Below are 113,276 nucleotides of genomic sequence, written 5' to 3'. Positions count from 1 at the left end.
CCAGATACGGCGAGGCATAGCTGTAGCCCACTGCGGTCACGATGAGCGCCACCGCAACCACGATAGCGACAGGCTTGATCCAGCGTTTGTTCGATAGGGATTCGGTCATATTTGAGTTCGGATCGTCGAAGGCACACGTTGTGTGGACCGCGTGCGCGCGGAAACGATCCCGAACTCTCCCGTTGCCTTTACCGTTTTGCCGTTACTTCGCGAGCGCCGAGGGCAGATCTGCGTGCTGTTCCGCGATGCAGCGGTCGATCATCCGGCAGACCGCATCGACCGTACCGACCATGATGAGCCGCGAAGGCCCGTGGTACACGCGTACAGGCGCACGACGGCCGGGTTCGGTGTGGTTCAGCGCGCTGTTGAGCGAAACGCGCGCGAATGCGGGCTGCGCGGACGGCAGCGGCGGCAGTTCGACGAGGCCCGCGGCCAACCCGACTGCGGGTCCAGCCGTCGACCCGACTTCGGACCCCGGTTCGGTGTCGCTCAGACTGTCGAAGAGCGAGCCGGATTGCGCGGCTCCCGACATGCGCGTGTTCTTCGCCGCGCAGCCGGCAAGGCCGCGCAGATGCCGCAGACGGCCAAATTGACGAAAGGGCAGCAAACGGGCAAGGCGTTCCATAACTCCCTCCAGACAGCGTTTAGACGACAGCGTTCAGACGATCAGAATTCGGTGGGGCGAATCAGGCCGACGGCGATGCCTTCGAGCGCGAACTCCACACTGCCGGCCTCGACGAAGATGTTGTCGTAGTCGGGGTTCTCGGCGATCAGTTCGAGCCCGTTGGGCCGGCGCTTCAGGCGTTTCACCGTGACATCGTCGCCAAGGCGGGCGACGACGATCTGGCCGTCCTTCGCTTCGCTCTTCTTCTGCACGGCGAGCAGATCGCCGTCCAGGATGCCCGCGTCGCGCATCGACAGGCCGCGCACCTTGAGCAGGTAGTCGGGCCTGCTGGAGAAGAGCGCCGGGTCGCACGCGTAGTGCTGCGCGATGTGCTCCTGCGCGAGAATCGGACTGCCCGCCGCGACGCGGCCGACGAGCGGTAGCGAGAGCTGCATGATGCTCGGGTGCGGCAGCGTGAACTGGTGCGGGAGGTCGTCCGGGCCGGGCAGGAGACGGATGCCGCGCGACGCGCCTGCGGCCAGTTCGATCACGCCCTTGCGTGCCAATGCGCGCAAATGCTCCTCGGCGGAATTGGCGGAGCTGAAACCGAGTTCGGCCGCGATCTCGGCGCGCGTGGGCGGAAAGCCGGTGCGCTCGATCGCGCGCCGGATCAGATCGAAAACCTGCTGCTGTCGTGCGGTGAGTTTGGTCATGGCGACACTGTATGAATAGACAGGTGACTGTATTTTTATACAGTATCGGATCCTTTTCAAGTGTTACTTGAAGTTCTCCGTTCGGAGGGTGTTTTCGCGGCGTTTGCCCGCTGCCGGGCGGATGCGGTGGCGGCGCAGCCATGTCCGTGTGGCCGGGGTGAGGGAGGGCTTACCACTTTTCGGCATTAAAAAATGAAGAAACATTATTTTTAATGATTTAAGCCGCTCGTTAGACTGCCCTTCATCGTGAGCATGCAGGCACGCAAGGCCCGTGCAAGACCCACGCAAAGACAACACGGAGAAAAATGGATGGGCATTCTGGACAACGGAAAAGCGGGCTGGATCAATCGACTGGCGGCGCGGTTGATCGTTGGCGTGGCGCCGGTCCTCGGCATGGCGGCGCTCGTCGGCATGGCGGCGCACGCGCCCGCAGCGCATGCGGATACGCCGTTGCTGAACGTCTCCTACGATCCGACGCGCGAGTTGTACCAGCAGGTCAACGAGGCTTTTGCGAAGCAGTGGAAGGCGAAGACCGGCGAGTCGCTCACGATCAGACAGTCGCACGGCGGTTCGGGCGCGCAGGCGCGCTCGGTGCTGGACGGCCTGCAAGCCGATGTCGTGACGCTCGCGCTCGCCTGGGATATCGACGCGCTCGCGAAGAAGGGCCTCGTGAAAGCCGACTGGCAAAAGCGTCTGCCCGACAACGCCGCGCCGTACACCTCGACCATCGTGTTTCTCGTGCGCAAGGGCAATCCGAAGCACATCAAGGACTGGGACGATCTCGTCAAGCCGGGCGTCTCGATCGTCACGCCGAATCCGAAGACCTCAGGCGGCGCGCGCTGGAATTATCTCGCGGCGTGGGCGTACGCCGCGCATCAGCCGGGCGGTAACGACCAGAAGGCGAAGGCGTTCGTCACACAGCTCTACAGGAACGCCGGCGTGCTCGACTCGGGCTCGCGCGGAGCGACGACGAGCTTCGTGCAGCGCGGCATCGGCGACGTGCTGATCGCGTGGGAAAACGAAGCGTTCCTGTCGCTCAGGGAGTTCGGTTCCGGGAAGTTCGAGATCGTGGTGCCGTCGGTGAGCATTCTCGCGGAGCCGCCGGTGGCCGTCGTCGACAAGGTCGTGGACAAGCGCGGCACGCGCAAGGTCGCCGAGGCTTATCTGCAGTTCCTGTACAGCGAGGAAGGCCAGGAGATCGCGGCGAAGAACTTCTACCGTCCGCGTTCGGACAAGGTGCCGGCTGCGCTGACGTCGAGGTTTTCGAAGCTGAAGCTCTACACGGTCGACGATTCGTTCGGCGGCTGGGCGAACGCGCAGAAGGTTCATTTCGCCGATGGCGGCGTGTTCGATTCGATTTACCAGCCGCAGTGAAAACTCCCCGCAGCATTCTGAAAGAGCAACAAGCATGACGACGTTACGCTTACGCAAGCCCGGCGCGTTGCCGGGCTTCGGCCTGACACTGGGCATCACGGTGGCTTATCTGAGCCTCGTGGTGCTGATTCCGCTTGCGTCCACCTTCCTGAAGACCGCGACGCTCGACTGGGCGCAGTTCGTGCGCGCCGTGGCGTCGCCGCGCGTGATCGCGTCGTACCGGCTCACGTTTTTGGCCGCGCTCGGCGCCGCGCTCATCAATGCCGTGTTCGGCCTTCTGCTCGCCTGGGTGCTCGTGCGCTACACGTTCCCGTTCAAACGCGCCATCGACGCGCTCGTCGATCTGCCTTTTGCGCTGCCGACCTCGGTCGCGGGCATCTCGCTCGCGGCCGTGTACGCGGGCAACGGCTGGATCGGCCAGTTTCTCGAACCGCTGGGGATCAAGGTCGCCTTCACGTCGCTCGGCGTACTCGTTGCGCTCACATTCATCGGTCTGCCGTTCGTCGTGCGCACCGTGCAGCCCGTGCTCGAAGACTTCGAGCGCGAGCAGGAGGAGGCCGCCGCGTGCCTCGGCGCGTCGCGCTGGCTCACGGTGCGCCGCGTCGTGCTGCCCGCCGCATTGCCCGCGCTGCTCACCGGTTTCGCGCTTGCGTTCGCGCGCGCCCTCGGCGAGTACGGCTCGGTGATCTTTATCGCGGGCAACGTGCCGATGAAGTCCGAAATCACCTCGCTTCTCATCATCACCAAGCTCGAACAGTACGATTACGCGGGCGCGACCGCGCTGGCCGTCGTGATGCTGTGCGTCTCGTTCGTCATGCTGCTCATCATCAATTCGCTGCAGTGGTATTTGCAGCGCCGTACGAGCCGAGGCGCTTCATCGCCTTCGTCGTCTGGGCCGTCTTCATCGTCGTCCGCGCCGCATGACCCGGCGCAGCGCGCAGTCGCTACGGGAGGTGCGCAATGAGCACGCCTCAACGGCCGCCGCGCCGCCCCGATCCGGTCACGGAAGCGCCCTGGGTGCGCTGGCTGCTCACCAGCGCCGCGCTCGTCTTTCTCGCGCTCTTTCTGCTGGTGCCGCTCATCGCGGTGTTCTCGCAGGCACTCTCGAAGGGCGTCGGCTTCTACTTCGCGTCGCTCGCCGATCCCGACGCCGTCTCGGCGATCGAGCTCACGCTCATCACCGCGGCTATCGCCGTGCCGCTCAATCTCGCGTTCGGGCTGGTCGCTTCATGGACGATCGCCAAATTCGAGTTTCGCGGCAAGGCGCTGCTGACCACGCTGATCGATCTGCCGTTTTCGGTGTCGCCCGTGATCTCGGGTCTCATCTACGTGCTGCTGTTCGGCGCACAGGGCTGGCTCGGGCCATGGCTCGCCGACCACGACGTGCAGATCATCTTCGCTGTGCCGGGCATCGTGCTCGCCACGATCTTCGTCACGTTTCCGTTCGTTGCGCGCGAACTGATTCCGCTGATGCAGGCCCAGGGCAACGACGAGGAAGAGGCAGCGCACGTGCTGGGCGCGTCGGGCTGGCAGATGTTTCGCCGCGTCACGCTGCCGAATGTCCGCTGGGGTTTGCTCTACGGCGTGATTCTCTGCAATGCGCGGGCGATGGGCGAGTTCGGCGCGGTGTCGGTGGTGTCGGGCCACATTCGCGGGCTGACCGACACGATGCCGCTGCACGTCGAGATTCTCTACAACGAATACAACTTCGCGGCGGCTTTCGCGGTGGCGTCGCTGCTCGCGCTGCTCGCGCTCGTGACGCTCGGGCTCAAGCTGCTTGCCGAGCGTCATCTCGGCGCGGAACGCGAGGACGAAAGCGCCGCGCCGGCGCTCGCCCCGGATCGCGGCGGGCGCGCGCTCACGCAGATCGCTGCTGCCGCCGCCACCGCAACCACCATTCAACCGGACATGCCACGCGCTGCGCGGCCGGGTGTCGCGCGGCAGGCGCTCGAGTAATCAACGCATCAGTCACACCATTGCATCGGGCCAGCGAAGGCGCCTCGCGGAACACGCTGGCCGAAAACGGAGAGCAGTCAATCATGGGCATCATCGTTCGCAATCTGCAAAAGCGCTTCGGCGATTTCACCGCACTCGACAACGTCTCGCTCGACTTCCCGCCCGGCGAACTCGTCGCGCTGCTCGGGCCGTCGGGTTGCGGCAAGACCACGCTGCTGCGCGTGATCGCGGGCCTCGAATACGCGGACGCGGGCGAGGTCGTGCTGCAAGGCCAGGACGTGGGCGCAGTCGGCGCGCGCGAGCGCCAGGTCGGCTTCGTCTTCCAGCATTACGCGCTGTTCCGCCACATGACGGTGTTCGAGAACGTCGCCTTCGGGCTGCGCGTGAAGCCGCGCAACGAGCGGCCGTCCGAGGCCGCGATTCGCGAGAAGGTGCATGAACTCCTGAAGCTCGTTCAGCTCGACTGGCTCGCGCAGCGCTATCCGTCCGAACTCTCCGGCGGGCAGCGCCAGCGCATCGCGCTGGCCCGTGCGCTCGCCGTCGAACCCAAGGTGCTGCTGCTCGACGAGCCGTTCGGCGCGCTCGACGCGAAAGTGCGCAAGGAGCTGCGCAGCTGGCTGCGCCACCTGCACGACGATCTGCACATCTCGACGATCTTCGTCACGCACGATCAGGAGGAAGCGCTCGAAGTGGCCGACCGCATCGTCGTGCTCAATCGCGGACACGTCGAGCAGGTGGGCAGCCCGCAGGCCGTCTACGACCATCCGCAGACGGCTTTCGTCTACGAATTCCTCGGTGCGGCGAACCGCCTGCGGGGGCGCGTGGAGGCGCAGGGCTTCGTTGTCGACGGCGCGGCGCAGCCGATCGCCGTTGAGGCGGAATTCGTCGGCCCGGCGCTTGCCTATGTGCGCCCGCACGATCTCGTGCTGCATCCGCATTCGGCCGGGCAGCGCGACGGCATCGTCGTGGATGTGCGCCGCGTCGTGACGCTCGGCGGCTCGGTGCGCGTGGAGCTGGCAAGCCATGCGGGCGGTGCGCTCGAAGCCGAACTCGATCGCGAGGCGTGGCGCGCGCTGAGCCTGACCGTGGGCGACTACGCGACCGCCGTGCCGCGCGGCCTGCGCGTGTTTCCTGCGCACTGAGCGGCGCACCGAGCGGCCCGTTTTGGGCATTTACAGCGCCTTCAAATCGCGCGCATTCAACCTGATCAGACCGACCAGTCCGGGGACAAGGACATGAATTTCCAGCAGTTGCGTTTCGTACGCGAAGCCGTGCGTCAGAACATGAATCTGACCGAGGTGGCGAACGTGCTGTACACGTCGCAATCGGGCGTCTCGAAGCAGATCAAGGATCTGGAGGACGAGCTCGGCGTCGACATCTTCATCCGGCGCGGCAAGCGGCTCACGGGCCTGACCGAGCCGGGCAAGGCCGTGCATCAGCTGATCGAGCGGATGCTGCTCGATGCCGGCAACCTGCGCCGCGTCGCGCGCCAGTTCGCCGACCAGGACAGCGGCCACCTCGTCGTCGCGACCACCCACACGCAGGCGCGCTACGCGCTGCCGAAAGTCGTGCATCAGTTCCGCGAGGTGTTTCCGAAGGTGCGACTCGCGCTGCGCCAGGGCAATCCGCAGCAGATTGCGCAGTCGATCGTCAGCGGCGAGGCCGATATCGGTCTTTCGACCGAAGCGCTCGACCGCTATCCGGACATCGTGACGTTTCCGTGCTATTCGTGGCATCACGTTGTCGTCGTGCCGAAGTCGCATCCGCTCGTCGGGCGCGAGCAGGTCACGCTCGAAGAGATCGCGGAGTATCCGCTCATCACCTACGACCAGGATTTCACGGGCCGCTCGCACATCGACCAGTCGTTCGCGAAGGCGGGCGTGGTGCCCGACGTCGTGCTGACGGCCATCGACACCGATGTCATCAAAACCTATGTCGAACTCGGTATGGGCGTGGGCGTGGTGGCCGCGATGGCCTACGATCCGAAGCGCGACACCGAACTCGTCGCCCTCGATTCCCAGCACCTGTTCGAGGCGAGCACGACGCGCGTGGGCTTGCGCAAGGGCGCGTTCCTGCGTCAGTACGCGTACCGGATGATCGAGATGTTCGCGCCGCACCTGACCGAGCAGCATATCGCGAGCCAGTTGCGCGAAGGCAACTGAAGCGCCGTGAAGCGATGTGAAGATCGGGCTGTGCGCGCGCAGCGGCGGATCGCTTAAAATCGCCGCCATGAATACGCCCAATCCGACTTCCTCTTCCGCGGCAGCGCAACCGCTGCCGCGCATCGCCGTGCTCGCCACCGGCGGCACCATCGCGGGCTCCGCGCCCGACGCGGCGAACACCGCCGGTTACCAGGCCGGCGTCATCGGCGTCGCGCAGTTGCTGGCGGCCGTCCCCGGGCTCGACGCCATCGCGCAGATCCAGGCCGAGCAGGTCGCGAGCATCGACAGCAAGGACATGGCGCTCGCGCTGTGGACGACGCTTGCGCAGCGCATCAATACGCTGCTGGCGGGCGACGATATCGATGGCGTCGTGATTACGCACGGCACCGATACGCTCGAAGAAACCGCGTGGCTGCTGCATCTCGCGGTCAAGAGCTCGAAGCCCGTCGTGATGACGGCGGCGATGCGGCCCGCTTCGGCTCTTTCGGCCGACGGCCCGCTGAATCTGCTGAACGCGGTGACGCTCGCGGCGAGCGGTGCGGCAGCGGGACAGGGCGTGCTCGTCGCGTTCAACAACCGGATTCACTGCGCGCGCGACGTGATCAAGATCAGCACGTACGCCGTCGATGCGTTCCAGTCGCCGGAAATCGGCGCGCTGGGGTGGGTGCAGGACGGGCGGGTGGAATTCCAGCGCCGCACGTTGCGTGCGCATACGGTCGATTCGCCGTTTACGGCGAACGGCCCGTGGCCGCATGTGGAGATCGTTGCGAGTTATGCGGGCGTGTCGCGCATCGCCGTCGATGCGCTCGTCGCGGCGGGGGTGCGCGGTATCGTCGTGGCCGGGACCGGCAACGGCTCGATTCATTCGACCTTGCAGCAGGCGCTGGTCGAGGCGGCGGCGAAGGGCGTGGCTGTCGTGCGCGCCTCGCGCGTGGGTTCGGGTCACGTGATGCACAACGGCGCGGCGAAAGACGACGCGCTGGGCTTCATCAGCGCGGGCACGCTCAATCCGTACAAGGCGCGCGTGCTGCTGGCGCTCGCGCTTGCGCGCGGCATCACGGATCGGATTGAGTTGCAGCGCGTGTTCGATACGTACTGATCGAGACGTATCCTTCGTCGACGGAACATCCCGTCTTGCGAGATGGTCTGAGCTTGCCTGTTGCCGCAGTGTGACCACCCACCAGGCCACACTGCGCCACGCACTTCACATTCACAGCCTTACATGGACACCGCCCGGTTTCAGGCCGCCAGATTCAGGCCGCCGAAGGTTGCGTGCTGGCCGGTTCCGCGATATCGAAGTGCGCCATGATTTCCAGCGCGCGAATCATCGCCGAGTGATCCCACGCCTTGCCGCCGTTGGCCGCGCAGACGCTGAAGAGTTGCTGCGCGCTCGCCGTGCACTTCGAGAATGCGCGAGGAGGCGAAGCCGCCCATCAGCGCACGGCCCGGTTACTGGAGTGGCGAGGCGTACTGAGCCGCGTTCGCCGCCTCAGGGGCTTGTTGCTCAGGCTCATCCGACCACGAGCACGCCGTTCATCGTCTCGTGCCCCGAACCGCAGAAGATGTCGCAGAGAAACTGCACCGTGCCCGCGTCGCCCGCTTCTGCCGAGAGATGAACCACGATGCCCGGCGGCACGTCGGCGCGCACGCCGAGCTGCGGGATCGAGAAGCCCATTAACGCATCCTCGGCTGTGAGTTCGAACGTCACGCGTTCGTGCGGCGCGAGGGAAATGCGGTTCGGCGTGAATACGAAACGCCGGGCGTGAACCTTGATCACGCGCGGCGCCGCGCGCGCATCGACGCGCAGCAGCAAGCTCGCGCTCGCCGCAGCAAATAGCAGCCAGCGGCGGCGCGCGGGCAACGCCAGGCGCCTGGCAGCGCTCGAACAGGTGAACATGGCGGTCTCCTCGGCAGGTTTTGTCGTTGGGTGAGTCAGGTGAGATTGCGGATCGGCATTTCGGTCAGCGCATACGCCTGCGGCGGACCATCGACTTCGATGCTGCGCCAGCCGAGCCCCTTATAGGGCGCCGATGCATCCCACGGAACCGGCAGCCGCTGCGCCTGCGAACCGGGCGCGGGCAGCGGGAACATCAGCGAGCGCGCGGCGTGGTGCGCGATTGCGCCCGTCATCGTGTGATGCTCCTGGTGGATATGGCCGTAGAACACGGTGACGTTCTGGTGCTTCTGCAGCACGTTGATTACGGCGGCGCCGTCGCGCGTGGCCCAGTCCCATTGCGGCGCGAGATCGAAAAGCGGCCGGTGCGTGAAGACGACGATGCGGGCGTCCGGGCGCTGACGCGAGAGGTCGTCGGCGAGCCACGCGATCTGCGTGTCGCCCACGCGGGCTGCAGGATCGGACACGTTGTCGAGCACGATGAAATGCACGCCGCGATGGTCGAACGTGTAGTGCGTCTGACCGAACAGCTCGCGGTACGCCTCGCCGTTGTCGAGACTCGCGTCGTGCTCGCCTGGCATCAGATAGAGCGGCTTGACCTTCAGCGCGGCAATGATCGACTGGAATTCATGCATGCGCGTGCGGCGCACGGCGGGATCGTCGGTCGTGTGCGTGAGGTCGCCCGTGAACACGACGAAATCGGGCTTGGCGGGCAGCGCGTTGACGGCGGCGATTGCCTTCGGCAGCGTGCCTTTCGAGTCGGGGTTGACCTTCGGGCCTTCGAAGCCCCAGTGCGCATCGGAAAGCTGGACGAAGAAGAAATCAGCGTCGCGTTCCGCGGCCCAGCCGGGCAGTGCCGATGCGAACGCGACGCCGCCGCCCAGTGCGGCGAGGCGCAGGAAGTCGCGCCGTTTCAGAGTGGTGGGCATGGTCGCCTCCTCACGCGTGGATGTGCCTGTCTTACCGCCCTGGCGCGCTGTGTATTCCCGCTTTATTTTTCGCTGGCGGGCGCAGACGGCGGGAATACACTGGCCGCAGCGACGGTACTGCATGAAGGACGGCCAGTAGTCGAGAAGGCGAGGCGCGATTTGCAGGACGAGGGAAACCGTAAGAGGCACGAGGGGCGAGCGTGGGCGCAAGCGCGAACGAGCATGTCGAGCCAGCGGGAAGCGACGAAGCGGCGCGCAGCAGCCGTTTCCAGGCGCTCGCGCTGCCGCATCTCGATGCGGCCTACAACCTCGCGCGCTGGCTCTCGCGCAATCCGGGCGATGCCGATGACATCGTGCAGGAGGCGTTTCTGCGGGCGTTTCGTTTCTTCGACACGTTTCGCGGCGATCTCGCGCGCCCGTGGCTGCTCGCGATCGTGCGGCGCGTCTGGTACGACGAGTGGCGACGGCGCTCGACATCGGAAGAAGTGACGCCGTTCGACGAGTTGCGCGACGACACGCCGCCCGAAGGCTGGGAGACGGCGAGCGCGGACCCGGAAACGCTCGCAATCCGCGCGGAAGATGCGCGCATCGTGCAGGATGCGCTGCACAGGCTGCCGGTGGAGTATCGAGAGGTGCTCGTGCTACGCGAGATGGAGGATTTGAGTTATCGCGAGATCGCGGTGATCGCCGATCTCCCGGTGGGGACCGTGATGTCGCGGCTGGCGCGCGGACGCCGTCGGCTTGCGGCGCTGCTTGCAGTTTCGCAGGGGCGTGCGCCACGCGACGCGCGGCCCGATGTGCAGCCTGACATGCAAGCGGACATGCAAACTGCGCGGCCAGGCGTGCGCGGCAATGGCGCGGACGATGGCGGCGGGGCGAGCGATCGGGCAAGGCGGCCATCGGTGCGGGGGAGCGTCGGCCGGTTCGCTGGCGAGCCAGCCGTCGACGGCGGACCGCAGCCGCATACAGATGGCCATCCAGATGGCCCTACGACGGAGGCGCCCGATGAACTGTGACGAAGTGCGCCCACTGATCGACGCGAGCGTCGACCGCGAGCTTTCCGCCGCCGACGAACGGCGCGTGCGGGAGCATTTGTCCGGCTGTGCACAGTGCCAGCGCGACGCGCGGGCCGTGCAGGCGATGTCGAAGACGGTGAAGTCCGCGGACTACCACCGCGCACCGGCGGGGCTCGGCGCGCGCATCGTCGCGGCCTTGCCGCCGGGCGTAGCCGGGCATGACACTCGCGCGGGAGAGACCGTCGAACAACCCGGGCGCGGCCGTGTGCATAAGACCGGCTGGAGCGCCTGGCCGTGGCCACGCTTTGGTGGATTCAGTGGATTCGGTGGATTCGGCTCGGGCGCCGGAGGGCGGGCGGCGGGCTTCAGCTGGCTCGCGGGCGCGCTGCTCGTGCTTTGTGCGCTCGGGTTTGCCGCAGCGCTGAACCTGCGCCGCCCGGCAACTGGCGGTGAATTCGTCAACGAGCTTGTGGCGAGCCACGTCCGCGCGCAGATTTCGGGGCGCGACCTCGATGTGATCTCGACGGACAAGCATACGGTCAAGCCGTGGTTCAACGGCAAGATCGACTACGCGCCGCCCGTCGAGGATCTCGCCGCCGAGGGTTTCCCGCTCGTGGGCGGCCGGCTCGACTATGTGGGGCGCGAGCGCGTGGCGGTGCTCGTCTATCACTATCGCAAGCACGTGATCGATCTCTATGTCTTCCCGCCCGGCGAGGCGGGTCCGGCTGCGGCGGCGGGCTCGCCGCCGCGCATCAGCGAGGGCTACGCGCTGGCGCACTGGCAAGCTGGCGGTATGACCTGGTGGGCCGTCACCGATGCCGGGCCGGAGGCGCTCACGGGCCTGCGCGCCGCGCTGGACGCGCGCCTCGGCGGTGCTTGAACGCGCACGCGATGCCTGGGTTGGCGTGCAGTTCGCATGCAGTTGGAGTGCAGTTGGCACGCCGTTCGCACGGAACTGGCGCGCCCCCGACCGGGGGTAAGGCGCGCCAAGTCATTGAAAACACGCCCGAAACACGCCGCGCGCAACCGATTTCAGTTGCGCGCGCCGCCGTCTCGCGTTACACTCTTCGGCTTCTCACTTGCCGCACCGGAGAATTCAACGGGTAATCCGGAGAATTCAATGGCGCCCGGGCGGCTTTAATCCACAAGGAGTGTGTAATGCGTCATTACGAAATCGTCTTCATCGTGCACCCCGATCAAAGCGAGCAGGTGCCCGCCATGATCGAGCGTTACAAAGGCACGATCACGTCGCACGGTGGCCAGATCCACCGCATCGAAGACTGGGGCCGTCGTCAACTGGCCTACATGATCGAGAAACTCGCGAAGGCTCACTACGTCTGCATGAACATCGAATGCGACCAGACCACGCTCGACGAACTGGAACACGCGTTCAAGTTCAACGACGCCGTTCTGCGTCACCTCATCGTCAAGATGAAGAAGGCCGAAACCGGCCCGTCGCCGATGATGAAGGAAGTGCAGCGCGAAGAAGCCAAGAAGGCGGCTGCCCAGCCGACCGACGCGCAGGCTTAAACGATACAAGCCATCAGGATTCGAGCTCAGTTGCTTAACTCAGTTGCCTAAATCAACCGCGTAAGCCCCGTGAACAGGCTGCAACTCAAGGCGAGCGTCGTCGAACGCGAACCGGTGCGATATACCCCCGCCGGCGTTCCGATCGCAAGCTGCACGTTGCACCACCGCACCGAAGTCGTCGAGGCCGGCATTGCCCGCCTCGTGGAACTGACGATGGACGCAGTGGCCGCCGGCGAGGCTTGCGGCAAGCTGGAAGGCTGTGAAATGGGCGTCGAGACGCTCTTCACCGGTTTTCTGGCGAAAAAGCACCGCAACGCGCGAACCCTGGTGTTTCATATCACCGAAATGCAAGGTACAGGAAAGGACTAATCATGGCCCGCCCGACTGGTAAGAAATTCGACAAGCGTCGTCAACAGCAAAACCCGCTCTTCAAGCGTAAGAAGTTCTGCCGCTTCACGGCTGCAAGCGTCGAGCAGATCGACTACAAGGATATCGATACGCTGAAGGACTTCATCGGCGAAAACGGCAAGATCACGCCGGCGCGTCTGACGGGTACCAAGGCCCACTATCAACGTCAGCTGGACACGGCTATCAAGCGCGCGCGTTTCCTCGCGCTGATGCCGTACACCGACCAGCACAAGGCCTAACCCGACGACGCTACAAGGAGCATCCGAATGCAGATCATTCTTCTCGAAAAAGTCGTCAACCTCGGTAATCTGGGCGACATCGTCAAGGTGAAGGACGGTTACGCACGTAACTTCCTGATCCCGAACAAGAAGGCCCGCCGCGCCACGAAGGACGCAATCGCCGAATTCGAAGTTCGCCGCGCCGAACTCGAAAAGGTCGCCGCTGAAAAGCTGGCAGCCGCTCAGGCAGAAGGCGAAAAGCTGAACGGCCTGACCGTTCAGATCGGCCAGAAGGCTGGCGTGGACGGCCGTCTGTTCGGCTCGGTCACGAACGCCGACATCGCCGTCGCGCTGACCAAGCAAGGCTTCGCAGTGGAAAAGGCGCAAGTGCGCCTGCCGGAAGGCCCGCTGAAGATGGTGGGCGACCACCCGGTGCAAGTCGGCCTGCACACCGACGTCATCGTCGACGTCACGGTGTCGGTGCTGGGCGAGCACGTCTAAGCACCCTGGGCGGCCCGGTTGGGCCGCTCGAGCGCTGTCGTTTCAGAAAAGGCAGGAGCCCCGCGGCTTCTGCCTTTTTTATTGCGCGCCGGGTGCGTGTTTAATGCGTGTCCGGCCGCTGCCGTTTTACAGGTTTGCTGCTTGTTCCAGGTGGCTGGCTTGTCCGATAATTGCCCTCCATGAACGCTCCGAACGATCCCCAACTCGAGTCGCTGAAAGTCCCTCCGCATTCGATCGAGGCCGAGCAATCGGTGCTCGGCGGCCTGTTGCTGGATAACGCCGCCTGGGACCGGATTGCCGACTTCCTCGCGCAAAGCGACTTCTACCGCTACGATCACCGCGTTATCTACGAGCATGTCGGCCGCCTGATCGCGTCCTCGCGCCCGGCCGACGTGGTGACGGTCTACGAGGCGCTCACCACCTCGGGCAAGGCCGAGGACGTGGGCGGCCTCGCGTACCTGAACGCACTCGCCCAGAACACGCCGAGCGCCGCGAACATCCGCCGTTATGCGGAAATCGTGCGCGACCGCGCGGTGCTGCGGCGCCTCGTTTCGGTCGCCGACGAAATTTCCTCGGACGCGTTCAATCCGCAGGGCAAGGAAGTGCGCCAGTTGCTCGACGAGGCCGAGGCGAAGGTGTTCTCGATCGCCGAGGACGGCGCGCGCGGCACGCAGGGTTTTCTCGAAATCGGGCCGCTGCTCACGCAGGTCGTGGAGCGCATCGACACGCTGTATCACACCGCCAATCCGAGCGACGTGACGGGCACGCCGACAGGTTTCGTCGACCTCGACCGCATGACCTCGGGCATGCACGGCGGCGAACTGATCATCGTGGCCGGGCGTCCGTCGATGGGTAAGACCGCGTTCTCGATGAACATCGGCGAATACGTGGCCGTCGAGTACGGCCTGCCCGTGGCGGTGTTCTCGATGGAAATGCCGGGCACACAGCTCATCATGCGTATGCTCGGCTCCGTCGGGCGGCTGGACCAGCACCGCATGCGCACGGGCCGCCTGACGGATGAAGACTGGCCGAAGCTCACGCACGCCGTGCAGAAAATGAGCGAAGCACAGATCTTCATCGACGAAACCGGCGCCCTGAACCCGATGGAGCTGCGCTCGCGCGCGCGGCGCCTCGCGCGCCAGTGCGGCAAGCTCGGGCTCATCATCGTCGACTATCTGCAGCTGATGAGCGGATCGTCGACCGGCGAGAACCGGGCGACGGAAATCTCCGAAATCTCGCGCTCGCTCAAGAGCCTCGCCAAGGAACTCGACGTACCAGTGGTCGCGCTCTCGCAGCTGAACCGCGGTCTGGAGCAGCGGCCGAACAAGCGCCCGGTGATGTCGGATTTGCGCGAATCGGGCGCTATCGAACAGGACGCGGACGTGATCCTGTTTATCTACCGCGACGAAGTCTATAACCCGGACAGCCCCGACAAAGGCACCGCCGAGATCATCATCGGCAAGCAGCGTAACGGCCCGATCGGGCCTGTTCGCCTCACGTTCCACGGCCAATACACGAAATTCGATAATTTTGCCGGGGCACAGAACTTCTACGGCGAGTAGCGGCAAATCTTCCAGAACCGATGCGCGCCGCAAGCGCGTTTCGGTCGAGCTTTGCTTATCCCTGCGTTTCTGCAGGCGGCGAGCCGCGCGTGCGTCGGCGGACGTTACAATGTGGCCGCTGTATGACAGACGCATTGCCGCTGGATGACAGTCATCCGAGACCAATTTCCGGGATTCAAATGTTCGGCCGATTCATGCCCACCGAGGGCAAGTTCTTTGAAATTTTCAATGCGCACGCAAAGTGCCTCGTTTCTGCAAGCCGGGAGCTGGAGCTTCTGATCGACAACCTGGCCGATGCGGAAATCCACAAACAGAACGTTCAGGCTGCCGAGAAGGCCGCCGACAAGCTGACCCACGAAGCGATCGACCTGCTTCACAAGACCTTCATCACGCCGCTCGACCGCGACGAAATCCACAAGCTGATTTCGACGATGGACGACGCGCTCGACCTGATGGAAGACGTAGCCACGGCCATTTCGCTCTACGACGTGCAGGCCGTCACCGCCGAGGCGCGCCAGCTTGCCCACGTCTGCACGGCGACCGTCGAGCGGGTCCAGGCCGCGGTCGCGATGCTGTCCGACATGAAGCAGGCTCGCGAGATCCTGCACGCGTGCGAGGAAATCGACCGGCTCGAATCCGAAGCGGACGGGCTGCTGCGTTCGGCCATGTCGAAGCTCTTCCGCGAGGAGGACAACGTCAAGACCGTGATCAAGCTGAAGGCGATCTACGAGCTGCTCGAGTCGATCACGGACAAGTGCGAGGATGTGGCGAACATCATCGAAGGCATCGTGCTGGAAAACGCCTGAGTCTCACGCGATGCAATCGATACAACTCGCCATCTGGATGGTCGCGTCGCTCGTGGCCATCTCGCTCATTTTCGACTTCATGAACGGTTTTCACGACGCGGCGAACTCGATCGCCACGGTCGTGTCGACGGGCGTGCTCAAGCCGCAGCAGGCGGTGGCATTCGCCGCCATGTTCAACGTCATCGCCTATTTCATCTTCCACCTGAACGTCGCGCGCACGGTGGGCAAGGGCACCATCGACCCCGGCATCGTCGATCACTACGTCGTGTTCGGCGCGCTGATCGGGGCCATCGTCTGGAACGTGGTGACCTGGCACTACGGCATTCCGTCCAGTTCGTCGCACGCGCTGATCGGCGGCCTGGTGGGCTCGGCGCTCGCGAAGTCGGGCTGGCATTCGCTGAACTTCGACGGCCTCATGAAGACGGTCGCGTTCATCTTCATCTCGCCGCTGCTCGGTTTCATCCTCGGCTCGTTCTTCATGCTGCTGGTGTCGTGGCTCTATTTCCGCACGCCGCCGAGCAAGGTGGACCGGCGCTTCCGGCGTCTGCAGATCCTTTCCGCGAGCCTCTACAGCCTCGGCCACGGCGGCAACGACGCGCAGAAAACCATCGGCATCATCTGGATGCTGCTGATCGCCACCGGCTACGCCTCGGCGGCTGCCGACGCGCCGCCGATCTGGGTGGTGGGCGTCTGCTATCTGTCGATGGGCCTCGGCACGCTGTTCGGCGGCTGGCGGATCGTCCGCACGATGGGGCAGAAGATCACCAAGCTCAAGCCGGTCGGCGGCTGCTGCGCGGAGACGGGCGGGGCGATTACGCTCTTTACGGCTTCGTGGCTCGGCATCCCGGTTTCGACGACGCACACCATTGCGGGCGCAATCGTCGGCGTGGGCGCGACGCAGAAGCTCTCCGCCGTGCGCTGGGGCGTGGCGGGCAACATCGTCTGGGCGTGGGTTCTGACGATTCCGGCTTCGGCGGCGCTCGCCGCTGCGGGCTGGTGGATCGGCCACCGTATCCTGTAACACGGTGCCCGGCGCTGCGGCATGCGGCGCCGGGTTGCCCTGAGCGCTCGTGCGGGCCGCTCAGATGAGCGGCGTCGAGCAGCCGTCCATCGGGATGAGCGCGCCGGTCACATAGCTGGCGCGGCGGCTTGCCAGAAAGAGCGCCACGTCTGCAATCTCCTCGGGTTTCGCGTAGCGGCCGAGCGGCACCTTGCCTTCGCTGCGCGCGAGCGCCGTCGCTTCATCGATTCCCTCTCTTTCGGCTTCCAGCCGCACCGCTTCTTGCAGGCGTTCCGTGAGCGTCGCGCCCGGATTGATGGCGTTGATGCGGATGCCGTAGCGCGCGTGATAGTGCGCAAGCCCCACCGTGGCGAGCATGAGCGCGGCATTGGCTGCGCCGCCCGCAATGTGGATGTCGCTCGCGAACTTGCCGCCCATGCCGATGATGTTGACGATGGTTCCGGGTTCTTTCGCTTCACCGGCCTTCACGCGTTCCACCATCCGGCGCAGCACTTCCTGCTGCGGATAGATGTACGGGAAGTACTTCGCTTCCATGGTCGCCTTGAAGGCGGCGGCGTCCAGCGCCTCCGGATCGTAGCGGCGGGCCGCGCCCGCGCTGTTGATGAGGACGTCGATCGGACCCACGGCCGTTGAGACATCTTCGACCACGTCTGCCGCGCTGTGCGGTTCGTGCAGATCGGCGCGCGTGAGATGGATGTGCAGTCCTTCGCTCGCGAGTTGCTCGCGCGCGCGGGCGAGATTCGCCGGATCGCGCGACACGATCGCGACCTTCGCCCCTTCCTTCGCGAACGCGCGTGCGCAGGCCAGCCCGATGCCCTTGCTGCCGCCCGTCACCAGTACCACCTTGTTGCCGAGTCCGAGATCCATCGCTGCCTCGCTGCGAAAAGGTATCAGAACGATAGCAGACGCAGCGGGCCGCGAAAACCGCGCCGGCATGTTGCGAGCGGGTGGGCGCGCGTGGTTGTGCGCGAAATCAGAAGGCGCTGTTGGCGAAGCGCGCGATCGGATCGTCGTTCGTTTGCGTGGGTGCACGTCCGACGGGCTGCGCCGTCGAGGCGCGCATGATCTGCACGGGCGGCCTGGAGGTTGCAGCGGGTGTGAGCGTCGTCGAGCCCGCTTGCGCCGCCTGGCGCTCGGCCATAGCGGCGGCGGGCGGCGGCGGCTCGAAGGCGTCTGCTGCTGCGGCGATGGCGTCGGGTTGCGAGTCGGCATCGGGTGCGTTGGCGCTGGCCATTGCGGGCGTTGCCCCGCCAGCCACGCGCGCCTGCATTTGCGCGGCGCCGGGCGCCGCGGGCGGCGGCTCGAACGCGTCCGCCGGCGCGGCGGCTGGCCGTGTGGCCGCGTAGGCAGGTACAACCGGAGCCGGTGCCGCAGCGGGCATCGGCCGGTTCTGATTCACGCTTGTCACGCGAATGGGCACCGCAGCAGCCGCCACGGCAGGCGCGGGCTGGGCAGGCGCGGACGCTTCCCAGGTGGGCGTCTCGAACGGTTGCGGCGTGGCTTTGGGCGGCGCCATGCGGCGTATGCCGTCGAAGCGCTTCGCCCAGTACGGGTTCGTCAGATAGTCGAGCCGTACCGTCCCGCCCGTCGAGGGCGCGTTGACGAAGCGGAGCTTGCCGACGTAGATCCCGACATGCGAATGCGGCCGCCCGGTCGTATTGAAGAACACCAGATCACCGGCGGCGATTTCGTCAGGTTGGATGGACTCGCCGCGTGCGCCCATGTCGGCGGTCGTGCGCGGCAGATCGACAAAGGCCGCGCGGGCGAACACGTATTTGACGAGCCCGCTGCAATCGAAGCCGCTATCGGGCGTATTGCCGCCCCAGCGGTAGGGAATGCCGACGAGCCCCATCGCCTGGATCGAGATTTCTTCGCGGCCGACGCTGTGATCGACGAAATTCGGGAAGCCGGATGGCCGGGTGCGCGAGGCGTCGATGGCCGTGGATGAGCCGCCCCTGCGCGCGTATCTTTCCGGCGTGCTCGAACAAGCTGCGAGAAAAACCATGATCAGTAACGGAAGCCAGAGTCGGCGCATGAAACGCTCGGACGGGCGAGGGTGCCCGCTGCGGGTGGAAGCGGATAATGCGCCGATGGTAGCCCGTCCGGCGCGGCGCTCGCAAGAATTCTTGATAATTTACTTGAAGTTTGGGCGTCAACTGTTGCTTCACTGGAACGCCGCGCAACGAAAAAGGGCTGTATCCGGGGAACCGGATACAGCCCTCGTGAGCGGCTTGCGCTCGATGTTGCGCGACTGTCGCCTAGAGAATGTCCGACGCGTAATCGGCCAGCCGCGAGCGCTCGCCGCGCGCGAGCGTCACGTGGCCGCTGTGCGCCCAGCCCTTGAAGCGGTCGACGACATAGGTGAGGCCCGAGCTGCCTTCAGTCAGATAAGGCGTATCGATCTGCGCGATATTGCCGAGGCAGACAATCTTCGTGCCAGGGCCCGCGCGCGTGACGAGCGTCTTCATCTGCTTCGGCGTGAGGTTCTGCGCTTCGTCGATGATGAGGTATTTGTCGACGAACGTCCGGCCGCGCATGAAGTTCATGCTCTTGACCTTCAGCCGCGAGCGGATCAGTTCCTGCGTGGCCGCGCGGCCCCATTCTCCGGCTGCGTCGTCGGTCTTCTGGAGCACTTCGAGGTTGTCGTCGAAGGCGCCCATCCACGGCTGCATCTTTTCCTCTTCCGTGCCCGGCAGGAAGCCGATGTCTTCGCCGACCGGCACCGTCGCACGCGTCACGATGATCTCGTTGTAGCGCTTGTCGTCGAGCACCTGGGCGAGGCCCGCCGCGAGTGCGACGAGCGTCTTGCCCGTACCCGCCTGCCCGAGCAGCGTGACGAAATCGATCTCCGGGTTCATCAGCAGATTGAGCGCGAAGTTCTGCTCGCGATTGCGCGCCGTAATGCCCCACACGTTGTTCTTGTGATGGCCGTAGTCGCGCAGCGTCTGCAACAGCGCCGTCTTGCCGTTGAGTTCGCGCACGATCGCGTGGAACGTCGGTTCGCCGTTCTGCGGCTCCAGATAGACGAACTCGTTCACGAGCATCGACGCGCACGCGGGACCCGTCACGCGGTAATAGGTCGTGCCGGTCTTGGTGTCCTGCCAGGACTCCATGCCCTTCGCGTGCTTCGTCCAGAAATCCTGCTGCAGCGCGCGCACGCCCGAGTAGAGCAGATCCTTGTCTTCGAGAACCTGATCGTTGAAGTAGTCTTCCGCGGGCAGGCCGAGCGCGTGCGCCTTGATGCGCATGTTGATGTCTTTCGACACCAGCACGACGAGGCGGTCCGGCCGGTCGCGCTGCAGCGCGCGCACGACGCCGAGGATCTGGTTGTCGGCCTTGCCCTGGGGCAGGCCGTCGACCGGATCGATGTGCGTGAGCGTGGTCTGGAAGTACAGCCGGCCGAGCGCTTCGCGGCTGCCGAGGCGCGCGAGCGAAATGCCTTCCGAGATCGGGTCGGCATTCGCCACCAGCTGGTCGAGCGTGCGGCTCACCTGGCGTGCGTTGCGCGCGACTTCGGACATGCCCTTCTTGTGGTTGTCGAGTTCCTCGAGCGTCATCATCGGCAGATAGACGTCGTGTTCCTCGAAGCGGAACAGGCAGGTCGGATCGTGCATCAGCACGTTCGTATCGAGCACGAAGAGCTTGCGCACTTCGATGCTTTCTCCCGGATGCAGGCGTTTTTTCCCGGTGGCACGCTTATCCGTTGCGGCGCCGGCATCGAGCTTCGCGGCGGCCGGTTTGGCACTACGTGCGATCGGCGCGGCCGGCGCTTCGGGCTCGGCGTGCGCCTGTACGGGCTGCAGCAGCGCAGCGGCCTGCTGCTTGCGCTTTTTCGCGGGTGCGGGTGCGGGTGCGACGGGTTCGAGGGCGGCCAGTTCGGCGTTGCCGGAGGAAAGGGGGACCGTGCGCAGCGTCGTTGCGGCGTTCGCAGCCGGGGACATCGGCTCGGCGACGCTCGCGGGACCGAAGTCCGCGACGGCGACAGCGTCCTGTTCGCTTACAGCTTTGCGGTTGCCGCGCGTGGCGCGCGCGCGCGCCTTGTATTCCTCAGGCGGCAGCAGGTTGCCGAGCTTGCTGGGGGGGGTAGGCAAAGGCATGGTGTCCCTCGAAAAATTCGGGTCGAGTGGTCGAGTAGGGTGCGCTTTCGGGCGGTGCGGTCCGGCGCCGGGCAGGCGCCCTGTGCAGCCGCGCTGGGTGCGCGCTCAGGTCTGGAAATGCCGGTTCGCCTGGTTTTCGATCGGCTCCTTGACAAAGACGCGTGACCGCAACGTGTTCCGGCGCGGTGGCGGAACTGCAAACAAAAAAGCCGCCGCCCCGGCTAACGAGGCAAGCGGCTCGACTGCGGCAATGGCGCGGTGCCCCGGATGTGCATCGCCGGTCATTCGACGACCGGCTTCACCTGGGTCACAACCTGGGTCGCAACGCGACGAAAAATGGGGTGGACGGGCACTCATTGCAGCCCAATATAACGCGCCTCAAAGCGCTTGTACAGCCTCCAGGACCTCGTCGACATGGCCCGGAACCTTGATGCCGCGCCACTCGCGACGCAGCACGCCAGCGGCGTCGATAAGGAACGTGGAGCGCTCGATTCCACGCACTTCCTTGCCATACATTTTCTTCAGTTTGATGACGTCGAAGAGCGTGCATAGCGCTTCATCCGCATCGGATACCAAGGTGAACGGCAGTTCGAGCTTGGCCTTGAAGCCTTCGTGCGAGCGCACGCTGTCACGCGAGACACCGATGATCCGCGCACCCGCTTTCTCGAACTTCGGATTGAGGTCGCGAAACTGCAGACCTTCGGTCGTGCAGCCCGGCGTGTTGTCCTTGGGATAGAAGTACAGGACCACCTTGCTGCCCTTGAGGCTCGACAGCGTGAAGTCGCCGCCGGTGGCGGGGGCGGTGAAGTCGGGAACGGGTTGGTCGACTGCGATCGGCACAGGATTCTCCGGTTGTTATTGTCTCGGACGATGATCGGACGATGCGTGCGGCGTAAGCGAAGGGTGCATGCGATGGGTGCATGCGAAGGCTGCATCTGACGGCAGCACGCATCGCATGCAGCCTTCGCGGCGGCCACCTTCGGGATGCGCGTGCGAGCGGCGGATTCAGTCGGGCTGGATGATCAACTGGCCGGAACGGCCTTCGATCTCGCCCCAGGCGACAGGGTACGATGGCAGCGATTCGCGGTCCAGCGCGGCATGGTAGTCGCCCATCGTGGCAAACGTGTGGCCCTGCGCGCGCCAGCCCGCGAGCAGTTGCTCGAACACGGGCGCAAGCTTCTGGCCTTCGAGTTCCGCGTGCAGCGTGAAGACCTGGTCATGCGGATTATGCTCGGTGAGCTTGAGCATCCATGCGGCGACCGTGTTCACGTCGATGCCGTCGACGCCGAGCACTTCGTCGAGCGTGGGCAGCGTGGTCGGCATCTGCACGTGGTTGAGCGTGTGGCCGTCGACGACCGGCAGATAGGGCGAGTGCCCGCGCCCATCGGACGCGTAATGCATGCCCCAGGCGTCGATCTGCCGGAACGCCGCGTCGTTCATCTGCCAGCCCGCCGCGCCGTGCGTAACAGGCGGCGCGCCGAAGATCTGCGTGAAGCGTTCGTAGCTCTTGCGCATCTCGCGTGCGGTCCACTCGCCGTCGCGGTTGCGCACGTTGTCCTGCCAGTACACGTGATCCCACGTGTGAATGCCGCATTCGAAACCGGCTTCGTGGATCGCGCGCATATCGGCGGCGGCCTTCACGCCGATGTCCGGCCCGGGCAGCAGCACGCCGTACATCAGCTGCTTCACGCCGTAGTGCTCGACCACCGACGTGCGCGAGACCTTCTTCAGAAAGCCCGGACGGAACACGCGGCGCAGCGCCCAGCCCGTGTGGTCCGGGCCGAGGGCGAAGAGGAAAGTCGCGCGCGCCTTGTAACGGTCGAAGATGCGCGCGAGATTCGGCACGCCTTCGCGCGTGCCGCGCAGCGTGTCGACGTCGATTTTCAGGACGATACGGGCCAAGTTGCCAGGTCCCCAGTTGCCGCGTGCGCGCGTTACTGCTGTTCGACGAGTGCGCGGGCCTCGCCGACGTGGCCGCGGTACGCTTCGAAGATCTTGCGCAGGGCGTCGTCGAACGTCGCCTTGGGCGCCCAGCCGAGTTCCTGCTTCGTGTTGTCGATCTTCGGCACGCGGTTCTGCACGTCCTGGTAGCCAGCGCCGTAGTACGCGCCCGACGACGTTTCGACCAGCTGCACGCGCTTGGCGGAGTCCGCGTATTCCGGATACTCGGCGGCGAGCGCCAGCATCTTGTGCGCGAGTTCGCGTACCGAAAAGTTGTTGGCCGGGTTGCCGATGTTGTAGATCTTGCCCGTCGCCACGCCGTCCTTGTTCTCGATGATCTTCATCAGCGCGTCGATGCCGTCGCCGATGTCGGTGAACGCGCGCTTTTGCGCGCCGCCGTCCACGAGGCTGATGTTCTCGCCGCGCACGATGTGGCCGAGGAACTGCGTCACGACGCGCGACGAACCTTCCTTCGGCGTGTAGATCGTGTCGAGGCCCGGGCCGATCCAGTTGAACGGCCGGAACAGCGTGAAGTTCAGGCCTTCCATGCCGTAGCCCCAGATCACGCGGTCCATGAGCTGCTTCGAGCACGCGTAGATCCAGCGCGGCTTGTTGATCGGGCCGTAGATGAGCGGCGAGGCGTCCGGATCGAACTGCTCGTCGCTGCTCATGCCGTAGACCTCGGAGGTCGACGGGAACACGAGGTGCTTGCCGTACTTCACGGCTGAACGCACGATCGGCAGGTTCGCCTCGAAGTCGAGTTCGAACACGCGCAGCGGCTGCTTCACGTAGGTTGCCGGCGTAGCGATGGCGACGAGCGGCAGGATCACGTCGCACTTCTTGACGTGGTACTCGACCCACTCCTTGTTGATCGTGATGTCGCCTTCGAAGAAGTGCATCCGTTCATGCTTGACGAGGTCGCCGAGGCGGTCGGTCTGCATGTCCATCCCGAACACTTCCCAGTTCGTGGTTTCGAGGATGCGCTTGGAGAGGTGGTGGCCGATGAAGCCATTCACACCCAGGATCAGGACTTTTTTCATTGACGGGATGCAGATGAGGTGAATTCGGCGAATGCGGCGGGCGTGACGACGGTTTCGTGACCGTCGCCGGATTGCCCTTCGGCTTTTCCGCCTTCGGATGGTCTGGACAGGTGCCGCAGTTCGTGGATCGCGATGGCGCGACCGTCGCCGCAGAGGGCAAAGAGCGCATTATCGCTTACGTGGATGCCCGCGGGCAATCCGGCCAGCGCCGCAGGCGCCGCACCCGGGCGGGCGAGGCGCGCCCGGGCGATCATGAAGCGCTCGCCGCCGATATCGGTGAACGCGCCCGGATACGGCGGCGCGACAGCGCGGATCAGGTTGTAGACCTGCTGCGCGCTCCGGCTGAAATCGATGCGGCCGTCTTCCGGCTTGCGCCCGCCGAAGTAGCTGCCCTGCGCGAGATCGTTCGGCAGATGCGGCGCTTCGCCCGCGATCAGCGCGGGCAGCACGCGCCAGAGCGTCTGCTCGGCGGCGACCGTGACCTTGTCGAAGACCTGCGCGGCGGTGTCGTCGGGCAGGATCGGCACCGGCGTCTGGGCGACGATCACGCCCGCATCGGGCTTCGCGGCCATTTCGTGCAGCGTCGCGCCGGTTTCGTTCTCGCCGCGCAGCACGGCCCAGTTGGTCGGCACGCGGCCGCGGTATTTCGGCAGCAGCGAGCCGTGCATGTTGTACGCGCCGCGCGCGGCGAGCGCGAGCAGGTCGGCGGGCAGCATGTGCCGGTAGTAGAACGAGAAGATGAAATCCGGCCGCGCCGCCGAAACAGCCGCGCGCAGCTCGGCGCTCTTCGGATCGGCGGGCGTGATCACGTCGATGCCGTGCTCCAGCGCCACCGATTTCACGCTGCCGAACCAGATGTTCTCGGTCGGGCTGTCCTCGTGCGTGACGACGAGTTCGACGTCGACGCCGCCCGCGAGCAGCACCTGCAGGCAGCGCACTCCAACGTTGTGATAGGCGAAGACGACGGCGCGCGGCTTCATTTGTGTGCTCCCTGACTGAGCGAGGCCGGTTGGACAGGCGGTGCGAGGTCCTCGCGCGGCGCGTGCGCGATGGCAGGCGCGTTGCGCTGTTCGAGAATCGTCTGCACCAGATAACGGGGACGCGCGCGCACCTGCTGATAGATGCGGCCGATGTACTCGCCGAGCAGCCCGAGCGCGAAGATGATCACGCCGAGCAGGAAGAACGTGATGGCGAACAGCGTGAACACGCCTTGCACTTCCGCGCCGAGGAGGAAGCGGCGGATCAGCAGCAGGACGAACAGGCCCGCCGAGCCGAGCGAAAGAATCACGCCGATGAACGACAGCCATTGCAGCGGCACGACCGAGAAGCCGGTTACGAGGTCGAAATTCAGGCGGATCAGGCTGTAGAGCGAGTACTTCGATTCGCCCGCGAAGCGCTCTTCGTGCGCGACTTCGACTTCGACGGGGTTCTGCGCGAACGTGTACGCGAGCGCCGGAATGAACGTATTGATTTCGCCGCAGCGGTTGATCGTGTCGATGATGCGGCGGCTGTACGCGCGCAGCATGCAGCCCTGGTCGGTCATCTTGATGCGCGTGATGCGCTCGCGCAGGCTGTTCATCGCCTGCGAGGCCTTGCGGCGCCACAGGCTGTCCTGGCGCTGCTTGCGGATCGTGCCGACGTAGTCGAACCCTTCGCGCATCTTTGAGACGAGCTTGCCGATTTCCTCGGGCGGGTTCTGCAGGTCGGCGTCGAGCGTGATGACGATCTCGCCGCGCGCCTGCTCGAAGCCCGCGAGGATCGCCATGTGCTGGCCGTAGTTGCCGTTCAGCAGGATCGCGCGCGTCGTGTCGGGGCGCGCGCGGAACTGGTCGGCGAGCATGGCGGCCGAGCGGTCGCGGCTGCCGTCGTTGATGAAGATGACTTCATACGACGTGCCGAGCTGGTCGAGTGCGGGGTACAGGCGCGCGAACAGCGCGTCGAGTCCCGCTTCCTCGTTGTAGACCGGAATGATGACCGAGACTTCCGGCGTGTCCGGGGTCAAGGTGCCTTGTTCCGTTTGAGTCATGAGTGCGTCTTTTCCGTTTTCATAATGCGTTCGCTCAGTGTGGGCTGGCTGTGCTGCCTGGCGTCCGGCTCAGCCCAACGCGTACTGCGCGCAGATTTCGTTGACGGCGCGGCACACGCGCGCCACGTCGTCGTTCGTCATCTGCGTGAAGAGCGGCAGCGTGACCGTGGTCGCGCCGAATCGCTCGGCGTGCGGGAACATGCCCGCCTTGAAACCACGCTCGCGATAGAGCGTGAACAGGTGAATCGCCGGGTAGTGCACGCCCGAACCGATGCCGCGCTCCTTCAGCTGCGCCATGAAGTCCGCGCGGCTGATCGTGAGTTTCTCGATCGGCAGCGTGATCTGGAACATGTGCCAGTTGCTGTTGGCGAAGTCCGCCACGGGCAGCCCCACGCCCAGCCCGACTGCCGCGCCGCCCTCGAAGCCCGCGAAGTAGGCGCGCGCGAGCGCACGCCGTTGCGCAGTGAAGCGTTCGATGTGCTTGAGCTGGCCGAGGCCCACGCGCGCCGCCACATCCGTGAGATTGTACTTGCCGCCGAGCACGTCGCAGTCCATGCCGTCGAAACCCGTGCGGGTGATGCCCTGCAGGCGGTACTTCTGGGCCAGCAAGGCTTCGGCGTCGTCGTTCAGGACGAGCGCGCCGCCCTCGATCGACGTGAGGTTCTTGTTCGGGTGGAAGCTGAACGAGACGAGGTCGCCGAATGCGCCGATGCGCTTGCCGTTCCACGTTGCGCCGAACGCCTGCGCCGCGTCCTCGATCACGCGCAGCCCGTGCTGGCGGGCAATCGCGTAGAGCCGGTCCATGTCGACGGGCATCCCCGCGAGATAGACCGGCATGATGGCCTTCGTGCGCGGCGTGATGGCGGCTTCGAGCTTGTCGAGGTCGATGTTGCGCGTGACGGGATCGATGTCGGCGAACACGGGCGTCGCGCCGACTTCATAGATGACGTTGCTCGTGGCGACCCACGACGCCGGCGTCGTGATGACCTCGTCGCCCGCACCGACGCCCGCGATGCGCAGGCCGATTTCGAGCGTCGCGGTGCCGGAGTTGAACGTGCGCACGGGCCGGCCGCCGCAGAATGCCGACAGCGCGGCTTCGAACGCCTGGTTCTGCGGGCCGGTCGTGATCCAGCCGGAACGCAGCACCTCGGCGACGCCCTGAATGGTTTCTTCGTCGATCTCGGGTTTGACGAACGGCAGGAACGCAACGTTGGACTGGGTCATGGGTGCTTTGCTCGTGAAGAGTGGGGCGAGGCGCAAGGACGGGTCGGCAACCTTACGATTCGCTTATATGGGCGCGCCGTCCCTGGGTACAAGGGCGGCGCCGGTGCTTGTGCAGCGGCGTGTGTCCGCGTGTGACTTTAGCTGCGTGCAAGTACGAATACGCCGATCAGGATGATGCCGATGCCGACGAGCCGCTGTACCGACAGTACCTCGCCGAACAGATACCACGCTGCGAAGGCGTTCACGACGTACCCGAGCGACAGCATCGGGTAGGCGATCGAGACGTCGACGCGAGACAGCCCGACGATCCACACGACCACGCTCACCACATAGCAACTCAGGCCGCCGATGATCGGCAGTTGCGTCGCGAGCTTCAGGCCGACGGGGAGAATGTTCGCACGGGTGAATTCGAAGTGTCCAACCGCATTGACACCGGCTTTCAGCAACAGTTGCGCGCACGCATTCAGGCCGACGCCGGCAAGGATGCAGAAGAGGGAAATCGGATTCATCGTAGGGAACGGCTCGACATAGGTATTGGGGATCGGTCTGGGGCGGCTCTGGTGACAAGGCACGCAACCGGCATGCAACCGCGTACGCAACAGCGCATGCGCCGAGGCGGAATTATCGCCGATGCGCGCCTGGCGCCGGCCGGCGCTCACGGTTCGGGTGATCTTTCGACCACCACGCGCCGCGCATCGCGTGCAACGACCCGCATCGGCAGGCCTTGCGCGGCCAGTTCGGTGTAGCGCTCCACCGGCATCAGGGCGAGCGCGTAGTGCTCGGCCTTCCAGCGCGTTTCCCACTCCTCGATCGTCGGCACCCATTTCTGCGGTTCCTCGGAAATGCCGAACGAAAGCTCGTCGGTCACCTGAACCATCGTCATGGTGTGGCGCACGTAGAACGGCATCGTGTGGTCGAGCACGCCCACCGAATAGAACGGCGTATCGGGCGGCATTCTGGCGATGGCCGCGCGTACGGCCGGGGCGAGCGGCGCGCCCGAGCTCAGCGTGCCGAAGGCATCGTGGCCGGTTCCGGCGATCGTCGCGAGCAACAGCCATGCCGTGCCGAGCGCGACGGCGCCGGTCGCGGGCGTGCGCGGCGCGCGGTTCAGCCAAAGGCCGATGGCCGTCACGACGAAGCCGACAGACGCCGCGGCGAACACCCACACCTGGAATTCGCGATAGAGCGCGTTCGGATTGCGGGCGTTGCCGAGGCGTGTCATGTAGAACGAGCCGAGCGCGACCGCGAGACAGAGGAACATGTAGCCCGCGAGGTGGCGGCGCCATTGCTCGCGGGTCATCAGCGGCAGGTACATGCCGATGAGGAGCGCAAGCGGCGGGGCGATCGGCAGTGTGTAGGAGATCAGCTTCGAGTGCGAAATGCTGAAGAACAGGAAGATAAAGACGCTCCAGACGAGCATCAGCGTGACGGGCGCGAAGCCGTTGGGCTGGCGCGGCGTGGCGCGTGCGTGGCGCAGGCTCTGCAGGCTCACCGAGAGCCACGGCAGAAAACCGACCAGGATCACCGGAATGAAGTACCAGAACGCGCCGGGGCGGTTCTGCTCCGGCGTGAGGTAGCGGCGGAACTGCTGGACGATGAAGAAGAAATTGAAGAACTCGGGATTGCGCTGCTGCACGAGGATGAACCACGGCGAGACGATCGCGAAGAACACGATCAGGCCGCTTGCGAGATAGAGGCGCTTCCAGAGCGCCCAGTCGCGTGCAATCAGCGTATAGAGGACGAGCACCGCGCCCGGCAGGATCAGGCCGATCAAGCCCTTCGAGAGCACCGCGAGCGCCATCGACCCCCAGCAGACCCACATCCACAGCCGCACCTGGCCCTTTGGCAGCCCCGGACGCTGGGCGAGCAGCAGTGCGCACAGCGTGAGCTGCATCCAGAACGACAGGGCCATGTCGAGCGTGTTGAAGTGGCCCATCAGATTCCAGTACGGCGCGGTGGCCAGTACGAGCGCCGCGAAGAAGCCGGTCGCCGCGTTGAATACGCGTGCGCCCGTGAAGCCGATCAACAGCACGCCCGCGAAGCCGGTGAGCGCGGTATAGAGCCGCGCCTGCCACTCGCCGATGCCGAACCACGCGAACGTGAGCGCGTTGGCCCAGGTCTGCAGCGGCGGTTTTTCGAAGTATTTGTAGGCGTTGTAGCGCGGCGTGATCCAGTCGCCGCTCGCGAGCATCTCGCGCGCCATTTCGGCGTAACGGCCTTCGTCGCTCGGCAGCAGGTGGCGCCAGCCGAGCGGCACGAACCAGATCAGGGCGAGTACGACGATCAGCAGCAGGATCGCAGCGCGGTTGAGCGGGGGCCTCGAAAGCGTTTCGTTCATTGGTTCCAGCCTGTTATTGCATTCGGGGTTCGATACGGCGCGCAAGTGTACGGCATCGCGCCTTAAGGCGCGATTAACCAGCGAGCTGGATCAGCGTTCGATCAGTGCTCGATGAGCAGTGCGGCGGCCACCCTGCGGCCCTCTGCCATCAGGATGTTGTAGGTGCGGCACGCGGCCTTGAGGTCCATCGCATCGACGCCGATCCGGTGCGCGGCCAGCGCCGCGGTCATGCGCGGATGCGGAAAGCGCAGCCGCTCGCCGCTGCCGAACAGGACGACCTCGGGGTCGAGGGCGAGCAGCATTTCGAAGAGTTCGGGGGTCAGGGCGTCGAACGCATTCACGGGCCAGGGAACGACCGGTGAGTCGGGAAAGACGATGATGCTGCCCTGGTGGCGTTCGAGATTGACTTCGACGTAGTCGGCGCCGTAACCGGTGACGGTATTGAGCGCGCCGCTTGAGTCCTGGTGTAGTTTCAAAACGATGTTCCGGGTTGTCGCGGTTCGATGAGCCGAGCGTTCGGATCTGGCCTCCCGCGCCTGTGCCCGCGCCCAAGTCTCTATCAGGACCGGCGGGCGGCGGTGCCGCGCTGCTCCGGCTCGCCCCGCGTGGCCGATGCGGCGTCGCGCGCATTGCTTGTGTGCATTGCGGAAGTTGGCCGAAATCCGCTAAATTATAACTTTTTAGCCGCTGCTGCGGCGCCCCTCGCCATGCGCGCCGTCTGTCACAAGCTGTACGGCGCTGCTGCGCAATCACCCGGCAACGGGCCCGGCCGCGACAAGGCCAGCCTCAGTCCGGGTCACTGTCAGGTCACCGCGCCCCGTGTCTTCTCCCGCTGAAGTGCCGGTCCGGCCGGCCGCAAAGCCGCAGCGCGTCTTCGCTATAGACGGTACAAATAACTGTTCGCCCGTCGTTCGGCCCAATTTAGCCCTTTTAACTGACTGCCCGCCGTGAAACCGATCCTCAAATCCAACAAACTGCAAAATGTCTGCTACGACATTCGCGGCCCGGTGCTCGAACATGCGAAGCGCCTCGAAGACGAAGGTCATCGCATCATCAAGCTGAATATCGGCAATCTCGCGCCGTTCGGCTTCGACGCGCCCGACGAGGTCATTCAGGACATGATCCTGAATCTGCCGGGCGCGTCGGGCTATTCGGACTCGAAGGGCGTGTTCGCCGCGCGCAAGGCGATCATGCATTACGCGCAGCAAAAGGGCGTCAAGGGCGTCGAGCTGGACGACATCTACATCGGCAACGGCGCGTCCGAGCTGATCGTGATGGCGATGCAGGCGCTGCTGAACGACGGCGACGAAGTGCTGCTGCCCGCGCCCGACTATCCGCTGTGGACGGCGGCGGTGAGCCTGTCCGGCGGCACGCCGGTTCACTACACGTGCGACGAGTCGAACGCCTGGATGCCCGATCTCGACGACATCCGCGCGAAGATCACGCCCAACACGCGCGCGCTCGTCGTCATCAACCCGAATAACCCGACCGGCGCGCTCTATTCGGACGACCTGCTGCGCGGGCTCGTTGCGCTCGCGCGCGAGTACGGCCTCATCATCTTCGCCGACGAGGTCTACGACAAGATCATCTACGACGGCAAGACCCACACGGCGCTCGGCGCGCTTTCCGAAGACGTGATCACGGTCACGCTCAACAGCCTCTCGAAGAGCTACCGCGCGTGCGGCTACCGCGCGGGCTGGATGTACATCTCGGGCATGACGGGCGAGAACCGCCGCCGCTCGAAGGACTACATCGAAGGGCTCGGCATCCTGTCCTCGATGCGCCTGTGCCCGAACGTGCCGGGCCAGTACGCGATCCAGACCGCGCTCGGCGGCTACCAGAGCATCAACGACCTGATCCTGCCGGGCGGGCGCCTGTATCGCCAGCGCGAGCTCGCGTACAACATGCTCACGGCGATTCCCGGCGTGAGCTGCGTGAAGCCGGAGGCGGCGCTCTATATGTTCCCGCGCCTCGACCCGAAGCTCTATCCGGTCGAGAACGACCAGCAGTTCATTCTCGATCTGCTCCTTCAGGAGCGCGTGCTGCTCGTGCAGGGCACCGGCTTCAACTGGAAGCAGCCCGACCACTTCCGCGTGGTGTTCCTGCCGAATATCGACGACCTGACCGACTCGATCAACCGCATCGAGCGGTTCCTCGCCGGTTACCGCAAAAAACACGGCACCTGAGAGCGCGGCACCTGAGGGCCACGGGCGCCACAGCATTCCCATTCACATACTTAAAAGACGAACACACGCGGCATGGAACCGATCAAAGTAGGTCTCTTGGGCTTCGGCACGGTGGGCAGCGGCACCTTCACGGTACTGCGCCGCAACCAGGAAGAAATCAAACGCCGCGCCGGCCGCGGCATCGAGGTCGCGCGCATCGCCGTGCGCGACCCGGCCAAGGCCGCCGCGCTGCTCGGCGACGCCGCCGGCACGGTGGACCTCACGACCGACTTCAATGCCGTCGTCGACGACCCGTCGATCGACATCGTGGCCGAAATGATCGGCGGCACCGGCATCGCGAAGGATCTCGTGCTGCGCGCCATCGCCAACGGCAAGCATGTCGTCACCGCGAACAAGGCGCTGCTGGCGGTCCACGGCACCGAGATCTTCGAGGCCGCGCGCACGCAGGGCGTGATGGTCGCGTTCGAAGCGGCGGTCGCGGGCGGCATCCCGATCATCAAGGCGCTGCGCGAAGGCCTCACGGCGAACCGCATCCAGTACATCGCGGGCATCATCAACGGCACGACCAATTACATCCTGTCGGAGATGCGCGAGCGCGGCCTGGATTTCGCGACGGCGCTCAAGGGCGCGCAGGAGCTGGGCTATGCCGAGGCCGATCCGACCTTCGACATCGAAGGCGTGGACGCCGCGCACAAGGCCACGATCATGAGCGCGATTGCGTTCGGCGTGCCGGTGCAGTTCGACAAGGCCTACATCGAAGGCATCAGCAAGCTCGACGCCATCGACATCAAGTACGCCGAGGAACTCGGCTACCGCATCAAGCTGCTCGGCATCGCGCGCCGCACCGACCACGGCATCGAACTGCGCACGCATCCCACGCTGATTCCGGCCAAGCGCCTGCTCGCGAACGTGGAAGGCGCGATGAACGCCGTCGTCGTGTATGGCGATGCTGTCGGATCGACGCTGTATTACGGCAAGGGCGCAGGCGCCGAGCCGACGGCATCGGCCGTGGTGGCCGACCTCGTGGACGTCACGCGCCTGCACACGGCAGACCCCGGGCATCGCGTGCCGCATCTCGCGTTCCAGCCCGACCGTCTTTCGAGCACGCCGATCCTGCCGATCGAGGAAGTCACGAGCGGCTACTACCTGCGCCTGCGCGTGGCCGACCAGACCGGCGTGATGGCCGACATCACGCGCATCCTCGCCGACAGCGGCATTTCGATCGACGCGCTCCTGCAAAAGGAATCGGAGCAGATCGACGCGCACGGCAAGGCGGAGACGGACATCATCCTGATCACGCACATCACCGTCGAAAAGAACGTGAACGCGGCGATCGGAAGGATCGAGAAGCTCGCGACCGTGAAGTCGTCGGTGACGAAGCTGCGCATGGAAGGACTGGACTAAGGGCAAGCCAATGAATTACGTATCGACGCGCGGCGCGGGTGCCGGCGAGCATCACGCATTTTCCGACATCCTGCTGGCGGGCCTGGCGCGCGACGGCGGGCTGTACCTGCCGTCGCAGTATCCGCAGATCGACAAGGAAGAGCTCGCGCGCTGGCGCGGCCTGCCGTACGCGGATCTCGCGTTCGAGATCCTCTCGAAGTTCTGCGACGACATTCCCGCCGATGACCTGCGCGACATCACGCGCCGCACCTACACGGCGGCGACCTACTGCAACGTGCGCCACGGCGAGGACGCGAGCCGGATCACGCCGCTCACCGTGCTCGGCGAAGAAAACGGCACGCAGCTTTCGCTGCTCGAACTCTCGAATGGTCCGACGCTCGCGTTCAAGGACATGGCGATGCAGCTGCTCGGCAACCTGTTCGAGTACGCGCTCGCGAAGGCCGGCCAGCAGCTGAACATTCTCGGCGCGACCTCCGGCGACACGGGCAGCGCCGCCGAATACGCGATGCGCGGCAAGAAGGGCGTGCGCGTGTTCATGCTCTCGCCGCACAAGAAGATGAGCGCGTTCCAGACCGCGCAGATGTTCAGCCTGCAGGACCCGAACATCTTCAACCTCGCGGTGGAAGGCGTGTTCGACGATTGCCAGGACATCGTGAAAGCCGTCTCGAACGATCACGCGTTCAAGGCGCAGCACAAGATCGGCACGGTGAATTCGATCAACTGGGCGCGTGTCGTCGCACAGGTCGTCTACTACTTCGCGGGCTACTTCGCCGCAACGAAGAGCAACGACGAGCGCGTGTCGTTCACCGTGCCGTCGGGCAACTTCGGCAACGTCTGCGCGGGCCACATCGCGCGCATGATGGGCCTGCCGATCGAAAAGCTCGTCGTCGCGACCAACGAGAACGACGTGCTCGACGAGTTCTTCCGCACCGGCATTTACCGCGTGCGCGGCTCGGCGGAAACGTGGCACACGAGCAGCCCGAGCATGGACATTTCGAAGGCGTCGAACTTCGAGCGCTTTGTCTTCGATCTGCTCGGCCGCGATCCGGCGCGCGTCGCGCAACTCTTTCGCGACGTCGAAGAAAAGGGCGGGTTCGACCTCGCAGCGAGCGGCGACTTCGCACGCGTCGCGCAGTTCGGATTCGTGTCGGGCAGCAGCAGCCATGACGACCGCGTCGCGACGATTCGCGACGTCTACACGCGCTATCGCACGATGATCGATACCCATACGGCGGACGGCGTGAAGGTCGCGCGCGAGCATCTGCAGCCGGGCGTGCCGATGATCGTGCTGGAGACGGCGCAGCCGATCAAGTTCGGCGAGACGATTCGCGAGGCGCTCGATCGGGAGGCGGAGCGCCCGGCCGCGTTTGCGGGGATCGAGTCGCTGCCGCAGCGCTTCGAGGTCGTCCCGGCGAACGCGCAACGGGTGAAGGACTACATCGCCGTTCGTACTGCGGACTGAGCGTGGACTGATCGCGTCGCCAGCCCGTGCAGGGCTGGCGGTGCAGCGTGCCAGGGACACGGCGCAATGCCGTGTCCGCGCCGCTACAATATTACGAGACCAACCGTTGCAGGCGGCCCGCGGGCCGTCTCCCACACGCTCCGATGTCCACTTCTCCTTCCAATGCTCCCGCCGCGCGCCCTCCGATGCTTTCCACCACCGATGCGCTTGCGACGCTGCTAGGCGCAGCGACGCCGATCGCGCTCGCCGGTCGCGGAACCGAAACGCTGCCGACACTCGATGCGTTGAACCGCGTGCTGACAGCCGATGTGGTGTCGCCGCTCGACGTGCCGCCGATGCACACGAGCGCAATGGACGGCTACGCGGTGCACGTTGCCGATCTCGCGCAGGGCAGCCGCCGTCTGCCGGTCTCGCAGCGCATTCCGGCGGGCCACGCGCCGCAGCCGCTGGCGGCGGGCACGGCGGCGCGCATCTTCACGGGCGCGACGGTGCCGCCCGGCGCGGATGCCGTCGTCATGCAGGAGCAGACCGAGATCGCCGATGGCGACGTGACATTTCTCCACACGCCGAAGGCGGGCGAGTGGATCACGGCACAGGGCGCCGACATCCGCAAGGGCTCGGTGATCCTGCCGGCCGGCACGCGGCTCACGCCGCAGGCGCTCGGGCTGGCGGCATCGGTGGGCTGCGCGACGCTCGACGTGGCGCGACGTCTGAAGGTCGCGGTGTTCTTCACCGGCGACGAACTGACGATGCCGGGCGAGCCGCTGCGTCCCGGCGCGATCTACAACTCGAACCGCTTCACGCTCAGCGGCCTGTTGCGCAACCTCGGCTGCGAGGTGAGCGATTACGGCATCGTGCCGGACCGGCTCGATGCGACGCGCGCAACGCTGCGCGAGGCGGCCAATGGGCACGATCTGATCCTGACCTGCGGGGGCGTATCGGTGGGCGAGGAGGATCACGTGAAACCGGCTGTCGAGGCCGAAGGGCGGCTCGCGATGTGGCAGATCGCGATGAAACCGGGCAAGCCGCTCGCGTTCGGCGCGGTGCGGCGCGGCGAGGTTCAGACGCAAACGCAGACTCAGCCACAGACGCAGGCAAATGCGGACGAGGCGTTCTTCATCGGCCTGCCGGGCAATCCTGTATCGAGTTTCGTCACCTTCTTGCTGTTCGTGCGGCCGTTCGTGCTGCGTCTGGCGGGTGCGGCCCATGTGAGCCCGCGTGCGCTGTCGCTGCGCGCCGATTTCACGCAGGCTAAGGGCGACCGCCGCAACGAGTTCCTGCGCGCGCGCGTGAATCCGGCGGGCGGGCTCGATCTGTTCCCGAACCAGAGTTCGGCGGTGCTGACCTCGACGGTCTGGGGCGACGGCCTCATCGACAATCCGCCGCATCATGCGATCAGCGCGGGCGAGACGGTGCGCTTCATTCCATTCACAGAATTGCTGTATTGAGCCGGACTTTATGAAGATCCAGTTGAGATTTTTTGCGAGCGTGCGCGAGGCGCTGGGCGTGGCCGAGGAATCGGTGACGGTGCCCGACGGCATCGCGACGGTGGGCGACGTGCGCGGCTGGCTGCGCGCGCGCGGCGGCGTCTGGGCGGAGGTGCTGGCGGAAGGCCGGGCGCTGCGCATGGCCTGCAATCACGTGATGACGGCGCCGGCCACGCGCATCACCGAGGGCTGCGAAGTGGCATTCTTCCCGCCGGTGACGGGCGGCTAAGGCGTAGAGGAGAGCGGCCATGCCCGTGCGCGTACAAACCGAAGATTTCGACCTGACGACCGAGGTCGCACAACTGCGAGCACGCAATCCGGCGATTGGCGCGGTGGCGTGCTTCGTCGGCACCGTGCGCGACCTCAACGAGGGCAGCACGGTTGCGACGATGGAACTGGAGCACTATCCCGGCATGACCGAGAAGGCGCTGGAGAGCATCGTTGCCGAAGCGCAGCGGCGCTGGCCGGGCATCGAGGTGCTGATCGTGCATCGGGTCGGCAAGCTTGCGCCGCTCGATCAGATCGTCCTCGTGGCGACGACGTCGATGCATCGCGGCGACGCTTTCTCTTCGTGCGAATTCGTGATGGATTATCTGAAGACCGAGGCGCCGTTCTGGAAGAAAGAAGAAACCCCGGACGGCGCGCGTTGGGTGGATGCCCGTGTGGCCGACGATGCGGCGCTCGCGCGCTGGGGCATCACCTCGGGGAACGTGGCGCCGGAGAAGGGCTGAGCGCGGCGCCAGCATCGGATGAAAGCGGCCTGGCCGGGTAGCCAGGCCGCTCGCGCATGAGTACGAGTTTCGCGGAATTGCAACTAACCGCCAGTCCTGCGAGCCGTGGCCGAGTGGCGAGGTGAGGTCAGCCCGCACGTTCCGCCTGGCCGACCTGCGTCTTGCCACCACGCGTATGGATCTGAACCCGTTCGCCAGTCCGTTATTCAGTGACCGTGCCCAGAACCCGCCGCGCGCTCGCGCGGCGCAATGCGCGTGAGCAGTGCCTGCTGTTCCGCCGGAATCGTGTAATTCCAGCCGAAGCGGCTCAACTGCAGGCTCTGCGCGATCCGCAGCGCGGGCTCCATGAACTGTATGGCCGCTGCGGGCCGGTAGCGCGACTCGACCGTATCGAGGAACAGGTACAGCCAGTGGCTGAAATGCCGCGGCTCGATGCCGGGCAGCGGCTGATGCGCCTGCTGCACATTGCCCTGGTACGTTTTGCTGCCGAGCACGAGGCTCGCCCAGAAGCGGCACATCTTCGGCAAATGGTCGTCCCACCGGCCAGCCAGCACGCCATCGAACACCGGGCCTAGCAGCGCGTCGCCGCGCACGCGGTCGTAGAACGCGTAGACGAGTTCGCGGATGTTGTCTTCGGTGGGTTCGGTGTGCCGGGTGTCGGCGGTGAGAGCGTCGGTAGTGGTCATCTTGCAGCGTGGCGAAAGCGAAAAATTGAACTGCCGTTGAATCGTGGGGATTCATGATATCGGACAAATGCGCAAACGTGCACACGTGACACATGTTAAGGTATGGACTTGACCGTCGTCGCCACTGCCGATCATGAAACTGACCGACTACACTGACTACTCGCTGCGCGTGATGCTGTACCTTGCTTTGCGCGGGGATGAACTCGCGACGATCCAGGAAATCTCGGACGCTTACGGCATTTCGAAGAATCATCTGATGAAAGTCGTCCAGCAGCTCAGCGAACTCGGCTGGGTGGACACGGTCCGCGGGCGCCACGGCGGGCTGCGCCTCGCGGCGAATTCGCTCTCGCTTTCCGTGGGCGAGGTGGTGCGGCAGACGGAAAACGACGTCGCGCTGGTCGGGTGTTTCCGCGACGACCGCACCGAGCGCGAATGCGTCATCGAACCCCATTGCCGCCTCAAGCACGCGCTGGTGGTCGCCCGCGCGGCGTTCTTCGCCGAACTCGACCGCCACACCATCGGCGAACTGGCGCAACCGACTGTGGAACTCGCCGGTCTGCTCGGCCTTGCACCGGTCGTCTTCATGCCGCTGCCGGAGAAACATCCGGCGTCACGTCATCCGTCGCGCGAACATTGATCGACGGCTGAATCTTCTGCTTCCAGAATGCGAATTTCGGGCGCCGCACTGAGCGCCGGAACGCGTTCGTGCGCCCGATTCAATAAATCGGAAAAAATGACGTATCTGGCGCTTGAAACTCGCACATCGCCCCTCAGATTTGGTGACAGTAAAGATACTGGAGGTCTCGTTCTAAATGAGAATCGACAAACTCACCACCAAGTTCCAGGAAGCCATTTCCGACGCGCAGAGCCTTGCCGTCGGCCACGATAACCAGTACATCGAACCCGTCCACCTGCTTGCCGCGCTCGTCGCGCAGCAGGACGGTTCCGCGCGCTCGCTGATGGCGCGCGCCGGCGTGCAGGTTCAGGCGCTGCAGAATGCGCTCAACGATGCGATCAGCCGCTTGCCGCAGGTGCGGGGCACCGACGGCAACGTGCAGATCGGCCGCGACCTGACCGGGCTGCTCAATCAGGCGGACAAGGAAGCCCAGAAGCTCAACGACACCTATATCGCGAGCGAGATGTTCCTGCTCGCCGTCGCGGAAGATCGCGGCGACGCGGGCCAGATCGCACGCAAGCACGGACTCACGCGCAAGGCGCTCGAAGCGGCGATCGTTTCGGTGCGCGGCGGCGCGCAGGTCAATAGCCAGGACGCGGAAAGCCAGCGCGAAGCGCTCAAGAAATATGCGATCGATCTGACCGAGCGTGCGCGGGCGGGCAAGCTCGACCCCGTGATCGGCCGCGACGATGAAATTCGCCGCTCGATCCAGATCCTGCAACGGCGCACGAAGAACAACCCGGTGCTGATCGGCGAGCCGGGCGTCGGCAAGACGGCGATCGTCGAGGGGCTCGCGCAGCGGATCGTCAACGGCGAAGTGCCCGAGACGCTCAAGGGCAAGCGCGTGCTCTCGCTCGACATGGCCGCGCTGCTCGCGGGCGCGAAGTATCGCGGCGAATTCGAAGAGCGCCTGAAGGCCGTGCTCAACGACATCGCGAAGGACGAAGGCCAGACCATCGTCTTCATCGACGAAATTCACACGATGGTCGGCGCAGGCAAGGCCGAAGGCGCGATGGATGCGGGCAACATGCTCAAGCCCGCGCTCTCGCGCGGCGAGCTGCACTGCATCGGCGCGACCACGCTCGACGAATATCGCAAGTACATCGAAAAGGATGCCGCGCTCGAACGCCGCTTCCAGAAGGTGCTCATCGACGAGCCGTCGGTCGAGGCGACCATCGCCATCCTGCGCGGTCTGCAGGAGAAGTACGAACTGCACCACGGCGTCGAAATCACGGACCCCGCGATTGTCGCGGCGGCGGAGCTGTCGCATCGTTACATCACCGATCGCTTCCTGCCGGACAAGGCCATCGACCTGATCGACGAAGCCGCGTCGAAGATCAAGATGGAAATCGACTCGAAGCCCGAGGAGATGGACAAGCTCGACCGGCGTCTCATCCAGTTGAAGATCGAGCGCGAAGCCGTCAAGAAGGAAAAGGACGAAGCCTCGCAAAAGCGTCTGCAACTGATCGAAGAAGAGATCGACCGGCTGAGCCTCGAATATAAGGATCTCGAAGAAATCTGGACCGCGGAGAAAGCCGCGGTGCAGGGCAGCGCGCAGATCAAGGAAGAGATCGACCGCGTGCGCGCCGATATCAACAAGCTCCAGCGCGAAGGCAAGCTCGAAAAGGTCGCCGAATTGCAGTACGGCAAGCTGCCGCAACTCGAATCGCAATTGAAGCAGGTGACGCAGGCCGAAGCGAACGAGCAGAACAACCCGACGCGTCCGCGTCTGTTGCGCACGCAAGTCGGCGCCGAGGAAATCGCCGAAGTCGTGTCGCGCTCGACCGGCATTCCTGTGTCGCGCATGATGCAGGGCGAACGCGAAAAGCTGTTGCAGATCGAGCAGAAGCTGCACGAGCGCGTGGTCGGGCAGGACGAGGCGATCACCGCTGTCGCCGATGCGATCCGCCGTTCGCGCGCGGGCCTCGCCGATCCGAACCGGCCGTACGGCTCGTTCCTGTTCCTCGGGCCGACGGGCGTCGGCAAGACCGAGCTGTGCAAGGCGCTCGCGGGCTTCCTGTTCGATTCGGAGGAGCACCTCATCCGCATCGACATGAGCGAGTTCATGGAGAAGCACAGCGTCGCGCGGCTGATCGGCGCGCCTCCGGGCTATGTCGGCTACGAGGAAGGCGGCTATCTCACCGAGGCCGTGCGCCGCAAGCCGTACAGCGTGATCCTGCTCGACGAAATCGAGAAGGCGCACCCGGATGTGTTCAACGTGCTGCTGCAAGTGCTCGACGACGGCCGCATGACCGATGGTCAGGGCCGCACCGTGGACTTCAAGAACACGGTGATCGTAATGACGTCGAACCTCGGTTCGCACCTCATCCAGTCGATGGCGGGCGAACCGCAGGACGCGGTGAAGGACGCGGTGTGGGGCGAAGTGAAACTGCAGTTCCGCCCCGAGTTCCTGAACCGGATCGACGAGGTCGTGGTGTTCCATGCGCTCGATCGCGCGAACATCCAGTCGATCGCGAAGATCCAGTTGCAGCGTCTGCGCGAGCGTTTGGAGAAGCTCGACATGGAGCTCATGGTGTCGGACGAGGCGCTGGATCAGATCGCCAAGGTCGGCTACGACCCGCTGTTCGGTGCGCGGCCGCTCAAGCGCGCGCTCCAGCAGGAGATCGAGAATCCGGTCGCCAAGCTGATTCTCGCGGGCAAGTTCGGGCCGAAGGATGTGATTCCGGTCGACATCCACAACGGCCAGTTCGTGTTCGAACGCGTCATGCACTAGGCGCGCCGCCGCCAGCAAAAAGGGCAACGGAATTTTTCCGTTGCCCTTTTTTCATGCCCGTGCGCGGGAACGCGCAGCTTATGAAGACTTGTTGCCGCCGAACAGGGAAGCGAGGTTGCCGAGCGTGCCGAGTACGTTGCTGGTGTTGATCTGGCCATCGGCGGGCACTTCACCGTTGGGCGTGGCCGCATTGACGACGTGCGGCAGGACCTGGGCGAGCAGGCCGCTCACCTGATCCGGCTGGATGCCGGCCTTCTGCGCGAGGCCGGTAACGACGTCGGAGCCGAGGACGTTGTGCAGCTGATCCGGCGAAATCGCCTGATTGTCGCCGGTGCCGACCCACGATTGCACGACGTCGCCGAGGCCGCCTTGCTGGAACTTCTGGATGAGGCCGTTCAGGCCGCCCGGCTGGTTGTTGACGAATTCGGTCGCCATCGCGATGAGCTGGGCCTGGTTGCCGCCAGGCTGTTGCGACGATGAACCGAACAGGGAACCGAGGGTATCTAGCAGACTCATGACGTTCTCTCAGGGTGATGGCCGCGCGGGGGGCGAGGCCGAAAATCGGGCGGCACACGCAAGGTGTGCCGTACGTTGCGGACCGGCATCGGCACCATTGGCACAAGCGGCACCATTAGTACCAGCGGCCTGAGCCGGAATCCGCCAACAGACAGGCGCAGGAAATCAGGCGCCTGAAGCGGCTGCATCGGACGCAGCCTTGCTCTTCTTCGACTTGCCGGACTTCTTCGCCTTGGGTTCCGAAGCGGCCCCCGGCGCGGAGGCAGCGGTGCCGGCTTTGGCTGCGCTCGCGGCTTCGGCGGCCTTTTCCTTCTTGCTCATGTGCTTCGGCTTGCCTGCGTTCGCGGCCGATGCCGCTTGCGGCGCGGTTGCCACCGCACCCGTCTGAGCCGATGTCGTCGGATTCGGCGCGGTGCCCGTCGTGGCTGCAGCGGCTGGAGCGGCGCTGGTGGCCGCCTTGCCGCCCTTCGTCGTCGCGGTCGTCTTGCCGCTCGGCGGCGCCGACGATCCGTTGATCGTCAGGCCCGCAGCTTCGAGGTTCAGGATCGACTTCGAACCGATGCCCTTGACGCGGTTCACGAGATCGTCGGCATCTTTGAACGGACCGTGTTTCGCGCGTTCGTCGAGGATTGCCTTTGCGTGGGCCGGGCCGATGCCCTTGACGGATTCGAGCGCGGTTTCATCCGCGGTGTTCACCTCCACGGCGCTCGCCATCAGCGCGGACAGCGACAGCCCAAGTGCGACCAGCAACATCAGCAGCTTTTTCAGCATGACAATCACTCCATTGAGGGCAAATTCTGTAAGCCGGGAACGGACGACGCATCTGCATCTATTGGGTGTGCTGCGCTACAAGGATAGGACAGTTGGCGTATCCGTGGACGGGAAGCGCTCCGATTCTACCGGTCGCTTCGTGACGAATCATTCGCGCTGTGCAGTCTTCGACGCTTCTGCGCATTGTGCACGCGCCGGATGCGGGGCTGCAACGGCGGCGCAGACGCGATGGGGTGCGCAGGGTGAATTACTGCCCCGCGACGCCGCTCGCGCGCGCATGCCGCACGCTCACGCGCGACAGATAAACCGCGAGCCCGGCACCGGCGATCACAAGGCTCGCCATGTTGGCGAGCCAGAAGCCGCGTGCACCGGTGGCCCAGTCGGGGAGCGTGCCGATCACGTTGAAACCGAGCGCATAGCCTCCGCCGAGCCCGACGCCCCAGAGCGCGACCGCATAGATCACGGTCGGCACGACGACGACCTTGTAGGCGCGCAGCGCAAACGCCGTCGTGACCTGGAGCGCATCGAACACGTGATAGAGCGCGACGATCGCCATGAGCGGCATGGCGGCGACGGCCACGGCGGGGTCCGGCGTATAGCCGCCGATGATGAGCGGCCGCAGCACGAACACAGCCAGCGCGAAGCAGCACGCGATCGTCACGGCGGTGGCAATGCCGTGCCGCGCGAGCGTGCGCGCCTCGGCGGGCCGGTTGCCGCCGAGCGCCTGGGCGACGAGCGTCGAGGTTGCGACGCCGATCGAGAGCGGTGTCATGTACAGCACTGCGCCGAGATTGCCCGCGATCTGGTGACCCGCGAGCGTCGTCGTGCCGAGCCGCGCGATGAAGATCGCCATGAAGGTGTACGACGTCACCTCGATCAGATACGAGAGCCCCATCGGAATGCCGAGCTTGAGCAGTTCCGCCTGACGCCTCCAGCTCGGCCAGCAGAGGTGCCTGAAGATGCCGAACGGCGCGAACACGTCGAGTTTCGTCATCATGACGGCGGCGAGGATGGCGAGCGCCCAGTTGAGCGTCGTGCTCGCGAGCGCGCAGCCCGGGCCGCCGAGCGCACTCACGCCGAGCCCGCCGAAGATGAGCCAGCGATTGAGCAGCACCTTCAGCACGAGCGCGCCCACCTGCAGGATCATCACGAGTCGCGGCCGACCGACTGCATTGGCGAGCGAGCTGTAGATGCGAAACAGCAGGCCGGCAGGCAGCCCGAACGCGAGCACCCGCAGATACTCGACGGTGCGCTCGCGCAGCGCGACGGGTGCGTGCGCGAGATCGAGCAGCGGATCGGGAAAATAGAGGATCGTGCAACCGATCACCGCGAGCACGAGCGCGAGCCAGAATGACTGGCGCACTTCTTCGCCGATCTCGCCGTCGCGCTGCGCGCCGTAGAGTTGCGCAGCGATGGGCTGCAGCGCGGTCAGGATGCCGGTGAGGCTGATGTAGACGGAGACATAGATCGACGAGCCGAGTCCGAGCGCCGCGAGGTCGAGCGCCGAGTAACGCCCGACCATCGCCGTATCGATCACGCCGAACGCGATGATCGCGAGCTGGCCGATCAGGACCGGCCAGGCGAGTCCGGCGATGCGGCGGACGTCGCTGGCGAAGGTGCCTGCGACTGTGCCTGCGACGGTGCCAGGCACGGCGCCCTCAGTCCGGGCGCTTGCGCCAGACGCGGCGCTTCGGCGGAGTCTGCGGCCGGTCGATGCGCACATACAGGCGGAATTGCTCGTCGCGGTCGGCGGCGCGGCGGCTTTCCCAGACGAGCTTCCATGCATAGTTCGGCGGCGAAGTGGGCGCGCCGTAGGCCGGGGTGTCCTGGCGCAGGATCACGTCGCAATCGTCGTTGAACGAGAAGTGCATCTTGCCGAAGTAGGCGAAGGTCGCGATCTGGGCATCGCCGAGCCGGACCGGGGAGATGCACGCGTAGTCGGCGGGCAGGTGGGCGGCGATCTGCTGCGCGACGTCGCGATACGTCCGGCTGAAGTTGACGACGGGCAGCCAGAGCGTCATCAGCAGGACCCACATCAGGGTCGTGCCGGCGCTCGAGAGCACGATGCTGCGCCACAACACCTTCGGATGCCGCGACACGCGCCACTGGACGAGTCCTATCCAGAAGAGCGTCACGACGACGGCGCACGCGAACGAGAGGAAATTGAACTGCGGCGAGAAACCGGGCGCGAGGCGCGCGAGATTGCGGGCGAGCGGAGCCGGAAAGCCGGTCATGCCCGCGAGCCACACGAGCCAGACGAACGTGCTGAGGATCGTGAAGCTCAGTACGGCGAACCAGTCGATGGCGTTGATCGCGCCGCGCTTGAGCGTGGGCAGCGCGAACGCGGCCAGCACCGACAGCGCGGGCAGCACGATCATGAAGATGCGGTTCGTCTCGTGGCTCTGCACGGCGATGAGCAGCAATAGCGGCAGGATGACAGACAGTGGAATGGCGACGTGCGGCGCGCGGCGCAGGCCCGCCCAGCTAAACCAGGCCCATAAGGCGAGCGGCCATGCGGGCCACGTGAAGAGCGGCAGGTTCTTGGCGGCGTAACGCAGCACGAAGCCCGGCGGCCCCGAGAAGGCGTTGACGCTCGACCTGATCCACTGGTTGAGGAACCACGCGGCGTCGTCGGGATAACGCTGCAGCGCGAGGATCGGCCACGACGCCGCGATGATCAGCGCGACCGGCAATCCGGCCACGAGCAGCCAGTGCGAGCGCGTCCTCGGTGCGACGACGAGCATCACGAGCGTGCCGGCCAGCAGCGCGCCCGCCTGCACCAGATCGCTCGAGAGCGCCACGACGCCGAGCGCGAAACCCCACCAGAGCGCGCCCTGAACAGGTTTATCGATCGCACGCACGACGCCGTACAGCAACATCGCCATGCCGGCGAACTGCATGAGCTGCGGCGTCGTTTCGTGGCCGCGCTCGGCGAGGCCGAAGCATGCGAGCAGGATCAGGAGCGCGCCGTCGGCGAGCGTGCGGCCGTAGTCGCGCGGTTCGGGCTCGCCGCCGAATGCGTATTTGAATGGCTGGACTTCGGGGCGGCGGCCCAGCAGATACGCGCTGTACCAGACGAACGCGCAGGCGAGACAGAACAGCAACCCGGTGGCGATGCGCGACGCATTGCTCGCGTCCACCCACGGCGCGAAGACGCGGATGCAGAGCGCGCCGAGCCAATAGCCGAGCGGACCGTTTTCGGTGGCGTACTTGCCGACGAGGTTCGGCAGCAGCCAGTCGTGAGACGTGCCGCCCGCCATGGTCCACATCACGCCGAAGCCGGCTGCGTCCTCGTTTTTCCATGGATCGCGGCCAAACAGGCCGAACGACGCGAACGCGATACAGATAGCCAGCAACACCCAGCGCGGCAGGGCGCTGGTGGCGGAGGCGGTCAGTCGAATGGCTGGCTTCATTCAGTGCGAAAAAAACGGATAAGCGGACCGGCTTGCGCAGCCTGGTGGCGTGTCGACCGCGCCACGACTGCACGGCAGCGGCAAGCCGGGGTGCTGCAGCGATTGCGGATCGCCCGGTTCACCGGGATTCGGGCCGCAGGACGTGACGCTCGCGCTGGAGCGGGCGGGGGGCGAAGCATCCGGCATTCTAGCCGGGTGAGCCGCAGCGCGTCACGTTGAGCGTTGCTTCGAAGTTGCGTGGAAGTTGCGTCGGATCGCAATCCGGCAACGTTATGACGCGCGCGTTGCTTGATGTTGCCTGGTGTTGCCTGGCGTTGCGGACGCAGTCAATAGTGGCGGCAACAAAAAAGGGCAGCGACCGCTGCCCTTTTTGCTCCGGGACCGGCGCGAAGGCCGGTTCAGGTGAACTGCGAGGTGATTCGCGAAATTTACTTCGCGACCTTGCCCGTGGCGCGTGCGCCGAACTTCTTGTTGAACTTCTCGACACGGCCGGCCGTGTCCATGATCTTTTGCGTGCCCGTGTAGAACGGATGCGATTCCGACGACACTTCGATCTTCGCGAGCGGGTACGTCTTGCCGTTGAATTCGGCGGTTTCGCGCGTCTGGATGGTCGAGCGGGTCACGAACCTGAAGTCGTTCGAAACGTCGACGAACAGGACTTCGCGGTAATCCGGGTGAATGCCTTCTTTCATGGTTTGTCCTTAAATCTGGCGGTAGCCAACCCGCGCGCCCGCAATTCACGTGCAACCCTGCACGCGCAACTGCTTGTAACAATCGCTTGCGACAAAAAATAAAGCGCGAGCCACTTGCCCAAGGTCGAAAAACGACGATTATGCCAGAAAATCAGTCTGTTGGCGAATTTTTGCGGTGCTACTCGCCGAAACCGGCGAGGGCGCCGACTCTCGCCGGGTCCTGCCGGTAATAACGGGCGAGCAGCCGGTAAAGCTCGGGATACTCGGACTCGAATTCGTGCGGCTTCACAAACAGGGCTTCGCTGCACACGGCGAAAAACTCCGACGGGTGATCGGCCGCATAGGGATCGATCAGCGCTTCGCGCTCGAAGCGCGCCCAGCGCCGCTGCGGCACGGCATCGACTTTCGCACAAAACTGGTCGTAGGCGTTGTCGAAGACGTCGGCCCAGGCGTGCGCGTCGAGCGGCGCGTGCCAGCGGCGAAAAAGCGGTGGATGACCGTCCGCCTCGCCGTTCACCATGTCGATCTTGTGCGCGAACTCGTGGATTACGACGTTGTAGGCGTCGGCGCCGCCGGTCATCTGCGCGTCTTCCCACGAGAGGATCACCGGACCGCCTTCCCATGCTTCGCCGCTCGCGTCCTGCTCGACTTCGTGAATCACGCCGTCCTCGTCCTCGACGGTCTTGCGGATCACGAACTCGCCCGGATACACGATCACGCCGACCCAGCCGCGATACAGATCGAGCGACAGGTTCAGCACCGGCAGCGATGCCTGTACGGCAATCGCGACCGTCATGCGGTCGGTCAGTTCGAGATCGTGCGCGGTCGAAAATTCCTTTTGCGCGAGGAAGAGGCTCGTCAGCTCGCGCAGGCGCGCGAGATCGGCGGCATCGAGATGCGCGAGGAACGGCAGGCCGTCGAGCGTGGCCTGCCAGAGCGCGTCGTCGATCGCGTGCGTGCGCAACGCCTTGTCGCGGCGGCGCGTGCCGAACCACTGGGACAGTTTCGATAGCATCGCCGGGTTGCGTCGTGAGGTGCGTGAGTTGGCGTGAGAGGGTCAGTCGATCTGCTTCTGGCAGGCTGCAAAGATACCACCGCAGATGGCCACGCCGATGAGGAAATAAAACCCGTCGAGCGAACTCAGGAAGCTCGCCTGCTGCGCGACCATGCGGTTGATCTCCACGATTGCGAGGCCGTATGCTTCGCCGGGCGTGTTGCCAAGGGCTTCGAAACCGTGCGTCAGCTTCGCAAGGGTGTTCTGGAACGCGGGATTGAACGGATTCACCGATTCCGCGAGCCGCGACTGGTGCAGCGCGAGCCGATGCTGCTCGACGATGATGACCGTGGCCGTGGCGAACGAGATCGTCAACTGCCGGACGATGTTCTTGAGGCGATAGCCGTGCGTGAACTCCTCGATCGCGAAGATGCTGAACGTGACGTTCGCGACCGGCGCCACGATGAAGAGCAGGAGAAGGCCGCGCAGCAGCAATGGTGCGATGAGCCGCGATTCGCTGACGTCGGGCGGCATCCGCGTCATCCAGAAAGCGACAAGGGCCGCGAGCGCGAAGCCGGGCACGATGATCCATTTCTTGCGTGTCAGGCGTTTCGCGTAGCGGAAGTACAGGAGCAGTGCAGAAGCTGAAACGAGCGACGTGATGCCGGTGAGCCGACCCGCGTTTTCCACCGGATAGTTGAGGCCGCCTTCGAGAAAGCGTGAGATCAGGTAGCTGAGCGCCGTGCTTTGATAGTAGTAAATCATGTAGAGCAGCAGGCCGACCTGAAAGGTCTTTTCGCGTAGCGCATGCAGCCGCACGAGCGGTTTGGGGTGATGCCACTGATGCCAGCCGAACCATGCGAGCGAGCCGATACCGGCCACGGTCAGCACGACCAGCTCGGGGGACCGGCTGAACAGCTCGAAGCGAACCTGTTGCATGGCGATCTGGAGCGCGCCCTGCGCGAACGCGAAGACGATGTACGGCCAGAAATGCGACTCTCCGCGTTCCTCGGGCTCCACATGACCCGAGTCGGGCAGGGCGAAAAACGCGAGTGCGGCGAACAGAACGCCCGCGGGCGCGGTACAGGCGAAGAGCGCACGCCAGTCGAAATGCGAAACGAGCAGGCCACCGGCGAGCGGCGCGAGCGCGGTGGAGAGCACGAGCATCGAGAGAAACGCGCGCGTGGCCGGCGGGCGCTGCTGCGGCGTGAAACTGCTCTGGATGAGGATGCGGCAAGTGCCCATGATCGGGCCGATGAAGTAACCCTGAAAGCCGCGCGCGAAGGCGAGCTCGGACGACGATGCGCAGAGCGCGGCGATTACGGCGCCCGCCGCGTAGAGCAGCAGGCAACTGCTCACGTAGCGCCGGTAGCCGACGCGCTCGACCCACCATTGCTGCTGCAGGATGCCGAGCACGGCCGCGACGGCGTACGTGCTCGACGACCAGACGAGTTCATCGGGAGAGGCGTTGATGCCGCCTGCGATATAGCTTGCGAAGAAGGAAAAGATCGCGTTGTCGAAGTAATCGAGACCGGTTGCGAGCGCAAGCACCCACGGGAAAAAATCGCCCCGCAGCCGCTCGCCGCTGAAGAGCGGTTGGCGCGATCCGGTGGCGTTCATGAAGGGGCGTCGCCGTTTCCGGCCGTGGTCCGGCGTCGCCCGCTGCCCGCGCGGCGGCGTTTCTTTGCGGCGAGCCGCTCTTCGATCACCGCCTCGTAAGGCACGCCCGCGAGGCGCTTGGTCAGGTAATCGAGGTCGTCCGCGAGTTCGGCGCGCACGGTCTGCGCTTCCTTGAGTTCGCGCCGCACGGCGGCGATGCGCGCGTCGAGCGTATCGATCTGCTGCGCCAGGGCATCGGCGATATGCTGAAGCGAATCCTGCGAGTAACGCCGGCGGCCATCGACGGCAGATTCGAGCGGGCGTTTGAGCATCTCCGCGATGCCGTGCAGCGAAAAACCCAGCGAGCGCAACCGCAGGATGCGCGCGAACTGTTCGAGGTTCTGCTCGTCGTAGAGGCGGTAGCGGCCTTCGCTGCGCGTGGGCGTGACGAGACCGCGCTCCTCGTAATACTTGAGCGTGCGCGGCGTGACGTTCAACCGGAGTGCGGCGTCGCCAACGGTGAGCAGCGCGGGGGAGTCAGTGGGGGAATTCGTGTGGGGGGATTTAGCCATCGATGATGCGGGCACGGGCGGCGACGTGTCGATTTGCCGCATTATAGTGCAACGTGAACGTTCACGTACATGTTGTGCCCGGCTGCGCATCGAAAGGTGGAAAGGGCGGCGTGCCGCACAAAAACGGCGGCCGAAATGAAAACGCCCGCTTGGCGCGGGCGTTCGGGGCGAGGCTGACGGGTGTTAGCCGCCGCGGCGCATCATTTCGAAGAATTCGGAATTGCTCTTCGTCTGGCGAATCTTGTCGAGCAGGAATTCCATTGCTTCGACTTCGTCCATGTCGTGGATGAACTTGCGCAGCACCCAGATCTTCTGAAGGATGTCCGGCTTGATGAGCAGCTCTTCGCGACGCGTGCCCGACTTGTTGAGGTTGATCGACGGGTAGACGCGCTTTTCCGCGAGACGGCGCTCGAGGTGCACTTCCATGTTGCCGGTGCCCTTGAATTCTTCGTAGATCACGTCGTCCATGCGGCTGCCGGTTTCGATGAGCGCCGTGCCGATGATCGTAAGCGAGCCGCCTTCCTCGATGTTGCGCGCGGCGCCGAAGAAGCGCTTCGGACGCTGCAGCGCGTTGGCGTCGACACCGCCCGTGAGCACCTTGCCCGAGGCTGGTACGACCGTGTTGTATGCGCGGGCAAGACGCGTGATCGAATCGAGCAGGATCACGACGTCGTGCTTCATTTCGACGAGGCGCTTGGCCTTTTCGATGACCATTTCCGCCACTTGCACGTGACGCGCAGCCGGTTCGTCGAAGGTCGAGGCGATCACTTCGCCCGCCACCGAACGCTGCATTTCGGTCACTTCTTCCGGACGCTCGTCGATGAGCAGCACGAACAGCACGACATCGGGATGGTTCTGCTTGATGGCGTGCGCGATGTGCTGAAGCATCACGGTCTTGCCCGACTTGGGCGAGGCGACGAGCAGGCCGCGCTGGCCTTTGCCGATGGGCGCGATCATGTCGATGATGCGGCCCGTCACGTTCTCCTCGCCGCGCATCTCACGCTCGAGCAGCAGCACCTTGTTCGGGTGCAGCGGCGTGAGATTTTCGAACATGATCTTGTGCTTCGAGGCTTCGGGCGGCTGGCCGTTGACCTTGTCCACCTTTACGAGCGCGAAGTAGCGTTCACCGTCCTTGGGCGTGCGGACTTCGCCTTCGATCGTGTCGCCGGTGTGCAGGTTGAAGCGGCGGATCTGCGACGGGCTGATATAGATGTCGTCCGTGCTCGCGAGATACGACGTTTCCGGCGAGCGCAGGAATCCGAAGCCATCCGGGAGCACTTCGAGTGTGCCGTCACCGAAGATCGTTTCGCCAGTCTTGGCGCGCCTTTTTAGAATCGCGAACATCAGTTCCTGCTTGCGCAGGCGGTTCGCACTTTCGATCTCGAGGCCGTTGGCCATCTCGATCAATTCGGAGACATGCAGAGACTTAAGCTCGGAAAGATGCATACGGAGAACCCGTCGGGGAGGACTGCGACGAAAGAGGTCAGGGGGAAAGAAGCGAGCGGAACCGCTCTAGGACTTTATATGGCGCCGGATAGACGCGTTATAAATTCTAGCATAGCACACGCCAAAAGCTGCCAGTGTTGGGAGCCAGCGTGTTTTTGCGGTGCGTGTTGTCGTCGGACAACACGCACCGTTATTTCATCGCCGCCAGCACGCGGGCCCGTTGAGAGGAAATACGCGACGCGGCGGGTAGGGGGAATTACAGGTGGCTGTCCAGGAACGCGGTCAGTTGCGATTTGGAGAGTGCGCCGACCTTTTGCGCGGCGACAGCGCCGTTCTTGAAGAGAATCAGCGTCGGGATGCCGCGCACGCCGAACTTCACCGGCGTCGACTGGTGTTCGTCGACATTGATCTTCGCGATTTGCAGGCGATCACCGTAGTCCTTCGCGACTTCATCGAGAATCGGCGCGATCATCTTGCACGGGCCGCACCATTCGGCCCAGAAGTCCAGCAAAACGGGTTTGTCAGATTTCACGACGTCCTGTTCGAACGATGCGTCGCTGATGTGCTTGATTTGTTCGCTCATTGTATGAATACCTCTTTCGAATCGAGGCTGACTGAATTGCTCGCCACGATACACCAAAACTGAAAACTTATCCGGGGCCACCAGAACGGCATGCCCGATCCGCGTGGACCCCGCATGAGCCTCATGCGCCGTTGTGCACGGCGCAGCCCATTGCCGACGCCAGTGTAGCCTAAATCCCTATGCATTGCCGACGGCGATAGTGCGTATGCATGCCGCAGCGGTCCGGTCTCGCGGGGCATGCCCGGCGGGTTTTTTTCGGGCTGTGCGCAAGGACTGCGCTCGATCAATGCGCGCGTCGTGATCGCGCTCTCCTCTCTATAGCGGTGGCGCAGTTGCCCGCACAGCGATATTGCGGCGCGCTGCGTTGTTGCCGCTGATGCTGCCACCTTTTTACTGCACCAGCGCGCGCGGTGCGACTTTTCGGATGAGGGTTCTCATTGCAGCGCAACCAATGTTAGAATGCGCCGTGACGGGCCTCCTCGCATGGAGGGGCGGTCAACCTGGTCAGGTCGGGAACGAAGCAGCCACAGCCGTTTTCCGCCAGTGCCGAGGGTCGGGCTCGTCACCTTCAACTTTCTTCCTGCTGTTCTCCAGTTCCCCACTTCGTTACCTCGTCGTTTCCCGTTTGCGTTACCCTTGGTTTTGCCGCGTCCGGCACGGCTTTGGCAACGCTTGCGTGATCGTCGGTGGCCAGCGTTTCGATGGCGAGATTTGCGCACGCGGCAGCAGCCGGATCCGTCTCTTTCGCAGCGCTCGCGCGTGCCGTGCCAGGGCGCCGCGGGCTGTGCGTTTGCGCCTTGCCGAATCATCTGTGCGCGCAGGCGATGCTGATACAATTTCCCGATGACCTACCAAGTTCTCGCACGCAAGTGGCGACCGAAGGACTTCGCTTCGCTCGTCGGACAGGAGCACGTGGTGCGCGCGCTCACGCATGCACTCGACGGCGGCCGCCTGCATCACGCGTACCTCTTCACGGGCACGCGCGGCGTGGGCAAGACGACGCTGTCGCGCATCTTCGCCAAGGCGCTCAACTGCGAGACCGGCGTGACATCGACGCCGTGCGGCGTGTGCCGCGCGTGCCGGGAGATCGATGAAGGCCGCTTTGTCGACTACGTCGAAATGGATGCGGCGAGCAATCGCGGCGTCGACGAAATGGCCGCGCTGCTCGAACGCGCCGTCTATGCACCGGTGGATGCGCGCTTCAAGGTCTACATGATCGACGAAGTGCACATGCTGACGAACCACGCCTTCAACGCGATGCTGAAGACGCTGGAAGAGCCGCCGCCGCACGTCAAGTTCATTCTCGCGACGACCGATCCGCAGAAAATTCCGGTCACGGTGCTGTCGCGCTGCCTGCAGTTCAATCTGAAGCAGATGCCCGCGGCGAACATCGTCGAGCATCTGACGCATATCCTCGGCGAAGAGAAGGTCGAATTTGAGCCGCAGGCGCTGCGCCTGCTCGCCCGCGCCGCCGACGGTTCGATGCGCGACGCGCTCTCGTTGACCGATCAGGCGATTGCCTACTCGGCGAATCAGGTGACCGAGGAGGCCGTGCGCGGCATGCTCGGCGCGCTCGATCAAAGCTATCTGATCCGCCTGATCGACGCGCTTGTCGCAAGCGACGGCGCGGCCGTGCTCGCGATTGCGGACGAAATGGCATTGCGCAGCCTGTCGTTTTCGACGGCGCTGCAGGATCTCGCGAGTCTCTTCCACCGTATTGCGTGGGCGCAGTTCGCGCCGGCGTCGGTGCTCGAAGAGTGGCCGGAAGCGGCGGATCTGCGCCGCTTCGCCGCCGAACTCTCGCCCGAGCAGGTTCAACTGTTCTATCAGATCGCGACGCTTGGACGCAGCGAGCTTGGACTCGCGCCCGACGAATACGCGGGCTTCACGATGACCCTGCTGCGCATGCTTGCGTTCGAGCAGTCGACGGGCGCGGGCAATGTCGGCAGTGCGCCCGCGTCGAAGCCTGCAGCGGCGAGTTCCGGGGCGAGGGCGGCTGCGCCTGCGCTGGCGAGCTCAGCCACCAGCGCAGGGGCACAGGCGCCGCGCCCGGCTGTGAGTACGCAAGCCGCTGCACCGCGCGCGCTTCCGGTAGAAACAGACAAACCCGCCGCTGCGCCGAACGCCGGTGAAGTTGGCGTAGCAGCGACGCCCGCTGCGCTGCGCGTTGTGCCGCCGTGGGAATCAGCCGACGAAGGGCAAACCGAGGCGCAAATCGAGGTGCAAGCCGGCGCGCAGGACGCGTCGCCCGAAATTCGGGGCGAGGCGCCTGTGGCGGCGCCAACACCAGTCGAGGCAAAACCCGCCGAGCCCGAACCGCAAGCCGAGCCCGACGTGGCAGCGAGCGCGACCGAAGCATCCGATGTGCGCGGCGGCGCAAGCGCGGCACTCGATGTGCTGCGCAACAAGGGCATGCGCGTATCGGCCGATCGCGGTGCCCGCGCCGCAGCTAACGCACCTGCTGCCGCGCCCAGATCCGCCGCACCGCGCGCCGAAGTGAAGGTGCCGACGCCGGACCCCGCCCGCCGCGCCGCCGCCGCGCAGGAAGCGCAGCAGCGCCAGCCGGCCCGTGGCGCGAGCGCCCAGGACGCCGCATCCCCTCCGCCGTGGGACGACATTCCGCCCGACGACTACGTGCCCCTCGGCGCCGACGACGCTTATTTCGCCTCGCCCGACGACGGCTTCGTGCCCGCATACGACAGCGAACCGGCAGCACCGCGCGCCGCCGCGCCTGCGGCGACGCCCGCAGCGGCCGTCGTGGACGTCAGCAAACTGCCGCCGGGCATCGCGCTCGACGCGATCGGCTTCACGGGCGACTGGCCCGCACTTGCCGCGACGCTGCCGCTCAAGGGCATCTCGTACCAGCTTGCGTTCAATAGCGAACTGACCGCACTCGACGGCGCGGTGCTCAAGCTGAGCGTGCCGGTGCCGCAATACGCGGAGGCCTCGCAGGTCGCGAAACTGAAGGCGGCGCTTGCCGAGCGGCTCGGCAAGGACGTGGACGTTGCGGTGGTCGTGGGCCCCGCACGCCGCACGGCCGCCGCGCTCGACGCAGCCGCGCGCGCCGGGCGTCAACGCGACGCCGAGCGCGAAATCGGCGCGGACCCGTTCGTCCAGCAACTGATTCGAGACTTCGGCGCGAGCATCGTGCCGGGTTCGATCCGCCCGGTCGCGCTCGACGCGGCGCCGGGCAGCGGCCAGGCCGCCCATTGATTTGCGGCGCGCGGCACACGTGGTGCCGCGCGCTTTTCCGAATACAAACGATCCAGAAGGAGTCACGATCATGATGAAAGGTCAAATTGCCGGGCTGATGAAGCAGGCCCAGCAGATGCAGGAAAACATGAAGAAGATGCAGGAGCAGCTTGCCACGATCGAGGTCGAGGGTCAGGCGGGCGCCGGTCTGGTCAAGGTGACGATGACGTGCCGCAACGACGTGCGCCGCGTGTCGATCGACCCGAGCCTGCTCGCGGACGACAAGGACATGCTCGAAGACCTCGTCGCGGCGGCGTTCAACGACGCAGTACGCAAGGCCGAAGCCACGTCGCAGGAAAAGATGGGCGGCATGACCGCTGGTCTGCCGCTGCCCCCGGGCTTCAAGCTGCCGTTCTGATGCCGTACAGGCGGGCCGCGCGCGCTTGCGCCGCGGCCCGTTTTTCACAGGGCCGCGCCACGCGCCGTCCGCCGTGTTTACCCAGTTGGCGGCTTCACGCCGCAAGATCCATCGATTCGCCACGCTGAATCCGCATGAAACAACCTTCCGCCCTGGCAGCGCTTGTCGAGGCGCTGCGCGCGTTGCCCGGCGTCGGGCCGAAGTCGGCGCAGCGCATGGCCTATCACCTGATGCAGCACGACCGTGAAGGTGCCGAAAAACTCGGCCGGGCGCTCATGTTCGCCACCGGGCACCTGAAGCACTGCGAGAAGTGCAACACGTTCACCGAAGCGCAGATATGCGAAACATGTCTCGACGAGGAGCGCGATCCCACGCTGCTGTGCGTCGTCGAAACACCTGCCGACCAGATCATGCTCGAACAGACCATGACATGGCACGGCCTGTATTTCGTGCTGATGGGGCACTTGAGTCCGCTCGACGGCATCGGTCCCAAAGAGATCCATTTTGATCGCCTCGTGAAGCGAGCCTCGGACGGCATCGTCAAGGAAGTCGTGCTCGCAACCAACTTCACGAACGAAGGCGAAGCCACCGCGCACTACCTCGGCCAGGCGCTGAAGGCGCGCGGCCTGAGCGTCACGCGCCTCGCGCGCGGCGTGCCGGTGGGCGGCGAACTCGAATACGTCGACGCGGGCACGATCGCCCGCGCGATGATCGACCGCCGCTCGATGTAACACGAGAATCTTGCCGCGCGCGCCCGGCGCATAACGTCACGCCGTCGCGCAGCGCGCATCGAAGCAGGTAAGGAGACCCATGAGCGCAGCCACATCCCCCGAATCCGCCTCACGCGAGCGTGCCGCCGGCCCGCTTGCCGGCGTGAAAGTGCTCGAACTCGGCACGCTGATCGCGGGCCCGTTCGCCGCGCGGTTTCTCGGCGAGTTCGGCGCCGAGGTCATCAAGATCGAAGACCCGAAAGGCGGCGATCCGCTGCGCAAGTGGCGCAAGCTCTATCCCGAAGCGGGCGGCACTTCGCTTTGGTGGGCCGTGCAGGCGCGCAACAAGAAGTCTGTGACGGTGAACCTGAAGGCCGAGGAGGGCAAGGAGATCGTCCGCCGCCTCGCGAAAGAAGCCGACATCGTCATCGAGAATTTCCGCCCCGGTTTGCTCGAAAAGCTCGGACTCGGTTACGACGTGCTGTCGAAGGAGAACCCCGGTCTCGTGATGGTGCGTTTGTCCGGCTATGGGCAGAGCGGTCCGTATCGGGATCGTCCGGGTTTTGGCGCGATTGCCGAGTCGATGGGCGGCTTGCGTCACATCACCGGCTATCCGGACCTGCCGCCGCCGCGCATCGGCATTTCCATCGGCGATTCGATTGCCGCGCTGCACGGCGTGATCGGCGCGCTCATGGCGCTGCATCACCGCAACGTGAACGGCGGCAGCGGGCAAATCGTCGATGTCGCACTCTATGAAGCCGTCTTCAACATGATGGAAAGCGTGGTGCCCGAATACGGCGTCTACGGCATGGTGCGCGAACGCACCGGCGCCTCGCTGCCGGGCATCGTGCCGTCGAACACGTACCCGTGCAAGGACGGCAGCATCGTGATCGGCGGCAATAGCGATCCGATTTTCAGGCGTCTCATGAGCGCCATCGACCGAGACGATCTCGCCAACGATCCGGGCCTCGCGCACAACGACGGCCGCGTGCCGCGCACGCAGGAGATCGACGGTGCGATTGCCGCATGGCTTTCGACCCGCACGATCGACGAAGCGCTCGACGTGCTCAACGCCGCCGATGTGCCGGTGGGCCGCATCTACAGCGTCGCCGACATGTTCACGGATCCCCAGTTCATGGCGCGCCAGATGATCCAGCAGTTCCGCTGGCAAGACAAGGTCGACGTCGCGCTGCCCGCCGTCACGCCGAAGCTCTCCGCCACGCCGGGCGATACGCGCTGGCTGGGCCCCGAACTCGGCGAACATACCGACGAGGTCCTCCACGCGCTGGGTTACGACGCCGACCATGTCGCCCGGTTGCGTGCGCAACAGATCGTCTGAGTCGATAAACGAAACGCGGAAACAAACAGCGCGCCGAGGCGCGCTGTTTGTATTCGGGCGCTATGCAAAACGCTCAGGGCTCGATGACGATTTTGCCCGTCACCTGCCGGGAGGCCATGTCCTTGAGCGCCTGCGCGGTCTCGGCGAGCGCATAGCGCTTCGAGACATACGGCCGGAGCAAGCCCTTGTTGATCCACTCGACCATCTGCGCGAACGCGGCCGCGTTGTTCTGCGGTTCGCGGCGCGCGAATTCCCCCCAGAATACGCCGACAATACTCGCGCCCTTGAGCAGCGCGAGATTGAGCGGCAGCTTCGGAATTTCGCCGTTGGCGAAGCCCACGACCAGATAGCGGCCGCGCCAGCCGATGCTGCGAAACGCGGGTTCCGCGTAGATGCCGCCGACCGGATCGTAGATCACGTCCGGGCCTTTGCCATCGGTGAGCGCCTTCACACGCTCGCGCAGGTCTTCGGTGCTGTAGTTGATGGTGGCGTCCGCGCCGAAGCGCTTGCAGACATCGAGCTTTTCGTCGCTCGACGCCGCAGCGATCACGCGCGCGCCAAGCACCTTGCCGATTTCGACGGCGGCAAGCCCTACGCCGCCCGCCGCGCCCAGCACGAGCATGGTCTCGCCGGCGCGCAGCGCCGCGCGGTCGACCACCGCGTGATGCGACGTGCCGTAGGCGAGCGTGAAAGCGGCGGCCGTCGCGAAATCGGCGCCATCGGGCAGCGGAACGCAGGCGGCTTCATTGGCCACGACCTGCTCGGCAAAGCCACCGGTACCCACGTAGGCGATCACGCGCGCACCCGGCGCAAGTTTCACGCCCGCGCCCGCGGCACGCACGACGCCTGCAACCTCGGCGCCCGGCGTGAAGGGCAGCGGCGGCTTCATCTGATACTTGTTTTCGATGATGAGCACGTCGGGAAAATTGACGGCGGCCGCTTTCACGTCGATGACGACCTGGCCCGCACCGGGTGCCAGGTCGGGCAGCGTTTCGAGCGTGAGGGAGTCGGGTGGACCGTACTGGTTGCAGCGAATGGCGCGCATCGTGTCTCCTGTGTGCTGTCGCGTCGTTTATGAAATCGGGACGAACGGACAGTGTACGGCAATCCGTCGATATTCGAACGATCGTACGATTCGATGCCGGGTTCGAAATCCGTACGAACACGTGCCGCAGACGACGCGCCGCGCGCCTGCCCACCCTCGCGTGCGGCCCGGCCAGCGGGCTTACCGGGCTGTCGCTCGCGTGCCTTCTTTCCTCGGTTACAATCGCCGGATGCGAATACTACTCAGCAACGACGACGGTTATCTCGCCCCCGGACTCGCCGCTCTCTACGAAGCGCTCAAACCGCTCGGCGAGGTCACGGTGATGGCGCCTGAGCAGAACTGCAGCGCCGCGTCGAACTCGCTTACGCTGTGGCGGCCGCTATCGGTGCTGCGCTCGGCGACGACCGGTTTCTACTACGTGAACGGCACGCCCACCGACTCCGTTCATATCGCACTCACGGGCATGCTCGAAGAGCGGCCCGACCTCGTGGTTTCCGGCATCAACAACGGCCAGAACATGGGCGAGGACACGCTCTATTCGGGCACGGTGGCCGCCGCAACCGAAGGCATCATGTTCGGCGTGCCGGCCATCGCGTTCTCGCTCGCCGACAAGGACTGGGCGCATCTCGATTCCGCCGCGCGCGTCGCAGCCGAGATCGTCGCGCACTACCTCGCGAATCCGTTGCCGGGGCATCCGCTTCTGAACGTCAACATTCCGAACCTGCCGTACGCCGAACTCGGCGAGTGGCGCGTGACGCGCCTCGGCAAGCGCCATCCCTCGCAGCCGGTGATCCGGCAGACCAACCCGCGCGGCGAGCCGATCTACTGGATCGGCCCATCCGGCAGCGCGCGCGACGCGAGCGAGGGCACGGATTTTCACGCGGTATCGCACGGCCACGTGTCGATTACGCCGCTGCAACTCGACCTGACTCACACGCAGATGTTGTCCGAGACGCACGCCTGGGCGTGTCAGGGCGGCCGCGCTTCATGACCGGCGAGCGCACCAGGCGTTTTCCGCTCGGGCTCGCGGATCTTGTGCGCGAACCGCGCCGTCGTGACGGCCAGGATTCGCGTGGCGGCGAAGCGCGTGCGCCGCTCGGTGGCGCGGGCAAGGCGGGCACGGCGGGCACGGCGGTGGCCAAACCCGCGGCCAAACCTGCAGCCAAACCCGCGGTGCCGCACGTAAGCGGCGGCGTCGGCACGAGCAAGCCGGGGCAATCGCCTGGCGCAGGACTCAAGCGCCCGGCGAGCAGCAAGCCTGCTGCGCCGGCGCGCGCAAGGGATGTACGCGGCAGCGATGCCGCGCCGCGCGCCACGCCGACGCGTTCCAATGCCGCGCAGCGCACGCCTGGAACACCGGGCGCCCCCGGCACGCCGGCATCGGGTGTACCCGGCGCGCCAGGCGTGCCGCTCAACGGCGCGGTTGCCTTGACGTCGGAACGGGTTCGCGAGCGCATGGTCGAAAGGCTTCGTGCGAACGGCATCGTCGATGCGCGCGTGCTTCAGGCGCTTGCGGGCGTGCCGCGCCACATGTTCGTCGATCCTGGTCTTGCGACCCAGGCCTACGAAGATGCGGCGTTGCCGATCGGTCATCAGCAGACGATCTCGAAGCCCTCGGTCGTCGCGCGCATGCTCGAACTCGCGGGCGCGGGGCGGGCGCTTGATCGCGTGCTCGAGATCGGCACGGGCTGTGGTTATCAAGCGGCGGTGCTGAGCGGCATCGCACGCGATGTTTATTCGATTGAACGCATCAAGCCGTTGTATGAGCGCGCGAAGACGAATCTTCGTCCGCTGCGCATCCCCAACATTCGCCTGCACTACGGCGACGGACGGCTCGGCATGCCGTCGGCGGCGCCGTTCGACGCGATCGTGATCGCGGCCGCTGGCTTCGAGGTGCCGCAGGCGCTGCTCGAGCAGCTCGCCATCGGCGGGCGGCTCGTGGCGCCTGTCGCATCGCCCGCAGGAGCCGGTGGCGAGGCGACCCAGGTGCTGACGCTCGTCGAGCGTACGGGCCCGGCGCAGTGGCGGGAATCGCGGCTTGATCGCGTTTTCTTTGTCCCTTTAAAATCCGGAGTGATCTGAAACCGATGAGTATGTTGCGCGCGATGCAAAGAAACCGTCTGAAGATCGATCTGACCGTAGCCCGGCGCGGCGCAGCAGCCATCGCGCTCTGCGCGTTGACAGCCTGCGCGACGCGGTTCGATCAGGCGCCTGTGGTCGACCGCACTGCGCCGTTCGGCGCAGCCGCTGCGCAGCCCGCCGCACCGCTCGGGCCGCCGCCTCCCGGCTACTATCGGGTGAAACCAGGCGATACCCTGTACCGGATCGCGCTCGAAAACGGCCAGAATTACCGCGACATCGCGGCGTGGAACAATCTCACGAATCCGAATCAGATCGAAGTCGACCAGTTGTTGCGCGTCGTGCCGCCGGGTGCGGGCGCCACCGCAATGACGCCGGGTGTCGTCACGGCGCCTGTGCCGGCCGGCAGCGTGCAGAACGTGCCGCCGGTCTACGGTGCGGGCGCGAACGCCGCGCCGACTCCCTCTGCGCCGATGGGCGGCGCGAACGACACCGCGATGCCGTCAGCCGGCATCGCGTTGGGCTGGCCGGTGCGCGGGCCGCTGCTCAACGGCTTCGACGATGCGAAGAACAAGGGCATCAATATCGGCGGCGCATCGGGCGATGCGGTCAAGGCCGCCGCCGACGGAAGGGTGGTATATGCCGGAAATGGGCTGCGCGGTTACGGCAATCTCATTATCATCAAGCATGACGCCACCTTTTTGACGGCGTATGCACACAACCGCGCTTTGATGGTAAAAGAGGGAGATGCAGTCACCAAAGGTCAGAAGATCGCCGAAATGGGAAATAGTGATTCGGACCGCGTGATGCTGCATTTCGAAGTCCGCCGTCAGGGCAAACCCGTCGACCCACTGAAGTACTTGCCGCCGCAATAAAGCGAGCCGACCATGCCGAAACCGAAGCGCCGTCTGCAGCAAACCGAGTCTGACAGCCAAGCCGCCCCGGTTTCGGTTGAGGACAGCGCTGCGCCCGGCGACGACGAGGCGCAGTCCGAACTCGAACAGTCGCATGATTTCGACGAGCGCGAAAATTCCTCCGATGAGGAAGGCAACAGCCGCGAGAGCGCCGAGCCCGCAGCCGACGCCGACGACTTTCGCGCGCTCCTCCAGGCCGAACTCACGGCCGACACCATCCAGCATTATCTGAACCGGATCAGCGTGAAGCCGCTGCTCACCGTCGAGGAGGAGCAGCGCTATTCCCGTCTTGCGAAGGCCGGCGAATTCGAGGCGCGCCAGGTCATGATCGAGCGGAATCTGCGGCTCGTGGTCAGCATTGCGAAGGGTTATCTGAATCGCGGCGTACCGCTGCTCGATCTGATCGAGGAGGGCAACCTCGGTCTCATGCACGCGATCGAAAAGTTCGATCCGGCGCGCGGCTTTCGCTTCTCGACGTATGCAACGTGGTGGATCCGCCAGAGCATCGAGCGCGCGATCATGAACCAGGCGCGTACGGTGCGCTTGCCGGTGCACGTGATCCGCGAACTGAACCAGGTGCTGCGCGCGAAGCGCCATCTGGAAAAGAATTCGCTGAACGCCAATACGGCGTCCGACCGGCGCGACGCGAGCATCGACGACATCGCGTACCTCACAGGCAAGACCACCGAGGAAGTCACCGATATCCTCGCGCTCAACGAACACACGGCGTCGCTCGACGCGCCCCTCGACCTCGATCCTGCGAGCAGCCTGCTCGATCTCCTCTCCGACGATCAGAGCCAGTCACCCGATGCGGAAGTACAGCATCGCGAACTGGAAACGCTGACGCGCGCGTGGCTCGGGCGGCTCTCGGACAAGCATCGGCACGTGATCGAGCGCCGCTTCGGACTGAACCATATCGAGCCCGCGACGCTCGAAGAGCTCGCCGACGAAATGGGCCTGACCCGTGAGCGCGTGCGGCAGATCCAGCAGGAAGCGCTGGTGCGCCTCAAGCGCTTTTTTGCTTCCAACGGCGTGCGTAAGGACGCCGTCCTGTAAATTCCGCCGTTCAACCGGCCGTTCGACTGAATGACACCTGTTCTTGTATTCGACATCGAGACGATTCCCGATGTCGACGGCATTCGCCGTCTCGACGATCTTCCTGCAACGCTCACCGACGCCGAAGTGGCCGAGCATGCGTTCGCCGCGCGCCGCGAGAAGACCGGCAGCGATTTTCTTCCGCATCATCTGCAGCGCGTCGCGGCGATTTCCTGCGTGTTCCGTGACGGCCAGGGTTTTCGCGTACGCTCGCTCGGCACGCCCGAGGACGGCGAAGCTGCGCTGATCCAGTCGTTCTACCGGACCATCGAGAAGTACACGCCGCAGCTCGTCTCGTGGAACGGCGGCGGGTTCGATCTGCCCGTGCTGCACTATCGCGCGCTCGTGCACGGCATTCGCGCGTCGCGCTACTGGGATCTCGGCGAAGACGACCGCGACTTCAAGTGGAACAACTACATCAGCCGCTATCACTCGCGTCACACCGACCTGATGGACGTGCTCGCGATGTATCAGGCGCGTGCAAACGCGCCGCTCGACGCACTCGCGAAACTCTGCGGCTTTCCGGGCAAGCTCGGGATGGACGGCAGCCAGGTGTGGACGGCGTTCCGCGAGGGGCGCATCGAGGAAATCCGCAACTACTGCGAAACGGACGTGGTCAACACGTATCTGCTCTATTGCCGCTTCCAGTTGATGCGAGGTGGCTTCAGCGAGCGCGAATACGAAGACGAAATCACGCACGTCAAGAACGCGCTCGCCATGGAGCCCGCGCCGCACTGGGCCGAGTATCTCGCGGCGTTCGGCGCCTGAGCGGCGTTTAGGCGTGTTTCAGGTTCAGTCGAATTCCAGCACGATCGGCTGATGATCCGACGCTTGCGTCGCGCCGTCGATCTCGCAGTGCCGCAGTTGCCCGAGCAGGTTCTCCGTCACGAAAACGAAGTCGCACGCGAGCGGGCCGGACGACCATTGCACGGTGTCGTAGACTCCGGCGGTCGGCGGCGGTGTTGCGCCCGGATGCAGCGCGGTCCACGCGTCGACGAAAGCAGGGCTGTCGACAATCGGCTCCAGCATGCGTGCGTACGCTTCGCTCGACCACGCGCTGTTGAAATCGCCACAGAGGATGGCGCTCGCGGGCCGCGCTGTTGGGGCGAACGGGCCGTTGTCGTTTTCGGCGGGCGCAGGATGCGCTGCGTGTTGGGCAGCTTCCTGCTGCAGGCGGCGCAATTCGTCCACCTGAGCAAGCCGCTGGTGCAGCGAGTAGTACTCCAGATGCGTGACCAGCACGCGTAACGCGCCACCCGGCACGTCGAGCACCGCTTCGAGCGCAACGCGCTGCATCGATGGTGCAGCAGGATCGGCGGGCCAGGGCAGCAAGTGGCGAAACACCTGGGCGACAGGCAAGCACGTTGCGATGGCGTTGCCGAACTGGCGGCGTGGCGCGTGGGGCGTGCGGTGCGGCGCGGGAAGATCGGCGCCGATGCCCTCGATGATCGTAAACCCGGGCAGCAACGCCGCGAGTTCGGCGAATTGATCGCTTCCCGGGTTGCCCGGCAGTGCGCCAAAACCGCGTGTGATTTCCTGCAGGCACAGCACGTCGAAATCGGCGAGCCGCCGCGCTTCGCGCACGGTGCGCGCGAGGTCGACGACGCCTGCTGCGTCGCGGCCCCACTGTACGTTCCAGCTGAGCAGTTTCATCGGCTCTCCAGTGGTGGACCGATACTGCTTCACTGTAGCCGAAAGACGGGCTTCATCAAGCCCGCCACATCGGCTGTTTGCCGCCGTTAGCGACTGTTAGCGCAGGCGTCCCCGGCAATTGGCGCGTTCGGTTCTGGCGACGCGTTGCTGATCGTCGAAATAGACTGCGAGCGGCACGTTATTGTCCTCGCCGATCGCATACTGGAAGCAGGCATGACCGTCGTCATCGTATTGGCTGTCCGGCGGCCCGAGGCGAGTCATCAGTTCTGTCTGCGTGAGGCCCGGCGTGACCTTGGAGATTACTTTCTCGGGTTTGACGCCCGTGCACGCGGCGAGGGCGAGAAGCGCAGCCATCGCCGCGGCACTGGAAAAATGCTTGCTCAATTCGACTCCAGTAAAAAGAGTGGGGCCTCAAGGATTTAATTCGCTCGCGCTATCGTCCATCGGATTACGCTAAAAACGCGGTGCCGCATGATCGCCTTCATTGCAGGCGCGAAATAGCGGTCGCTATGGTAATGGATCTTCGGTGCGATTCGGTGTTGTCGCATCGCAAGATTGTGCGAAATGTGCGCCATCGCCACCGTCGATGAAACATCTTTCAACCGCGCACGCGGCGTGACAGCACAGCGCGCGGCTTTCGAAACGGCCTGCCGAGGGCGCGGGTGCGGACTTCGTCTACAATTTCGCCTTCGCCCATATCTTACCCACTGTCAGTCAGGAATCCGCTGGTGTCTCAAGCTGCCCCCGATCCTCAAACCGAATCCCTCCACGCCGCAGCTGCACCGGAAACCGTTGCTGCCCCTGTGACCCCCGCCAGGCGCTCGAAGCGCGAGCGCCGGGCCGAACGGCGTGCCGCCACGGAAGCCTCGGTGCTTCATGCCCCGATTCTGGAGATCGTGTCGCTCGACATGGAGGCGCGCGGCGTGGGCCGCACCGTCACCGAGACCGGCGAGCCGGGCAAGGTGATTTTCGTCGAGGGCGCGCTGCCCGGCGAGCGCGTGACCTATTCGAGCTACCGCAAAAAACCGAGCTTCGAGCAGGCGACGGTGGTGGACGTGCTTCGCGAAAGCGCGATCCGCACGAAGCCGCAATGCCAGTTCTTCGGCACCTGCGGCGGCTGCTCGATGCAGCATCTCGACGTGCGCGCGCAGATCGCGGTCAAGCAGCGCGTGCTCGAAGACAACCTCGCCCACCTCTCGAAGGTGCGCGCCGAATCGATGTTCCGGCCGATTCACGGTCCGTCGTGGGGCTACCGCTACCGCGCGCGTCTTACCGTGCGCAACGTGCCGAAGAAGGGCGGCGTGCTGGTCGGTTTCCACGAGAAGAAGAGCAGCTATGTCGCCGACATGACGAGCTGCGAGGTGCTGCCGCCGAACGTCTCGGCCATGCTGGTGCCGCTGCGTGCGCTGGTCGAAGGGCTGTCGATCCGCGATCGTTTGCCGCAGATCGAACTGGCGGTCGGGCAGAGCGTGACGGCGCTCGTGCTGCGCATTCTGGAGCCGCTCACGGCCGCCGACGAAGCGCTGCTGCGCACCTTCGCCGACGCGCACAACGTGCAGTTCTGGCTGCAGCCGAAGGGCCCCGACACGGTCTTCCCGTTCTATCCCCTCGATGCGCAGCTCGACTACACGCTGCCCGAATTCGATATCCGGATGCCGTTCAAGCCGACGGACTTCACGCAGGTCAACCATCAGATCAACCGCGTGCTGGTCGGCCGCGCGTTGCGCCTGCTCGCGCCGGAACCGGGTGATCGCGTGCTCGATCTGTTCTGCGGCATCGGCAACTTCACGCTGCCGCTCGCGCGGCTCGCGCGCGAAGTCGTGGGGATCGAAGGCAGCGAAACGCTGACGGCGCGCGCGCTCGACAACGCACGCGCGAACGGCGTGGATGGTCACACGTCGTTTGCATGCCGCAATCTGTTCGAAGTCACCGCCGATGACATGCGCGCGCTCGGCGCGTTCGACAAGCTCCTTGTCGATCCGCCGCGCGAGGGCGCGCTCGCCGTGTCGCGGGCGCTTGCGGACATGGCGCAGAGCGGCGAAGGCGTGCTGCCCAGGCGCATCGTCTACGTGTCGTGCAACCCGGCGACGCTCGCGCGCGACGCGGGACTGCTCGTGCACGAAGCCGGTTACCGGCTCAAGGGCGCGGGCGTGGTGAACATGTTCCCGCACACGTCGCACGTCGAGTCGATTGCGTTGTTCGAGCGGGACTGAGCGCCTGCGTGGGTGCCTGACTTTGCGCCGCGGCGGATCCGCCATGCGGCGCCAGACGAAAAAAACCCGCACATTGTCTGTGCGGGTTTTTTTCTGACCGTTTTGACCGGATCGCTTACCAGATTTGCCACCAGGACTTGGTCTCCGTACCGGGCCGCGCATGACCGGTGATGTACGGGCTGTCCGGGAAGGTTGCGGCGAGCACGCGGCGCGTGTCGTCGGCGAGTTGCTGCTGGCCGAGCTTCTGGTACGAGAGGATCATGATGTGCAGCGCGTCCTCGATGGCCGGCGCACTCTTGTAATCCTTGATCGCGAGCTGCGCGCGGTTGATCGCAGCCACATAGGCGCCGCGACGGTAGTAGTAGTCGGCGGCGTGGACTTCGTGCGACGCGAGCGAATTCACGATGTAGCGCATGCGCTGCGCGGCGTCCGGGGCGTACTTGCTCTGCGGGTATTTGTCGACCACCACCTTGAACGCGTCATAGGATTCGCGCAGCGACTTCGGATCGCGCTCGCTCATGTCCTGACCCGAGAACCGGCCGAACAGGCCCAGGTCGTCGTTGAAGTGGATCATGCCCTTGAGGTAGTACGCGTAGGCGACGTCCGGGTGCTGCGGGTGCAGCTTGATGAAGCGATCGATCGCCTGGTCGGCGGCGTCGTTCTCGTTATCCTTCCAGTTGCAGTAGGCCACGTTGATCTGCGCCTGCTGGGCGAAATGTCCGAACGGGTCGCGACCCTGCAGCGATTCGAAGTACTTTGCGCACTTGCCCCAGTCGCCACTATCGAGCGAGTCCTGGGCCTCCGTATATAATTTGTTGTTGTTCCACCTTGCCGTTTCGTCGGTCTTTTCCGGCAGGCCGTGGCAGGCTGCCACCACGGCGAGCGCGGCGCCACAAGCGGCGATGCGAAGGATGTTGCCGATCTTGCGGATCGTCGTCATCGTCGTTTCGTCCGATTCCTGTGCCGCCGCGTTACGGATGTTACGGGCGTTACGGGCCATCGCATGTTGGGCCAGTTTCGTAATCGTGTTCAAGGCTCGCATTTTCCAGTTCAGCTTCAGGTCCCAGGTGACCCAGACTCAATGACCCGTTCAGTTCTTCCGGGAGGCGGCGCCCCCGGCGCCCCAAACAGCATCGACCATTATAGCCTGGGCGAAGTGCCCGATGACGCAGCGCCGGGCGACGCTTTCGACGACGATTTCGGCGCGGACGAATCCGCGTCCGGCGTTGCAGATTCGTCCGCCCGCACGAGCGCCAAAGCACGCGCCGAGGAGGCGCCGCGCCGCGCGCAGGTGCCCGACGAGCTCGCGGGTGAGCGGCTCGACAAGGTGCTCGCCAAGGTTTTCCCCGAATTCTCGCGCAACCGCTTGCAGGGCTGGATCGAGGCGCAGCGCGTGCGTGTGGATGGCGCACCGGCGAAGGTGCGTCAGCCGGTCCCGCTCGGCGCGACGGTCGAACTCGTGCCCGACCTGCTGCCCGAGCAGCTTGCATTCACGCCTGAGCCCGTGCCGCTCGACGTCGTCTACGAGGACGACGCAATCGTCGTCATCAACAAGCCGGCCGGGCTCGTCGTGCATCCGGCGGCGGGCAACTGGAGCGGGACGATCCTCAACGGCCTGCTGCATCGCTATGGCGAGAGGGCTTCCGGCCTGCCGCGCGCGGGCATCGTGCACCGGCTCGACAAGGAGACCTCGGGGCTCATGGTGGTCGCGCGCACGCTCGAAGCGCAAACCGATCTCGTGCGCCAACTCCAGGCGCGCACCGTCAAGCGCCGCTATCTGGCGCTCGTGTGGGGCAACATGCCGGACGAGGGCACGATCGACGCGCCGATCGGCCGCGATCCGCGCGAGCGCACACGCATGGCGGTGGTTGCGGGCTCCACGGGCAAGCCGGCCCGCACGCATTTCCGTCGAGTCGACGCAACCCTTTGGCACGGCCAGCCGGTCAGCGCAATCCACTGCGATCTGGAGACGGGCCGTACGCACCAGATCCGCGTGCATTGCGCGCATATCGGCCACCCGCTGCTCGGCGACCCGGTTTACGGGCGTGCGCGCGGCCGCCGCTCCGTGGCCGCGCTGCCCGATGGTTTTGCACGTCAGGCGCTGCATGCGTGGCGTTTGGGGCTCATTCATCCGGTCACGGGCCGCGCGATGCAGTGGCGCGCGGATGTGCCCGACGACATGGACGCGCTGATCGCCGCGTTGGGCTTCGGTGAGGAGAGCGAGGAACACGGCTTCGACGACGAAGTCTTCGACAGCGCGTACACCGACGAAGGCTTCGTCATCGGCAGCGACGAAGACGATTACGAGGACGAGGGTGACGAGGGTGACGACGAGGGTGACGACGAGGGTGACGATGAAGATCACGACGACGAGGACGCGCGCGCATGACGATCACGCCTGAACTGAGCCAGGCGGATCTGGTGCTTCCCGGTTGGGCTGCGCCGTCGAACGTGCGCGCGTTCGTGACGACGCGCGACGGCGGCGTGAGCGAGCCGCCTTTCGGCCGCTGGATGGCCGGTGGTGCGAGCGGGGAAGGGTGCGAGCTGCCGGGCGGCCTGAATCTGGGCCGGCTCTCGGGCGACGAGCCCGATCGCGTCGAGACGAACCGCTCTCGTCTGCTGGCCTACGCGGGCGTCCCTGTGGCGTGGCTGAAGCAGGTGCATGGCGCGGGGGTGGTCGATGCCGTCGACGCGCTGGCAGCCGCACGCGCAGGCGAACCGTTGAGCGCCGACGCCTGCGTGACGGATCGCCCCGGCATCGCCTGCACGGTGATGGTCGCCGACTGCATGCCGGTGCTGCTGTGTGACGGCGTTGGTCGCGCGGTCGGTGCGGCGCACGCGGGCTGGCGCGGACTCGCTGCGGGCGTCATCGAAAAGACCGCAGCGCGTGTCGCAGCGCTCGCGGGCTGCGCGACGCACGATCTGCACGCGTATCTCGGGCCGGCGATCGGACCGGGTGCCTTCGAGGTGGGGGCAGACGTGCGTGACGCGTTCATGAATCACCCGGCCGCCGTTGGCGCCCAGCAACGCGACGCGACTGCCGCTGCGTTCGTCGAACGGCCCGAGGCGCCGGGCAAATACTTCGCCAATCTCAACGCGCTCGCGCGCCTGCGGCTCGCCGCGCTGGGCGTCGAGCGGATCAGCGGCGGCGATCTGTGCACATACACACAGCGTGAGCGTTTCTACTCGTATCGCCGCGAGCGCGTCACGGGCCGCATGGCTGCGCTCGTGTGGCTGACGCCTTAAAGGCGTCTTTAGCGGTTACATCAAGTAACGTTCTTGCTGCGCTGCATCGAATATGAGGAGATGCAGCGCAGCCGTTGAAACGGATGATGCAGCAGCGGGGCTGATCGCGCTGCAAGCGCTTGGGCGCAATGGGTTTTTTTTCACACGCGCATCGGCATGCGCTCGATTGAATCAATTAAGCGTTCTGCTACATCGGGAAAACGATAATTAAAAAAATATCGCGGTGCGGCAAAATCGGGCTCAAGCATTGACATGCTTTGCCGTGGGGAGCAAAAATGTCCCACACCTACGGGACAGGACGTGACGTGGTGCGACGCGGTCGTACCCGTGTACGGACCGCCTGCCTCTCAACCAGTCCTCCAGGACACATCGGTCAAAAGCAGGTATGACGGCATCTCAACGTTCCACGAATTCTCCGGGCGCTAGCGCCTCTACGAGCGGTGCACAGCAATTCACTCCCGATGCCGCCGGAATGCAGCAGATACTCGACGCGTGGACTTCAGCCTGGCGCAATGCCATGAATGCTGCGCAGCAAGCGCAGGGCAAGGTCGCGGGCGCACCGCTGCAAAACGGCTGGTGGCCGCAAGCGGGCAATGGTGCCGCAGCGCCCGCCACACCTTTCGAGCCGCCCAGATTCCCCAGTGCATCCATCGAGCCCGTGCGCCTGCAGCAGTTGCAGGCCGACTACTCGCGCGACGCGCTCGAACTGTTGCGCCAGGCCGCGGATACCGAGCCGAAAGCGCCGGAACTCAAGGACCGCCGCTTTAGCTCCGATGCCTGGAAAGCGACGCCCGCCTACGCATTCACGGCAGCCTGGTATCTGTTGAATGCGCGCTACCTGCACGAACTCGTCGACGCCATCGAAACCGAACCGAAAACGCGCGAGCGCATTCGCTTCGCGGTCCAGCAATGGACGGCGGCGACCTCGCCGAGCAATTTCTTCGCGCTCAATCCGGACGCGCAGAGCGCTTTGCTCGAATCGCACGGAGAAAGCCTGCGTCAGGGCGTAATGAATCTGCTTGGCGATCTCACGCGCGGCAAAATATCGCAGACCGACGAGTCGCGATTCGTCGTGGGCCGCAATCTCGCGACGACCGAAGGCGCGGTGGTGTTCGAAAACGAACTGTTCCAGTTGATCCAGTACAAGCCGCGCACGGCGAGCGTGCGCGAGCGGCCGCTCCTGATCGTGCCGCCGTGCATCAACAAGTTCTACATCCTTGACCTGCAGCCCGAGAATTCGTTGGTTGCGTACGCACTCGAACAGGGGCAGCAGGTGTTCCTGATCTCCTGGCACAACGGCGACGCGTCGATTGCCCACAAGACGTGGGACGACTACATCGAAGACGGCGTGCTCAAGGCGATCGATACGGTACGCAGCATCAGCGGCCGCGAGCAGATCAACACGCTCGGCTTTTGCGTCGGCGGCACGATGCTGGCCACTGCGCTCGCCGTCGAGGCCGCGCGCGGAGAGCACCCGGCTGCGTCGATGACGCTGCTCACCGCGATGCTCGATTTCTCGGATACGGGCGTGCTCGACGTGTTCGTCGACGAGTCGCACGTGCAGATGCGCGAGCAGACCATCGGCGGCAAGAACGGCGGGACGCCCGGTGTCATGCGCGGCGTCGATTTCGCCAATACGTTCTCGTTCCTGCGCCCGAACGATCTGGTCTGGAACTACGTCGTCGACAACTATCTCAAGGGCCGCACGCCCGCGCCGTTCGATCTGCTGTACTGGAACAGCGACTCGACGAGCCTGCCCGGCCCGATGTACGCGTGGTATCTGCGCAATACGTATCTCGAGAACAAGTTGCGCGAGCCCGGCGCGCTCACGGTGTGCGGCGAACAGGTGGACCTCTCGCGCATCGACGTGCCGACGTTCATCTACGGTTCGCGCGAAGATCACATCGTGCCGTGGCGCACGGCGTACGCATCGGTGCCGCTGCTTTCGGGGCCGCTGCGTTTCGTGCTGGGTGCGTCGGGGCATATTGCAGGCGTGATCAATCCGGCTTCGAAAAACAAGCGCAGCTTCTGGAGTGTCGAGACCGATGCGAAGCATCTGCCGGCCGACGCTGACGCATGGTTGGGCGTTGCCGAGGAGAAACCCGGCAGCTGGTGGCCGACGTGGGCGCAATGGCTCGATCAGTACGGCGGCAAGAAGGTGAAGCCGCGCGTCCAGGCCGGATCGGCGGAGTTTCCGGAAATCGAACCGGCTCCGGGCCGTTACGTGCAGCAGCGCGACTGACGCGTCTTGCTGCGAAATGGGTTTTTAGCGGGTTTTTAACTTGACTAACTTGATGGGGTGGCGCGTCCTTCGACATCGCGCTGCCCGAAGGAACTCGAAATGACGGACATCGTGATCGTATCGGCCGCGCGTACCGCGGTGGGCAAATTCGGTGGCACGCTTGCGAAGATCGCGGCTCCCGATCTGGGCGCCGTGGTGATCAAGGCGGCGCTGGAGCGCGCGGGCATCAAGCCCGAGCAGGTGAGCGAAGTGATCATGGGCCAGGTGCTGACGGCCGCTTCGGGCCAGAACGTCGCACGCCAGGCGTTGATCAAGGCGGGCTTGCCCTCCGCCATTCCCGCCATGACGATCAACAAGGTCTGCGGCTCGGGCCTGAGGGCCGTGATGCTGGCCGCCAACGCGATCATCGCGGGCGAGGCGGAAATCATCGTTGCAGGCGGCCAGGAAAACATGAGCGCCGCGCCGCACGTGCTGCCGGGTTCGCGCGACGGCTTCCGCATGGGCGATGCGAAGCTGATCGACAGCATGATCGTCGACGGCCTGTGGGACGTGTACAACCAGTACCACATGGGCGTGACGGCGGAAAACGTCGCACGCGAATACGGCATCACGCGCGAAGAGCAGGACGCGTTCGCGGCGCTGTCGCAGAACAAGGCCGAGGCCGCGCAAAAGGCGGGTCGCTTCGACGCCGAAATCGTGCCGGTCGAGATCCCCCAGCGCAAGGGCGAGCCGCTTCTGTTCAAGACCGACGAATTCGTGCGCCATGGCGTCACGGCCGAAGCGCTCGCGGGCCTGAAGCCGGCGTTCGAGAAGGAAGGCACGGTAACGGCTGCGAATGCGTCGGGCCTCAACGACGGCGCGGCGGCAGTGATCGTGATGTCGGCGAAGAAGGCGGAAGCGCTGGGTCTGAAGCCGCTCGCGCGCATCAAGGCGTACTCGAATGCGGGCGTCGATCCGAAGGTCATGGGCATGGGCCCGGTCCCTGCCTCGAAGCGCTGCCTCGAGCGTGCAGGCTGGACGCCGCAGGACCTCGATCTCATGGAGATCAACGAAGCGTTCGCCGCGCAGGCGCTGGCCGTGAACAAGCAGATGGGCTGGGACACGTCGAAGATCAACGTGAACGGCGGCGCCATCGCGATCGGTCACCCGATCGGCGCTTCGGGCTGCCGTATCCTCGTTACGCTGCTGCACGAAATGCAGCGCCGCGACGCGAAGCGCGGTCTGGCTTCGCTGTGTATCGGCGGCGGCATGGGCGTGGCGCTCGCGGTCGAGCGTCCGTAACGTCTGTGAGGTAGTTGCGCAGCGGGCCGGTGGCGGCTCGCTTGCGCGCCGCGATTGCACAGTGAAGCGTGCGATGAAGCACGCAATCGCGGCAGCGGTGAAAACAATGTGGTGCGGATTAGTGCAGATGTAATGTGCCGAGGGCGGCGTGAGGTACAACCGGGCACAAACTGGCAAAAACGCCGTAACCGAAGCTGCAGTACGGGCGGGACGAAGTAAGGAGCGAGACCTGAGCGGTCGTGTAACGCTCTGGAAAACGATAATGGAGTTTGGCTTATGTCACAGCGAATTGCGTATGTAACCGGCGGAATGGGCGGTATTGGCACGGGTATCTGCCAGCGCCTCGCCAAGCAGGGCTTCACGGTGGTCGCCGGATGTGGTCCGAACTCGCCACGTCGCGTGAAATGGATCGAGGACCAGAAGGCCGCGGGTTACGAATTCATCGCTTCGGAAGGCAATGTCGGCGACTGGGACTCCACGCGCCAGGCGTTCGACAAAGTCAAGGCCGAAGTCGGCGAGATCGACGTGCTGGTCAACAACGCGGGCATCACGCGCGACGTCGTGTTCCGCAAGATGACGCGTGAAGACTGGACCGCCGTCATCGATACGAATCTCACGAGCCTCTTCAACGTCACCAAGCAGGTCATCGACGGCATGGTCGAGCGCGGCTGGGGCCGCATCATCAATATTTCGTCGGTGAACGGGCAAAAAGGCCAGTTCGGCCAGACCAACTATTCGACGGCGAAGGCCGGCATTCACGGCTTCACGATGGCGCTCGCGCAGGAAGTGGCGACGAAGGGCGTGACCGTCAACACGGTTTCGCCGGGCTATATCGGCACGGATATGGTGAAGTCGATCCGTCCCGACGTGCTGGAGAAGATCGTTGCGACGATTCCCGTGCGCCGCCTTGGCGCGCCCGAGGAAATCGCATCGATCGTCGCGTGGCTCGCCTCCGACGAGTCGGGCTTCGCAACCGGTGCGGACTTCTCGCTGAACGGCGGGTTGCACATGGGCTGATCCGGCGTGCCGCAACTGCCTTTCGGGGCACAGGGCAGCGCATGGATCCACAACGGCAGCGTGTCTGTTGTCACACCGGGACAGACGCCGCTGCCGAACAAGGCTCGCACGCGAGGGGCGTGCCGGGCGAACAAGGGCGACATATGACGACTACAAAGAAGACCGCCGAACGACTCATCAAGAAATATCCGAACCGTCGGCTCTACGACACGGAAACGAGCACCTACATCACGTTGAGCGACGTGAAGCAGCTCGTGCTCGATCAGGAGGAGTTCAAGGTCATCGATGCGAAGACCAACGAGGATCTCACGCGCAGCATCCTGCTGCAGATCATCCTCGAAGAGGAGAGCGGCGGCCTGCCGATGTTCTCGTCGTCGATGCTGTCGCAGATCATCCGCTTCTACGGTCATGCCATGCAGGGCATGATGGGCACGTACCTGGAAAAGAATATTCAGGCGTTCATCGATATTCAGAACAAGCTCGCGGATCAGTCGAAGAGCCTCTACGAAGGCAACGCGATGAACCCCGAAGTGTGGTCGCAGTTCATGAACATGCAGGCGCCCATGATGCAGGGCATGATGACGAACTATATCGAGCAATCGAAGAACATGTTCGTGCAGATGCAGGAGCAGATGCAGAACCAGGCGAAGAACATGTTCAGCAGCTTCCCGTTCAAGCCCGCAGCGCCTGGGCAGAGCGCGTCGGAGCATAGCGAGGACGAGAAGAAGTAAGGCCTTGGGAGTTCGGCGCGCGCGGATTCGTCTCGCGCGCTATTCGCTTCGCGGATCGCACTGTGGAGCCGTTGGCGCGTCTGCGGGCCGCGCAGTAGCATCTGCGCGGCGCTGCTCTTTGCGTGACGCCGCCTTTAAATCAACTCGATCGCTTCGCGCAGCTTCTGGCTTGTCTGCGGTAGCCCCGTGGCTTCGAGCTTGTCGAGATACTCGCTGGCCGAGAGCGGCGGCCGCTTTAGCCTTGATCGGACTTCCTTCACAGTTGTCAGGGTCTGTACGGGATCCAGATCGTATTGTGAAGTCAGGAAATCGTCCGGGTGGAGAATTTCAATCCCGTGATTGTGTACGACTTCGTTCGGGAAATCCTTTCTGTTGAAGGTAACGATGGAGTCTGCATGGCCGACAATCGCTGCGGCCAGGACATGGCGATCATTGGGGTCGGGGAGTTCTAGCGACTCGATAAAGGACGCATACCCGGTGATTAGACAGTCTGGCACTGACTGGTCCATCATCTGTCGGGTGCGCTGCAGGGCTTCGGGTTGCAAGTCGTTGCGCTGCTTGAGCAAATTGCGAATCCACTCATTGTGGATGTCTTCGGTCCAACGGGCGCGAAACAGGCCCGCCACGGACAGGCTTAGCATCAAGTCTCGTACCGGGGCGGGATACAGAACGCAGGCGTCGAGCACCGCTGTGTAGGCGAGGGACCCTGCCATCAATATCCCATGCCGAGTTCTTGCGCTTGCTCGGAGAGTGCCGCCAGGGCATCGGCCGAAGCCTTTCTCCGCTCCTCTTTGAATTTCAGCGCGTCTTCCAGACTAATGCGCCGATGCTTCCCGACCTTGTGGAACGGGATCTTGCCGCCTTCCAGTAGTCCCACAAGATACGGGCGCGACACGTTGAGAAGCATCGCTGCTTGCTGGGTGGTTAGATCCATCGATTGCGGCAAGAATGCAACCGGCTGCCCTTGCGATAAGGCTCCCAGCATGTTTGCAAACAGCCGCAGAACTTTGGGGGGCAAGCGGAGCAAAGGCGTGCCGTCTGTGAGGCGTTCAACCCCATCTTCAACGAGCGCAAGGTTTACCGCTTTGGAATGGTCGAGTGCCGCCACGATGCAGCGTTGCGCCGTTTTCGCCAGTTCCGCTTCCTTTTCGTCCAGGACGGTATCGAGCAAGTCATTTTTGCTGAGCATGGCACTTCCTCACTGCACTGATGTTTCGTTATGGCATTTGCACTTTTCTAGCCGTTGACGGCGAAGCACTACCGAGGGCCCTCAATCCCGGTTAGCGAAATATACGAAATAATCGAAATATTCGCAACGCCCGGCGGGGATGAGATGGATGTTGCTGCCAACTGTTCCGTTCCCCCTCCACTACACCTTGCCCATCCCGCCAATGTTGTGAAAGCGCGCCCTCCATCCGGCCCGACTTTCCATACGGCTACCCGGCAAAGCAGCGGCGCGCGCTATGACATACAGGTAAAATGCGCGATTGGCCTGATCTCGCACCGCGCTTTCCCGCAGTGCGCCCCACATCCGGATGTACACGTGAAAAATCCAGTTGAATCAACGACCTTCAGTAATCCTGCGCCGCGAGTCGGGATGGTTTCCCTCGGCTGTCCGAAGGCGCTCGTGGACTCCGAGCAGATCATCACCCAGTTGCGCGCAGAGGGTTATGAAATCTCGGGCACCTACGACGGCGCCGACCTGGTCGTGGTCAACACCTGCGGCTTCATCGACGAAGCCGTGCAGGAAAGCCTCGACGCCATTGGCGAAGCGCTCCACGAAAACGGCAAGGTGATCGTCACGGGGTGTCTCGGCGCGAAGCAGAGCGCGAGCGGCACCAACCTCATCGAGGACGTGCATCCGAAGGTGCTCGCCGTCACCGGGCCGCAGGCCGCCGGCGAAGTCATGCAGGCCGTGCACATCCATCTGCCCAAGCCGCACGATCCGTTCGTCGATCTCGTGCCGCCCGCGGGCGTAAAGCTCACGCCGCGCCATTACGCGTACCTGAAGATTTCCGAAGGCTGCAACCATCGCTGCACGTTCTGCATCATTCCGTCGATGCGCGGCGATCTCGTGTCGCGCCCCGTCGCCGACGTGATGCTCGAAGCCGAAAACCTCTTCAAATCGGGCGTGAAGGAGTTGCTCGTCATCTCGCAGGATACGAGCGCCTACGGCGCCGACGTCAAGTTCCGCACCGGCTTCTGGGACGGCCGCCCGCTCAAGACGCGCATGACCGAACTCGTCGGCGCGCTCGGCGAGCTGGCCGCGCGCCACGGCGCATGGGTGCGTCTGCATTACGTGTATCCGTATCCGAGCGTCGACGAAATCATTCCGATGATGGCCGAAGGCCCGTACAAGGGCCACGTTCTGCCGTATCTCGACGTGCCGTTCCAGCACGCGCATCCCGAGGTGCTCAAGCGCATGAAGCGTCCCGCGAATGCGGAGAAGGTGCTCGAGCGCGTGAAGACCTGGCGCGCGATCTGTCCGGATCTGACGATCCGCAGCACGTTTATCGCGGGCTTTCCGGGCGAAACGGAAGAGCAGTTCGAGACGCTGCTCGATTTCATCCGCGAGGCGGAACTCGATCGCGTGGGGTGCTTCGCCTACTCGCCCGTCGAAGGTGCGACGGCCAACGAACTCGACGGCGCATTGCCCGACGAAGTGCGCGAGGAACGCCGCGCGCGTTTCATGGAAGTGGCGGAACAGGTCTCGGCGAAGCGCATGCAGCGCAAGGTCGGCAAGACGCTGAAGGTGCTGATCGACGAGATCAACCCCGACGGCGGCATCGGCCGCACGTCTGCCGACGCACCCGAAATCGACGGCGTCGTCTACGTCGCGCCTTCGGTGAAGGCGTCGAAGCGCTACAAGGTGGGCGACTTCGTGTCGGTGAAGATCACCGGCGCGGACGGCCACGATCTGTGGGGCGAGGTCTGACGCGCATGGCTGAAACTGCCGCGCAGGTGCTCGCGTTTGGCGAGGCGATGGTGGAGTTCAACCAGGCGTCGGAGGGCAAGCCCGACTATCTGCAAGGCTTCGGCGGCGATACCTCCAATTTCTGCGTTGCCGCTGCGCGCCAGGGCGTGCGCACGGGCTTCGTCTCCGCGCTCGGTGACGACCGGTTCGGGCGGCTGCTGCTCGATTTGTGGTCGAGTGAAGGCGTCGATACGGCCAACGTTCGTGTCGACGCAGACGCGCACACGGGCGTCTATTTCGTCTCGCACGGGCCGTCCGGTCATGCGTTCGACTATCTGCGCGCGGGGTCGGCGGCGAGCCGCTATGCGCCGCGCGATCTGCCGCTCGACGCGCTTGCCGCCGCGCGCGTACTGCATCTCTCGGGCATCAGCCTCGCGATCAGCACGAGCGCGTGCGACGCCGCGTTCGCCGCCATCGACCACGTGCACGCACACGGCGGCGAGATCAGCTTCGATACGAACCTGCGCCTGAAACTCTGGCCGCTCGCGCGGGCGCGCGCGGTGATGACCGAAGCGCTGCGCGTCACCGATATCTGCCTGCCGAGCTGGGACGACGTCACGCTGCTGTCAGGTCTCGACGACCGCGATGCGATCGTCGACTGGCTGCTGGCGCGCGGGCCGCGCGTCGTCGCGCTGAAGCTCGGCAAGGACGGCGCCTATGTGGCGACGGCCCGCGAGCGCCGCGTGGTGCCGGGCTGCGTCGTCGCCGCGGTCGATGCGACGGGAGCGGGCGATTGCTTCGGCGGCGCGTTTATCGCGCGTATCGTGTCGGGCGACGATCCGTTCGCGGCGGCCCGTTACGCGAACGCGGCGGCTGCGCTCTCGACGCAAGGCTACGGCGCCATCGCGCCGATTCCGCACCGCGAGGCGGTCGAACGGCTGCTGGCCAACTAAGCGACCGGCGCCGCACTGCATACAGAACATCAACTTTCCACGCAGACAGACGAGGAGCAAGCGATGCAACGAGAAGTGGTGGTGGTGAGCGGTGTGCGCACCGCAATCGGCGACTTCGGCGGCAGCCTGAAGGACTTCGCACCGACGGATCTCGGCGCGCGCGTCGTGCGCGAGGTGCTCTCTCGCGCGAACGTGGAAGGCGATGACGTCGGTCATGTGGTGTTCGGCAACGTCGTGCATACCGAACCGAAGGATATGTATCTCGCGCGCGTCGTCGCACTCAACGGCGGCGTCGCGCAGCATGCGCCCGCGCTGACCGTGAACCGTCTGTGCGGCTCGGGTTTGCAGGCGATCGTGTCCGCCGCGCAATCCATTCTGCTCGGCGACGCGGACATCGCCATCGGCGGCGGCGCCGAAAACATGAGCCGTGCGCCCTATACCATCCCGGCCGCGCGCTTTGGCCAGCGCATGGGCGACGCACCGCTTATCGACATGATGCTCGGCGCGCTCCACGATCCGTTCCAGTCGATCCACATGGGCGTGACGGCGGAAAACGTCGCGATGAAATTCGGCATCACGCGCGAGGCGCAGGACGCGCTCGCGCTCGAATCGCATCGGCGGGCAGCGAGGGCGATTGCAGAGGGCCGTTTCAAGGATCAGATCCTGCCGGTTGCAATCAAGTCGAAGAAAGGCGAAGTCGTCTTCGACACCGACGAACACGTTCGCACCGACGCCGTGCTGGAAGACTTCTCGAAGCTCAAGCCGGTATTCGCGAAGGAAAACGGCACGGTGACCGCGGGCAACGCGTCGGGCATCAACGACGCCGCCGCGGCCGTCCTGCTGATGAGCAGCGAAGCGGCCGGTGCGCGCGGCGCAAAGCCGCTGGCGCGCCTCGTCTCGTACGCGCACGCGGGCGTCGATCCGGCGTATATGGGCATCGGCCCGGTACCGGCCACGCAGCGGGCACTCGAACGCGCAGGCATCACGGCCGCCGACCTCGACGTGATCGAGGCGAACGAGGCGTTTGCCGCGCAGGCCTGCGCCGTGTCGCAGGAACTCGGCCTTGACCCGGCGAAGGTGAATCCGAACGGCTCGGGCATTTCGCTTGGCCACCCGATCGGCGCGACCGGCGCGCTGATCACCGTGAAGGCGCTTTACGAACTGCATCGGATCGGCGGGCGCTATGCGCTCGTGACGATGTGCATCGGCGGCGGGCAGGGCATTGCCGCCGTGTTCGAGCGCATCTGACGCGTTTGCTCGGCTGAGGGCTGCGCGGCGCACTCGAAGGAAGGAGCCAGATGGAAGTATCGACCTCAACACAACGGGTCGCCGCGTCGCGCGGCGTGATGCGGGCCGCGTGCGCGCTGGCAGCCGTTGCGCTCGCGCTGCCGCTCGGCGCGCACGCGCAGCAGGCCGCCAGCGCGGCAAAGGAAACGGTTGCGCGGTCCACGGTCGCGCAGCCGCTCAGGCCGAACCCCGACTTCGCGCATTTCCCGCGCTACGCCGGCATGCTCGGCAAGCGTCAGATCGTGATGCGGCTCGGCCCGCAGACGGACGACCCGACCGGCGTCCACGGCGAATACCAGTTCACCGATACCGGCGTCGTGATCCTGATCGCGGGCGACCACGAAGGCACGACGCTCGAAGCCGAGGAGTCGAACGACGGCACGCGTATCACGGGCAACTGGGTCGGCACGTTTGCCGCCGACGGCTCGATTGCGGGCGCGCGCATGGAAGTGGACGATTCGAACCCGGTGGCCTTCGAACTGAAGCCGCTGACGGCCGGGCAGCCCGTGCCGCCTCCGTCCGCCGAGCCTGCGGCGGAGTTACAGGACGAACCCGCAGAACCCGCATCCCCGAGCGGCCAGGCAGTGAACGGCGTCAGCAATCTCAAGATCGGCGAGTAACCCCATGAAGAAAAACGACACCAGCCGCGCGTTGCAGACGCGCATCGTCCATCCGCAAGACGAGATCACGCCGGGTTTCGAATCGTTCGCCGCGCCGGTTACGCGCGCTTCGACGGTGGTGTTTCCCGATCTCGCGACGGTGCGCGCGCTCGACTGGCGCGACGACTCGCAATGGCGCTACGGCCTGCATGCAACGCCGACCTCGGCCATGCTGACCCAGCGCCTCGCACAAATCGAAGGCGGCGACTACGCGCTCTTGCAGCCGTCGGGGTTGTCGGCGATCTCGAACGTCTACTTCGGGCTCGTGAAAGCGGGCGACGACGTGCTGATTCCCGACAACGTCTACTCGCCGAACCGCGAGCATGGCGACTGGCTCGCGCGCGATTTCGGCATCACGGTGCGCTACTACGATCCGCTGATCGGTGCGGGCATCGCCGATCTGATCCTGCCCGCCACGAAGCTGATCTGGCTGGAGGCGCCTGGCTCGGTGACGATGGAAGTGCCGGACGTGCGCGCGATTACGACTGCGGCCCGCGCGCGCAACGTGGTGACGGCAATCGACAACACGTATTCGGCCGGGCTCGCGTTCAAGCCGTTCGAACACGGCATCGACATTTCCGTGCAGGCGCTCACGAAATATCAGTCGGGCGGCAGCGACGTGCTGATGGGCGCGACGATCACGAAGGACCACGCGCTGCATCTGAAGCTCAAGCAGGCGCGCATGCGGCTTGGCATCGGCGTGTCGTCGGACGACTGTTCGCTCGTGCTGCGCGCGCTGCCCAGCATGAAGGCGCGTTTCGAGGCCCACGAAAAGAGCGCGTTCGCGCTCGCAAGCTGGCTCAAGACACGTGGCGAAATTACGGCGATGCTGCATCCGGCGTTTGAGGACTGTCCGGGCCACGCGTCGTTCGTGCGCGATTTCACCGGCGCGGGCGGGCTCTTTTCGGTGGTGTTCGACGAACGCTATACGCCCGCGCAGATCGACACGTTCTGTGAGGCGCTCGAACTGTTCGCGATTGGCTGGAGTTGGGGCGGGTCGCACAGCCTCGTGATGCCCTATCACGTCGCGTCGATGCGAACGGCCGCGAGCTGGCCGCATCGCGGCACGCTGGTGCGGTTCTACGTGGGGCTCGAAGACGAAGCCGATCTGCGCGCCGATATCGAGCAGGCCTTGGCCACGCTCGCCTGAGCGCAGGCACGCGGCAGCGCCATAAAGAAAACAGCCGCTGCGCTTTGCAGGCGCAGCGGCTGTTTCATTGGTGTAGCGGCAATCAGAACAGCCGCAGCAATCCGTCGAGCCCGACGAAATTGAACGCGACGCTCGCCGCTTCGCGCACCACGGGTTTCGCGCGGAATGCCACCGAAAGGCCCGCTTCGGCCATCATTTTCAGATCGTTCGAGCCGTCGCCTATCGCGATGGCGCGGCGCGGTTCGATCCCGAGTTGCGCGCAGGTTTCGACGAGCGTGCGCGCCTTCACATCGGCATTGACGATCTCGCCGATCACGCGACCGGTCAGCTTTCCGTCGACGATCTCCAGCGTGTTCGCGCGCGTGTAGTCGAGGCCGAGGCGTTCCTTGAGGCGCTCCGTGAAGAACGTGAAGCCGCCGGAAACGAGCAGCGTTTTCAGGCCCGCTGCCTTCGCACCGGCGAGCATCTGCGTCGCGCCCGGCGACAGTTGCAGCCGCTTCTCATAGACGCGTTCCAGCGCGCTCGCGTCGAGCCCCTTCAGCAGCGCCACGCGCCGGGTCAGGCTCTCGTTGAAGTCCTTGATCTCGCCGCGCATCGACGCTTCGGTGATCGCCGCGACCTCGGCCTTCAGCCCGCAGAAATCGGCGATTTCGTCGATGCACTCGATGGTGATCAACGTCGAATCCATGTCCATGGCGACGAGACCGAAATCGGCGAGTTCGCGTCCCGCTTCGACGAACGCGTAATCCAGCTGGTGCGTGCCGCAATAGACGTCGAGATCGCCGCGTTGCGCGGGGACGGCGCCTTCGATGCGGATTGCGAATTCGTCGATTGGCGCGAGGCGGCTGCCGCGCGCGAGCGCGAGAAGCGGCTTGTGGTGAACGGCGGGCAGCGAGGCGGGACTCTGGATGACGAGATTCATGACGTGGACGGGGAGCGGGCTGTGAACCGCGCTGTGAACCGGGAGCGGCGCGGCAAATCGGGACATTGTAACTGCTCGCCGATCTGGCCCGGTGCGCCCGCTGGCATGCGGCGCATGCCAGCGGTCATATCACGTCAACGATGAGACAGAACCTGCCGGGTTATTTCCCGTTGTACGCTTGCTGCGAAACCTTTTGCAGAATCTGGTTTGCCGCCCCGTAACTCTTGTTCATGTAGATCTTCGAGAACGAATGCCCCATCACATCGGACAGCGGATGCCAGCCCATTGAGAAGTTCTCCGGCAGCACCGTCTGTACCAGTCTAAGGGCGCCGATTACGCCATCGGAGCTTGACGTCAGATAGCTTGACCCCGGCAATTGGTAGCGCGTCGCGCTGCCCACATTAACCGCGCTGATTGCGCCCTGCGCCTTGTCGGGCCCGGTCACCAGCAAGTTGATTTCGAAGTTCGCGTACAGCGAGCCCTGTGAATGGCCAATCAGCACGACCTTGCGCTTGTCGTTCAGATACCCGCGATACTTGCGCAAGTGATCCGGCAATTCCGGAACGTCGCTCCTGGCCAGGATGGCGATGTACTTCTTCTGCAGTTCCGCATTCATGCCGCTGGCTGGCAGGGAACCCCCGTCGATGGCACGCCAGAAATCGGCCGGACTCGATCCCTCCCTGGCCTTTTGCTTGAACACCGACTTGACGTCGGTGAAGAAACCCTGGGTTGCGTTGTACGCATTGCCGTAGACGTAGGCATTGTTCTTGTCACGCGCGTTGAGCTGCTTTTTCACGATCTGCAGATTGGCCACTGCATCGTCGAATGTGTTGTTGATGCCGTTGACGAACACAATCGCCGAACCGGGAGGCGTCGCGGATATCGCACTCAACGGGGTGAGCAATGCGCTCGCGAGCAGGACGGTGACGGGTGACTTCATGCGGAAATCTCCTTGGGTTTGCACTCAGTTGAGAAGGACGGATGGATCGAAGCGGCACGGCTTAGCTTGTGGATCGTCGAAGAACTGACCACCGGCCAACGCCTGGAAACGCAGATAGGCAACCGTGTCGCTCTCGTCATCGAGCATGACCGCACGCGCGGCCTTGATTCGGTTGAGCATCTCCTGTTGATCGAGATCGACCTTGGCGAGTACATCCTCGCCTAGCGCGCAGGCGATGCCTTGCGCAATTTCATCGCCCGCACGTTTGGCATCCTGCGGATCCCGCACGTTATGGACCGCCTGGCTCCAGCCTTGGGCGATTTGCGTCAGCGCCTCACGTGTCACGGCAGAGTTGGCGTATTGCTGGGCAAGATAGTCGTTGAACCGCTGCGGCAGCGGGCGCGCGGGTGGTAAAGACTGCGTCAGGCGATCGGTCGGCCCGGGATCGATGCCACTGCGTTTGATCGCCGGCAGGACAGGCGCAGGCGTCGCGGACGGCACGGGTTTGCGTGCGATGTCGGTGTCGGTATCGGCAGCAACGATCCATCGTGCTCCGAGCGCAACCAGCACAGCGATCGTCGCGCCGACTCCAGCTTTGAACTGCCACATATCAACTCCCGCGCAATGAGATTGCGTGTGACCGGCGGTTAAGCATCGTCTACGACATTGCCAATCACGCTCGCAATAAATGTTCGCACTGCTATATGACAAGTTAAGCCGAGGTCACTGTAAAGGTTTGTCATATCTTTGGCGTAACGGCCTGGTTTTCACCATTTCTCGATGAATTTGCACGTGTAATGCATGGCAGTGCAAATTTATTTGTCGAAGGAAGAATGAACCCGTCGGGCGAGCATGCCCGTACCGCATATGCAATCCAGCGGACGCATGGCATTGCTCACGCGGCGTGATGGACCGGGACGATTTCTATTGCATTAAGTGGTGGCGAAGAACAGGCATATCGCCCCCGTTCACGGACTTCCGGCAATTGCGGTCTCGCTCGAACGATTCATGGCGCACTTTGCCGTCCCTTTCGTCGAGTGTCCCCGCATTGATCTGACCATTCGCGCACCTTGCTGGATTGAAAGCTCGCTTTAGTTGCACAATGAATATTCGCGCGGCGGTCCGATAGGGGCGGTTGTCGCTTGCCTTCGCCTGGCATCAGCCGTTCGCAGCGCGGCCCGTATCTTGCGAGACCAGATGCGTGATCCGCGTGCCAATGTGCGCAAGGGGAACCGGTATGCAGGACGCTCACAAGAATCAACACGCCACGCTCGCCCGAACGCCGCGCGGCGCGCGTTCCGAGGCTTCCGGCACGGCTGCGCCGGTTTCGCGCGCCGTGTCCGGCCGCCGCCCACGGCGCATCGCCCGCGTTCCCGACACGCCGGCCGATGCCGACATCGCTGGGATCCCGATCACGAGTGCAAGACGCGTCATCGACGCGTCGAGCGGCCTGCGCAAGATCGATGTCATTCGCTATTACGCGCGCGCGTCGCGCTGGCTGCTGCCGCATCTGCTCGATCGGCCGGTTTCGCTCGTGCGCGCGCCGCGCGGTCTCGAAGGCGAGCTGTTCTTCCAGCGTCACAGCGCGCGCTCGCCGATCCCCGAACTCACGCAGCACGAAGGGCTCGACCCCGGCCATCCGCCGCTCTTGACGATCGACTCGCTGGAGGCGCTCATCGGGGCCGCACAGATGGACGCCATCGAACTGCACACGTGGAATGCGTGCGTGACGGACATCGAGCGGCCCGACCGCGTGGTGTTCGACCTCGATCCGGATCCGGTGCTCGGCTGGGATTGCATGATCGAGGCCGCCGACATGACCCGTGCGCTGTTGCAGGCGCTCGGCCTCGAGTCGTTCTGCAAGACGAGCGGAGGCAAGGGGCTGCATATCGTCGTGCCGCTCGCGCCCGAGACGGGTTGGGAAGACGTGAAGGCATTCGCGCGCGCGGTCGCGCAGCATCTGGCCGCGGACTCGCCGACGCGGATCACCGCGACGATGGGTCCCGAACATCGCAGGAAGAAGATTTTCGTCGACTACCTGCGCAACGCGCGCGGTGCGAGCACGGCGGTTGCGTATGGCGTGCGGGCGCGGCCCGGGATGGGCGTGTCGGTGCCGATAGCGTGGGACGAGCTTGCGCAGACGAGCGGCGGCGCGCAGTGGACGCTGCACAACATCGACGAGCGCCTGGCCACGCTCGATCGCGCCGATCCGTGGGCCGCGTATGGGGGGGTGAAACAGCAGGTCACTGCGGAGCTGACGATCGGGCTCGAAGAGAGCGACAGATAGCGCACACACTTCGCCGATATCCCAGCGCAACTGTCGCGCTCGGCATCCCCGCAGTCGACTACGTGCTGATCTTCAACGACACCGACGCCAACTTCCCGGCCGCCGCCGAAGCGATCAAACCGCAGGGCGGCATCGCAACGATCGTCGAAAACAGGGAGCCGGTGCCGGTCGAACTGCTCAAGGCGAAGAGCGCCGCGCTGCACTGGGAGTTCATGTTCACGCGCTCGATGTTCGGCACGCCCGATATGATCGAGCAGCACAAGCTCCTCACGGAGATTGCACGCCTCGTCGATGCGGGGACGTTGCGCACGACGGTCGGCGAAGTGCTCGGACCGATCAACGCGGAAAACCTGCGGCGCGCGCACGCGTTGCTGGAAGCAGGCCGTGCGATCGGCAAGCTCGTGCTGAGCGGGTTCTGAGGCGCAGGCGGCCTCGGGCGGGGCAGGTTCACCTGGCCGCGGTTTGCTCCGCTCGTTGCGCCTGCATCGATTGGTCTGATAATTGCACCCCTAAAATCCGGAGCGTGGCAAGCGGGATAACACCTGGTCTGTAAAGTGCTTGCACTCGAAGCACGCGCCTGCGCGGCGCGCTAGACTAAAGGAACGGATCATCCGCTCATTAATTATGAGCTTCATACCGGCGCGCTTCCTTGAACGGCGGCGCGCGGCAGCACCCGTCAGGAGATCACGCATGCTACGCCGTCGCTCAAGCCGCGCTCACGCGGTACTCGCCTCCTTTGCCTTCGCCGCGTCGTGCACATTCGCGTTGCCGGCGTTCGCGACCACACCCGTCACGGTCACGTCCAAAGCTGCCACGGACGGGCCGATTCGCTACACGGTGAAGGTCACGTCGAAGCAATTCGGCAACTCATCGGAAACGCGCACGCTGCGCTCGGGCGACACCGACGACTTCACCTGGCGCACGACGCCGCCCGGCGGCGCAGTGGCCGCGCCGAAAGGCTGCCCCGATCTCGCAACGCTCCCGCTCGACGCGAACGGCGCCGTGGTGCGGCAGACGCAGCTGCGCCTCTCGCCGATCGTCGACGCGCGCGGCACCGCGAACGTCCAGGTGAGCTTCCGGGCGCAGGCGCCGCATGGCACGCGCAGCGTATCGAGCGGCGGGGCGACGCTCGCGTGCCCCGACGTCAAATCGTTTAGCCAGATCGTTCACTTCACGATGTCGACCAACGGCACGCCGAAGACGATCACGCTGAGCGACGGCACCCAGGTCACGATTTCCGCCCAGCGCTGAGCGCGTTGCTGTTGATGCGTTTTCCGCGCGCTCGTCGTACGTTTCAGTTGTCTTTTCGTGGTCAGGCAGCCCGCTTTTTCGCGCTCGCAGGACGCTCGACGAGCCGCGACGCGAGAAAGCGGTGCTCGGGCGAGAAAACGCGCCGGTACGCGAGCAGCACGGCGCCGACCGTGCCGAGCGCCGATGCCGCGGCAATCAGGAACATGATCACGATCTGGTAGCGCACGGCTTGCAGCGGCGACTGCCCCGCAAGCACCTGGCCCGTCATCATGCCGGGCAGGCTGACCACGCCCACGACGGCCATCTGGTTGAGCGTCGGGATCATGCCCGCGCGCACCGCCTCGCGCGCGGGAGCCTGAGCGGCTTCCCAGCGCGTGGCGCCGAGCGCGAGCGCGCTGTCCACGCGGTCGCGCCGCGCCGTGAGTTCCTGCGTCATGCGCTCGACGCCGAGCGACACACCCGTAAGCGTATTGCCGAGAATCATGCCGAGGATCGGGATCGCGTACTGCGGTTCGTACCAGGGCCGGATACGGATCACGGCGAACAGGCCCACCGCTGCGACGAGCCAAGCACTGACCCAGATCGACACGACGCTATCGGCGCGTTGGCCCGCATACGTGCGCGCACCGCGCTGCGAGCTGGCGATACCGGCGATCAGCGTCATCAGCGCCATGAGCGGCAGCACGACATACCAGCGGGCGTACGAGAAGACCCAGCCCAGCACATAGCCGATCGCGAGCAACTGCACAACCGTGCGCGCGGCAGCCCAGGCGAGCTTGCGTTCGAGGTCGAGCTTGAGCAGGACCGACACCGCGCCGTTGACGAGCACGAGCAGCGCCGCGATGGCGACGTCGCCGAGGCCGAGGTTCTGGAGGACGGAATTCATCGCGAGGCTCCGGTGGCGGGAGCGGTCGGGGCGACGGACTGCGCGGTATCGGCCGTTGCCGTGAGCACGCCGGCATGCATGCCGAGTCTGCGGTTTGCAACACGCGCGGCCTGGGCGAGATCGTGCGACACCCACACGGTTGCGCGTCGATCCGGATTGCGCTCGAACCAGCCGCCGACGAGCGCTTCGACCGCGCGCGCCGAATCGGGATCGAGCGAGGCGGTGGGCTCGTCGAGCAGGAGGACATCGGGATCGAGTTGCAGCACGCGCACGAGTGCGACGATCTGCGCCTCGCCACCCGACAGTTCCGACGCGGGCCGCGCGAGAAAATCCGCGCCGCGTCCGGCCGCTGCAAAGAGCTTCTCCGCGCATGCAGCGTCGAACCGGACATCACGATAGACCGCGAGCGAATACGGATAACGCAGGTTGTCCTCGACCGTGCCGTCGAGCAGTGCAGGCCGTTGCCGCAGATAGGCGATATGCCGGCGAAAACGCGGAATGCCCGTGCGCGCGACCGGCTCGCCGTTCCAGAGCACCGTGCCCGCGTCGAGCGGATCGAGCAGCGCGAGCGCGCGCAGGAACACGCTTTTACCCGAGCCCGACGGACCAGTCAGCGCGGCGCGCTCGCCTGCGCACAGTGCGAAATCCGTCGGCTGCAGCAGCGTCAAACCGCGCTGCGGGTCATGTCGTGTAATCTGGCGGGCCTCGACGAGCGGCGTGCGGCGGGCGCCGTCGCTTACGTCCGGCCGGCGGGAATAAATCGGGCTTGTCATCGAATGATTGCAGACAAAACGTGTAACGTGACGCAGCACGATGGCGAACGCCGGCGCAGGCGGGCAGGCACGTTCGCTGCTTCAGGAACGGTTGAAGAAAACAGCGGGAAAATCAGGGAGTGTGCATGATGTCACCGCAATCCGGGGCTCGCGGCGTCGGCCGCACGCTCGCCCGGATCTTCGCATGGCTCGTGTTGATTGTCGCGATCCTCGGCGCGGGGCTCGCAGTATTCGTCCTCAACTTCGACTGGAATCATGCGAAGCCGTGGGTCAACGAGAAGGTCAGCGAGGCCATCGGGCGGCCGTTCGAGATCCAGGGCGATCTGAAGGTCGGCTGGCGCGCGCCGGTCGGCGAAACGGGCTGGCACGCGTGGGTGCCGTGGCCGCGCTTCTCGGCTACGCAAATCGCGGTGGCCAACCCCGCCTGGGCCCGCGCGCCGCACTTCGCGACGCTCGACGAAATCGATTTTGAGGTCATGGTCCTGCCGCTGCTCGTGCACGACATCGTGATCCCGGCCATCAATCTCGTGAATCCGTCCATCGACGCCGAGCGGCTCGCCGATGGCCGCAACAACTGGACGTTCAATCCGCCACCGTCGAGCGGCCCATCGACCTGGAAGCTCAATCTGCACAACATCGCGTTCGCGAAGGGCACTGTTGCGCTCGACGATCAGCAGACGAAGACCGATGTGCAGCTCACCATCGATCTGCTCGGGCGCGGGATTCCGCTCGGTGAAGTCATGCAGGAGCAGGAAGCGGCCGCGCGCAGCGAATCGGCGAAGACGATCGGACAGGCTGGCGCGCAGCGGCTTGCACAGCAGGCGCAAATGCAGCAGGCGTCCGAAGCTGCGGCGGCGAGTGCGGCTGCAGTGAGCGCGGCCAGTGCCGCCAGCGGCGCGAGCGCATCACGCGCCGCGAATGCGGGCAACGCAGGTAAAGCAGACAACGCGGCTGCGAGCGCCGCCACTGCGTCCGGCGCCGCTCCGGTTTCCGGGGCTTCGGCTGTCCCAGCTGTCCCAGCGAATAAAGTTGCGGCCGAACCTTTCTACGCCATCGGCTGGACGCTCAAGGGCACGTACAAACAAACGCCGGTTTCGGGCACCGGCAAGCTCGGCGGCGTGCTCGCGCTGCAGGATGCGAAGCGCCCGTTCCCGTTGCAGGCGGACGTGCACGCGGGCGACATGCATATCGCGCTCGTCGGCGCGCTCACGGATCCCGCGCATCTGGCCGCCGTCGATTTGCGCCTGTGGCTGCAGGGCGAAAGCATGGCGCATCTCTACAACCTCACCGGCGTGACGCTGCCCGAAACGCCGCCTTACGCGACTGAAGGCCGCTTCGTCGGGCAATTTCATCCGGGTGCGAGCGAGTTTCGCTACGAGAACTTCACAGGCCGGGTGGGCGGCAGCGATCTGAACGGCACGCTCACCTACGTGCAGCGCGAGCCGCGTCCGCTGCTGAAGGGCGAGCTGACGTCGAACCTGCTGCAGTTCTCCGATCTCGCGCCGATCATCGGCGCGGACAGCAAAGCGAGCAAGGCGAAGCGCGGCGACGTGGTGAAGCAGCCCGCCGATCGCGTGTTGCCGGTCGAACCGTTCCGCACGGACCGCTGGCGCGCCATCGACGCCGACGTTGCATTCACGGGCAAGCGCATCGTCAAACAGGGCAGCCTGCCGATCTCGGCGCTCTACACGCACGTCGTGATGACCGATGGCGTGCTCTCGCTCGATCCGCTGCGCTTTGGCGTGGCGGGCGGCACGCTCGCCACGCGTCTCACGCTCGACGGCAGCGGTACGCCGCTCAAGGCGCGCGGCACGGCGCAAGCGCGGCATCTGAAGCTCAAGCAGCTGTTCCCGAACTTCAAGACGATGCAGTCCGCGCTCGGCGAGGTGAACGGCGACGCATCGCTCTCGGCCACGGGCAACTCGCCCGCGTCGCTCGCGGCGACTTCGAATGGCGAAGTGAAGGGGCTCGTCACGCAGGGCACGATCAGCCGCCTGCTGATGGAGGCGGCGGGGCTGAATGTGGCCAACGTCGTCTACGAGAAGATGTTCGGCAACCGCGATGTGAATATCAACTGCGCCGCCGCCGATTTCGTCGCGACCAATGGTGTGCTCAACCCGCGCGTATTCGCACTCGACACCGACGACGCCGTGATCGACATCGACGGCCCGATCGATCTGCGCGACGAATCGCTGGATCTGCGCATCCATCCGCATACGAAGGGTTTTCGCGTGTTCTCGCTGCGCTCGCCGCTGTATGTGAAGGGGACGTTCAAGAATCCTCGCGTCGGTGTGGATGCGGCGGCGCTCGCGCTGCGCGGCGGGGCGATGATCGGGCTTGGCATCATCAATCCGCTCGCTGCGCTCATTCCGCTCATCGCGCCGAGCAAGAATCAGCCGCTGCCGTGCGACGAACTTTTCGCGCAACTGCGCAAGCGTCCGATCGCGCCGCCGCCAGGACAGAAGATGCGCGCGAGCCCGGGCAATGCACTTCCGGCGGCGAGCCGCGCAGGCTCAGCCGGGACGAGTGGAAACAGCAGCAAGAGCGGTAACAGCAGCAAAGGCAGCAACGGCGGCAGCGGCGGCAACGGCGGCAGCGCGCAGGGAACTGCCGCGCCGCAGATGGGCTGGTCGAGTCTCTACAAAGGAAACTGACGCGCCCGTGGCGCGTCAGCGGAGTTAGCGCAGCGAGCGCGGCGTGGCGTCGCCGGCCGCGTCCTGGCGGCGTGTCACGCGCCGCGAGACAACATCCGGGCGCCCTGCGCCGAACTCGGGGAGGATCCGGCTGCGCGCGCGGCTCGCGAACACGAGAAAGCCGAAGCCGTCGGCCTCGTACCAGTAGCCGCCGTTCTCCAGCCCTTCGATGGGCTGTTCGAGTGCATGCGCAATGAACTCGATGCAGCGGCGCCGCAATTCGCTCGTCCCGGGATAAGGCGGCTGTGCGCCGCGCACGCTGCAGAGCAGAACATCGAGCCCCGGCAGGACATGCGCATAGAGCACCGGCTCGTCTTGCGCGCGGGCGCGTGCGATTTTGGTGTCGAGTTGACCGAACGGTTTGAAGTGGCTGAGCACGGCGAGAAACGATTCGTCGCCGTCAGCCTTGATGCGTTTACGCCTTTTCGGGAAGGACATAAAAACTCGCCTGAAAAAGGATTGCAAATCGCGCAGCTGTCCCATGCGACCACTCCCGGATTTGCGCGCCGCACGTCGATCCTTTATAGCATAGGGTTCTGCAGGATTCACGAGGATTCGAACTCAGCCGAAACCCTCATTGCTTCCGCAAAAGCCATGCCGGACCGCTTGCCGCGCTCATGTAAGTATCCCGGCGCTCTTTGTTTCGCAGTTTTTTGCCATCTCCGTCTCAATAATAGACCTGCATGCGCGCGCAGTGTGTCGAAATCGCCTTTAAAAAACGTGCGGTTCCAGACGCTCCCGAAGCTGTGCGGCGTCCGTTGTCATCCAATAATTTCACGCCGATAATGTCCCGGTTCTGGCGTCTGCGGCCATCCCGCGTCGCGGAGCCCGATGTGGGGTCCAGTACGGCAAGTGCTGCGCGGCAAGTGCTGCGCCGGCCGGATCCGCTCATTAGTAGCCAGAAGCGCGCCACACACGCCATGAAACTCTTCACGAAAGGGCTGCTGTTGATCGCGATTCCGAGCGTCATCGAACTGGCGCTGCTCGCGGCCGTGTTCAATACGCAGGAGGCCGCATCAGTCGCGGCGCGCAGCGCGCAGAGCAGCAAGCAGATTCTGTGGCAGGCATCGAGTCTCGTCGATCCGCTCCTGCGCGAATCGGCGCGCGTGCGAACGGGCATCGTGCTCGGCGATCCGTCTTTCATCGACCGCCATGCGGTCTGGACCGAATTTGCCGACCGTATCGCGTTGCTCTCGCGCATGGTTGCCGACAACCCGGCGCAACTCGCGCGCGTCGATCACATGCGTGCGGCTGCCTACGCGTGGCGCGCGCAGGCGGCCGACGTCGCCGACGCATTGCGTGCGGGCCGCAGCATCGCGTGGGCGCGCACGGCGGGCGCGGCGATGCCGCCCGAGATCGAGACCGTGCGCGACGAACTGAAGGAATTCATCGACGAGGAGACGCGGCTCGATGCGTTGCGCAGCGCCTCGTCGAGCATGACGCGTGTGCGTCAGCAGGCCGCGCTGATTGTCGCCGTGGTGGGCTCGATGCTGATCTGGGCCGTGACCGCCATCGTGTTCGCGCGCAACGTGGGCGTGCGGCTCGCTGCGCTTCGCGACAACGCAGAGCGGCTCGGCAACGGCGTGCGGCTCGCACCGGCGCTCTCGGGCAATGACGAAATCGCCGCGCTCGATGCCGTGCTGCATCATACGAGCGCGCGCCTGCGTCTGGCCGATCGCGAGCAGGCCGCGCTCAAGCGGCAACTCGAAGCGCGCGCGGCCGATCTCGCGGGCGCGAACGAACATCTGCGCCAGGAGACCCAGGACAACGAGATGTTCATCTACAGCGTGTCGCACGATCTGCGCTCGCCGCTCGTGAACCTGCAGGGTTTTTCGAAGGAGCTGCAGGTTTCGTGCGACGAGCTGCGCGTGCAGATCGAATCGGCGGGGCTGCCGGAAACGGAGCATCGCCCGATGACCGAACTGCTCGACGGCGAGGTCAACGAATCGTTGCAATTCCTGCGCCAGGCGGTCGCGCGCGCGGCGGCGATCATCGACGCGCTGTTGCGCATCTCGCGCGCGGGCCGGCTCGAATACCGCTGGCAGCGTGTGAACATGGGCCGGCTTGTCGAGCGCGCCCGCGCAGCGGCCGGGGCGCTGCCCGACACCGCGCGCATCGACGCGCGGGATCTGCCGCCTGCCTGGGGCGATCCGGGTGCGCTCGAACAGATCTTCAGCAACCTGATCGGCAACGCGGTGCGCCACCTCGATCCGGCGCGGCCTGGCCGTATCGAGATCGGCGTGCTCGATGCCGCAGCGCAAGCCGATAATGCGCCGCAGGGCGCGCGGGCGCACACACGAACCTACTATGTGCGCGACAATGGCGTCGGTATTCCGTCAGCCTACGTGCCGAAACTCTTTCACGCATTTCAGCGCCTGCACGGCGACGACTCCGGCGGGCCGGGCATCGGCCTCGCGCTCGCGCGCCGCATTGCCGAGCGCCATGGCGGACGGATCTGGGTGGAATCGACGGAAGGCGCGGGCTCGACATTCTTCGTCGATTTGCCGGATCAGCCGCTGCGCGCTGCGTGATTGCGGAGAAGTGGTGAAGCAGCGGTAAAGAAGCGGGGCGTACCCGGTGTGCGCGATCGAATGCCGGTATCCGTTGGAGGCATGACATGACAGACGGGGAACGGGTCAGCATCGTGTTGATCGAGGACGACGACGGCCATGCGACGCTCGTCGAGCGCAATTTGCGGCGCTCCGGCGTCTCGAACGGCTTCGTGCGCTTTTCGGACGGTCAGCAGGCGCTCGATTACTTCTTCGGGGCGCCCGGCGCCGAAGCGGGCGGCGCGTCCGGCGTGCCCGGCGTTCCATCGCGCGACGATCTCGCGAATTTCGTCGTGTTGCTGGACCTGCGCATGCCGCGCGTCGACGGTTTCGAAGTGCTGCGCCGTCTAAAGGCCGATCCGGCCACGGCTTCCGTGCCGGTGATCGTGCTGACCACGACCGACGATCCGCGGGAAATCGAGCGCTGCTACGAACTGGGCTGTAACGTGTACATCACGAAGCCGGTCGAATACGACGCTTTCATCGAAGCTGTGCGGCGGCTCGGGTTTTTCCTGCAGGTCGTGAAGCTGCCGGCCGCGCACCGGTTTGCGCGCCCGTGATGTGCGCCCCTGAAGCGCGCGGGTGAAGCGTATCGCACTCACTCCGATCATCCCGTAATGCACACCGTGGCCAGGAGGCACGCTTCGCGCATGAATGACGACGGAACCCTGTTGGCAGGCGCGCATGTGCTGGTCGTCGACGACGACGACGGCATCCTGCGGCTTGCCCGCAAGTCGCTTGCACGCGCGGGCGCGCGCGTCGACACCTGCACGAGCGTGGGCGAGGCGAGCGCGCTGCTCACCTCGCGCACACCCGACGTGCTCGTGCTCGATTATCAGCTCGACGGCGCGGAGACCGGACTCGATTTTTTCCGCCGTCTGCGCGCGCAGAACGTGCGTGTGCCGGCGATCCTCGTGACCGGCTTTACCGACGAGTCGCGCGTCATCGCAGCGCTGCGCGCGGGCGTCTCGGATGTCGTGCCGAAATCCGGCGACTATCTCGACTATCTGCCCGAGGCGGTCGCCCGTGTGCTGGCGCAGGTCGCCCTGCAGCGCGCCTCGGACGAATCGCTGCTGCTGCGCGACCGCGAGGAGCACTACCGCACGCTCTCAGAGGCGCTGCCGCACCTCGTGCTCACCTGCCGCGCCGACGGCACCTGTGACTTCCTCTCGAAACAGTGGCTCGAATACACCGGGTTCGATACGCGTCAGTCGCCCGCGCTCGAATGGCTCGACGCCGTCCATCCCGAGGACCGCGAAGAAATCCGCCTCACGTGGCAGAAGGCCGTGGGCAGCGGTGCGACCGACTACCGGCACGAGCTGCGCATTCGCCGTCACGACGGCGCGTACCGCTGGTTCGACGTGCGCATCGTGGCGATGCGCGATCCGCGCGGCGGCGTGAACAAATGGTTCGGCAGTTGCACCGATGTGCACGCGCAGCGCGAATCGGCGGAAGATCGCGAGCGTTTGCTCGCCTCCGAGCAGGCGGCGCGCCAGAACGCGGAGGAGGCGAACCGCGCGAAGGATCGCTTTCTCGCCATGCTTTCGCACGAACTGCGCACGCCGCTTACGCCGGTGCTGGCCGGCACGCGGCTGCTCGAACAGATCGATGCGTTGCCGGAGGCCGCGCGCGCCGGCGTGCTGATGATCCGCCGCAACATCGAACTCGAAGCGCGCCTGATCGACGATCTGCTCGACCTCACCCGCGTGGCGAACGGCAAGCTGAGCCTCGCGCTCGACACGGTCAACGTGCACGAAGTGATCGACGCCGTGCTGGAACTCTTTCACAGCGAGATCCAGGTGAAGCAGCAGGACGTGCACGTCGATCTGCGCGCATGCCACCACTACGTGCGCGGCGACCGTGCCCGGCTGCAGCAGATGTTCTGGAATCTCGTGCGCAATGCGGCGAAGTTCACGCCGGACGGCGGCCATATCTACGTGCGCACGCGCGACGAGCGCACGCACGTTCAGATCGAAGTGGAGGATACGGGCATCGGCATCGCGGCCGAGCAGATCGGCAAGCTCTTTCGTGCGTTCGAGCAGGGTAGCCACAACATGACGCGGCAGTTCGGCGGTCTCGGGCTCGGGCTCGCGGTGACGAAGGCGCTGACCGAGGCGCACGGCGGCACCGTGGCCGCAAGAAGTCCAGGCGCGCATTGCGGGGCGACATTTACGATCGTGCTGCCGAGCGCGATGCCGGAGCCCGAAGTGGCGGCCCCGGCGCGTCAGACCGGGCCGCAACAGGCGGGCGTGCTCAACGTGCTGCTGATCGAAGACCACGAGGACACGGCCGAAGTGATGTCGCAACTGATCCGCGGACTCGGGCACGCGGTGGCCGTGGCGGGGAGCGTGGCCGACGCGCTGGCGTTCGCGAGCCGCACGCGCTTCGATCTCGTCGTGAGCGACATCGGCCTGCCGGACGGCACGGGCGTCGACTTCATCCACGCGTTCCGCCAGATTTCAGACGCGCCTGCGATTGCGCTCACGGGCTTCGGCACCGACGACGACGTGCGGCGCTGCCTCGATGCAGGTTTCACGGCGCATCTCACGAAGCCGGTCAACTTCGATCAGCTTGAACGCCTGATCGAGCAGACGAATGCGACGCGCGTGATGGCGCCTCCCGAGTCCTGAATTCGTCGCAATGCGCCGGCGGTGCGTCGCATCTTGTGGCGAGCGCAACAAAAAAACCGTGCGGCGTGACGCCTGCACGGTTTTTTTGGCGGCCGTCTCCGGACGGCTTCAGCGCGGACTGTTCTTCAGCGAATCGCGGATCTCGCGCAGCAGCAGCACGTCCTCGGGCGTGGGCGGCGGCTCGGCGGGCGCGGCTTCGTCTGGCCTGCGCAGCTTGTTGATGAACTTCACCATCAGAAAAATGATGAACGCGAGGATGATGAAGTTGATCAGCACGGTGATGAACGAGCCGAAGCCGAAGACGGCCACGCCTGCCGTCTGCAGATCCTTGTACGAATCCGGATTGCCCTTGTAGCTCGCGGGAATGTCGCCGAGCCGGATGAACTTGTTCGAGAAGTCGAGGCCGCCGGTGACCACGCCGATGACCGGCATGATGAGATCCTTCACGACCGAATTGACGATATTCGAGAATGCACCGCCGATGATCACGCCGACGGCAAGATCCATGACATTGCCTTTGACGGCGAATTCCTTGAATTCTTTGATGATGCTCATGGGCAGGCTCTCCGGGGAAGGGACGGAACACGGCGGTTCAATGCGCAATGATAGCGAACGCGCCCCTAATGCGATAGATATTTGACAATGCCTGGCCTTTCACTGCTTGTGCATCAGATTTATATGCGTTAAGTGCGCCTTTGCGTTCGGTGTGCGCCTTTGCGTCCTGAGCGCGCCTATGCGTCCCGACTGGACGCGTGCGTCGCAAGACCGCTCGATTCCCCTCGATTCCCCTCAAGTCGCCCGCGCCAGATGGCCGCTGAGGGTCGCCGGGTCGGTGTTGGTTCCGCACAGCAGGATGCCGACGCGCTTACCTCGTACCGTGTCGCGCAACGGGCCGAGCAGGCCCGCCGTGGCCGTCGCGCATGCGGGCTCGACCGCGAGCTTCAGTTCGTCGAAGAGCACGCGCATCGAGGCGCGCAGGTCGTCGTCGGAGACCGTGACGATGCGGTCGACGTGACGGCGGCACAGCTCGTAGCTGTACTGCTCGGTGTGCGGCGCCATCAGCGAGTCCGCGATCGAATGCATGTGGCTGATGTGCACCGTGTGGTTCGCGGCGAAGCTGCGGCTCATCGCGTCGGCGGTTTCGGGCTCGACGCCGTAGATGTGCACGCGCGGATTGGCGAGCCGCAGCGCGAGCGAGACGCCCGCAGCGAGACCGCCGCCGCCGATCGGCAGGATCACGGCGTCGAGATCGGGCGCCTGGGTCGCCCATTCGTAGCCGAGCGTCGCCGTGCCGAGCACCGTGCGGTAGCCGTTGAACGGATGCACGAAATAGCGGCCTTCCTCGGCTTCCACGCGCCGCACGATGTCGAAGGCTTCAGCGCTGCTGTTCGCCACCAGGATTTCGGCGCCGAAGCGCCGGCATTGCGCGATGCGCGCGGCGCTCGCGGTGCGAAACAGCACGACCTTCGCGCTGATGCCGAGCCGCATCGCCGCATACGACACGGCAATCGCGTGATTGCCGCCCGAGACGCAGGTGACGCCCGCGCTGCGCTGCGTGGCGTCGAGCGCGAGCAGATGCGTGAACGCGCCGCGCACCTTGAAGCTGCCGCTGGCCTGCAGCAGCTCGAACTTGAAGTTGATCAGCGTGCCTTCCAGCAAAAAAAAGTCGTGGCGGTCGAACACCGGCGTGCGCAGCACCCACGGCGTAAGCGTGAAGTGCTGCGAGGCGATGTCGTCGAGTGAGGGGATTGCTTCGCCGTCGATCGTGCGATCGGTCGGTAGCGGTATGCCTGTGGACATGGTGCGTGAGGAGTGGTGGGCGCCGCGTTACTGCGGCTGCGCTTCGCGGGACAGGCCGGGCAAGCGCTTGCGCAGGCAGCGTTCGCGTAGGGCGAGTGGGGCGGGCGAGATGGATGAAACAGCGAAAAAAGCCGCGGAAGGAAGGGGGTGCTGCGGGGCTTGCGCCGATTCGGCGGCGACGGACATGACGTGACTCCAGCGGGCTGGTGATGTCAATCTTACCTAAAAAGATCGTTCGGGCCAAAGCCGCGAACGCGCACGGTTCTGTGCTGCTGCAAATAACCGGACGATTCGCGCGAGCGGGTTTGTGCGGCGCACACAAAGCCACCCGCGAGCCACCCGCGCGCGCAGCGCGGGTAGTGCGGATGGTGCGGGTAGAGACGCGCTTCGCCTGCGTTCTAGCGCGCCGCCGCCCGCGCGGGCGCGCCGAGCGCGCGCAGCGTTTCCTTGACCGTCGCCACGCGCACCGCGAGATCCGGGCTGCGCGTTTCGATGCGCAGCTTGTCCTGCCCCGCGAGCTTGATGTGCTTGTGCTTCTGCACCATTTCGATGATCCGCATCGCGTCGATGGGCGGGTTCGGCACGAACTGCAGGCCGATCACCGCCTCGCCCGCGTCGATCTTCGTGATGCCGAGCGGCTTCGCGGCAAGCCGCAGCCGGTGCGTTTCGATGAGCGCGTGCGCCTGCGGCGGCATTTTGCCGAAGCGGTCGATCAGCTCTTCCTGGATGCCGTCGATGGAGTCGTCGTGTTCGCAGTTCGCGAGCCGCTTGTAGAGCGACAGGCGCTCCTGCACGTCGCCGCAATAGTCGGCGGGCAGGATGGCGGGCGCGTGCAGGTTGATTTCGGTCGTCGCGGCGAGCGGCGCGGTCAGATCCGGTTCGCGGCCTTCCTTGAGCGCCTTCACCGCGTCGTTGAGCATGTCGGTGTAAAGCTGGAAGCCGATTTCCTGAATCTCGCCCGACTGTTTGTCGCCGAGCACTTCGCCGGTGCCGCGAATTTCGAGGTCGTGCATCGCGAGATAGAAACCCGAGCCGAGTTCCTCCATCTGCTGGATCGCTTCGAGACGCCGCTGCGCCTGTTTCGTGAGGCCCTGCGGATCGTGCACGAGGAGGTAGGCATACGCCTGGTGATGCGAGCGGCCCACGCGCCCGCGCAACTGGTGCAATTGCGCGAGGCCGAACTTGTCGGAGCGGTGGATCAGGATGGTGTTCGAGGTCGGCACGTCGATGCCGGTCTCGATGATCGTCGTGCACAGCAGCACGTTCGCGCGCTGGGCCACGAAGTCGCGCATGACCGCTTCGAGTTCGCGCTCGTGCATCTGGCCGTGCGCGACCGTGATGCGCGCCTCGGGCACGAGTGCTTCGAGCATCGCGCGGCGGTTCTCGATCGTCTCGACTTCGTTGTGCAGGAAATAAACCTGGCCGCCGCGCTTCAGTTCGCGCAGCATGGCTTCGCGAATCACGCTGTCTTCCTCGCGGCGCACGAAGGTCTTGATCGCGAGCCGCTTTTGCGGCGCCGTGGCGATCACGGAAAAATCGCGCAGTCCTTCGAGCGCCATGCCGAGCGTGCGCGGGATCGGCGTCGCGGTCAGCGTGAGCACGTCGACTTCCGCGCGCAGCGCCTTCAGCGCTTCCTTCTGGCGCACGCCGAAGCGGTGTTCCTCGTCGATGATCACGAGCCCGAGCCGCTTGAACTGCACGTCCGACGAAAGCAGCTTGTGCGTGCCGATCACGACGTCGACGCTGCCGTCGTTGATCTGCTGGATCGCCGTGTTCACTTCCTTGCCGGTCTTGAAGCGCGAAAGCTCGGCGATGCGTACGGGCCAGTCGGCGAAGCGGTCGGTGAAGGTCTGGGTGTGCTGCTCGGCGAGCAGCGTGGTGGGCGAGAGGATCGCCACCTGCTTGCCGCCCATCACGGCGATGAAGGCCGCGCGCAGCGCCACCTCGGTCTTGCCGAAGCCCACGTCGCCGCACACGAGGCGGTCCATCGGCTTGCCGCTCGTCATGTCGCCGATCACGGCCGCGATGGCCGCCGCCTGATCGGGCGTTTCCTCGAAGCCGAAGCTCTCGGCGAACTTCACGTAGTCGCGCGGTTCGAGCTTGAACGCGTGGCCCTCGCGCGCGGCGCGCCGCGCGTAGAGGTTCAGCAGTTCGGCGGCGGTGTCGCGGATCTGCTGCGCAGCCTTGCGGCGCGCCTTTTCCCACTGGCCCGAGCCCAGTGCGTGCAGCGGCGCGTTATCCGGATCGGCGCCGCTGTAGCGCGAAATCACGTGCAGTTGCGACACGGGCACATAAAGCTTGCTGCTGCTCGCGTATTCGAGGTGCAGGAATTCCGTATCGCCTTCGCCGAGATCCATCGTCACGAGACCGTGATAGCGGCCGATGCCGTGCTGCGCGTGCACGACCGGATCGCCTACCTTCAGCTCGGACAGGTCGCGCACCATCGAATCGACGTTGCTCGCCTGTTCCTGGCGACGACGTCCGGCGCGGCGCGCGAGCGGCCCGTACAACTCGGATTCAGTGACGATGGCGAGCCCTTCGTTCGCCAGCGCGAAGCCGGTCGAGAGCGGCGCGACGCCCAGCACGAAGCGCTCTTCGGAGGTGAGCCAATCCTCGAAGCTGTCCGCCGAGGCAGGCCGCAGACGGTTCTCCGCGAGCAGTTGCGCGATCGTCTCGCGGCGGCCCGCGGATTCCACCGCGAACAGCACGCGGTTTTTCGTCGTGTCGAGATAGCCGCGCAGCGCGGCGAGCGGATCGTCTGCGTGGCGATTGATCGCAAGGTTCGGCAGCGCGTTTGCCCAGCCGCCCGAACTGGCCGCCGGCAGCGCGAGGCGCGCGAACGGCTTGGCGAGCGTGAAGAAATCGTCTTCCGTGAGGAAGAGGCGCTGCGGCTCCAGAATCGGCCGCTCGCGGTCGTGCGACAGGAAGTTGTAGCGCTGCTTCGTGTCGGCGCAGAAGCGGCGGATCGACGTGTCCAGATCGCCCGAAAACACGAGCTGCGCGTTGGCGGGCAGATAGTGGAACAGCGTTGCGGTCTCTTCGAAGAAGAGCGGCAGGTAATACTCGATGCCCGCCGACGGCACACCGTTGCCGATGTCCTTGTAGATCGTCGCGCGGCTCGGGTCGCCTTCGAACACCTCGCGCCAGCGGCTGCGAAATGCGGTGCGCGAGGCCTCGTCGAACGGGAACTCGCGGCCCGGCAGCATCCGCACGTCCTTCACCGGATAGAGGCTGCGCTGGCTGTCCGGATCGAAGGCGCGGATCGAATCGACCTGGTCGTCGAACAGGTCGAGACGGTACGGGAGCGTCGAGCCCATCGGGAACAGGTCGATCAGCGAGCCGCGCACGCAGTATTCGCCGGGGCGCACGACCTGGCTCACGTGCTCGTAGCCGGCCAGCGTCAATTGCGATTTGAGCCTGGCCTCGTCGAGCCGCTCGCCCTGCGCGAACGAGAACGTATAGCCCGCGAGGAACGACGCCGGGGGCATGCGGTAGAGCGCGGTCGTGGCCGGGACGAGCAGGATGTCACAGCGGCCTTCGCCGAGATCGTGCAGCGTGGCGAGCCGCTCGGAGACGAGATCCTGGTGCGGCGAAAACGTGTCGTAAGGCAGCGTCTCCCAGTCGGGCAGGAGGCGCACGCGCGCCTCGGGTGCGAAGAACGGGATTTCCTGGGCGAGCCGCTGCGCGTCGACGGCGCTGGCGCAGATCACGGCGACGAGCGGGGCGCTCGTGCGCGACGCTTCGCGGTACCGGGCGATCAGGAGCGCATCGGACGAGCCGTGCGTGCCGTCGAAGGCATAGCGCTGGCCCGGCTTGACGAGTGCGACGGGGGACGGAGACTGCGACGAAGCGGCGATATCGGACATAGGCAACAGGGTAACGTCTACAGCGGCCCGGACGTGAGTGCCGGTGACAGCCTCGGGGCGCGCAACCGCGCTGTTGCAGGCTTGCGCGTGGTTTTTCGGACTTTTGCGGGCGTTGGCCGTGCGGGCAAAGGACCTATTATAAAATCCGTCCTTTAATTTGACCCATGCCGATTGCACCACCGTGACCCCACGCCTGTTTGCCCTGATCCCATGCGCCGGTACCGGCAGCCGCTCCGGCTCGGCCATGCCGAAGCAGTATCGAATGGTCGCCGGCCGCGACCTCCTGCACTATACGCTTGCCGCGTTCGACGCCTGCGGCGAATTCGCACAGACGCTCGTCGTGATCGCGCCTGACGACGGCTACTTCGACGCGCGCCGTTTCGGCGGCCTGCGCTTCGCCGTGCGCCGCTGCGGCGGAGCCTCCCGCCAGGCGTCGGTCTTCAACGGTCTTGCCGCGCTGACCGAGTTCGGCGCGCGCGACGACGACTGGGTGCTCGTGCACGACGCGGCGCGCCCCGGCATCACGCCCGCGCTGATCCGCTCGCTCGTCGATGCGTTGAAGGACGACGACGTGGGCGGCATCATGGCGCTGCCGGTCGCCGACACGCTCAAGCGCGTGGCATCGGACGAAGAAGCGGGCGGCCCCGCGCCGCGCATCGCCCGCACCGAAGCGCGCGACGGACTCTGGCAGGCGCAGACGCCGCAGATGTTCCGCATCGGCATGCTGCGCACGGCCATCGAGCGCGCGCAGCAGGAAGGCCACGACCTCACCGACGAGGCGAGCGCAATCGAATGGCTCGGCCATTCGCCGCGTCTCGTGCAGGGCAGCCTGCGCAACTTCAAGGTGACGTACCCCGAAGACTTCGCGCTTGCCGAAGCGATTCTCAGCCAGCCGCCTGCGGCCTGAGCGTTGCATCGCGCGCCCGACAACCCAACCCGGAAATCTCCCATGGACATCAGAATCGGACAAGGCTACGACGTGCATGCGCTCGTGCCCGGACGCCCGCTCGTTATCGGCGGCGTGACGGTGCCGTACGAGCGCGGGCTGCTCGGCCACTCGGATGCCGACGTGCTCCTGCACGCGATCACCGACGCGCTGTTCGGCGCGGCCGCGCTCGGCGACATCGGCCGCCATTTTCCCGACACCGACAAGACCTTTTACGGGGCCAATAGCCGCGTGCTGCTGCGCGAGTGCCTGCGCCGCGTCGAGGAGGCGGGTTTTGCGCTCGTTAACGTCGACAGCACGGTCATCGCGCAGGCGCCGAAGCTCGCGCCGCACATCGAAGCCATGCGCGCGAATATCGCGCAAGATCTGAAGCTGCCGCTCGATCGCGTGAACGTGAAGGCCAAGACCAACGAAAAACTCGGCTATCTGGGCCGGGGCGAGGGCATCGAAGCGCAAGCCGCCGTGCTGCTCACGCGCGCTTAAGGTACATAAAGCGGTACGTAGAGCGGTACGTAGGGCGGCGCGTTAAGCAGTTCGTAAAGCAAATTGCGGCCGATGCGGCGCAAGCCGCGTACCTGCACCCGCGAACGGGCGATGATTGCATCTGCAATCATCGCCCGTGTTTTTCTTGCCGATAAATTTCTGTTTATTTCTGCCGATACTGGGTTCTTGTCGAGACTCGGGAAGGGCAATGACGGCGAACGAAAAGCATGTGAAAGGCCTTGACGGCCTGCGGGCGCTTGCAGTGGTGCTCGTGTTTCTCGCGCACAAGGCCCACGTCGAGGCAGTCGACGTGGGCAAGCTCGGCGTGTGGCTATTCTTTCTGATCAGCGGTTATCTGATCGTCGGCGAACTGCATCGCAACCGTCTGCGCATCGAGCAGCACACGGCGCGCAGAGACGCCGTGCTCTACGTGTTCTTCATCAAGCGCACGCTGCGCATCGTGCCGGTCTACTATCTGCTGCTGATCGCGCTGACCATCGCGCATGCACTGTTCTATCAGCGCGAGGTCGAGCTGGGTCTCGCATGGCATTTCGCATTCCTTTCCAATTACTGGATCGGCGTGGTTCACGACAAATGGCCGGGCACCGTTTCGCATTTCTGGAGTCTCGCGGTCGAGCAGCAGTTCTATCTCGCGGCGCCGTTCGCGCTGCTGTTCTCGCGTGCGTCCCGCCATCTCGCGATTTGCGCGGCGGCGATTGGCTGCGCCGCGCTGATCCATCTCGGGCTGTATCTGCATGGGGCGAGCGCACCGCTCGTCTATGCATTCTCGCCGTGGAATTTCGCGTTGATTGCGCTCGGCGGCGCGGTGGCGATTGCCGGGGCGCGCGTGCCCTCGGCGAACGGCAGTGTGAGCGCATGGTGGCTCGCAGCCGGCTTTGCGAGTCTCGCCGCATTCGCGGTGGGCCGCGCGGATTGCGCAGCGTGCGTCGCACAGCAGCATGCCGTGCTGCCGGGACTGCTCGATATCGGCCTTGCGCTCTCGTTATGTGCCGTGTTCGTGTGGATCGTGCGCAGCCAGGGCAATGCGCTCGTCGCCGCGCTCGACGCGCGTCCGCTGGCTTATCTCGGCACCATTAGCTACGGCTTCTATCTCTTTCACAATCTTGTGCCGTCGAAACTGGGCGAAGATCCCGCGCTCTACACGAGGCTCGGCTTGCCGCCTGCCGCCGATGCCATCCTGCCGCTCGTGCTGCAGTTCGCACTGGCGTTCGTGCTTGCGCTGCTGTCGTGGCAACTGCTCGAAAAGCGGGTGCTGGAGAGAAAGCGCGTGCTCCAGACCGCGATCGATCAGTGGCTGCCGGTGCATGCCGAGGCAGAGTCGGCGCGCTTGCGTGCATAGGGTCTAAAGCGTCGCGCCGCCGATGGGCCGGCCGCTCGGGCATAGCTCGCCGGTTTGCAGGGCGTCGAGCACGCGCAGGATTTCGTCGGGATTGCGCCCGATGTTCAGATGGTCGACGCTCACGTGCTGGATCACGTTGTCCGGATCGACGATGAAGGTGGCGCGCAGCGCCACGCCTTGCTCCTGGTCGCGCACGCCGAGCTGGTCGATCAACTCACCTTTCACGTCGCCGAACGAATAATGGTTCAGGCGGTCGAGTTCCGCATTTTCGCGGCGCCACGCGAGCTTGACGTATTCGTTGTCGCAGCTGCCGCCCATCAGTACGGCTTCGCGGTCCTCGAACGCTTTTTGCAGCCGCGCGAAGCCGACGATCTCGGTCGGGCAGACGAGCGTGAAGTCCTTCGGATAGAAGTAGATGATTTTCCATTTCGACGAGAACGTCCGCTCGGTAATGTCAAGAAACGCCGACTCGCCGTTTTCTTCCGGCTGGTTGAATCCGGGCTTCGCCGCGGTGACGGAGAAGGCTTCGAGTTTGTCGCCCACTGTCTTCATGCTGCCGCTCCAGGTGAGAGAGTGATCGGCTTGATCAAGACGATTGTGACAGCCGCAGCGCTCGCGCGGCACGACGATGTCGATGTGCCGCAGGCGTTGCGCGGGCGAGAGGGAAGCTGCTGATATGGCCGGGTGCGGCGAAGTGCTCTGTGCCGCTCGCTGTGCCGTGTGTTATGCCGCTTGTTGCACCGATTGTTGTGCGGCTTGTTGTGCCGCTTACACGCCCTTGGCGAGCGGAAACTCGATCGTCACCTCGAGCCCGGGGCCGGGCAGGCGGTTGCGCAGGCGCAGCGCGCCGCGATAGCGGCCCACGAGCCGCTGCACGATCGCCATGCCGAGGCCGGTGCCGTTGGCCTGGGTACGGGCGCTGTTGACGCGATAGAACGGGCGCGTCACGAGTGCGATCTGGTCTTCGGGAATGCCAGGTCCTTCATCGACGACCGACAGCTCCACGCGCGAATGCGAGACGCGCGTTTCGAGCATGATGTGCGGAATGCCATCCGAATCGCTTGCGCCGTATTTGCGGGCGTTTTCGATCAGGTTGCCGAGGACGCGGCGCATGTCGGTGTCGTCGGCTTCGATCATGGCGGACGGCGCGAGGCGCGTGATGAGCCGCACGCCGTCTTCGCTCGCCATGCGCGCAGCCATTTCGCCCGCGATCACCGAGAGGTCGACGCGTTCGGTCATGCGCTGCACCGGACGGGCATAGTCGAGGAAACGGCCGATGATCAGGTCCATCTGCTCGATGTCGTCGATCATCGCATCCTTGGTCGCCTGGTCGGACGGACTCATCTCCGTCTCCAGCCGCAGCCGCGCGAGCGGCGTGCGCAGATCGTGCGAGATGCCCGCCAGCATCAGCGCGCGATCCGCTTCCAGCTGTTCGAGATCGCGCACCATCTGGTTGAAGCTTCGGTTGGTTTCGGCGGCCACGCCCATGCCGCTCTCGGGCAGCGGCGCGGGCGACTGCCCGGAGCCCACCATGCGTGCCGACATCGCGAGCCGCGCGAACGGGCGGTTCACCAGACTCGTGATGAATGCCGCGCCGAAGAGCGAAAGCGCCAGCGCGGACACGCCCCATCCGACCCATTGCAGCCCGGTGACGTTGTCGAGCTGATCGCGGTCGAGCGCGACCCAGTAATCGTCGTCGTCGATCTTGAAGCTGATCCACACGCCCGGAATGTCGTTGACCGACTGGGCGATGACGGTGTCGTCGCCAAGGCGCCCGCGAATGTCGTGCTCGATCAGCCGGTTCAGCGATTCGTCGGGCTGGAGCTTGTATTTGTCCGTCGCTTCGCGCGGATAGACGCGCACGCCTTCGTTGCTCTCCAGGTCCTGGAGCAGCGCGCGGCGCAGGTCGGGATCGGAATAGAGCAGCGCGGTGCGCGTGAGCTTCACGACCGCGACGAGCTGCAGCGCCACGCGCTGCGCGCGCGGTTCACGCTCGATCACGCGAAAGCTCTGGAACCACGCTGCAAGACTGACCGCAATCAGCAGTGCGATCAGCAGGAAGGTGCGCCAGAACAGGTCGCCGAACGCGAGCGTCAGCAGACGCCGGTCAATCCGCATGGGACCTTCCTGTCAGACAGAGGAATTGCAGACGCCCAGCCGGTTCAGGCTGCGCCGTCCGGAATGAATACGTAGCCAAGGCCCCAGACCGTCTGGATGAAGCGCGGGCTGCCCGGATCCGGCTCGATCAGCTTGCGCAGACGCGAAATCTGCACATCGAGACTGCGGTCGAACACTTCGTATTCGCGACCGCGCGCCAGCTCCATGAGCTTTTCGCGCGAGAGCGGTTGACGTGGATGGCGCGCGAAAACCTTCAGCACCGAGAACTCGCCCGTGGTGAGCGGAATTTCCTGGCCGGCTTTCGTCAGCGTGCGCGTGGCGAGGTTCAGCGCGAATTCGCCGAATTCGAAGACCTCGGTGGTTTCCGACGGTGCACCCGGCAATTCCGAAGGCGCCTGGCGGCGCAGCACCGCGTGAATGCGCGCGACCAGTTCGCGCGGATTGAAAGGCTTCGGCAGATAATCGTCGGCGCCCATTTCCAGGCCGACGATGCGATCCACATCCTCGCCCTTTGCCGTGAGCATGATGATGGGCGTGCGGTCGTTGCTGCCGCGCAGGCGGCGGCAGATCGACAGGCCGTCTTCGCCCGGCAGCATGAGGTCGAGCACGAGCAGATCGAAACGTTCGCGCACCCACAGCTTGTTCATGGCGGGTGCGTTTTCAGCAACGTAGACATTGAAACCCTGCTCGCCGAGATAACGCCGCAGCAAATCACGCAGGCGCGGGTCGTCGTCGACAACCAGGATTTTCGAGGGGTTCTTGGTTTCCATGGCAGGCATCTTATCGCGATTGGACTGTAGTGCGAGTTTGCACCAATTAAGGGGTTACAGTCAGTTACAAAATTTACCCGTGGTGTGCCACGGCATCAAGAGCTGACGGATAGACTGCTTTACGGAATGCGGCGGTTCGGTAGATACTTCATCCGACTTTAAATTGCCGCTCGCACCGACGCGGGTTTGCACGGATTCAAGGTAGCTGTTTGCCGCGTGACGAAGGGAACAGAATGAAGGGAGGGGTCAGGCCGACAATGCGCCATACTATGATTACACTGGCGCTGGCCGGTGGCATCGTGGCCGCATTGGATCCGGCCTCGGCCGGCGCCGAGCCCTCCATCAACCGGCATGACGGCTCGCACACGTTCTCGCATCCCGTGGGCTACAAGCCGCCTGCGCACCGCTTCCGCAGCGATCCGCCCGATCATTCCGCCTCCGATCCGAACTCGCACACGCCCGGTGTTCCGCCCGACCTCGACCAGCGGCGCCGCGACGGCCACATGACACCTGAAGAGCGCCGCCTGCTGCGCCAGCACATCGAAGACGCGGTGCGCGAGCTTTACAAACGCTGAGGGCATTGCCGCGCGAGACAGCGTTGTTCACGGCGCACGCTCGATCGATTTAATCGCAATTGCCTGGCGCGTACCTGGTGATTACCTGGCGATTGCGTAATCAACATCCATTGCGGATCATTTGCCGGGCCGCGATATTCAACGTACGTGGGTTTTCTCATTGTTTCGCGTGTGACGCGATAAAGCGGTTCGTGTTTGATGCTGCTCAGGTGCAATCGTTTGCCGATCAGTACGATTTGTACGATCGAATGTATGCGCACGCATGCGCGACGATTACTTCGGTTTCAAACGAACGGCTTGCACCGTTGGACGCGAACACGGATGATGTGCGCGCACTGGCGTCGCGGGCGCAAGCGAAGCGCATCGCGCGGCCGAAAGAACCCGTCAATGCATTCGCGCCCGCAACCACGGCGAGCGCATCTCGAAGCACTGCTGATGGACCTGAAGCACCAATTGAAATGAACAGTCGAATGAGGGAGCAGGGCAGTTCGCGCGGCCGCCACGAGAGGCAGGACGCACCATGAAGCGACGCGAGTTTTTGGCGGCGAGCGCTGCGGCGGGAATGTCGCTGTGGCTGCCGGGCGCGGCCCACGCGCGAAGCGGCGCGGCAGGTCCGTTTGCGGCGGGCTACGACAATCTGTTGATCCTCGTCGAACTCAAGGGCGGCAACGACGGACTCAATACCGTCGTGCCGTTCGCCGATCCGCTTTACCACCGCTATCGCGCGAACATCGGCGTGCGCCACGATCAGGCGATCCAGCTCGACGAACGCACGGCGCTGCATCCGGCGCTTGCGCCGCTCATGCCGATGTGGCGCGCGAGGCGGCTGGCGATCGTGCAGGGCGTGGGCTACGCGCAGCCGAATCTGTCGCACTTCCGCTCCACCGAGATATGGGACACCGCGTCGCGCCCGGATCAGTACCTGCGCGACGGCTGGCTCGCGCGCGCATTCGCGAACGCGCCGGCGCCGACGGGTTTCGCGACGGATGGACTCGTGCTCGGTAGTGCGGAGGCGGGCCCGCTCGCGAACGGCGAGCGCGTGATTACGCTCGTGGATCCGGCGCGCCTTGCGCTCGCATCGCGCCTCATCACGCCGACGTCATTGGATGAGCCCGATCCGACGCTTGCCCACCTGCTCGACGTCGAACGCGACATCCTCAAGGTGGCCGACCGGTTGCGTCCGAGGCGCTCGCAGCAGTACGCGCTGAAGACAGTGTTTCCACCGGGGCTGTTCGGCACGTCGATCAAGACGGCGATGCAGGCGCTCGCGTTGGGCGACACGGCACATGGCGTACCCGTGCGGGGCGAAGGCATCGCGGCGATCCGGCTCACGCTGAACGGCTTCGATACGCATGAGAACCAGCCGGGCCGGCATGCGGCTCTGCTGCATCAGTTCGCTGCGGGCATGGTGGCGATGCGCGATGCGCTCATCGAACTTGGCCGCTGGGATCGCACGATGATCGTCACGTACGCAGAGTTCGGCCGCAGCGTGCGTGAAAACCCGGACCGCGGAACCGGCCACGGCACGGCGTGCGCGCACTTCGTGGCCGGTGGCCGCGTTGCGGGCGGCCTGTACGGCCAGGCGCCGCAACTGGCGCGGCTCGATGGCGACGGAAATCTGCCGGCCGGCGTCGATTTCCGGCAGCTCTATGCGACGGTGCTGGGGCCGTGGTGGGGACTCGATGCACGGGCCGTGCTGCAGGACCGCTTCCAGCCGCTGCCGATCCTGCGCGCGTGATCGGGCGATACGTGTTTCAGGCGCGCCGCGCCGCGCGCCAGGCGATCCAGAGCTTGCGGATCGGCGTGAGGACGATCTGCTGATGCAGCACCTGGAAGCGCTCGCGCTCCACTTCCTCCAGCAGTGCAAGCGAAAGCGCCGCGAGCGAGCGCAGCGTACGCTGACCGCGCCGTTCGGCGGCGGGAATGCCGTCGAGTGCGGCGGCGAGCGCTTCGCGCGCACGCGCCGTCTGGAACTTCATGAGTTCGGTGAATTCGTCGCTGTAGCGGCGATTCATCAGATCGGCGGCGGTGACGTTGTAGCGCTGCAGTTCGTCGATCGGAATGTAGATGCGGCCATGGCGCGCATCGTTGCCGATTTCCGGCACGAACTGCGCGAGCATCAGCGCGTTGCCGAGCGGCGCGGCCCATTGCGCGGCGGCGCCCGCATCGCGTGCGCTCACGCGTGCGACGAGCGTGGCGAACGTGCCGCCCACGGCGTCCATGTAGTGCCGAAGGTTGGGGAAGTCGAGATAGCGCGCCTGATCGAAGTCCATCGCGTAACCGGCCAGCAACGCCTGCAGCGCGGGGTACGTCGCCTTGACATCGTCGAGATGGTGCGCGAGCGCCTGCGTCACGGGATGGGCCTGCGCGCTGTTCCCCTCGCTGCTTCCCGCGCCGTTACCGGCAGCAGCAAGCCCGGCCAGTTCCTTTTGCCACCACGCGAGTTTCGTGCGTCCGACGGTGGGATCGCTCGTTTCCTTCGCGGTTTCTTCCAGCTCGCGGCGCAGCGCGAAGAGGGCGGCGAGAAGCGGTTGGCGCGCGGCGCTTGCCTGGCGCAGCGCGTAGTAGGTGCCTGATCCGGGCGGAGCCGCCTTTTGCTGGCAGTAGTCGTCGAAGTTCACGGTGTCTGCGGGGTGGGGATGTGCGCCGCGGCGGCAGGCAACGGGCAACGGCCCGGGCTGTGGCGGCAAACTGGCGATTCTAGCATCGTGCGCATGCAGACAAGCGCCAGGCAATCGGTTAGAATTTCGCGCCTGCGCTTTCGAACGTATGTACGTGAATATCGTGCCCGTCCCGCCCGGCAGCGTCTGCAACGCGAGGTTCATACGGTTGAACGGGTTGAACGGGACGTGAAAGCACGCGAGATCGCAGCGGTCCTCTCGGTGGCCCTGCGAGCAGGCGAAAAGATTCGCGTGAGTGGCGAAATTGGTAGACGCACCAGGTTTAGGTCCTGACGCCCGCAAGGGTGTGCCGGTTCGAGTCCGGCCTCACGCACCAACTCTTTCTTCTCGATATCGGATGCGCGCGGGACACGCGAGCGGCGTGCATCCCGCATGTATCCAGACAGTAATTATTCGAGGCCGGTTCTGCACCGGCCTTTTTCTTTTCCCTGTCTTCCGCACGCCGCGTGGCGATGAAGCCGGCTAAATCTCGTAGGCCTCGATAACCTTGTTGAGCGCGCGCCCCAGCATTTCGCGTTCTTTGTCGTCGAGGCAGGAAAACAAGTCCTCATTCCACTTGCGTGCGATCGGCATCACCTTGCGGTAGAGGGCACGTCCTTCCGGCGTGAGCGATACGAGTACGAGGCGGCCATCTTCCTCGCTCGCGTCGCGGCGCATGAGGCCGCGGCGCATCAGCGCTTCGGCCGCGCGGCTTGCCTGGCTCTTGTCGAGATTCGCATGGCGTGCGAGCTCCATCACAGAGAACGGGCCGAATGCGCCTACGGCGCCAATGAGCCGCGCCTCGGGCAGCGTGATGCCGAGCTTCGCCTGGTAGCGTTCGGTGCTGCCCCGTTCGGAGAGCTTGTTCAGGACATGGAGCCGATAAGTCAAATATTGCTCGAGTCCGGCTTTGCTTGCCTTCATGATCGTCCTGGTTGCGTGGGGGAATGCGCGATGCGTGAGGGGTGCGCAAGACGACTGCGCGTGATGTGATTGTTGCCGCAACCGGCTCGCGGGTCAACGTCGCGTAGTGCGAAATACACGCCACGCAAGAACGTGGCGCGCGCATCTTTTAACCGCTTAACGAGGAAGACAGCGGAGGAAGACAGTTGCGCGTCAGCGCGTGCCGAAACGCAAGCGTGCAAGCTGTTCGGTAACGTTTGTGAGCAGCGTCGCCGCATCGCGGATCGCAGCGTCCAGCGTGATGGGTCCGGGTGCTGGCGAGAAGCAGCCGCTGAAGTGTTCTGACAGGCGAGGCAGCGCGGCGGGATCGACTGCGCCCGACAGCAGCGTGGCGGGCACGCCTGCGGCCTGCGCATGACGGCAAGCAATGAAAGGCGCTTTGCCATGCAACGTTTGCACGTCTGAACGACCCTCACCCGTGATGAGCCAGTTCGCACCGCGCAATGCGGTATCGAGGCCGATCTGACGCGCGACCACTTCGGCGCCCGGTTCGATGCTCGCGCCGAGCATGCGCAGCGCGAAGCCGAGCCCGCCCGCCGCGCCTGAACCTGCTTCATTGCGCACACGACGGTTGAGCGCCGCTTCGACGAGGTCGGCGAAATGCGCGAGTGCCGCGTCGATCAGCGCGACCTGTTCCGGCGTCACGCCCTTTTGCGGACCGAACACGGCCGTTGCACCATGCTCACCCGTAAGCGGATTGTCGACGTCGGACATGGCGACGAACGACGCCTCGGCGAGCCGCGCATCGAGGCCCGACACGTCGACACGCGCCACGCGCGCGAGCGCTTCGGGTGTAGGGTCGACGGGTTGGCCTGCTGCGTCGAAAAGCTGTAGTCCGAGGCCGACGAGCAGACCCGCACCCGCATCGTTCGTACTGCTGCCGCCGAGCGCGACGTAGAAGCGCCGCACGCCTTCGTCGAGCAGCATGCGAATCGCCTGACCCATGCCGATTGTGCTGCGCGCTGCGACCGGCACGCCCATGCCGACGGGATCGGTGATGCCGACGATTTCGGCGGTTTCGACAATCGCGCTGCCGTCCGGCAGCAGGCCGACCGCGGCGTCGCGCATCGGCCCGGCTGCGCCGCGCACGCTGATTACATGGCGCTTGCCGCCTGCGAGTAGCATCGCGTCGAGCGTGCCTTCGCCGCCATCGGCCATTGGACACAGGCGGATGTCCGCGTCCGGGCGGGCGCGGCGGATGCCTTCGGCGATTGCGGCGGCTACGCCGTCCGCACTGAGCGAACCTTTGAACGAATCCGGGGCAATGACGACGACGGGAATGTCAGACGACGGGTTAGACATGGTGTCTCGATGCTGGCAAGGGTTGGTATAGGGTGGGCGGATCTGCCAGACG

The 113,276-nt window shown here is 65.0% G+C and carries 104 protein-coding genes, 1 tRNA gene, 1 other RNA gene and 3 pseudogenes (1 of these 109 only partly in view); 59 read left to right on the top strand and 50 right to left on the bottom strand.

All coding sequences use genetic code 11. From position 1 onward, the window contains the following. From EPN59_RS06150 to lexA, 3 genes are all read right to left on the bottom strand, one after another. Positions 1-109, bottom strand: partial view of a DUF2939 domain-containing protein gene (locus EPN59_RS06150; protein WP_293040516.1) — the 5' portion only. 566 nt of this gene lie to the left of the window's left edge; only the first 109 of its 675 coding nucleotides appear in the window; the start codon lies at positions 107-109; its stop codon lies beyond the left edge, outside the window. A gap of 93 nt (positions 110-202) precedes the next feature. Continuing rightward, positions 203-625, bottom strand: coding sequence for a hypothetical protein (locus EPN59_RS06145; protein WP_293040513.1), 423 nt, complete (start codon positions 623-625; stop codon positions 203-205). Positions 626-666: 41 nt separating this feature from the next. Then, positions 667-1,317 carry a transcriptional repressor LexA gene (gene lexA / locus EPN59_RS06140; RefSeq protein WP_293040510.1) on the bottom strand — a complete coding sequence of 217 codons (651 nt, stop codon included), beginning with the start codon at positions 1,315-1,317 and terminating at the stop codon, positions 667-669. 393 nt (positions 1,318-1,710) lie between these two features. Between lexA and EPN59_RS06135 the strand changes: the two genes are divergently transcribed. The 6 genes from EPN59_RS06135 (at position 1,711) to EPN59_RS06110 (ending at position 7,908) form a co-directional block, all read left to right on the top strand. Continuing rightward, on the top strand, positions 1,711-2,691 hold the full coding sequence (locus EPN59_RS06135) for a sulfate ABC transporter substrate-binding protein (protein ID WP_293040522.1): 981 nt from the start codon (positions 1,711-1,713) through the stop codon (positions 2,689-2,691). A 34-nt stretch (positions 2,692-2,725) separates the two neighbouring features. Then, positions 2,726-3,655 carry a sulfate ABC transporter permease subunit CysT gene (gene cysT, locus EPN59_RS06130; RefSeq protein WP_293040507.1) on the top strand — a complete coding sequence of 310 codons (930 nt, stop codon included), beginning with the start codon at positions 2,726-2,728 and terminating at the stop codon, positions 3,653-3,655. After that, complete coding sequence (gene cysW / locus EPN59_RS06125) at positions 3,652-4,647, top strand: sulfate ABC transporter permease subunit CysW (RefSeq protein ID WP_293040504.1); 996 nt, start codon at positions 3,652-3,654, stop codon at positions 4,645-4,647. The genes cysT and cysW overlap by 4 nt, the downstream gene beginning before the upstream one ends. Positions 4,648-4,730: 83 nt before the next feature. Beyond that, positions 4,731-5,789 (top strand): sulfate ABC transporter ATP-binding protein, encoded by a 1,059-nt coding sequence (locus EPN59_RS06120; RefSeq protein ID WP_293040501.1) that lies wholly within the window; start codon positions 4,731-4,733, stop codon positions 5,787-5,789. Between the two features lie 93 nt (positions 5,790-5,882). Beyond that, positions 5,883-6,809, top strand: coding sequence for a CysB family HTH-type transcriptional regulator (locus EPN59_RS06115; protein ID WP_293045710.1), 927 nt, complete (start codon positions 5,883-5,885; stop codon positions 6,807-6,809). 67 nt (positions 6,810-6,876) lie between these two features. Beyond that, the gene (locus tag EPN59_RS06110) at positions 6,877-7,908 is read left to right on the top strand and encodes an asparaginase (RefSeq protein ID WP_293045708.1); all 1,032 of its coding nucleotides are present in this window, start codon (positions 6,877-6,879) and stop codon (positions 7,906-7,908) included. A gap of 154 nt (positions 7,909-8,062) precedes the next feature. Here the strand turns inward: EPN59_RS06110 and EPN59_RS06105 are convergent. The 3 genes and pseudogenes from EPN59_RS06105 to EPN59_RS06095 all read right to left on the bottom strand — a co-directional run. After that, positions 8,063-8,252: pseudogene (locus EPN59_RS06105) on the bottom strand (2-hydroxy-3-oxopropionate reductase); the annotation flags it as partial. A gap of 67 nt (positions 8,253-8,319) precedes the next feature. Further along, positions 8,320-8,706 (bottom strand): cupredoxin domain-containing protein, encoded by a 387-nt coding sequence (locus EPN59_RS06100; RefSeq protein ID WP_293042193.1) that lies wholly within the window; start codon positions 8,704-8,706, stop codon positions 8,320-8,322. 35 nt (positions 8,707-8,741) lie between these two features. Then, complete coding sequence (locus tag EPN59_RS06095; RefSeq protein ID WP_293042196.1) at positions 8,742-9,632, bottom strand: metallophosphoesterase; 891 nt, start codon at positions 9,630-9,632, stop codon at positions 8,742-8,744. Between the two features lie 200 nt (positions 9,633-9,832). Between EPN59_RS06095 and EPN59_RS06090 the strand changes: the two genes are divergently transcribed. From EPN59_RS06090 to EPN59_RS06050, 9 genes are all read left to right on the top strand, one after another. After that, positions 9,833-10,648 (top strand): RNA polymerase sigma factor, encoded by an 816-nt coding sequence (locus EPN59_RS06090; protein WP_293042199.1) that lies wholly within the window; start codon positions 9,833-9,835, stop codon positions 10,646-10,648. Next, positions 10,638-11,528, top strand: a complete 891-nt coding sequence (locus tag EPN59_RS06085; RefSeq protein ID WP_293042202.1) for a zf-HC2 domain-containing protein — start codon at positions 10,638-10,640, stop codon at positions 11,526-11,528. The genes EPN59_RS06090 and EPN59_RS06085 overlap by 11 nt, the downstream gene beginning before the upstream one ends. Before the next feature lie 278 nt (positions 11,529-11,806). Beyond that, positions 11,807-12,178 (top strand): 30S ribosomal protein S6, encoded by a 372-nt coding sequence (rpsF, locus tag EPN59_RS06080; RefSeq protein ID WP_293042205.1) that lies wholly within the window; start codon positions 11,807-11,809, stop codon positions 12,176-12,178. A 69-nt stretch (positions 12,179-12,247) separates the two neighbouring features. Next, positions 12,248-12,547 carry a primosomal replication protein N gene (gene priB, locus EPN59_RS06075; RefSeq protein WP_293042208.1) on the top strand — a complete coding sequence of 100 codons (300 nt, stop codon included), beginning with the start codon at positions 12,248-12,250 and terminating at the stop codon, positions 12,545-12,547. A gap of 2 nt (positions 12,548-12,549) precedes the next feature. Then, positions 12,550-12,825, top strand: a complete 276-nt coding sequence (gene rpsR / locus EPN59_RS06070; RefSeq protein WP_293042211.1) for a 30S ribosomal protein S18 — start codon at positions 12,550-12,552, stop codon at positions 12,823-12,825. 27 nt (positions 12,826-12,852) lie between these two features. Next, positions 12,853-13,305, top strand: a complete 453-nt coding sequence (rplI, locus tag EPN59_RS06065; RefSeq protein ID WP_293042214.1) for a 50S ribosomal protein L9 — start codon at positions 12,853-12,855, stop codon at positions 13,303-13,305. Between the two features lie 179 nt (positions 13,306-13,484). Then, complete coding sequence (locus tag EPN59_RS06060; RefSeq protein ID WP_293045705.1) at positions 13,485-14,867, top strand: replicative DNA helicase; 1,383 nt, start codon at positions 13,485-13,487, stop codon at positions 14,865-14,867. 179 nt (positions 14,868-15,046) lie between these two features. Then, positions 15,047-15,673: a DUF47 domain-containing protein gene (locus tag EPN59_RS06055; RefSeq protein ID WP_293035854.1), complete on the top strand. Its 627-nt coding sequence runs from the start codon at positions 15,047-15,049 to the stop codon at positions 15,671-15,673. A gap of 10 nt (positions 15,674-15,683) precedes the next feature. Beyond that, positions 15,684-16,694 (top strand): inorganic phosphate transporter, encoded by a 1,011-nt coding sequence (locus EPN59_RS06050; protein WP_293035856.1) that lies wholly within the window; start codon positions 15,684-15,686, stop codon positions 16,692-16,694. Positions 16,695-16,754: 60 nt separating this feature from the next. Here the strand turns inward: EPN59_RS06050 and EPN59_RS06045 are convergent, their stop codons facing one another. From EPN59_RS06045 to EPN59_RS05990, 12 genes are all read right to left on the bottom strand, one after another. Next, positions 16,755-17,561 carry an SDR family NAD(P)-dependent oxidoreductase gene (locus EPN59_RS06045; protein ID WP_293035858.1) on the bottom strand — a complete coding sequence of 269 codons (807 nt, stop codon included), beginning with the start codon at positions 17,559-17,561 and terminating at the stop codon, positions 16,755-16,757. A 106-nt stretch (positions 17,562-17,667) separates the two neighbouring features. Beyond that, positions 17,668-18,729, bottom strand: a complete 1,062-nt coding sequence (locus EPN59_RS06040) for a C40 family peptidase (protein WP_293035860.1) — start codon at positions 18,727-18,729, stop codon at positions 17,668-17,670. 223 nt (positions 18,730-18,952) lie between these two features. Beyond that, complete coding sequence (locus EPN59_RS06035; RefSeq protein ID WP_293035862.1) at positions 18,953-20,791, bottom strand: PhoH family protein; 1,839 nt, start codon at positions 20,789-20,791, stop codon at positions 18,953-18,955. Positions 20,792-21,169: 378 nt separating this feature from the next. Further along, positions 21,170-21,631 (bottom strand): peroxiredoxin, encoded by a 462-nt coding sequence (locus EPN59_RS06030; RefSeq protein ID WP_293035864.1) that lies wholly within the window; start codon positions 21,629-21,631, stop codon positions 21,170-21,172. 165 nt (positions 21,632-21,796) lie between these two features. After that, the gene (locus EPN59_RS06025) at positions 21,797-22,693 is read right to left on the bottom strand and encodes a polysaccharide deacetylase family protein (protein WP_293035866.1); all 897 of its coding nucleotides are present in this window, start codon (positions 22,691-22,693) and stop codon (positions 21,797-21,799) included. Positions 22,694-22,725: 32 nt separating this feature from the next. Then, positions 22,726-23,772, bottom strand: coding sequence for a bifunctional UDP-4-keto-pentose/UDP-xylose synthase (locus EPN59_RS06020; protein WP_293035868.1), 1,047 nt, complete (start codon positions 23,770-23,772; stop codon positions 22,726-22,728). Beyond that, entirely contained in the window at positions 23,769-24,752 is a 984-nt protein-coding gene (locus EPN59_RS06015) for a formyltransferase (RefSeq protein ID WP_293035870.1), read from the bottom strand. The genes EPN59_RS06020 and EPN59_RS06015 overlap by 4 nt, the downstream gene beginning before the upstream one ends. After that, a complete protein-coding gene (locus tag EPN59_RS06010; protein ID WP_293035872.1) occupies positions 24,749-25,798 on the bottom strand; it encodes a glycosyltransferase in 1,050 nt (349 codons plus the stop codon). Before EPN59_RS06010 ends, EPN59_RS06015 begins: the two co-directional genes overlap by 4 nt. A 69-nt stretch (positions 25,799-25,867) precedes the next feature. Continuing rightward, the gene (locus EPN59_RS06005; RefSeq protein WP_293035874.1) at positions 25,868-27,022 is read right to left on the bottom strand and encodes a DegT/DnrJ/EryC1/StrS aminotransferase family protein; all 1,155 of its coding nucleotides are present in this window, start codon (positions 27,020-27,022) and stop codon (positions 25,868-25,870) included. Between the two features lie 137 nt (positions 27,023-27,159). Continuing rightward, entirely contained in the window at positions 27,160-27,531 is a 372-nt protein-coding gene (locus EPN59_RS06000; RefSeq protein WP_293035876.1) for an SMR family transporter, read from the bottom strand. Positions 27,532-27,677: 146 nt separating this feature from the next. Then, positions 27,678-29,360 (bottom strand): glycosyltransferase family 39 protein, encoded by a 1,683-nt coding sequence (locus EPN59_RS05995; RefSeq protein ID WP_293035878.1) that lies wholly within the window; start codon positions 29,358-29,360, stop codon positions 27,678-27,680. 101 nt (positions 29,361-29,461) lie between these two features. After that, positions 29,462-29,836 (bottom strand): Mth938-like domain-containing protein, encoded by a 375-nt coding sequence (locus tag EPN59_RS05990; RefSeq protein ID WP_293035880.1) that lies wholly within the window; start codon positions 29,834-29,836, stop codon positions 29,462-29,464. A gap of 462 nt (positions 29,837-30,298) precedes the next feature. On the opposite strand from EPN59_RS05990, the gene EPN59_RS05985 reads away from it, so the two are divergent. The 6 genes from EPN59_RS05985 (at position 30,299) to EPN59_RS05960 (ending at position 36,630) form a co-directional block, all read left to right on the top strand. Next, positions 30,299-31,546, top strand: a complete 1,248-nt coding sequence (locus EPN59_RS05985) for a pyridoxal phosphate-dependent aminotransferase (protein ID WP_293035934.1) — start codon at positions 30,299-30,301, stop codon at positions 31,544-31,546. A gap of 72 nt (positions 31,547-31,618) precedes the next feature. After that, positions 31,619-32,950: a homoserine dehydrogenase gene (locus EPN59_RS05980; RefSeq protein ID WP_293035882.1), complete on the top strand. Its 1,332-nt coding sequence runs from the start codon at positions 31,619-31,621 to the stop codon at positions 32,948-32,950. Positions 32,951-32,960: 10 nt separating this feature from the next. Next, positions 32,961-34,412, top strand: coding sequence for a threonine synthase (thrC, locus tag EPN59_RS05975; RefSeq protein WP_293035884.1), 1,452 nt, complete (start codon positions 32,961-32,963; stop codon positions 34,410-34,412). Between the two features lie 185 nt (positions 34,413-34,597). Beyond that, positions 34,598-35,860, top strand: coding sequence for a gephyrin-like molybdotransferase Glp (gene glp, locus EPN59_RS05970; protein ID WP_293035886.1), 1,263 nt, complete (start codon positions 34,598-34,600; stop codon positions 35,858-35,860). A gap of 10 nt (positions 35,861-35,870) precedes the next feature. Further along, the gene (moaD, locus tag EPN59_RS05965; protein ID WP_293035888.1) at positions 35,871-36,128 is read left to right on the top strand and encodes a molybdopterin converting factor subunit 1; all 258 of its coding nucleotides are present in this window, start codon (positions 35,871-35,873) and stop codon (positions 36,126-36,128) included. Between the two features lie 19 nt (positions 36,129-36,147). Further along, complete coding sequence (locus tag EPN59_RS05960; protein ID WP_293035890.1) at positions 36,148-36,630, top strand: molybdenum cofactor biosynthesis protein MoaE; 483 nt, start codon at positions 36,148-36,150, stop codon at positions 36,628-36,630. Positions 36,631-36,836: 206 nt separating this feature from the next. Here EPN59_RS05960 and EPN59_RS05955 read toward each other — a convergent pair whose 3' ends face one another. After that, positions 36,837-37,316, bottom strand: a complete 480-nt coding sequence (locus EPN59_RS05955; protein WP_293035892.1) for a group III truncated hemoglobin — start codon at positions 37,314-37,316, stop codon at positions 36,837-36,839. Positions 37,317-37,449: 133 nt separating this feature from the next. Between EPN59_RS05955 and EPN59_RS05950 the strand changes: the two genes are divergently transcribed. Continuing rightward, positions 37,450-37,953 carry an Rrf2 family transcriptional regulator gene (locus EPN59_RS05950; RefSeq protein ID WP_293035894.1) on the top strand — a complete coding sequence of 168 codons (504 nt, stop codon included), beginning with the start codon at positions 37,450-37,452 and terminating at the stop codon, positions 37,951-37,953. A gap of 175 nt (positions 37,954-38,128) precedes the next feature. Then, positions 38,129-40,726, top strand: coding sequence for an ATP-dependent chaperone ClpB (clpB, locus tag EPN59_RS05945; RefSeq protein ID WP_293045702.1), 2,598 nt, complete (start codon positions 38,129-38,131; stop codon positions 40,724-40,726). 78 nt (positions 40,727-40,804) lie between these two features. Here clpB and EPN59_RS05940 read toward each other — a convergent pair whose 3' ends face one another. The 10 genes from EPN59_RS05940 to trxA all read right to left on the bottom strand — a co-directional run bounded on the left by EPN59_RS05940 (position 40,805) and on the right by trxA (position 51,312). Beyond that, on the bottom strand, positions 40,805-41,242 hold the full coding sequence (locus EPN59_RS05940) for a YidB family protein (RefSeq protein ID WP_293035898.1): 438 nt from the start codon (positions 41,240-41,242) through the stop codon (positions 40,805-40,807). Between the two features lie 165 nt (positions 41,243-41,407). Continuing rightward, the gene (locus EPN59_RS05935; protein WP_293035900.1) at positions 41,408-42,013 is read right to left on the bottom strand and encodes a helix-hairpin-helix domain-containing protein; all 606 of its coding nucleotides are present in this window, start codon (positions 42,011-42,013) and stop codon (positions 41,408-41,410) included. A gap of 247 nt (positions 42,014-42,260) precedes the next feature. After that, on the bottom strand, positions 42,261-43,664 hold the full coding sequence (locus EPN59_RS05930; protein WP_293035902.1) for an MATE family efflux transporter: 1,404 nt from the start codon (positions 43,662-43,664) through the stop codon (positions 42,261-42,263). A 7-nt stretch (positions 43,665-43,671) separates the two neighbouring features. Then, on the bottom strand, positions 43,672-45,426 hold the full coding sequence (locus EPN59_RS05925) for a glycosyltransferase family 39 protein (protein ID WP_293035904.1): 1,755 nt from the start codon (positions 45,424-45,426) through the stop codon (positions 43,672-43,674). Positions 45,427-45,854: 428 nt separating this feature from the next. Next, positions 45,855-46,118: a type B 50S ribosomal protein L31 gene (locus EPN59_RS05920; protein WP_293035906.1), complete on the bottom strand. Its 264-nt coding sequence runs from the start codon at positions 46,116-46,118 to the stop codon at positions 45,855-45,857. Between the two features lie 178 nt (positions 46,119-46,296). Then, positions 46,297-47,133: a M90 family metallopeptidase gene (locus EPN59_RS05915; protein WP_293035908.1), complete on the bottom strand. Its 837-nt coding sequence runs from the start codon at positions 47,131-47,133 to the stop codon at positions 46,297-46,299. Positions 47,134-47,175: 42 nt separating this feature from the next. After that, positions 47,176-48,732, bottom strand: coding sequence for an MFS transporter (locus tag EPN59_RS05910; RefSeq protein ID WP_293035910.1), 1,557 nt, complete (start codon positions 48,730-48,732; stop codon positions 47,176-47,178). After that, entirely contained in the window at positions 48,729-49,283 is a 555-nt protein-coding gene (locus EPN59_RS05905; RefSeq protein WP_293035912.1) for a MerR family transcriptional regulator, read from the bottom strand. The genes EPN59_RS05910 and EPN59_RS05905 overlap by 4 nt, the downstream gene beginning before the upstream one ends. A gap of 183 nt (positions 49,284-49,466) precedes the next feature. Beyond that, a complete protein-coding gene (gene rho, locus EPN59_RS05900) occupies positions 49,467-50,729 on the bottom strand; it encodes a transcription termination factor Rho (RefSeq protein WP_293035914.1) in 1,263 nt (420 codons plus the stop codon). Between the two features lie 256 nt (positions 50,730-50,985). Then, the gene (gene trxA / locus EPN59_RS05895; RefSeq protein ID WP_027797264.1) at positions 50,986-51,312 is read right to left on the bottom strand and encodes a thioredoxin TrxA; all 327 of its coding nucleotides are present in this window, start codon (positions 51,310-51,312) and stop codon (positions 50,986-50,988) included. A 468-nt stretch (positions 51,313-51,780) separates the two neighbouring features. Between trxA and ffs the strand changes: the two genes are divergently transcribed. The 5 genes from ffs to EPN59_RS05870 all read left to right on the top strand — a co-directional run bounded on the left by ffs (position 51,781) and on the right by EPN59_RS05870 (position 56,971). Continuing rightward, positions 51,781-51,879, top strand: an RNA gene (gene ffs, locus EPN59_RS05890) — signal recognition particle sRNA small type. Between the two features lie 276 nt (positions 51,880-52,155). Then, positions 52,156-54,525 (top strand): DNA polymerase III subunit gamma/tau, encoded by a 2,370-nt coding sequence (gene dnaX / locus EPN59_RS05885; protein WP_293045699.1) that lies wholly within the window; start codon positions 52,156-52,158, stop codon positions 54,523-54,525. A gap of 70 nt (positions 54,526-54,595) precedes the next feature. Then, complete coding sequence (locus EPN59_RS05880) at positions 54,596-54,922, top strand: YbaB/EbfC family nucleoid-associated protein (protein ID WP_293037273.1); 327 nt, start codon at positions 54,596-54,598, stop codon at positions 54,920-54,922. 134 nt (positions 54,923-55,056) lie between these two features. Then, positions 55,057-55,653: a recombination mediator RecR gene (gene recR, locus EPN59_RS05875; protein WP_293037271.1), complete on the top strand. Its 597-nt coding sequence runs from the start codon at positions 55,057-55,059 to the stop codon at positions 55,651-55,653. A 79-nt stretch (positions 55,654-55,732) separates the two neighbouring features. Continuing rightward, entirely contained in the window at positions 55,733-56,971 is a 1,239-nt protein-coding gene (locus EPN59_RS05870) for a CaiB/BaiF CoA-transferase family protein (RefSeq protein ID WP_293037268.1), read from the top strand. Positions 56,972-57,044: 73 nt separating this feature from the next. On the opposite strand, the gene EPN59_RS05865 is transcribed toward EPN59_RS05870, so the two are convergent. Further along, positions 57,045-58,016 (bottom strand): NADPH:quinone oxidoreductase family protein, encoded by a 972-nt coding sequence (locus EPN59_RS05865; protein ID WP_293037265.1) that lies wholly within the window; start codon positions 58,014-58,016, stop codon positions 57,045-57,047. A 229-nt stretch (positions 58,017-58,245) separates the two neighbouring features. On the opposite strand from EPN59_RS05865, the gene surE reads away from it, so the two are divergent. From surE to EPN59_RS05840, 5 genes are read left to right on the top strand one after another with little or no spacing between them, the layout of a single operon-like run. Further along, positions 58,246-59,007: a 5'/3'-nucleotidase SurE gene (gene surE / locus EPN59_RS05860; RefSeq protein WP_293037262.1), complete on the top strand. Its 762-nt coding sequence runs from the start codon at positions 58,246-58,248 to the stop codon at positions 59,005-59,007. After that, positions 59,004-60,098, top strand: a complete 1,095-nt coding sequence (locus tag EPN59_RS05855; protein ID WP_293037259.1) for a protein-L-isoaspartate(D-aspartate) O-methyltransferase — start codon at positions 59,004-59,006, stop codon at positions 60,096-60,098. The genes surE and EPN59_RS05855 overlap by 4 nt, the downstream gene beginning before the upstream one ends. Before the next feature lie 5 nt (positions 60,099-60,103). Continuing rightward, positions 60,104-60,970 carry a peptidoglycan DD-metalloendopeptidase family protein gene (locus tag EPN59_RS05850; RefSeq protein ID WP_293037256.1) on the top strand — a complete coding sequence of 289 codons (867 nt, stop codon included), beginning with the start codon at positions 60,104-60,106 and terminating at the stop codon, positions 60,968-60,970. A gap of 12 nt (positions 60,971-60,982) precedes the next feature. Beyond that, the gene (rpoS, locus tag EPN59_RS05845) at positions 60,983-62,065 is read left to right on the top strand and encodes an RNA polymerase sigma factor RpoS (protein WP_293037253.1); all 1,083 of its coding nucleotides are present in this window, start codon (positions 60,983-60,985) and stop codon (positions 62,063-62,065) included. Between the two features lie 30 nt (positions 62,066-62,095). Then, the gene (locus tag EPN59_RS05840) at positions 62,096-62,872 is read left to right on the top strand and encodes a 3'-5' exonuclease (RefSeq protein ID WP_293037250.1); all 777 of its coding nucleotides are present in this window, start codon (positions 62,096-62,098) and stop codon (positions 62,870-62,872) included. Positions 62,873-62,896: 24 nt separating this feature from the next. Here the strand turns inward: EPN59_RS05840 and EPN59_RS05835 are convergent, their stop codons facing one another. Then, a complete protein-coding gene (locus EPN59_RS05835) occupies positions 62,897-63,757 on the bottom strand; it encodes an endonuclease/exonuclease/phosphatase family protein (RefSeq protein ID WP_293037247.1) in 861 nt (286 codons plus the stop codon). Positions 63,758-63,853: 96 nt separating this feature from the next. Continuing rightward, the gene (locus tag EPN59_RS05830; RefSeq protein WP_293045697.1) at positions 63,854-64,141 is read right to left on the bottom strand and encodes a hypothetical protein; all 288 of its coding nucleotides are present in this window, start codon (positions 64,139-64,141) and stop codon (positions 63,854-63,856) included. A gap of 485 nt (positions 64,142-64,626) precedes the next feature. Here EPN59_RS05830 and rlmD point away from each other — a divergent pair, with 485 nt between their 5' ends. Then, a complete protein-coding gene (rlmD, locus tag EPN59_RS05825) occupies positions 64,627-65,970 on the top strand; it encodes a 23S rRNA (uracil(1939)-C(5))-methyltransferase RlmD (RefSeq protein WP_293037279.1) in 1,344 nt (447 codons plus the stop codon). Between the two features lie 115 nt (positions 65,971-66,085). Here rlmD and EPN59_RS05820 read toward each other — a convergent pair whose 3' ends face one another. Then, positions 66,086-66,910, bottom strand: coding sequence for an outer membrane protein assembly factor BamD (locus EPN59_RS05820; RefSeq protein WP_293037276.1), 825 nt, complete (start codon positions 66,908-66,910; stop codon positions 66,086-66,088). A gap of 141 nt (positions 66,911-67,051) precedes the next feature. Between EPN59_RS05820 and EPN59_RS05815 the strand changes: the two genes are divergently transcribed. The 6 genes from EPN59_RS05815 (at position 67,052) to phaR (ending at position 74,487) form a co-directional block, all read left to right on the top strand. After that, positions 67,052-68,359, top strand: a complete 1,308-nt coding sequence (locus EPN59_RS05815; protein WP_293037241.1) for an RluA family pseudouridine synthase — start codon at positions 67,052-67,054, stop codon at positions 68,357-68,359. Beyond that, positions 68,356-69,216 (top strand): peptidoglycan editing factor PgeF, encoded by an 861-nt coding sequence (pgeF, locus tag EPN59_RS05810; protein ID WP_293037238.1) that lies wholly within the window; start codon positions 68,356-68,358, stop codon positions 69,214-69,216. The genes EPN59_RS05815 and pgeF overlap by 4 nt, the downstream gene beginning before the upstream one ends. A 385-nt stretch (positions 69,217-69,601) precedes the next feature. Beyond that, positions 69,602-71,458, top strand: coding sequence for a class I poly(R)-hydroxyalkanoic acid synthase (gene phaC, locus EPN59_RS05805; protein WP_293037235.1), 1,857 nt, complete (start codon positions 69,602-69,604; stop codon positions 71,456-71,458). A 99-nt stretch (positions 71,459-71,557) separates the two neighbouring features. Beyond that, positions 71,558-72,739 (top strand): acetyl-CoA C-acetyltransferase, encoded by a 1,182-nt coding sequence (locus tag EPN59_RS05800; RefSeq protein ID WP_293037232.1) that lies wholly within the window; start codon positions 71,558-71,560, stop codon positions 72,737-72,739. Between the two features lie 276 nt (positions 72,740-73,015). Further along, on the top strand, positions 73,016-73,756 hold the full coding sequence (locus EPN59_RS05795) for a 3-ketoacyl-ACP reductase (RefSeq protein ID WP_293037229.1): 741 nt from the start codon (positions 73,016-73,018) through the stop codon (positions 73,754-73,756). 143 nt (positions 73,757-73,899) lie between these two features. Beyond that, positions 73,900-74,487: a polyhydroxyalkanoate synthesis repressor PhaR gene (phaR, locus tag EPN59_RS05790; protein WP_293037227.1), complete on the top strand. Its 588-nt coding sequence runs from the start codon at positions 73,900-73,902 to the stop codon at positions 74,485-74,487. Between the two features lie 134 nt (positions 74,488-74,621). Here phaR and EPN59_RS05785 read toward each other — a convergent pair whose 3' ends face one another. Together EPN59_RS05785 and EPN59_RS05780 are read right to left on the bottom strand one after the other, a co-directional pair. Further along, the gene (locus tag EPN59_RS05785; protein WP_293037224.1) at positions 74,622-75,200 is read right to left on the bottom strand and encodes a PIN domain-containing protein; all 579 of its coding nucleotides are present in this window, start codon (positions 75,198-75,200) and stop codon (positions 74,622-74,624) included. Beyond that, positions 75,200-75,676 carry a helix-turn-helix domain-containing protein gene (locus tag EPN59_RS05780; RefSeq protein ID WP_293037221.1) on the bottom strand — a complete coding sequence of 159 codons (477 nt, stop codon included), beginning with the start codon at positions 75,674-75,676 and terminating at the stop codon, positions 75,200-75,202. The genes EPN59_RS05785 and EPN59_RS05780 overlap by 1 nt, the downstream gene beginning before the upstream one ends. Positions 75,677-76,084: 408 nt before the next feature. Between EPN59_RS05780 and rimO the strand changes: the two genes are divergently transcribed. The 5 genes from rimO to EPN59_RS05755 all read left to right on the top strand — a co-directional run bounded on the left by rimO (position 76,085) and on the right by EPN59_RS05755 (position 81,450). Further along, positions 76,085-77,422, top strand: coding sequence for a 30S ribosomal protein S12 methylthiotransferase RimO (gene rimO, locus EPN59_RS05775; RefSeq protein ID WP_293037218.1), 1,338 nt, complete (start codon positions 76,085-76,087; stop codon positions 77,420-77,422). Positions 77,423-77,427: 5 nt separating this feature from the next. Continuing rightward, on the top strand, positions 77,428-78,354 hold the full coding sequence (locus tag EPN59_RS05770; protein WP_293045694.1) for a sugar kinase: 927 nt from the start codon (positions 77,428-77,430) through the stop codon (positions 78,352-78,354). A gap of 63 nt (positions 78,355-78,417) precedes the next feature. Further along, positions 78,418-79,602 (top strand): beta-ketothiolase BktB, encoded by a 1,185-nt coding sequence (bktB, locus tag EPN59_RS05765; protein ID WP_293043208.1) that lies wholly within the window; start codon positions 78,418-78,420, stop codon positions 79,600-79,602. A 50-nt stretch (positions 79,603-79,652) separates the two neighbouring features. Continuing rightward, entirely contained in the window at positions 79,653-80,261 is a 609-nt protein-coding gene (locus EPN59_RS05760; RefSeq protein ID WP_293043205.1) for a hypothetical protein, read from the top strand. Between the two features lie 4 nt (positions 80,262-80,265). Beyond that, the gene (locus EPN59_RS05755; protein WP_293043202.1) at positions 80,266-81,450 is read left to right on the top strand and encodes a cystathionine beta-lyase; all 1,185 of its coding nucleotides are present in this window, start codon (positions 80,266-80,268) and stop codon (positions 81,448-81,450) included. Between the two features lie 82 nt (positions 81,451-81,532). On the opposite strand, the gene serB is transcribed toward EPN59_RS05755, so the two are convergent. The 3 genes from serB to EPN59_RS05740 form a co-directional block, all read right to left on the bottom strand. Then, a complete protein-coding gene (gene serB, locus EPN59_RS05750) occupies positions 81,533-82,372 on the bottom strand; it encodes a phosphoserine phosphatase SerB (protein WP_293043211.1) in 840 nt (279 codons plus the stop codon). 160 nt (positions 82,373-82,532) lie between these two features. After that, a complete protein-coding gene (locus EPN59_RS05745; RefSeq protein WP_293045691.1) occupies positions 82,533-83,312 on the bottom strand; it encodes a hypothetical protein in 780 nt (259 codons plus the stop codon). Positions 83,313-83,336: 24 nt separating this feature from the next. Continuing rightward, the gene (locus EPN59_RS05740) at positions 83,337-83,921 is read right to left on the bottom strand and encodes a hypothetical protein (RefSeq protein WP_293032846.1); all 585 of its coding nucleotides are present in this window, start codon (positions 83,919-83,921) and stop codon (positions 83,337-83,339) included. A gap of 787 nt (positions 83,922-84,708) precedes the next feature. On the opposite strand from EPN59_RS05740, the pseudogene ligD reads away from it, so the two are divergent. The 3 genes and pseudogenes from ligD to EPN59_RS05725 all read left to right on the top strand — a co-directional run. Beyond that, positions 84,709-85,599 (top strand): annotated as a pseudogene (ligD, locus tag EPN59_RS05735) (non-homologous end-joining DNA ligase); the annotation flags it as partial. Positions 85,600-85,646: 47 nt separating this feature from the next. Beyond that, positions 85,647-86,018 (top strand): annotated as a pseudogene (locus tag EPN59_RS05730) (zinc-binding dehydrogenase); the annotation flags it as partial. Between the two features lie 271 nt (positions 86,019-86,289). Then, on the top strand, positions 86,290-86,850 hold the full coding sequence (locus tag EPN59_RS05725; RefSeq protein WP_293045688.1) for a DUF6013 family protein: 561 nt from the start codon (positions 86,290-86,292) through the stop codon (positions 86,848-86,850). 61 nt (positions 86,851-86,911) lie between these two features. Here EPN59_RS05725 and fetB read toward each other — a convergent pair whose 3' ends face one another. Both fetB and EPN59_RS05715 read right to left on the bottom strand, forming a co-directional pair. Continuing rightward, the gene (gene fetB, locus EPN59_RS05720) at positions 86,912-87,736 is read right to left on the bottom strand and encodes an iron export ABC transporter permease subunit FetB (RefSeq protein WP_293043129.1); all 825 of its coding nucleotides are present in this window, start codon (positions 87,734-87,736) and stop codon (positions 86,912-86,914) included. After that, positions 87,733-88,509, bottom strand: coding sequence for an ATP-binding cassette domain-containing protein (locus EPN59_RS05715; RefSeq protein WP_293043131.1), 777 nt, complete (start codon positions 88,507-88,509; stop codon positions 87,733-87,735). The genes fetB and EPN59_RS05715 overlap by 4 nt, the downstream gene beginning before the upstream one ends. A 125-nt stretch (positions 88,510-88,634) precedes the next feature. Between EPN59_RS05715 and EPN59_RS05710 the strand changes: the two genes are divergently transcribed. Continuing rightward, positions 88,635-91,163 carry an AsmA family protein gene (locus tag EPN59_RS05710; protein WP_293045685.1) on the top strand — a complete coding sequence of 843 codons (2,529 nt, stop codon included), beginning with the start codon at positions 88,635-88,637 and terminating at the stop codon, positions 91,161-91,163. 24 nt (positions 91,164-91,187) lie between these two features. Here EPN59_RS05710 and EPN59_RS05705 read toward each other — a convergent pair whose 3' ends face one another. Then, positions 91,188-91,685, bottom strand: a complete 498-nt coding sequence (locus EPN59_RS05705) for a hypothetical protein (RefSeq protein WP_293037635.1) — start codon at positions 91,683-91,685, stop codon at positions 91,188-91,190. Positions 91,686-92,122: 437 nt separating this feature from the next. Here EPN59_RS05705 and EPN59_RS05700 point away from each other — a divergent pair, with 437 nt between their 5' ends. The 3 genes from EPN59_RS05700 to EPN59_RS05690 all read left to right on the top strand — a co-directional run bounded on the left by EPN59_RS05700 (position 92,123) and on the right by EPN59_RS05690 (position 96,381). Continuing rightward, positions 92,123-93,733 (top strand): ATP-binding protein, encoded by a 1,611-nt coding sequence (locus EPN59_RS05700; protein ID WP_293045682.1) that lies wholly within the window; start codon positions 92,123-92,125, stop codon positions 93,731-93,733. Between the two features lie 86 nt (positions 93,734-93,819). Then, complete coding sequence (locus EPN59_RS05695; RefSeq protein WP_293037483.1) at positions 93,820-94,311, top strand: response regulator; 492 nt, start codon at positions 93,820-93,822, stop codon at positions 94,309-94,311. A 90-nt stretch (positions 94,312-94,401) separates the two neighbouring features. Continuing rightward, positions 94,402-96,381: a response regulator gene (locus tag EPN59_RS05690; RefSeq protein WP_293037480.1), complete on the top strand. Its 1,980-nt coding sequence runs from the start codon at positions 94,402-94,404 to the stop codon at positions 96,379-96,381. Between the two features lie 108 nt (positions 96,382-96,489). Here the strand turns inward: EPN59_RS05690 and mscL are convergent, their stop codons facing one another. The 3 genes from mscL to mfd form a co-directional block, all read right to left on the bottom strand. Further along, positions 96,490-96,936 (bottom strand): large conductance mechanosensitive channel protein MscL, encoded by a 447-nt coding sequence (mscL, locus tag EPN59_RS05685; protein WP_293037477.1) that lies wholly within the window; start codon positions 96,934-96,936, stop codon positions 96,490-96,492. Between the two features lie 234 nt (positions 96,937-97,170). Next, positions 97,171-98,181: a threonine/serine dehydratase gene (locus tag EPN59_RS05680; RefSeq protein ID WP_293037474.1), complete on the bottom strand. Its 1,011-nt coding sequence runs from the start codon at positions 98,179-98,181 to the stop codon at positions 97,171-97,173. Between the two features lie 398 nt (positions 98,182-98,579). Continuing rightward, a complete protein-coding gene (gene mfd, locus EPN59_RS05675) occupies positions 98,580-102,047 on the bottom strand; it encodes a transcription-repair coupling factor (protein ID WP_293037468.1) in 3,468 nt (1,155 codons plus the stop codon). Positions 102,048-102,228: 181 nt separating this feature from the next. Between mfd and ispD the strand changes: the two genes are divergently transcribed. The 3 genes from ispD to EPN59_RS05660 all read left to right on the top strand — a co-directional run bounded on the left by ispD (position 102,229) and on the right by EPN59_RS05660 (position 104,836). Then, complete coding sequence (gene ispD / locus EPN59_RS05670) at positions 102,229-102,954, top strand: 2-C-methyl-D-erythritol 4-phosphate cytidylyltransferase (RefSeq protein ID WP_293037465.1); 726 nt, start codon at positions 102,229-102,231, stop codon at positions 102,952-102,954. A gap of 42 nt (positions 102,955-102,996) precedes the next feature. Beyond that, positions 102,997-103,476: a 2-C-methyl-D-erythritol 2,4-cyclodiphosphate synthase gene (gene ispF, locus EPN59_RS05665; protein ID WP_293037462.1), complete on the top strand. Its 480-nt coding sequence runs from the start codon at positions 102,997-102,999 to the stop codon at positions 103,474-103,476. 208 nt (positions 103,477-103,684) lie between these two features. Continuing rightward, positions 103,685-104,836, top strand: coding sequence for an acyltransferase (locus EPN59_RS05660; protein WP_293037459.1), 1,152 nt, complete (start codon positions 103,685-103,687; stop codon positions 104,834-104,836). A 3-nt stretch (positions 104,837-104,839) separates the two neighbouring features. Here the strand turns inward: EPN59_RS05660 and EPN59_RS05655 are convergent, their stop codons facing one another. The 3 genes from EPN59_RS05655 to ompR form a co-directional block, all read right to left on the bottom strand. Next, positions 104,840-105,388 carry a peroxiredoxin gene (locus tag EPN59_RS05655; protein WP_293045679.1) on the bottom strand — a complete coding sequence of 183 codons (549 nt, stop codon included), beginning with the start codon at positions 105,386-105,388 and terminating at the stop codon, positions 104,840-104,842. 216 nt (positions 105,389-105,604) lie between these two features. Continuing rightward, positions 105,605-106,954: an ATP-binding protein gene (locus EPN59_RS05650; protein ID WP_293045676.1), complete on the bottom strand. Its 1,350-nt coding sequence runs from the start codon at positions 106,952-106,954 to the stop codon at positions 105,605-105,607. A gap of 44 nt (positions 106,955-106,998) precedes the next feature. Further along, positions 106,999-107,724, bottom strand: coding sequence for a two-component system response regulator OmpR (gene ompR / locus EPN59_RS05645; protein WP_035514479.1), 726 nt, complete (start codon positions 107,722-107,724; stop codon positions 106,999-107,001). Between the two features lie 233 nt (positions 107,725-107,957). On the opposite strand from ompR, the gene EPN59_RS05640 reads away from it, so the two are divergent. From EPN59_RS05640 to EPN59_RS05630, 3 genes are all read left to right on the top strand, one after another. After that, positions 107,958-108,299, top strand: a complete 342-nt coding sequence (locus EPN59_RS05640; RefSeq protein WP_293041801.1) for a hypothetical protein — start codon at positions 107,958-107,960, stop codon at positions 108,297-108,299. A 77-nt stretch (positions 108,300-108,376) separates the two neighbouring features. Next, the gene (locus EPN59_RS05635; RefSeq protein WP_293041804.1) at positions 108,377-108,823 is read left to right on the top strand and encodes a hypothetical protein; all 447 of its coding nucleotides are present in this window, start codon (positions 108,377-108,379) and stop codon (positions 108,821-108,823) included. Beyond that, positions 108,820-110,037, top strand: coding sequence for a DUF1501 domain-containing protein (locus EPN59_RS05630; protein WP_293041807.1), 1,218 nt, complete (start codon positions 108,820-108,822; stop codon positions 110,035-110,037). Before EPN59_RS05635 ends, EPN59_RS05630 begins: the two co-directional genes overlap by 4 nt. 16 nt (positions 110,038-110,053) lie before the next feature. Here the strand turns inward: EPN59_RS05630 and EPN59_RS05625 are convergent, their stop codons facing one another. Beyond that, positions 110,054-110,920, bottom strand: a complete 867-nt coding sequence (locus EPN59_RS05625; RefSeq protein ID WP_293041810.1) for a squalene/phytoene synthase family protein — start codon at positions 110,918-110,920, stop codon at positions 110,054-110,056. A 289-nt stretch (positions 110,921-111,209) separates the two neighbouring features. Here EPN59_RS05625 and EPN59_RS05620 point away from each other — a divergent pair. Next, positions 111,210-111,296, top strand: a tRNA-Leu gene (locus EPN59_RS05620). A gap of 146 nt (positions 111,297-111,442) precedes the next feature. On the opposite strand, the gene EPN59_RS05615 is transcribed toward EPN59_RS05620, so the two are convergent. Together EPN59_RS05615 and EPN59_RS05610 are read right to left on the bottom strand one after the other, a co-directional pair. Beyond that, positions 111,443-111,883: a MarR family transcriptional regulator gene (locus EPN59_RS05615; RefSeq protein WP_293041812.1), complete on the bottom strand. Its 441-nt coding sequence runs from the start codon at positions 111,881-111,883 to the stop codon at positions 111,443-111,445. A 192-nt stretch (positions 111,884-112,075) separates the two neighbouring features. Then, positions 112,076-113,224 (bottom strand): glycerate kinase, encoded by a 1,149-nt coding sequence (locus tag EPN59_RS05610; RefSeq protein WP_293041814.1) that lies wholly within the window; start codon positions 113,222-113,224, stop codon positions 112,076-112,078. Positions 113,225-113,276 lie beyond the last annotated feature (52 nt).

Source organism: Paraburkholderia sp., from assembly GCF_004298475.1.
GTDB lineage: Bacteria > Pseudomonadota > Gammaproteobacteria > Burkholderiales > Burkholderiaceae > Paraburkholderia > Paraburkholderia denitrificans.
This window is presented reverse-complemented; position numbering and strand designations above follow the sequence as displayed.

Excerpts from the sequence above, each read along its gene's own strand:
- serB (WP_293043211.1), bottom strand. The coding sequence starts at position 82,372 with ATGAATCTCGTCATCCAGAGTCCCGCCTCGCTGCCCGCCGTTCACCAC.
- EPN59_RS05615 (WP_293041812.1), bottom strand. The coding sequence starts at position 111,883 with ATGAAGGCAAGCAAAGCCGGACTCGAGCAATATTTGACTTATCGGCTC.
- recR (WP_293037271.1), top strand. The coding sequence starts at position 55,057 with ATGAAACAACCTTCCGCCCTGGCAGCGCTTGTCGAGGCGCTGCGCGCG.
- trxA (WP_027797264.1), bottom strand. The coding sequence starts at position 51,312 with ATGAGCGAACAAATCAAGCACATCAGCGACGCATCGTTCGAACAGGAC.
- EPN59_RS05995 (WP_293035878.1), bottom strand. The coding sequence starts at position 29,360 with ATGAACGAAACGCTTTCGAGGCCCCCGCTCAACCGCGCTGCGATCCTG.
- EPN59_RS05650 (WP_293045676.1), bottom strand. The coding sequence starts at position 106,954 with ATGCGGATTGACCGGCGTCTGCTGACGCTCGCGTTCGGCGACCTGTTC.
- dnaX (WP_293045699.1), top strand. The coding sequence starts at position 52,156 with ATGACCTACCAAGTTCTCGCACGCAAGTGGCGACCGAAGGACTTCGCT.
- EPN59_RS05820 (WP_293037276.1), bottom strand. The coding sequence starts at position 66,910 with ATGACGACGATCCGCAAGATCGGCAACATCCTTCGCATCGCCGCTTGT.
- rimO (WP_293037218.1), top strand. The coding sequence starts at position 76,085 with ATGGTTTCCCTCGGCTGTCCGAAGGCGCTCGTGGACTCCGAGCAGATC.
- pgeF (WP_293037238.1), top strand. The coding sequence starts at position 68,356 with ATGACGATCACGCCTGAACTGAGCCAGGCGGATCTGGTGCTTCCCGGT.
- EPN59_RS05705 (WP_293037635.1), bottom strand. The coding sequence starts at position 91,685 with ATGGGACAGCTGCGCGATTTGCAATCCTTTTTCAGGCGAGTTTTTATG.
- phaC (WP_293037235.1), top strand. The coding sequence starts at position 69,602 with ATGACGGCATCTCAACGTTCCACGAATTCTCCGGGCGCTAGCGCCTCT.
- EPN59_RS06035 (WP_293035862.1), bottom strand. The coding sequence starts at position 20,791 with ATGCCTTTGCCTACCCCCCCCAGCAAGCTCGGCAACCTGCTGCCGCCT.
- EPN59_RS05955 (WP_293035892.1), bottom strand. The coding sequence starts at position 37,316 with ATGACCACTACCGACGCTCTCACCGCCGACACCCGGCACACCGAACCC.
- thrC (WP_293035884.1), top strand. The coding sequence starts at position 32,961 with ATGAATTACGTATCGACGCGCGGCGCGGGTGCCGGCGAGCATCACGCA.
- EPN59_RS06120 (WP_293040501.1), top strand. The coding sequence starts at position 4,731 with ATGGGCATCATCGTTCGCAATCTGCAAAAGCGCTTCGGCGATTTCACC.
- EPN59_RS06040 (WP_293035860.1), bottom strand. The coding sequence starts at position 18,729 with ATGCGCCGACTCTGGCTTCCGTTACTGATCATGGTTTTTCTCGCAGCT.
- EPN59_RS05770 (WP_293045694.1), top strand. The coding sequence starts at position 77,428 with ATGGCTGAAACTGCCGCGCAGGTGCTCGCGTTTGGCGAGGCGATGGTG.
- EPN59_RS05660 (WP_293037459.1), top strand. The coding sequence starts at position 103,685 with ATGACGGCGAACGAAAAGCATGTGAAAGGCCTTGACGGCCTGCGGGCG.
- EPN59_RS06020 (WP_293035868.1), bottom strand. The coding sequence starts at position 23,772 with ATGAAAAAAGTCCTGATCCTGGGTGTGAATGGCTTCATCGGCCACCAC.
- EPN59_RS06115 (WP_293045710.1), top strand. The coding sequence starts at position 5,883 with ATGAATTTCCAGCAGTTGCGTTTCGTACGCGAAGCCGTGCGTCAGAAC.
- surE (WP_293037262.1), top strand. The coding sequence starts at position 58,246 with ATGCGAATACTACTCAGCAACGACGACGGTTATCTCGCCCCCGGACTC.
- EPN59_RS05920 (WP_293035906.1), bottom strand. The coding sequence starts at position 46,118 with ATGAAAGAAGGCATTCACCCGGATTACCGCGAAGTCCTGTTCGTCGAC.
- EPN59_RS06000 (WP_293035876.1), bottom strand. The coding sequence starts at position 27,531 with ATGAATCCGATTTCCCTCTTCTGCATCCTTGCCGGCGTCGGCCTGAAT.
- EPN59_RS05700 (WP_293045682.1), top strand. The coding sequence starts at position 92,123 with ATGAAACTCTTCACGAAAGGGCTGCTGTTGATCGCGATTCCGAGCGTC.
- rplI (WP_293042214.1), top strand. The coding sequence starts at position 12,853 with ATGCAGATCATTCTTCTCGAAAAAGTCGTCAACCTCGGTAATCTGGGC.
- EPN59_RS06050 (WP_293035856.1), top strand. The coding sequence starts at position 15,684 with ATGCAATCGATACAACTCGCCATCTGGATGGTCGCGTCGCTCGTGGCC.
- EPN59_RS06055 (WP_293035854.1), top strand. The coding sequence starts at position 15,047 with ATGTTCGGCCGATTCATGCCCACCGAGGGCAAGTTCTTTGAAATTTTC.
- EPN59_RS05630 (WP_293041807.1), top strand. The coding sequence starts at position 108,820 with ATGAAGCGACGCGAGTTTTTGGCGGCGAGCGCTGCGGCGGGAATGTCG.
- moaD (WP_293035888.1), top strand. The coding sequence starts at position 35,871 with ATGAAGATCCAGTTGAGATTTTTTGCGAGCGTGCGCGAGGCGCTGGGC.
- EPN59_RS06145 (WP_293040513.1), bottom strand. The coding sequence starts at position 625 with ATGGAACGCCTTGCCCGTTTGCTGCCCTTTCGTCAATTTGGCCGTCTG.
- EPN59_RS05905 (WP_293035912.1), bottom strand. The coding sequence starts at position 49,283 with ATGGCTAAATCCCCCCACACGAATTCCCCCACTGACTCCCCCGCGCTG.
- EPN59_RS05855 (WP_293037259.1), top strand. The coding sequence starts at position 59,004 with ATGACCGGCGAGCGCACCAGGCGTTTTCCGCTCGGGCTCGCGGATCTT.
- ompR (WP_035514479.1), bottom strand. The coding sequence starts at position 107,724 with ATGGAAACCAAGAACCCCTCGAAAATCCTGGTTGTCGACGACGACCCG.
- EPN59_RS05800 (WP_293037232.1), top strand. The coding sequence starts at position 71,558 with ATGACGGACATCGTGATCGTATCGGCCGCGCGTACCGCGGTGGGCAAA.
- EPN59_RS05880 (WP_293037273.1), top strand. The coding sequence starts at position 54,596 with ATGATGAAAGGTCAAATTGCCGGGCTGATGAAGCAGGCCCAGCAGATG.
- EPN59_RS05865 (WP_293037265.1), bottom strand. The coding sequence starts at position 58,016 with ATGCGCGCCATTCGCTGCAACCAGTACGGTCCACCCGACTCCCTCACG.
- bktB (WP_293043208.1), top strand. The coding sequence starts at position 78,418 with ATGCAACGAGAAGTGGTGGTGGTGAGCGGTGTGCGCACCGCAATCGGC.
- EPN59_RS05910 (WP_293035910.1), bottom strand. The coding sequence starts at position 48,732 with ATGAACGCCACCGGATCGCGCCAACCGCTCTTCAGCGGCGAGCGGCTG.
- EPN59_RS06010 (WP_293035872.1), bottom strand. The coding sequence starts at position 25,798 with ATGACTCAAACGGAACAAGGCACCTTGACCCCGGACACGCCGGAAGTC.
- EPN59_RS05915 (WP_293035908.1), bottom strand. The coding sequence starts at position 47,133 with ATGCTATCGAAACTGTCCCAGTGGTTCGGCACGCGCCGCCGCGACAAG.
- EPN59_RS06005 (WP_293035874.1), bottom strand. The coding sequence starts at position 27,022 with ATGACCCAGTCCAACGTTGCGTTCCTGCCGTTCGTCAAACCCGAGATC.
- EPN59_RS06095 (WP_293042196.1), bottom strand. The coding sequence starts at position 9,632 with ATGCCCACCACTCTGAAACGGCGCGACTTCCTGCGCCTCGCCGCACTG.
- glp (WP_293035886.1), top strand. The coding sequence starts at position 34,598 with ATGCTTTCCACCACCGATGCGCTTGCGACGCTGCTAGGCGCAGCGACG.
- ispF (WP_293037462.1), top strand. The coding sequence starts at position 102,997 with ATGGACATCAGAATCGGACAAGGCTACGACGTGCATGCGCTCGTGCCC.
- EPN59_RS06110 (WP_293045708.1), top strand. The coding sequence starts at position 6,877 with ATGAATACGCCCAATCCGACTTCCTCTTCCGCGGCAGCGCAACCGCTG.
- EPN59_RS05755 (WP_293043202.1), top strand. The coding sequence starts at position 80,266 with ATGAAGAAAAACGACACCAGCCGCGCGTTGCAGACGCGCATCGTCCAT.
- EPN59_RS05840 (WP_293037250.1), top strand. The coding sequence starts at position 62,096 with ATGACACCTGTTCTTGTATTCGACATCGAGACGATTCCCGATGTCGAC.
- EPN59_RS05950 (WP_293035894.1), top strand. The coding sequence starts at position 37,450 with ATGAAACTGACCGACTACACTGACTACTCGCTGCGCGTGATGCTGTAC.
- EPN59_RS05785 (WP_293037224.1), bottom strand. The coding sequence starts at position 75,200 with ATGGCAGGGTCCCTCGCCTACACAGCGGTGCTCGACGCCTGCGTTCTG.
- EPN59_RS05815 (WP_293037241.1), top strand. The coding sequence starts at position 67,052 with ATGACCCGTTCAGTTCTTCCGGGAGGCGGCGCCCCCGGCGCCCCAAAC.
- EPN59_RS05870 (WP_293037268.1), top strand. The coding sequence starts at position 55,733 with ATGAGCGCAGCCACATCCCCCGAATCCGCCTCACGCGAGCGTGCCGCC.
- EPN59_RS05980 (WP_293035882.1), top strand. The coding sequence starts at position 31,619 with ATGGAACCGATCAAAGTAGGTCTCTTGGGCTTCGGCACGGTGGGCAGC.
- rpsF (WP_293042205.1), top strand. The coding sequence starts at position 11,807 with ATGCGTCATTACGAAATCGTCTTCATCGTGCACCCCGATCAAAGCGAG.
- EPN59_RS05740 (WP_293032846.1), bottom strand. The coding sequence starts at position 83,921 with ATGTGGCAGTTCAAAGCTGGAGTCGGCGCGACGATCGCTGTGCTGGTT.
- EPN59_RS05935 (WP_293035900.1), bottom strand. The coding sequence starts at position 42,013 with ATGCTGAAAAAGCTGCTGATGTTGCTGGTCGCACTTGGGCTGTCGCTG.
- EPN59_RS05850 (WP_293037256.1), top strand. The coding sequence starts at position 60,104 with ATGAGTATGTTGCGCGCGATGCAAAGAAACCGTCTGAAGATCGATCTG.
- EPN59_RS05680 (WP_293037474.1), bottom strand. The coding sequence starts at position 98,181 with ATGTCCACAGGCATACCGCTACCGACCGATCGCACGATCGACGGCGAA.
- cysT (WP_293040507.1), top strand. The coding sequence starts at position 2,726 with ATGACGACGTTACGCTTACGCAAGCCCGGCGCGTTGCCGGGCTTCGGC.
- EPN59_RS05695 (WP_293037483.1), top strand. The coding sequence starts at position 93,820 with ATGACAGACGGGGAACGGGTCAGCATCGTGTTGATCGAGGACGACGAC.
- cysW (WP_293040504.1), top strand. The coding sequence starts at position 3,652 with ATGAGCACGCCTCAACGGCCGCCGCGCCGCCCCGATCCGGTCACGGAA.
- mfd (WP_293037468.1), bottom strand. The coding sequence starts at position 102,047 with ATGTCCGATATCGCCGCTTCGTCGCAGTCTCCGTCCCCCGTCGCACTC.
- EPN59_RS05640 (WP_293041801.1), top strand. The coding sequence starts at position 107,958 with ATGAAGGGAGGGGTCAGGCCGACAATGCGCCATACTATGATTACACTG.
- EPN59_RS05940 (WP_293035898.1), bottom strand. The coding sequence starts at position 41,242 with ATGAGTCTGCTAGATACCCTCGGTTCCCTGTTCGGTTCATCGTCGCAA.
- EPN59_RS05835 (WP_293037247.1), bottom strand. The coding sequence starts at position 63,757 with ATGAAACTGCTCAGCTGGAACGTACAGTGGGGCCGCGACGCAGCAGGC.
- EPN59_RS06015 (WP_293035870.1), bottom strand. The coding sequence starts at position 24,752 with ATGAAGCCGCGCGCCGTCGTCTTCGCCTATCACAACGTTGGAGTGCGC.
- EPN59_RS06085 (WP_293042202.1), top strand. The coding sequence starts at position 10,638 with ATGAACTGTGACGAAGTGCGCCCACTGATCGACGCGAGCGTCGACCGC.
- lexA (WP_293040510.1), bottom strand. The coding sequence starts at position 1,317 with ATGACCAAACTCACCGCACGACAGCAGCAGGTTTTCGATCTGATCCGG.
- EPN59_RS05925 (WP_293035904.1), bottom strand. The coding sequence starts at position 45,426 with ATGAAGCCAGCCATTCGACTGACCGCCTCCGCCACCAGCGCCCTGCCG.
- phaR (WP_293037227.1), top strand. The coding sequence starts at position 73,900 with ATGACGACTACAAAGAAGACCGCCGAACGACTCATCAAGAAATATCCG.
- rho (WP_293035914.1), bottom strand. The coding sequence starts at position 50,729 with ATGCATCTTTCCGAGCTTAAGTCTCTGCATGTCTCCGAATTGATCGAG.
- EPN59_RS05710 (WP_293045685.1), top strand. The coding sequence starts at position 88,635 with ATGATGTCACCGCAATCCGGGGCTCGCGGCGTCGGCCGCACGCTCGCC.
- EPN59_RS06100 (WP_293042193.1), bottom strand. The coding sequence starts at position 8,706 with ATGTTCACCTGTTCGAGCGCTGCCAGGCGCCTGGCGTTGCCCGCGCGC.
- EPN59_RS06135 (WP_293040522.1), top strand. The coding sequence starts at position 1,711 with ATGGCGGCGCTCGTCGGCATGGCGGCGCACGCGCCCGCAGCGCATGCG.
- EPN59_RS05655 (WP_293045679.1), bottom strand. The coding sequence starts at position 105,388 with ATGAAGACAGTGGGCGACAAACTCGAAGCCTTCTCCGTCACCGCGGCG.
- EPN59_RS05960 (WP_293035890.1), top strand. The coding sequence starts at position 36,148 with ATGCCCGTGCGCGTACAAACCGAAGATTTCGACCTGACGACCGAGGTC.
- EPN59_RS06045 (WP_293035858.1), bottom strand. The coding sequence starts at position 17,561 with ATGGATCTCGGACTCGGCAACAAGGTGGTACTGGTGACGGGCGGCAGC.
- EPN59_RS06060 (WP_293045705.1), top strand. The coding sequence starts at position 13,485 with ATGAACGCTCCGAACGATCCCCAACTCGAGTCGCTGAAAGTCCCTCCG.
- EPN59_RS05795 (WP_293037229.1), top strand. The coding sequence starts at position 73,016 with ATGTCACAGCGAATTGCGTATGTAACCGGCGGAATGGGCGGTATTGGC.
- EPN59_RS05745 (WP_293045691.1), bottom strand. The coding sequence starts at position 83,312 with ATGAAGTCACCCGTCACCGTCCTGCTCGCGAGCGCATTGCTCACCCCG.
- EPN59_RS05780 (WP_293037221.1), bottom strand. The coding sequence starts at position 75,676 with ATGCTCAGCAAAAATGACTTGCTCGATACCGTCCTGGACGAAAAGGAA.
- fetB (WP_293043129.1), bottom strand. The coding sequence starts at position 87,736 with ATGAATTCCGTCCTCCAGAACCTCGGCCTCGGCGACGTCGCCATCGCG.
- EPN59_RS05725 (WP_293045688.1), top strand. The coding sequence starts at position 86,290 with ATGCTACGCCGTCGCTCAAGCCGCGCTCACGCGGTACTCGCCTCCTTT.
- EPN59_RS05760 (WP_293043205.1), top strand. The coding sequence starts at position 79,653 with ATGGAAGTATCGACCTCAACACAACGGGTCGCCGCGTCGCGCGGCGTG.
- rpoS (WP_293037253.1), top strand. The coding sequence starts at position 60,983 with ATGCCGAAACCGAAGCGCCGTCTGCAGCAAACCGAGTCTGACAGCCAA.
- EPN59_RS05610 (WP_293041814.1), bottom strand. The coding sequence starts at position 113,224 with ATGTCTAACCCGTCGTCTGACATTCCCGTCGTCGTCATTGCCCCGGAT.
- EPN59_RS05690 (WP_293037480.1), top strand. The coding sequence starts at position 94,402 with ATGAATGACGACGGAACCCTGTTGGCAGGCGCGCATGTGCTGGTCGTC.
- EPN59_RS05715 (WP_293043131.1), bottom strand. The coding sequence starts at position 88,509 with ATGACAAGCCCGATTTATTCCCGCCGGCCGGACGTAAGCGACGGCGCC.
- rpsR (WP_293042211.1), top strand. The coding sequence starts at position 12,550 with ATGGCCCGCCCGACTGGTAAGAAATTCGACAAGCGTCGTCAACAGCAA.
- clpB (WP_293045702.1), top strand. The coding sequence starts at position 38,129 with ATGAGAATCGACAAACTCACCACCAAGTTCCAGGAAGCCATTTCCGAC.
- mscL (WP_293037477.1), bottom strand. The coding sequence starts at position 96,936 with ATGAGCATCATCAAAGAATTCAAGGAATTCGCCGTCAAAGGCAATGTC.